The sequence below is a fragment of the Pigmentibacter sp. JX0631 genome, from assembly GCF_029873255.1.
Taxonomy (GTDB): Bacteria; Bdellovibrionota_B; Oligoflexia; order Silvanigrellales; family Silvanigrellaceae; genus Silvanigrella.
The window spans coordinates 3529115-3644457 of the sequence record NZ_CP123622.1; the positions used below are offsets into that span (position 1 = coordinate 3529115).

Annotated in this window: 90 protein-coding genes (2 of these 90 running past the window's edge); 47 read left to right on the forward strand and 43 right to left on the reverse strand. The window is 31.4% G+C overall.

Going from position 1 to position 115343, the window contains the following annotated elements:
- Positions 1 to 245: the end of an amino acid ABC transporter permease gene (locus QEJ31_RS15235; RefSeq protein WP_280591437.1), read on the forward strand. It extends 457 nt beyond the left edge of the window; 245 of the gene's 702 nt are visible here — the last part of the coding sequence; its start codon lies off the left edge, out of view; it ends in the stop codon at positions 243 to 245.
- A gap of 7 nt (positions 246 to 252) precedes the next feature.
- On the opposite strand, the gene QEJ31_RS15240 is transcribed toward QEJ31_RS15235, so the two are convergent.
- The 6 genes from QEJ31_RS15240 to QEJ31_RS15265 form a co-directional block, all read right to left on the reverse strand.
- Positions 253 to 1179 (reverse strand): 2,3,4,5-tetrahydropyridine-2,6-dicarboxylate N-succinyltransferase, encoded by a 927-nt coding sequence (locus tag QEJ31_RS15240; RefSeq protein WP_280591439.1) that lies wholly within the window; start codon positions 1177 to 1179, stop codon positions 253 to 255.
- Positions 1176 to 2378, reverse strand: coding sequence for an aminotransferase class I/II-fold pyridoxal phosphate-dependent enzyme (locus QEJ31_RS15245; RefSeq protein WP_280591441.1), 1203 nt, complete (start codon positions 2376 to 2378; stop codon positions 1176 to 1178). Before QEJ31_RS15245 ends, QEJ31_RS15240 begins: the two co-directional genes overlap by 4 nt.
- 72 nt (positions 2379 to 2450) lie before the next feature.
- Positions 2451 to 2951, reverse strand: a complete 501-nt coding sequence (locus QEJ31_RS15250; RefSeq protein ID WP_280591442.1) for a hypothetical protein — start codon at positions 2949 to 2951, stop codon at positions 2451 to 2453.
- The gene (locus QEJ31_RS15255) at positions 2948 to 3250 is read right to left on the reverse strand and encodes a hypothetical protein (RefSeq protein WP_280591443.1); all 303 of its coding nucleotides are present in this window, start codon (positions 3248 to 3250) and stop codon (positions 2948 to 2950) included. The genes QEJ31_RS15250 and QEJ31_RS15255 overlap by 4 nt, the downstream gene beginning before the upstream one ends.
- A 28-nt stretch (positions 3251 to 3278) precedes the next feature.
- Positions 3279 to 6053 (reverse strand): hypothetical protein, encoded by a 2775-nt coding sequence (locus QEJ31_RS15260; RefSeq protein WP_280591444.1) that lies wholly within the window; start codon positions 6051 to 6053, stop codon positions 3279 to 3281.
- 65 nt (positions 6054 to 6118) lie between these two features.
- Positions 6119 to 6376: a flagellar FlbD family protein gene (locus QEJ31_RS15265; protein ID WP_280591446.1), complete on the reverse strand. Its 258-nt coding sequence runs from the start codon at positions 6374 to 6376 to the stop codon at positions 6119 to 6121.
- A 407-nt stretch (positions 6377 to 6783) separates the two neighbouring features.
- Between QEJ31_RS15265 and QEJ31_RS15270 the strand changes: the two genes are divergently transcribed.
- Together QEJ31_RS15270 and QEJ31_RS15275 are read left to right on the forward strand one after the other, a co-directional pair.
- Positions 6784 to 7416, forward strand: coding sequence for a DUF177 domain-containing protein (locus QEJ31_RS15270; RefSeq protein ID WP_280591447.1), 633 nt, complete (start codon positions 6784 to 6786; stop codon positions 7414 to 7416).
- A gap of 137 nt (positions 7417 to 7553) precedes the next feature.
- Positions 7554 to 8660 (forward strand): hypothetical protein, encoded by a 1107-nt coding sequence (locus tag QEJ31_RS15275; RefSeq protein WP_280591449.1) that lies wholly within the window; start codon positions 7554 to 7556, stop codon positions 8658 to 8660.
- Positions 8661 to 8664: 4 nt separating this feature from the next.
- Here QEJ31_RS15275 and QEJ31_RS15280 read toward each other — a convergent pair whose 3' ends face one another.
- Positions 8665 to 9306 (reverse strand): hypothetical protein, encoded by a 642-nt coding sequence (locus tag QEJ31_RS15280; protein WP_280591451.1) that lies wholly within the window; start codon positions 9304 to 9306, stop codon positions 8665 to 8667.
- The gene (locus QEJ31_RS15285) at positions 9303 to 9572 is read right to left on the reverse strand and encodes a hypothetical protein (RefSeq protein ID WP_158997952.1); all 270 of its coding nucleotides are present in this window, start codon (positions 9570 to 9572) and stop codon (positions 9303 to 9305) included. Before QEJ31_RS15285 ends, QEJ31_RS15280 begins: the two co-directional genes overlap by 4 nt.
- Before the next feature lie 326 nt (positions 9573 to 9898).
- Between QEJ31_RS15285 and QEJ31_RS15290 the strand changes: the two genes are divergently transcribed.
- From QEJ31_RS15290 to QEJ31_RS15305, 4 genes are all read left to right on the forward strand, one after another.
- Positions 9899 to 10771, forward strand: a complete 873-nt coding sequence (locus QEJ31_RS15290; RefSeq protein WP_280591452.1) for a DNA-processing protein DprA — start codon at positions 9899 to 9901, stop codon at positions 10769 to 10771.
- A 32-nt stretch (positions 10772 to 10803) separates the two neighbouring features.
- The gene (locus QEJ31_RS15295; RefSeq protein WP_280591454.1) at positions 10804 to 13587 is read left to right on the forward strand and encodes a PD-(D/E)XK nuclease family protein; all 2784 of its coding nucleotides are present in this window, start codon (positions 10804 to 10806) and stop codon (positions 13585 to 13587) included.
- 11 nt (positions 13588 to 13598) lie between these two features.
- Positions 13599 to 16934 (forward strand): UvrD-helicase domain-containing protein, encoded by a 3336-nt coding sequence (locus QEJ31_RS15300; protein ID WP_280591455.1) that lies wholly within the window; start codon positions 13599 to 13601, stop codon positions 16932 to 16934.
- Positions 16935 to 17009: 75 nt separating this feature from the next.
- Positions 17010 to 17978: a hypothetical protein gene (locus tag QEJ31_RS15305; protein ID WP_280591457.1), complete on the forward strand. Its 969-nt coding sequence runs from the start codon at positions 17010 to 17012 to the stop codon at positions 17976 to 17978.
- On the opposite strand, the gene QEJ31_RS15310 is transcribed toward QEJ31_RS15305, so the two are convergent.
- Positions 17979 to 18269, reverse strand: coding sequence for a hypothetical protein (locus QEJ31_RS15310; protein WP_280591460.1), 291 nt, complete (start codon positions 18267 to 18269; stop codon positions 17979 to 17981).
- 141 nt (positions 18270 to 18410) lie between these two features.
- On the opposite strand from QEJ31_RS15310, the gene QEJ31_RS15315 reads away from it, so the two are divergent.
- A complete protein-coding gene (locus tag QEJ31_RS15315) occupies positions 18411 to 19448 on the forward strand; it encodes a succinylglutamate desuccinylase/aspartoacylase family protein (RefSeq protein ID WP_280591461.1) in 1038 nt (345 codons plus the stop codon).
- Here QEJ31_RS15315 and QEJ31_RS15320 read toward each other — a convergent pair.
- The 5 genes from QEJ31_RS15320 to QEJ31_RS15340 form a co-directional block, all read right to left on the reverse strand.
- Positions 19403 to 20413, reverse strand: a complete 1011-nt coding sequence (locus QEJ31_RS15320; RefSeq protein ID WP_280591462.1) for a hypothetical protein — start codon at positions 20411 to 20413, stop codon at positions 19403 to 19405. The genes QEJ31_RS15315 and QEJ31_RS15320 overlap by 46 nt on opposite strands.
- Entirely contained in the window at positions 20410 to 21945 is a 1536-nt protein-coding gene (locus QEJ31_RS15325; protein WP_280591463.1) for a LysM peptidoglycan-binding domain-containing protein, read from the reverse strand. The genes QEJ31_RS15320 and QEJ31_RS15325 overlap by 4 nt, the downstream gene beginning before the upstream one ends.
- Positions 21946 to 22037: 92 nt before the next feature.
- The gene (locus QEJ31_RS15330) at positions 22038 to 22871 is read right to left on the reverse strand and encodes a histidine phosphatase family protein (protein ID WP_280591465.1); all 834 of its coding nucleotides are present in this window, start codon (positions 22869 to 22871) and stop codon (positions 22038 to 22040) included.
- 10 nt (positions 22872 to 22881) lie between these two features.
- Positions 22882 to 24921: an acetoacetate--CoA ligase gene (locus tag QEJ31_RS15335; protein WP_280591467.1), complete on the reverse strand. Its 2040-nt coding sequence runs from the start codon at positions 24919 to 24921 to the stop codon at positions 22882 to 22884.
- 3 nt (positions 24922 to 24924) lie between these two features.
- Positions 24925 to 25368, reverse strand: a complete 444-nt coding sequence (locus QEJ31_RS15340; protein ID WP_280591468.1) for a hotdog domain-containing protein — start codon at positions 25366 to 25368, stop codon at positions 24925 to 24927.
- Positions 25369 to 25460: 92 nt separating this feature from the next.
- Between QEJ31_RS15340 and QEJ31_RS15345 the strand changes: the two genes are divergently transcribed.
- Together QEJ31_RS15345 and QEJ31_RS15350 are read left to right on the forward strand one after the other, a co-directional pair.
- Positions 25461 to 26444 carry a FliG C-terminal domain-containing protein gene (locus QEJ31_RS15345; RefSeq protein WP_280591470.1) on the forward strand — a complete coding sequence of 328 codons (984 nt, stop codon included), beginning with the start codon at positions 25461 to 25463 and terminating at the stop codon, positions 26442 to 26444.
- Between the two features lie 51 nt (positions 26445 to 26495).
- Positions 26496 to 27473 carry a GTP-binding protein gene (locus tag QEJ31_RS15350; protein ID WP_280591472.1) on the forward strand — a complete coding sequence of 326 codons (978 nt, stop codon included), beginning with the start codon at positions 26496 to 26498 and terminating at the stop codon, positions 27471 to 27473.
- Positions 27474 to 27483: 10 nt separating this feature from the next.
- Here QEJ31_RS15350 and QEJ31_RS15355 read toward each other — a convergent pair whose 3' ends face one another.
- Positions 27484 to 28116 (reverse strand): EcsC family protein, encoded by a 633-nt coding sequence (locus QEJ31_RS15355; protein WP_280591474.1) that lies wholly within the window; start codon positions 28114 to 28116, stop codon positions 27484 to 27486.
- A 168-nt stretch (positions 28117 to 28284) separates the two neighbouring features.
- On the opposite strand from QEJ31_RS15355, the gene QEJ31_RS15360 reads away from it, so the two are divergent.
- On the forward strand, positions 28285 to 29370 hold the full coding sequence (locus QEJ31_RS15360; RefSeq protein WP_280591475.1) for a hypothetical protein: 1086 nt from the start codon (positions 28285 to 28287) through the stop codon (positions 29368 to 29370).
- A gap of 2 nt (positions 29371 to 29372) precedes the next feature.
- Here the strand turns inward: QEJ31_RS15360 and QEJ31_RS15365 are convergent, their stop codons facing one another.
- Together QEJ31_RS15365 and QEJ31_RS15370 are read right to left on the reverse strand one after the other, a co-directional pair.
- Positions 29373 to 30470, reverse strand: coding sequence for a thioredoxin domain-containing protein (locus QEJ31_RS15365; protein WP_280591476.1), 1098 nt, complete (start codon positions 30468 to 30470; stop codon positions 29373 to 29375).
- 47 nt (positions 30471 to 30517) lie between these two features.
- Complete coding sequence (locus QEJ31_RS15370; protein ID WP_280591478.1) at positions 30518 to 43321, reverse strand: fibronectin type III domain-containing protein; 12804 nt, start codon at positions 43319 to 43321, stop codon at positions 30518 to 30520.
- Positions 43322 to 43526: 205 nt separating this feature from the next.
- On the opposite strand from QEJ31_RS15370, the gene QEJ31_RS15375 reads away from it, so the two are divergent.
- Positions 43527 to 46595: a LysM peptidoglycan-binding domain-containing protein gene (locus QEJ31_RS15375; RefSeq protein ID WP_280591479.1), complete on the forward strand. Its 3069-nt coding sequence runs from the start codon at positions 43527 to 43529 to the stop codon at positions 46593 to 46595.
- Here the strand turns inward: QEJ31_RS15375 and QEJ31_RS15380 are convergent.
- Positions 46590 to 47321 (reverse strand): MIP/aquaporin family protein, encoded by a 732-nt coding sequence (locus tag QEJ31_RS15380; RefSeq protein ID WP_280591482.1) that lies wholly within the window; start codon positions 47319 to 47321, stop codon positions 46590 to 46592. The genes QEJ31_RS15375 and QEJ31_RS15380 overlap by 6 nt on opposite strands.
- 207 nt (positions 47322 to 47528) lie before the next feature.
- Between QEJ31_RS15380 and ruvA the strand changes: the two genes are divergently transcribed.
- Together ruvA and ruvB are read left to right on the forward strand one after the other, a co-directional pair.
- Positions 47529 to 48239, forward strand: a complete 711-nt coding sequence (ruvA, locus tag QEJ31_RS15385) for a Holliday junction branch migration protein RuvA (protein WP_280591484.1) — start codon at positions 47529 to 47531, stop codon at positions 48237 to 48239.
- A gap of 8 nt (positions 48240 to 48247) precedes the next feature.
- On the forward strand, positions 48248 to 49276 hold the full coding sequence (gene ruvB / locus QEJ31_RS15390) for a Holliday junction branch migration DNA helicase RuvB (RefSeq protein ID WP_280591486.1): 1029 nt from the start codon (positions 48248 to 48250) through the stop codon (positions 49274 to 49276).
- Position 49277: 1 nt separating this feature from the next.
- Here ruvB and QEJ31_RS15395 read toward each other — a convergent pair whose 3' ends face one another.
- The gene (locus QEJ31_RS15395) at positions 49278 to 50042 is read right to left on the reverse strand and encodes a transporter substrate-binding domain-containing protein (protein ID WP_280591488.1); all 765 of its coding nucleotides are present in this window, start codon (positions 50040 to 50042) and stop codon (positions 49278 to 49280) included.
- A complete protein-coding gene (locus tag QEJ31_RS15400) occupies positions 50029 to 50628 on the reverse strand; it encodes a hypothetical protein (protein ID WP_280591489.1) in 600 nt (199 codons plus the stop codon). Before QEJ31_RS15400 ends, QEJ31_RS15395 begins: the two co-directional genes overlap by 14 nt.
- 100 nt (positions 50629 to 50728) lie before the next feature.
- Here QEJ31_RS15400 and lepA point away from each other — a divergent pair, with 100 nt between their 5' ends.
- From lepA to QEJ31_RS15415, 3 genes are all read left to right on the forward strand, one after another.
- On the forward strand, positions 50729 to 52549 hold the full coding sequence (lepA, locus tag QEJ31_RS15405; RefSeq protein WP_280591490.1) for a translation elongation factor 4: 1821 nt from the start codon (positions 50729 to 50731) through the stop codon (positions 52547 to 52549).
- On the forward strand, positions 52549 to 53742 hold the full coding sequence (locus QEJ31_RS15410; RefSeq protein WP_280591492.1) for a Bcr/CflA family efflux MFS transporter: 1194 nt from the start codon (positions 52549 to 52551) through the stop codon (positions 53740 to 53742). Before lepA ends, QEJ31_RS15410 begins: the two co-directional genes overlap by 1 nt.
- A gap of 260 nt (positions 53743 to 54002) precedes the next feature.
- Positions 54003 to 54983: a hypothetical protein gene (locus QEJ31_RS15415; protein WP_280591494.1), complete on the forward strand. Its 981-nt coding sequence runs from the start codon at positions 54003 to 54005 to the stop codon at positions 54981 to 54983.
- A 34-nt stretch (positions 54984 to 55017) separates the two neighbouring features.
- On the opposite strand, the gene QEJ31_RS15420 is transcribed toward QEJ31_RS15415, so the two are convergent.
- Together QEJ31_RS15420 and QEJ31_RS15425 are read right to left on the reverse strand one after the other, a co-directional pair.
- Positions 55018 to 56199: a metallophosphoesterase gene (locus QEJ31_RS15420; RefSeq protein WP_280591495.1), complete on the reverse strand. Its 1182-nt coding sequence runs from the start codon at positions 56197 to 56199 to the stop codon at positions 55018 to 55020.
- A 17-nt stretch (positions 56200 to 56216) separates the two neighbouring features.
- Positions 56217 to 57215, reverse strand: coding sequence for a hypothetical protein (locus QEJ31_RS15425; RefSeq protein ID WP_280591496.1), 999 nt, complete (start codon positions 57213 to 57215; stop codon positions 56217 to 56219).
- A 103-nt stretch (positions 57216 to 57318) separates the two neighbouring features.
- Here QEJ31_RS15425 and QEJ31_RS15430 point away from each other — a divergent pair, with 103 nt between their 5' ends.
- The 4 genes from QEJ31_RS15430 (at position 57319) to QEJ31_RS15445 (ending at position 62764) form a co-directional block, all read left to right on the forward strand.
- Positions 57319 to 58620: a S1 RNA-binding domain-containing protein gene (locus QEJ31_RS15430; RefSeq protein WP_280591497.1), complete on the forward strand. Its 1302-nt coding sequence runs from the start codon at positions 57319 to 57321 to the stop codon at positions 58618 to 58620.
- A 157-nt stretch (positions 58621 to 58777) separates the two neighbouring features.
- Positions 58778 to 60541 (forward strand): 30S ribosomal protein S1, encoded by a 1764-nt coding sequence (locus QEJ31_RS15435; protein ID WP_280591499.1) that lies wholly within the window; start codon positions 58778 to 58780, stop codon positions 60539 to 60541.
- A gap of 109 nt (positions 60542 to 60650) precedes the next feature.
- Positions 60651 to 61691, forward strand: a complete 1041-nt coding sequence (gene sppA / locus QEJ31_RS15440; protein ID WP_280591500.1) for a signal peptide peptidase SppA — start codon at positions 60651 to 60653, stop codon at positions 61689 to 61691.
- A 179-nt stretch (positions 61692 to 61870) separates the two neighbouring features.
- Positions 61871 to 62764, forward strand: a complete 894-nt coding sequence (locus tag QEJ31_RS15445) for an IS982 family transposase (protein WP_280591502.1) — start codon at positions 61871 to 61873, stop codon at positions 62762 to 62764.
- Positions 62765 to 62865: 101 nt separating this feature from the next.
- Here the strand turns inward: QEJ31_RS15445 and QEJ31_RS15450 are convergent, their stop codons facing one another.
- The gene (locus QEJ31_RS15450; protein ID WP_280591503.1) at positions 62866 to 63165 is read right to left on the reverse strand and encodes a YggT family protein; all 300 of its coding nucleotides are present in this window, start codon (positions 63163 to 63165) and stop codon (positions 62866 to 62868) included.
- Positions 63166 to 63336: 171 nt separating this feature from the next.
- Here QEJ31_RS15450 and QEJ31_RS15455 point away from each other — a divergent pair, with 171 nt between their 5' ends.
- The 3 genes from QEJ31_RS15455 (at position 63337) to QEJ31_RS15465 (ending at position 66370) form a co-directional block, all read left to right on the forward strand.
- Positions 63337 to 64341, forward strand: coding sequence for a cyclic nucleotide-binding domain-containing protein (locus QEJ31_RS15455; protein ID WP_280591504.1), 1005 nt, complete (start codon positions 63337 to 63339; stop codon positions 64339 to 64341).
- A gap of 71 nt (positions 64342 to 64412) precedes the next feature.
- Positions 64413 to 65414, forward strand: a complete 1002-nt coding sequence (locus tag QEJ31_RS15460; protein ID WP_280591506.1) for a chemotaxis protein — start codon at positions 64413 to 64415, stop codon at positions 65412 to 65414.
- The gene (locus QEJ31_RS15465; protein WP_280591509.1) at positions 65411 to 66370 is read left to right on the forward strand and encodes a cyclic nucleotide-binding domain-containing protein; all 960 of its coding nucleotides are present in this window, start codon (positions 65411 to 65413) and stop codon (positions 66368 to 66370) included. Before QEJ31_RS15460 ends, QEJ31_RS15465 begins: the two co-directional genes overlap by 4 nt.
- Position 66371: 1 nt before the next feature.
- Here the strand turns inward: QEJ31_RS15465 and QEJ31_RS15470 are convergent, their stop codons facing one another.
- Together QEJ31_RS15470 and QEJ31_RS15475 are read right to left on the reverse strand one after the other, a co-directional pair.
- Positions 66372 to 66827 carry a MarR family transcriptional regulator gene (locus QEJ31_RS15470; RefSeq protein WP_280591511.1) on the reverse strand — a complete coding sequence of 152 codons (456 nt, stop codon included), beginning with the start codon at positions 66825 to 66827 and terminating at the stop codon, positions 66372 to 66374.
- 1 nt (position 66828) lies between these two features.
- Positions 66829 to 67287: a DUF1772 domain-containing protein gene (locus QEJ31_RS15475; RefSeq protein WP_280591512.1), complete on the reverse strand. Its 459-nt coding sequence runs from the start codon at positions 67285 to 67287 to the stop codon at positions 66829 to 66831.
- 473 nt (positions 67288 to 67760) lie between these two features.
- Between QEJ31_RS15475 and QEJ31_RS15480 the strand changes: the two genes are divergently transcribed.
- Positions 67761 to 68804 (forward strand): S1 family peptidase, encoded by a 1044-nt coding sequence (locus tag QEJ31_RS15480; RefSeq protein WP_280591514.1) that lies wholly within the window; start codon positions 67761 to 67763, stop codon positions 68802 to 68804.
- A 46-nt stretch (positions 68805 to 68850) separates the two neighbouring features.
- On the opposite strand, the gene pstB is transcribed toward QEJ31_RS15480, so the two are convergent.
- Genes pstB through pstS form a run of 4 tightly spaced genes read right to left on the reverse strand, consistent with a single transcriptional unit; the run spans position 68851 to position 72614 of the window.
- The gene (gene pstB, locus QEJ31_RS15485; protein ID WP_280591516.1) at positions 68851 to 69693 is read right to left on the reverse strand and encodes a phosphate ABC transporter ATP-binding protein PstB; all 843 of its coding nucleotides are present in this window, start codon (positions 69691 to 69693) and stop codon (positions 68851 to 68853) included.
- The gene (gene pstA / locus QEJ31_RS15490) at positions 69690 to 70538 is read right to left on the reverse strand and encodes a phosphate ABC transporter permease PstA (RefSeq protein WP_280591518.1); all 849 of its coding nucleotides are present in this window, start codon (positions 70536 to 70538) and stop codon (positions 69690 to 69692) included. Before pstA ends, pstB begins: the two co-directional genes overlap by 4 nt.
- Positions 70539 to 70540: 2 nt before the next feature.
- Positions 70541 to 71458 carry a phosphate ABC transporter permease subunit PstC gene (gene pstC, locus QEJ31_RS15495; RefSeq protein ID WP_280591520.1) on the reverse strand — a complete coding sequence of 306 codons (918 nt, stop codon included), beginning with the start codon at positions 71456 to 71458 and terminating at the stop codon, positions 70541 to 70543.
- A gap of 49 nt (positions 71459 to 71507) precedes the next feature.
- The gene (pstS, locus tag QEJ31_RS15500) at positions 71508 to 72614 is read right to left on the reverse strand and encodes a phosphate ABC transporter substrate-binding protein PstS (RefSeq protein ID WP_280591521.1); all 1107 of its coding nucleotides are present in this window, start codon (positions 72612 to 72614) and stop codon (positions 71508 to 71510) included.
- A gap of 294 nt (positions 72615 to 72908) precedes the next feature.
- Here pstS and QEJ31_RS15505 point away from each other — a divergent pair, with 294 nt between their 5' ends.
- Positions 72909 to 73586, forward strand: a complete 678-nt coding sequence (locus tag QEJ31_RS15505; RefSeq protein ID WP_280591522.1) for a hypothetical protein — start codon at positions 72909 to 72911, stop codon at positions 73584 to 73586.
- A 69-nt stretch (positions 73587 to 73655) separates the two neighbouring features.
- Positions 73656 to 74006 (forward strand): DMT family protein, encoded by a 351-nt coding sequence (locus QEJ31_RS15510; protein WP_280591524.1) that lies wholly within the window; start codon positions 73656 to 73658, stop codon positions 74004 to 74006.
- Positions 74007 to 74013: 7 nt separating this feature from the next.
- On the opposite strand, the gene QEJ31_RS15515 is transcribed toward QEJ31_RS15510, so the two are convergent.
- Positions 74014 to 75012, reverse strand: a complete 999-nt coding sequence (locus QEJ31_RS15515; RefSeq protein ID WP_280591526.1) for an ABC transporter substrate-binding protein — start codon at positions 75010 to 75012, stop codon at positions 74014 to 74016.
- Between the two features lie 208 nt (positions 75013 to 75220).
- Between QEJ31_RS15515 and QEJ31_RS15520 the strand changes: the two genes are divergently transcribed.
- From QEJ31_RS15520 to QEJ31_RS15530, 3 genes are all read left to right on the forward strand, one after another.
- Positions 75221 to 76012 carry a transporter substrate-binding domain-containing protein gene (locus QEJ31_RS15520; RefSeq protein ID WP_280591528.1) on the forward strand — a complete coding sequence of 264 codons (792 nt, stop codon included), beginning with the start codon at positions 75221 to 75223 and terminating at the stop codon, positions 76010 to 76012.
- 132 nt (positions 76013 to 76144) lie between these two features.
- Complete coding sequence (locus QEJ31_RS15525; RefSeq protein ID WP_280591530.1) at positions 76145 to 76921, forward strand: amino acid ABC transporter ATP-binding protein; 777 nt, start codon at positions 76145 to 76147, stop codon at positions 76919 to 76921.
- 23 nt (positions 76922 to 76944) lie between these two features.
- Positions 76945 to 78495 carry an ABC transporter substrate-binding protein/permease gene (locus tag QEJ31_RS15530; protein ID WP_280591532.1) on the forward strand — a complete coding sequence of 517 codons (1551 nt, stop codon included), beginning with the start codon at positions 76945 to 76947 and terminating at the stop codon, positions 78493 to 78495.
- Between the two features lie 8 nt (positions 78496 to 78503).
- Here the strand turns inward: QEJ31_RS15530 and QEJ31_RS15535 are convergent, their stop codons facing one another.
- Positions 78504 to 79280 (reverse strand): hypothetical protein, encoded by a 777-nt coding sequence (locus QEJ31_RS15535; RefSeq protein ID WP_280591536.1) that lies wholly within the window; start codon positions 79278 to 79280, stop codon positions 78504 to 78506.
- A 234-nt stretch (positions 79281 to 79514) separates the two neighbouring features.
- On the opposite strand from QEJ31_RS15535, the gene QEJ31_RS15540 reads away from it, so the two are divergent.
- Positions 79515 to 80390 (forward strand): hypothetical protein, encoded by an 876-nt coding sequence (locus QEJ31_RS15540; protein WP_280591539.1) that lies wholly within the window; start codon positions 79515 to 79517, stop codon positions 80388 to 80390.
- Here the strand turns inward: QEJ31_RS15540 and QEJ31_RS15545 are convergent.
- The gene (locus QEJ31_RS15545; protein ID WP_280591541.1) at positions 80387 to 80692 is read right to left on the reverse strand and encodes a hypothetical protein; all 306 of its coding nucleotides are present in this window, start codon (positions 80690 to 80692) and stop codon (positions 80387 to 80389) included. The genes QEJ31_RS15540 and QEJ31_RS15545 overlap by 4 nt on opposite strands.
- 205 nt (positions 80693 to 80897) lie before the next feature.
- Here QEJ31_RS15545 and gltX point away from each other — a divergent pair, with 205 nt between their 5' ends.
- From gltX to QEJ31_RS15560, 3 genes are all read left to right on the forward strand, one after another.
- The gene (gene gltX / locus QEJ31_RS15550; RefSeq protein WP_280591543.1) at positions 80898 to 82352 is read left to right on the forward strand and encodes a glutamate--tRNA ligase; all 1455 of its coding nucleotides are present in this window, start codon (positions 80898 to 80900) and stop codon (positions 82350 to 82352) included.
- Positions 82353 to 85118 (forward strand): pitrilysin family protein, encoded by a 2766-nt coding sequence (locus QEJ31_RS15555; RefSeq protein ID WP_280591545.1) that lies wholly within the window; start codon positions 82353 to 82355, stop codon positions 85116 to 85118. It begins immediately after the preceding gene.
- 76 nt (positions 85119 to 85194) lie between these two features.
- Positions 85195 to 86631, forward strand: coding sequence for a PAS domain-containing sensor histidine kinase (locus QEJ31_RS15560; protein ID WP_280591546.1), 1437 nt, complete (start codon positions 85195 to 85197; stop codon positions 86629 to 86631).
- An 84-nt stretch (positions 86632 to 86715) separates the two neighbouring features.
- On the opposite strand, the gene QEJ31_RS15565 is transcribed toward QEJ31_RS15560, so the two are convergent.
- The 5 genes from QEJ31_RS15565 to QEJ31_RS15585 all read right to left on the reverse strand — a co-directional run bounded on the left by QEJ31_RS15565 (position 86716) and on the right by QEJ31_RS15585 (position 94167).
- On the reverse strand, positions 86716 to 88335 hold the full coding sequence (locus QEJ31_RS15565; protein ID WP_280591547.1) for a beta-ketoacyl synthase N-terminal-like domain-containing protein: 1620 nt from the start codon (positions 88333 to 88335) through the stop codon (positions 86716 to 86718).
- 226 nt (positions 88336 to 88561) lie between these two features.
- Positions 88562 to 89686: a L,D-transpeptidase family protein gene (locus tag QEJ31_RS15570; RefSeq protein WP_280591548.1), complete on the reverse strand. Its 1125-nt coding sequence runs from the start codon at positions 89684 to 89686 to the stop codon at positions 88562 to 88564.
- A 32-nt stretch (positions 89687 to 89718) separates the two neighbouring features.
- Positions 89719 to 90738 carry an adenosine kinase gene (locus tag QEJ31_RS15575; RefSeq protein ID WP_280591551.1) on the reverse strand — a complete coding sequence of 340 codons (1020 nt, stop codon included), beginning with the start codon at positions 90736 to 90738 and terminating at the stop codon, positions 89719 to 89721.
- 46 nt (positions 90739 to 90784) lie between these two features.
- Entirely contained in the window at positions 90785 to 91786 is a 1002-nt protein-coding gene (locus QEJ31_RS15580) for a hypothetical protein (protein ID WP_280591552.1), read from the reverse strand.
- 14 nt (positions 91787 to 91800) lie between these two features.
- Complete coding sequence (locus QEJ31_RS15585) at positions 91801 to 94167, reverse strand: TonB-dependent receptor plug domain-containing protein (protein WP_280591553.1); 2367 nt, start codon at positions 94165 to 94167, stop codon at positions 91801 to 91803.
- A 213-nt stretch (positions 94168 to 94380) separates the two neighbouring features.
- Here QEJ31_RS15585 and QEJ31_RS15590 point away from each other — a divergent pair, with 213 nt between their 5' ends.
- Positions 94381 to 96048, forward strand: coding sequence for a glycosyltransferase family 39 protein (locus tag QEJ31_RS15590; protein WP_280591555.1), 1668 nt, complete (start codon positions 94381 to 94383; stop codon positions 96046 to 96048).
- Between the two features lie 7 nt (positions 96049 to 96055).
- Here QEJ31_RS15590 and QEJ31_RS15595 read toward each other — a convergent pair whose 3' ends face one another.
- Entirely contained in the window at positions 96056 to 96460 is a 405-nt protein-coding gene (locus tag QEJ31_RS15595; protein ID WP_280591557.1) for a hypothetical protein, read from the reverse strand.
- 200 nt (positions 96461 to 96660) lie between these two features.
- Between QEJ31_RS15595 and QEJ31_RS15600 the strand changes: the two genes are divergently transcribed.
- From QEJ31_RS15600 to QEJ31_RS15620, 5 genes are all read left to right on the forward strand, one after another.
- Positions 96661 to 96921, forward strand: a complete 261-nt coding sequence (locus QEJ31_RS15600) for a glutaredoxin (RefSeq protein ID WP_280591558.1) — start codon at positions 96661 to 96663, stop codon at positions 96919 to 96921.
- 20 nt (positions 96922 to 96941) lie between these two features.
- A complete protein-coding gene (locus QEJ31_RS15605) occupies positions 96942 to 97664 on the forward strand; it encodes a hypothetical protein (RefSeq protein WP_280591559.1) in 723 nt (240 codons plus the stop codon).
- Between the two features lie 95 nt (positions 97665 to 97759).
- Complete coding sequence (gene tkt / locus QEJ31_RS15610; protein WP_280591570.1) at positions 97760 to 99859, forward strand: transketolase; 2100 nt, start codon at positions 97760 to 97762, stop codon at positions 99857 to 99859.
- A gap of 1 nt (position 99860) precedes the next feature.
- Positions 99861 to 100418: a phosphatase PAP2 family protein gene (locus tag QEJ31_RS15615; protein WP_280591571.1), complete on the forward strand. Its 558-nt coding sequence runs from the start codon at positions 99861 to 99863 to the stop codon at positions 100416 to 100418.
- A gap of 23 nt (positions 100419 to 100441) precedes the next feature.
- Complete coding sequence (locus QEJ31_RS15620) at positions 100442 to 101194, forward strand: hypothetical protein (RefSeq protein WP_280591573.1); 753 nt, start codon at positions 100442 to 100444, stop codon at positions 101192 to 101194.
- Here the strand turns inward: QEJ31_RS15620 and QEJ31_RS15625 are convergent.
- On the reverse strand, positions 101118 to 103340 hold the full coding sequence (locus QEJ31_RS15625; protein WP_280591574.1) for a hypothetical protein: 2223 nt from the start codon (positions 103338 to 103340) through the stop codon (positions 101118 to 101120). The two genes, QEJ31_RS15620 and QEJ31_RS15625, sit on opposite strands and share 77 nt — an antisense overlap.
- A 207-nt stretch (positions 103341 to 103547) precedes the next feature.
- Between QEJ31_RS15625 and QEJ31_RS15630 the strand changes: the two genes are divergently transcribed.
- From QEJ31_RS15630 to QEJ31_RS15640, 3 genes are all read left to right on the forward strand, one after another.
- Positions 103548 to 103781 carry a KH domain-containing protein gene (locus tag QEJ31_RS15630; RefSeq protein WP_148698833.1) on the forward strand — a complete coding sequence of 78 codons (234 nt, stop codon included), beginning with the start codon at positions 103548 to 103550 and terminating at the stop codon, positions 103779 to 103781.
- A gap of 168 nt (positions 103782 to 103949) precedes the next feature.
- Positions 103950 to 105101: a hypothetical protein gene (locus tag QEJ31_RS15635; RefSeq protein ID WP_280591577.1), complete on the forward strand. Its 1152-nt coding sequence runs from the start codon at positions 103950 to 103952 to the stop codon at positions 105099 to 105101.
- 248 nt (positions 105102 to 105349) lie between these two features.
- On the forward strand, positions 105350 to 105814 hold the full coding sequence (locus QEJ31_RS15640) for an Hsp20 family protein (RefSeq protein WP_280591578.1): 465 nt from the start codon (positions 105350 to 105352) through the stop codon (positions 105812 to 105814).
- Between the two features lie 42 nt (positions 105815 to 105856).
- On the opposite strand, the gene glpK is transcribed toward QEJ31_RS15640, so the two are convergent.
- A complete protein-coding gene (glpK, locus tag QEJ31_RS15645; protein ID WP_280591579.1) occupies positions 105857 to 107365 on the reverse strand; it encodes a glycerol kinase GlpK in 1509 nt (502 codons plus the stop codon).
- Between the two features lie 56 nt (positions 107366 to 107421).
- On the opposite strand from glpK, the gene QEJ31_RS15650 reads away from it, so the two are divergent.
- From QEJ31_RS15650 to QEJ31_RS15660, 3 genes are all read left to right on the forward strand, one after another.
- Positions 107422 to 108561 carry a glycoside hydrolase family 3 N-terminal domain-containing protein gene (locus QEJ31_RS15650; RefSeq protein ID WP_280591581.1) on the forward strand — a complete coding sequence of 380 codons (1140 nt, stop codon included), beginning with the start codon at positions 107422 to 107424 and terminating at the stop codon, positions 108559 to 108561.
- Positions 108513 to 109172, forward strand: a complete 660-nt coding sequence (locus QEJ31_RS15655) for a TonB family protein (RefSeq protein ID WP_280591582.1) — start codon at positions 108513 to 108515, stop codon at positions 109170 to 109172. The genes QEJ31_RS15650 and QEJ31_RS15655 overlap by 49 nt, the downstream gene beginning before the upstream one ends.
- A gap of 125 nt (positions 109173 to 109297) precedes the next feature.
- Positions 109298 to 110503: a hypothetical protein gene (locus tag QEJ31_RS15660; RefSeq protein ID WP_280591585.1), complete on the forward strand. Its 1206-nt coding sequence runs from the start codon at positions 109298 to 109300 to the stop codon at positions 110501 to 110503.
- Positions 110504 to 110571: 68 nt separating this feature from the next.
- Here the strand turns inward: QEJ31_RS15660 and QEJ31_RS15665 are convergent, their stop codons facing one another.
- The 3 genes from QEJ31_RS15665 to rlmN are packed head-to-tail and all read right to left on the reverse strand — an operon-like array spanning position 110572 to position 113569.
- The gene (locus tag QEJ31_RS15665; protein ID WP_280591587.1) at positions 110572 to 111312 is read right to left on the reverse strand and encodes a Bax inhibitor-1/YccA family protein; all 741 of its coding nucleotides are present in this window, start codon (positions 111310 to 111312) and stop codon (positions 110572 to 110574) included.
- Positions 111313 to 111369: 57 nt separating this feature from the next.
- A complete protein-coding gene (locus QEJ31_RS15670; protein ID WP_280591589.1) occupies positions 111370 to 112497 on the reverse strand; it encodes a tRNA-dihydrouridine synthase in 1128 nt (375 codons plus the stop codon).
- A gap of 1 nt (position 112498) precedes the next feature.
- On the reverse strand, positions 112499 to 113569 hold the full coding sequence (rlmN, locus tag QEJ31_RS15675) for a 23S rRNA (adenine(2503)-C(2))-methyltransferase RlmN (protein ID WP_280591591.1): 1071 nt from the start codon (positions 113567 to 113569) through the stop codon (positions 112499 to 112501).
- 140 nt (positions 113570 to 113709) lie between these two features.
- Here rlmN and QEJ31_RS15680 point away from each other — a divergent pair, with 140 nt between their 5' ends.
- Positions 113710 to 115343, forward strand: the 5' portion of a protein-coding gene (locus QEJ31_RS15680) for a DUF4301 family protein (RefSeq protein WP_280591593.1). The gene runs 613 nt beyond the window's last position; the window shows 1634 of its 2247 coding nt (coding positions 1-1634); it begins with the start codon at positions 113710 to 113712; the stop codon falls past the right edge of the window.

The window sequence follows — 115343 nt, forward strand, 5'->3', positions numbered from 1 at the left end:
GCCTAAGGAATATGATTCCCTCATTTGTAAACCAATTTGTTTCTTTAATAAAAGATACTTCTCTTGGCTATATTGTTGGAGTTTCAGAACTAACCCAAGTTGCACAACAAATAAACAATAGAACACAAAACTATGCAGCTGAAATATTTATTTTTCTTGCAATTATTTATTTTATAATTTGTTTTGCATTCACAAGTCTAAGCAGATGGCTCGAAAAAGCATTAGCTTGGAAAAAGTCAATCTAAATAACTATTAAATTGGTATTCCAGTTTCACGTAAAATATTATTTAAACTTAATTTTGAATCACTTTTTGCACTTCGATAAGCAATAATATATGCACATTGAATTGGAACATCTCCACCAGGAAATGATTTTACTCTCGTACCTGCAACAACAACAGCGTTAGGAGGAACAAAACCTCGGTATTCTTTTTTGTCCGAAGTAGTAACATCATAAATTGGAGTTGAAGAAGTTAATGACACATTTGCTGCTAAAACAGCGCCTTCACTAACAATAGTTCCTTCAACCACTATCACTCTACTGCCTAGAAATGCATTGTCGCCAATCATTACAGGTTTGGCATTTTCCGGCTCAAGAACGCCACCAATGCCAACACCTCCGGCAACATGAACATTTTTACCAACTTGTGCACAACTGCCGGCCGTAGCCCAAGTATCAATCATTGTTCCAAGTCCTACCCAAGCGCCTATATTCACAAAACTTGGCATTAATATTGCACCTTTAGATACATAAGCTCCTTCACGTACTATCGAGCCATAAACAGCTCTGACACCAAAATTAGCTAGATCTTTTCTCACATCAAGTTTGTCGTGATAACCCAAAACTCCTGCATGGACTCTTTCTTGTCCTAATACTTTTGAATTTCCTTCTAACTCCCATTTAAAACTTTCAACCGTTCTAATTTTCATAGCTAATAAGATAGATTGCTTAACCCAAGGATGAACTTCCCATTCACTAAGTTCTCGCATTTCAACTTCACCGCAATTTGGTCCCTCCCCTTTTGGAGATGCAACTCTCAATGTTCCATTTTCTAAGTAACGAAGACACTGATAAATAATTTCTTGTGAAGATTTTCTTTGTAAAAGGTCATTATCATTTACAAGTGTCTTAATACTAGTTTCGAGTTCTTCTAATTCTTGATATGTTAATGTTATCATAATTTAATGTCTCCAGAATTTATTTTTGTTTGCCATATATTTAAACATTCAGAAATTTTATTAACAGTTGGGACTAAAGCCATTCTAAAATTTCTGTTACACGATTCACCAAAAACAGACCCCGGTGTTAGCATAATACCTGTAGTTTCCAAAATTTTATTAACAAATTCAAAATCAGATTGATAAGAATTAGGAACATTACCCCACACATAAAAAGTCGCACAACTAGGTAACACTGAAATATTATTTGCCTTAAAAAAAGCATCGACTAATTCTCTTTTTTTCGCAAATATCTTGTTTCTTTCTTTCACATGAGTTGTATCAGACCAGGCAGAAATTGCTGCTTTTTGAATAAAATCAGGAGTTCCTAATCCAACATTTAAACGATATTTTGCATATAATGTTAATAATTCAGAGTCTCCAGCAACAAATCCAGATCGATATCCAGTCATACCACTACGTTTACTAAGTGAAAAAAAACAAATTACATTTTTAAAGTTTTGTTTACTAGATATTTCTAAAAAAGAATTAGGACTTTCGTTTCCTTCATAATACATATCTATATAACATTCATCTGATAAAATTATAATATCATGTTCACAAGCCCACTCATATATTTTTTCCATTTGATTTTTTTTAATGACAGCACCTGTTGGATTATGTGGATAACATAACCATATTGCCGCAATTTGTTTTGTTAATTCAGATGGTACTTCACCTGGATCGAAAATATAATTTTTATCCGTCTTCAACGGATTAACATAAGGAATTCCACCAGCTAAAACAGTTCCAGCTTTGTACACAGGATATCCAGGCTCAGGACTTATAATCATTCTTCTAGCAGAAGATGAATTTAAAAGCACATGTGGAATATGAAATATTGCTTCTTTACTACCATTTGAAGAAATTATTTGGTTTTGCGCGTTTATGTCTATTGATAATCTAGTTTTTATCCATCTTGCACAAGTTTGTCTTAATTGCAAAGAACCTACATTTTGTGGGTATTGGCTCACTGAATCAATATTTTCTATTAAAGCTTTTTTGATAAAATCAGGAGTTGGTTCTTTCGGATCACCTAAAGTGAAATCAAAAACTTCAATATTTTGAGCTTCTAATTTACTTTTTATTTCATCATTTTTTGTTAAACCAAAAGGTCTCAATGCTAACAACCAGGAGTTCAATTCATCTAACTTTGTCATACACACCTCGTACAAAAAATTTAAGTACAAAGTTGTATAACTTTTTGCAGTCTTAACAGCAAGAGTGTGTTATTAACTCGCTGCTTTTTTCTTTGGATGTAAGTTGCTAAGAAAAAAAAGATAACTATCTGGATTGTGATCAAATTCCAAACGATTTTTGCAATTTGGGCAAAATCGTTCAGGACCATCTTCATATTTTTTTAATCCTGGTTGTATATCAAAACCTACTACTAAATTAAAAATATGAGTTGTATTATCATTTTCACAAACGTAACGTGCATCAAATGATTCTACATAAGATTTTTTATTTATAAATTCTGGAACCATTGATAGTTGATCTACCACAGGAAATGAACAATTTATATAATGTAGTTCAACATCTTTTAATTTATCAAGAGCTAAAACCCATTTTCTAACACCACTACTGTTAATTCTATGTACTCCCTTTAAATCTAAAAAAAGTACCTCGTGATGTTTTTTATATAACTCACTAAAATCAGCATTTTCATCTACCATTCCTGATATTCTAACGTAGTCATCTTTTTCCCAATCAAAAGACAAAATATTCGTCATGCAGGTTCACCTGTAATACAATTAGAATTCATTCGCTCTATGATATGCGCACAAAACTTCGCAAGTTCTTCTGGCTTATCACAACAAGAAATTAAGGTACCTAGTCTATGTGATAGAATAGTAGCAATTTCATCGGGTGGCAAAGAATCATTCATGACACCTTTTTTTATTAAATCATCAATTTCCATAGAAAGACGCCATAATCTTACTGTTTCTCCATCAGGAGCTTTAAGCTTTGAATTTTGTTTAGATTTTTCTTTTTGTTCTCTTTTTTTAGATAGTTGCACAATGCTTCCCATGTCATCTCCCTAAATTGCTAGGTTTCTCTCACCATAATAACTTATCGGCTTCATCTGGCATATTCTTTTTGAACCATAAGTCTGCGGCATCTTTGACGAGGGGTACTTTTGCTTCTTTTCTTAACTTTCGATATATTTCGATCACTTCTTTATCCTGCTTCCCTCTATTTTTCTCAATCCTTTGAACATATTGTAGCCATTCTTCACTAGCATCTGCTAATCCTTTATTTTGTAAATATGGGTATAAAATTTTTTCATCAAAAGTACTATCAGGGTTTTTTAGAAAATATGTAAAAATTGCTTTCGCAAACCCTTTTTCACAGGGTAAATTTTTCTCATTTTTTTTGTCGCTTAAAAGGATTATCCATTCTTTACTTGCCTTTAAATCTAAAATTTGAAGCCATTTTTCTTTATTGAAACTAGGAGAAGATCTTAACATCCATGCACAAAATGTTGTTGAAGAAAAAATTTGTTTTGGCTCTTTAAATAAATCTTGAGAAACTGCTGTACTTAGTAGATTATTCGAAGACTTTGAAGATAATAAATCGAATTTTATGAGCTCTCTTAACGTTAATAATGACCAAAATTCTTTATTTAAAATAAAATCAAATTGAGCTCTTTCAACTTTAGCTAAGTCTTCTTTCCAACTTTCATTTGATTTTTTTAAGCTATCATAGGCTCTTAGGGCATTATCTACAGAAGGATTGAACATCATTCGATAAAATTCAGAATGCAAGGGATCTCCATCACTTCCTACCTCAGATTTTCGCATTTCATTCCAAATTGGAAAATCCTTCACAAAAGCGCTACATCTTAAAACTTTTAGCTTTTCTTCTTTTTCCCACTTTAATCCTTTGACATAATGATGATTATTTTTCTCAAGAGATTGAATAGCTTCTTTATTTTTTTTGAAGTAGTCAAGAAGCTCAAAACAGGCATTTTCGGTTGCTAAAAATGTTCCAACAGAAAGCTCTAACTCTTTTAATCTACTATTAAAAAGACCTAAAAATTCACTATCTGGAAATTCTTTCGCATAATTATCTATTGCCTTCTTTTGTTTTAAAGATTTCTCTACGACATTGTTTTTACTATCTATTTCTGCATCTGCTTGAAGATTGTCCAAATCAACTTTTAAAAGACAAGCCTTAGCTTGCTTTTTTAGCAAATCTCTCGCATCTTTAATTTTCTCCTGGACTTTTGCATATTCAACCATTCTAGCCCGTTTACTTAAAGAATTTTCGTATAAACAAAAAAGTCTAACTTGTGCATCAGCCGAAACAGGATGTTTATTAAATTTTCGTAAAAGCATTTCATATTTATTTTTGGCCTTGTCACTTTCACCTTGTCTTTCAGCAATCTCAGCCAGTCTTAAATATGCCCAAGGACCATATTCAGGATCTCCAATAAGGGATGTAAATCTTTCAAATCCTTTTTTTGCGATATCATAATAACCCAACCAATAAGCAGTTTCAGCTCCATAAAAAAGTGAACTTGGAACTTTCAGAGCAAAAGGTTTTGATATTAATTCCGCCCAGGAATATGATCTTCTAGCCCATCTTAATAAATCTAAATCAAAATAGGCGTTGGCAGATAAGGTAAAAAGTAACGAAGAAATTTCAGGATGTCCCTTTTTTAAAATTCCGGCTGCGATGTATTCAAGAGCTTTGCCAGGATCTTTTGCTTTTAACATAGCAGATGTTCTAAATAAATCTGAGGCTACTAAAAAATCAGTATTATTTTTAGGAGATATATATATTTCTCTAGTTACCAATGGTCTATCAAAGATTTCTATTGGTGAACCTTCTGGCATTTTTGGATAAACAAAATAATCAAAATATTTTTCTAATTTTAAGGCTGAATTAAATGCCCTTTGCCACAGAAGAATTCCTTGATTCATAGCCATAGTATTCGCATAAACAATAGGCATAACTGTCTGAATCCACAAAAGTGGATCCAAATGTTCCGGAATAAATGTTACTGTAGTTTTTTTTGAACTAATTTTAGTAGAAACTTTGAAAAAAACTGGATTTTCAAATGCGTGTTTGTAAACATTTTCAATTACCTTAGTTTTTTCTTTAGGCAAGTATAGTGAATCATCTATTTGGTTTGCGACATACGCAAAAATGGCTCTCGCCATTGCATAGTGATCCCCTTCAGTAAATTCTTGAGGAGAAGGAGGAATCGTTTTTGCATTCCAAATATGTACGTCTTTTACTTCATTTGTAGCTAAATAAAGAAAAAGAAAGCCATGCAATATGTTTACTTGAATTCGTGTTAACGAATTTATTGGAACATTATCTTTTGCTAGATCCATTTGCAGAAAAAACATACAGTCATATGCTTTTTGTAACCTTTCTTCTAACCAGAATCCTTGGCAAACATTAAGTCTTGAAATGTATTTGTCATCGCTAAAAAAATATCCAATTACATTTAAATTATATGCTGGGAAAAAGATTTGGAGTGGAGGTCTTTTCAATTCTGGAGGAAATCCATGAATTAAAGATTTTTCAGGATCTTTTTTCGATTCAAACCACCCTTTTGGTAATTCTCCTTTTGTACTGCTGAGAAAATCTGCAATAAAATAAAATGATTGATAAATTTTATTCCGTACGTCATCTGATGACATTTTTTCAAAAGTTTTCGCAGTCATCTTTTCTATTTTTTTGAGATCATTTTTATTTTCAGGAATGATATCTTCTGGAAGAAAAAGGGTTGGCCATTCTTGAGCAATTACAAATTTTGCTGTAAGTAGCAGCTGCAAAATTCCAAGAATGTATAAAAATCTAATTTTTTTGCCGAGCATTAACAGATCCTAATATTATGCTAATGCTTTTCGGTATTAAATTTGAAATTAAAACTCAGGAAAATTTATGTCTTTTGGGAACTTTTTTCCTCATTCTCGAATTTGGTATTTAGAAAATAATTTTCTGGTGAAGCAACTGTTAACTGTTGCTCTATTTTCAATTCGACTCTTATTAAGTTTAAAACTTCTTCAATTTTTTCTTTGACTATTATTCTAGCTCCATTCATTACGGTTATGGTAGTGTCTGGGATGCATTCTATCCATTGAATGTTCATATGATTCAAAAAAATTTCAGTCCCATCTATTCTAGTAAGTTTTATCACTAGATACCTCCTTTTATTTTGGATAACTTCCCTATCATACCAATATATTTAAAATGTATGTTAAACATCCAGCAATTTTTTTTAATATACGCTTTCCATACATCAGTGAGTAAATTTCAAGAATTAGTCGAATTTTTTGATTTTTTGCAGAAAAAAAAGGAAAAAAATGGTACTTTAAAGCTTCTACTAAAGTACTAATCATATACACTATTGAGATTTTTTTAAGATTCAATTTTCTCGGCATTCACGGGAAGTTTTAATTCTTCTTAACAATAGATTTTTTTCTGAAAAAAATCTTATTTCCTTTGCATGTTTTATCTTTTTATCATAATTCCAATTTGGAAACGAAGTTCAACTTATTCTCCTATTTCTTTGTTTTTCTTTTCATTTAAGGATTTTTTATACATATGAAAAAAAACATTTCTCTAAGCATCCCTAAAATTGGCAATGAAGTAACAGTTATTTTTGGGAAGAACGACAAACCACTTGGAAATGTATTGTATTTAGAAGATGGCCTAGTTTCAGAAAGTACCATTGGATTTCTAACTGAATTTTCTTTGACTCCAAATTTCCAAGAATACAAAAGCATAACTGGATTCTTAAAAATAGTAAAAGAACATATGCTTTTTAGAATTTCTGGAGAAATTGAGTTTGAACCTCTTCTCGAATGTGTACGTTCTTTAACTGAATTTAGAAGCAAACTTTCAGCACAAATAAATTGCTTTTATACACCGCAATCAGCCCAAGAAAAATCTATTTCAAATACTTTTAAGGGAAGTAATTCGAAAAACGAGCAGGATGAATGGGAAATTGGATTAGAAGATCTTGAAACTTATTACTACAATGGAAATATCTTAATATTCGATGAAATGATAATAGATTCATTGTATTGTGCAATTCCTGAATTGCCTTTATGCCGCGAAAATTGCTTGGGGCTATGCTCTGAATGTGGAGAAGAATTGAATTTAACTGACATAAATGGAAAATTAAGAACAGTTAATCATAAGAAAAACTGCAGTAATTTTAACAAATTAAATTAGCAGGTATCTTTAAGATTTTTCAAATCTTTTCTTTAAATTCTATAAAATATTAGCTATTTATCTAAATCTATTCATTATCTATAAATAATTTTCCGAAAAGAAAATAAGGTTTTCCTTCATTAGAATGAGGGTATTGTATGTGCTTTTTGCAATTTATAGTAAGAAAAATGAAAGTAAAATGGACAATTTTGGTTCTTTTTACCGTATCTTTTTCTGCATTTGCAAATGAAGAAGTTTATGAATACACAGTGCAACCTAATGATAATCTTTCAACTGTATTGCAAAAACTTTCACTAAAACCAATTTATGGAAAAAATGGATCTTTAGCAGAAGTACTTAAACTTAATCCAGATAAACAAGAGAGCAATGGTAATTGTATTTATGTTGGTGAGGTGATTATCTTACCAAAAAGCATGCTAACAAAGCAAAATCAATCTTCTGAAATAAAAACAGAAGTTGCTAAAAAGAATGAAATTAAAAAACCCAATAATAATAACAATGTAGTAATCTCTCAACAGCCTAAAGAACCAAAAATACCTCTCCAAAAAAGCGAAAAAATTGTTACTCAACAGCCTAAAGAACCAAAAATACCTCTCCAAAAAAGCGAGAAAATTGTTTCTCAACAGCCTAAAGAACCAAAAATACCTCTCCCAAAAAGCGAGAAAATTGTTACTCAACAGCCTAAAGAACCAAAAATACCTCTCCAAATAAATGAAAAAATAGTTACACAACAACCTTTATCAGTGCCTGAAAAAAAATTAACCAGTACTGAAATTAAAAAAATTGAACCAGGGCAAACATTAGCAAGTGAAAATTTACATCTCGAAAAAAAGAGTCAAATTGTTTCACCTTCAGAAAATGAGAATAAAAAATCCTTCAACAAATTAAATGAAATATTTTCTTCAAATTCTAAATTAAGCTTCAGTAAGCAGATATCTAAAAATAATTTAGAATTTGATAATAAATCAAAAATTGAAAATCAGCTTTTTCCTTCCCAAAAAACTATTTTGCTTGCACTTCCTCTAAAGAAGCAGGATATAAATAGAGAAGATACTTTAAGCAGTTCGAATTCCAAAAATTCTTCAACAACAAATTTACTTTCTCGAAAAGAAGTTTTTCTTTCTGAAGAAAATAGTTGCGATATATTTCCTAGTTGCAAATTTTGGTTATGGGATTTAAATAATAAATGTTGTCTTCCAAAAAAACCTTACTTTATGATAAGTAATGAAAATTCATTAAAATAATGAGTTAATTTAATCTCTGCAACAAAAAGAAAATCCAACCTTTTAATTGCTGCCACATTGTTAATGAGTTTTCTTTTGATGTTATATGCAATCCAAGGAAAACTGCTAAAAAAATCAAGCACCAGAACAAAATGAAATGCATATTTTTGCGGAAAAATTGGAAAATTATTTTCTTTCTAAGATTTTTAAACTCAAAAAAGAAAAGCTTTTGTGGTGAATCCCATTCAGCAACATATTTGTCAAATAAATGTTTTTCAAGATTAGAAAAATATTGCAGTGAATTTTTAGCATCGATAATTGCAAGTTCATAAGGATCACACTTTTCTAAAAGCCAACTAACTCTTGCTATTTTTATTTCTTCTGCTGCTGCTAAAAGAAATTTTTCTTTAAATTTAGCATAAGAAAAAATGGAAAAAAGAGCTTTAAAAGGCTTCCGATCAGAAATAATGGAATACTTTTTTAATAATTTTTGAAAAAATTCACTTATTTCTGCAGTTTCCGATTTAACATTGGAGAACATCGCTACTTTTATGAGTGCATTAGTCTCAGTGTCACAAAAGTCAACCTCATAACCTATTGAATCTATAGGATTAGACTTCCTTTGGATGTGATACTTTTTACTTATAGTATTAGAACTTAGATTCACAAGAGATCTATCTCACTAAAATTGCTTAAACCACTCACTTCGGGCAAATACTCTATATCGTTCTTCGGAACAAGTACTTGTCGCTCAGCACCTCTAACATGAGTCACATATCGGGAACACTCTTTATGTGAATTATCTTTAAAAGGGGCGTGAGGACAAACCGAACCACAAGCTGACTTCACTCCACAGACATCACTTAAAATTAATTTTCCCTCAGAATCAACTAATCCTTGCTTAACATGATAGGGGCAACGACTTTCTTTCATATTTCACCCTACAAAAGTAAGTTAAAAAAAAAGATTTGCGTACAAAATATAAATTTTGTACAGACAAAAATGACACTTATTTAAGCTTTATTTGCTTTAAACTGAGTAAAGCATAATGAATTTACCTAGTCAAATTTTTTCCAATGCAAAATAATAATATTATCTTAACTTTATGCGTCATTTTTTTGATTTCATTAAAATATGGACAAAGACAAAAAATTTGTGATCAAAATTAAAAATTATATTAATCAAATAAAAAATTATTTAATTCAATTATTCTTATTCATTTTTTTTCCTTCGATTTTTCTTAAGAAAGTATTTTAATAATGAATTTCAACAGTAGTAGTAAGATTTTAAGCGATAAAGATTTATGGTTTTTGCAAACAAAATTAAGCATTAAAGAGATAATTAGAGTTCAAAACTTACTTACAGGAAAATATTTATTTGAATTTAGTGAGCTAAATTTAGAAAAAATAGCGAAATTATGCAATTTAAATATTAATTATGAAACTATTCATAAAAAAGATTATGAGAAAAATATACTTTCTTTTCAAAATCTTGAAAAAATAATTTATAGAAAATGGGAGCATCCATGTTTACTTGCATATCAATATTATGGAAATTTACAAATTTTGAAAAAACCTAAAATTGGAATAATAGGATCAAGAAAACCAACTTTTTATGGAAGAAAAATAGCTTCTGATTTTTCTAAAGAACTTGCAATTGCTGGTTGCACTATTATCTCTGGAGGTGCTATTGGAATAGATTCTATTGCAAACGCAGTCGCTTTTGAGTACGGAAACACTTGTGCAATAATTGGTTCAGGGCTAAAACAATTATATCCAACCTCTAATTTATCTTTATTCAATAAAATGATGTGTGCTGAAAATTCTTTATTAATGAGCGAATTCCATCAGTATTGTACGCCAAAAAAATGGAATTTTCCACGTAGAAATATATCAATTGCAGCTATTTGTGATTTTATATTGGTCGTAGAAGCTGGAAAAACGAGTGGAAGCCTAATAACAGCGAATGCTGCTATAGATTTAGGTTGCAATGTTGGAGCTATTCCAGGTGATATTACCAGCTCAAATAGCGAAGGCTGTAATCAACTTATAAAAAATGGAGCTTACTGTATACAATCACCAAAAGATATCTTAGAAATTATAAATTCTCTCAGTTATATATCTAGAGGGTAATCCACTAATTTCTTTCTTCATAAGGAAATTATATGAAAAAAGAATTTTTTGAACATTCTATGTTTCTATATAATTATAAAATAATAGCAGAATTTATTGAACATTACTGCGAAAAATCTAATACAAAAAACAATCACTGGTCTATAGTTTGCGAGAGAAAAGAAGATTTAATCACAATTCGTAATCAAATTTTTTATGAATTAAAAAAGTTTAATTCTAGTAAAAATAAGTTTAATTCTGTACATGGCATTTCAATGTATACTTTAGATAATTTAGCTAGAAACTTTTGTGCTTCATTAGCCGCAAGTGACAAAGCAATTCTAAATAAAATTCCAAATTTAATATTTAGTCCTTATTTAGATGTTATAAATCAAGAAAAATACATTGAATATTCATTAAAAATGTTTAATTACTTTAATAATGACTCATTGCCTATTGCAAAACAAATTCTATCGTTAATAGATATAAATTGGCCGGAAAATATCTCACTTGCTAGTTTACTATTTGAAACACAAAATAGTGAACAAATAAAAAATGTCCAAGAAATAAATGAAATATCTTTAAAGCAAATTATAGCAACTTATCAATTTTGTAAAGAAGGTTTAACTCATTTTAGTCGCCTTCAATCTCTTGTAAAAAATTATTTAAATATCGATTACATAGAGCATCTTTATTCATTCGAAGGTAAACTTATACTACCTTTTAATTTTTTAAAAAGTAATATTATTTGGATTTCAGCGCCTGAATTTATTAATAACCATAACAATTCAATAAATATTAAAGAAAATAATTATGAATTACTAAACACTATTAGGCCTGGAAATTTTCAAAGTTATGTTGTTGATGATTTAAAAAATTCTATTTTAAAAACAAAAGATATTCTAAATTATAAAAATTCATTTTTCTGGATAAATAGAACTATTATAAAAGAATCTTCCAATGATATCAATATAAGTGATGTTAATATTTCTATTAAAATATCAAATAACAATCACTGTTTTATAAAAAAAATAGATGAAGAAATTAACTCCAACAATTCTTTCAAAATTTTAGCAGATTATGACCCTGGAAATTTAAAACTCTATTTGCCAAGTGCAACTGGTAAATATCCTATCAATGACAATATGATAGAAAATTGGGACACCAATAATATCAGTTATCATAATGCTGAAGAAATTTATCCACAAATTGATAAATACTACAATGAATTTATTGAATACATTTCATTAGTAGAAAATACAGATAAAATTGAAAAAATAGCAAATATTTATTCAATAAAAACAAAAATAAATAGTTACTTTACTCATTCATTGCTTAAAAATTTTTTATTGCAGCAAACTATCCAAATTGGGGAACAACATCCCATTAATAATCTTCCAAAAGCTCTTTCTTTTTTTAATACTTCCTCAACACCTAGTAACATAATTTGCATTGGAAGAGCCCATGCCCCTACAAACTCAAGTTTTAATGTAAAGGTTCTAAATAATGCTATTTCCCTGTTGAGAAAAAATGGAGTATTGATCGATCTTCCTGCTAGTGAAATTATGTACAAAGGTTTTTGGAAAAATATCTGCAATTCATTAATACCAATTACATTTTTGCTAAATAATATTGAAGATTTAGATAAATTTCCTCCCTATATAAAGATAAATAAAAATATCGAATTTTTCGGAGAAAATTTAATATTTAATTCTACGAATAGTTTAAGTATTAATTTGAATGAAAATAGTAATAGGAAAATATGGGAAAGATATTTAATTAATAATAAAAATAAAATATCCGTAACTAGCTTTGAAAAATATGTAAATTGTCCATTAAATTTTTATCTCCAAGAAGTACTTAAAATAAAAAAAGAAAAAGACAATTTTTTAAAATCTGACCCTTTAGTAATTGGTAGTAAAATGCATTTAATTTGCGAACAACTAATTTCAAGACTAGTAACAATTCTAGGAAATCAAAATTATAATAAAGTAATGCCAAAAATTTATGAAGAAATTATTTTTCATTTTAAAAATGAAGAATTCTTTATTTCACAGTCAATTATTGAATGGAAAAAATGTTTTAAAAATATTTTGATAAAAAATGGTTTTATTTTCTTTGACCAAATTTTCTCTGCATTTGAAGAAAGCCTTGACTTAATATGGAATACAAATGAAAATGATTTTCATTCAATTCAAGAAAGAGAAATTCTGAAAAGAACATTTTATAGATTTATTTACATTGAAAAAGAACTTTCTGCAAAAAGAGAAAACTCATTAGTGGGAGTAGAAAGAGAAAGACCAATTCAAATTGAAATTGAAGGAATATCCCTAGTAGGAAAAATAGATCGAATTGATTGCACTCCTGATGGTATTCAAATTATCGACTATAAAACGGCAAATATTCCTAAAACAGAAAAAAAACTCGCAATACTTCCTTCAGAATTAAAAAGACCAAACAATAAATCTTCTAAACTTAGCGTCCAAGGTGCTTTATATTGTTTAGCCTGGGCTAACAAACACTTATTTGAAGATGATGGTGAAAACATAAACCGAAATCAAATATCTTGCTTTTCTTTATTTCATTTAAAGAATCTTGATACTTCACAAAATCCAATATTAAATTATGAATTTGTCGAACCTTTGAAAAAAGATAGTAAATTTTTCTCAGAAATATTAAAAGAATATTCTGAATATGTAAGAAAATTAAAACAAGGTTATTTTCAACCTTCACCACTGAAGGAAGGAAATTGTAATTTTTGTGATTTCAAGAACATATGTCCAGCAAAATTAAATTCAAACAAATCAGAAGATGCATTTGGAGAGGAAGCTAATTAACTGAGGTTTTTATGCAAAGTTTTACTGAAGAACAAAAAAAATGTATTCATTTCTATCCAAGTCATTCGGCAAATAAAAAGCATCTTTTAATAGAAGCTGGAGCTGGAGCTGGAAAGACAGCTGTGCTAATGGAAAGAGTAAAGTGGTTACTTTTAACAAAAAAAATAGATCCTGCTCGATTATTTATTGTTACTTTTTCAAATGATGCTGCCGAACAAATACGCTTGAGAATAGAAAATGACTTTTCTAAAGAATATTATTTAAATGAATCTTTAGGTTCATTGCATATTTCAACTATCGATAGTTTTTTTTCAGATCTAGTAAATTGTATATATCCAACTTGGTGGGAAAAGAACCAAACTGTTCAAAAATTTAGTATGCCCCCAAAATTACAGTTAATTGATGAAAGTATTATTCTAGATGATCTTAAAAAATCTATTAAAAAATATTTTTTAAGTAACAAGTTAGAGCTCAGAGAATTAGCAATAGCTATCGATTTTCTCCTATCAGGAGCATTAAATACTGGGTTTTTACAAACTGCAGGAACTTTTAATTACATTTTAAAAGCTCTCTGTAATGACACATTTTTGGCTACTTCAAATGAAAATATTAGAATAGCTGCAAGTAACATGCATCCAGCAACTCAACTATTGCTTAAAGAGTTCCATTCTCTTGCTAGGAAAGAATATTTAAAACGTATTCAGCGAGGGGAATTTACATACTCTGATAGAACTTTATTTTTAAAAGAAGAGCTTCAATCAAATATTCCTATAAAAGTTCAAGAACTCATTGTTGATGAATACCAAGATACTAATCATATTCAACATGATATTTTATACCATTTAGTTCAAAGTAATAATGCTAGAATGATCGTAGTAGGAGATCCGAAGCAAAGTATTTATGGATTTAGAAATGCCTCTGTTGATGTTTTCCAAGGTTTGAAAAATCATTTTAACTGGGAACATTTAGAATTGAAAAAAAACTTTCGTTCTAATCCAAAATTATTAAATAAAATTAATGCGCTATCAAAAATTACTTTTGATTGGAGCAATCCAAGATTTCCAGCAGAATTTAAAGATTCTTATTTCTACAAAGAGGCTTTGAAAAAATATATTGCAGAAAATGCCCTAGACCCAGGTAAAAGTCTTGAAGACATTTCTAATTCCATAGAAAGTTTAAATATTGTAACTTGTTCATTAAATAATTCAAGGTTAATAAATTCTAGTGAAGATTTACTAAAAAAAATAAATTCAGTTAATTTAGAAAACTATTCTATTCAGTGCTATGTAAAATTCATAAATTATTGGAGAAGTATTGTTTCATGCGATTGGAATGATATGGTTATTTTATGCGAAGAAAATTCAGATATAATAAAATTTCATAATTTTTTAAAATATCACAATATACCTGTTAATATTTCAGTAGATAAAAATAATAAAATAGAAAATATATTAGAATATAATGTTTCTTTATCACTAATAAAATGTCTTGCAGAAGAAAATGACGACTATGATTTATTTATACTTTTAATAAGTCCAATTTGCAAGCTTAATTTTGATGAAATAGAAAATTTCTTTATAGATAAAAAATCAAAATCTAAAAGCCTTAGTAATGTCATAGAACTGATTGAAAAATATAAAAAAGTTGCAAAAGATAACTTTTTTCTAGCTTGGCAACAATTACGTTGGGAAATATTTTACTTATTTAATAATGAATACATCGACATAAATTCTATCCATTTTATTATAAGTATGGATACATTTGCAGACGCTTTAATTAAAAAACTTTTATATCATGAATTTTCAAATGAGTTAGAAAAAAAAATTAAATTAAATTTATCTGAAAAACCTAATATTAAAGATAAGAAAAATGTCCAACAAATTATACCAATTAATTTAGAACAATGGAGTATTAAAAATGTCACTAATAAATTACATGAGCAGCAAAATTCTTTAGAACTTAAAACTGTACATAAAGCAAAAGGCTTAGAATGGAAACATGTTTTCTTTTATCCAAAAAATGGCCGTGTAAAACAAAGTGGTAAATTTGTAACTGCATTATCTGAAAGATTTATAGATGTCACATGGTTACAAGATGATATTGAAAATATGTCTATATTACAAAGGGTAAATAATCCTAAATTCACTGCAGAAGATTATTTTGAAGAATTCAATTCAAAAGGAAACTTAAAAGAAAAATATTTTTATCCAGAATTAAGAAAACAGGCTGAATTAGACTTTGAACGACAAAGAGTATTTTATACAGCATTTACAAGAGCCATAACTTCACTAACTATCTTTCAAGCAAAAAGACATGTTCAAAAAAAAGTTGGTTTACGAGATGATATTTCCGAATATTCTTCTATTGATACAATCCCAGATCAAAAATATCTTGAAGAAGAGGTTATTATTAAATTTTTAAGAAATAATTTTGATCTCACTACTGATAAAATAAAACAAGGTAGAAAACAAATTTCTATGCAACAGAAACCTCCATGGTTTCAGGATAATGAAAGTTTTCCTGTCCCTTTAAAAGGTCAGCAAAATTCTTTTTCTTTTTATGATTTCGGACCTCAATTTATTAATTTATATGAGCCAAATTTTAATGATAAAAATGAAACTAATAATTCTTCTAGTGCTTCGAATTTTATAAATGACTTTCATTTTAAAGCAAACGGTATTTATAGAAAAACTTTAAATTTAAAGACAGTTTCTTCACAAATTGAGGAAGATTTTAGCAAACGAAAAACAGAGAACATTAATGAATTAATCCAAAAAAACCTCATAGCAAGGAAGTCGATTGCAAAAGGAATCTTATATCATGCAGCTATAGAAAACAAACCGGCAAGAGCAAATACATTAAACCATTTTATAAAAATGCATGCAAAAAAGGTTTATCACGAGCTTGAAGTTTGGAAAGAAGCTGAACCTATAAATTATTTTACTATGACACAAAGAAATATACTTGATTTAGTTGCAATTATACCTATAGAAAAATTAGCTTATCTCCCATTTATCCCTACATTTAAGACAGTTTCTAATGAGCTGTTGAATTTTCAAGAATTGCAAGATCAATCTCTGAATAGTAATTTAGTGTGGATTGTAGATTATAAAACAGGAATACCAAGTGAATTACATATTGAGCAAATAATAAATTATATGGAAATCATTAGTCAGCTCAATATCCAAGATTCAAATACTCCTTGTAATATTTTAGCCTCAATCTGTTACCCAAAAAAATTAATTCCAGAATTATTTACTTTAGATACAAGATCTTTTAGTTTAAATTTTTTTGATTTCTCAAACAAAGAAAGTATCTGCTTACTAATGAGAAAAAATTCCTACTAGAATTCCGACATTTGTTTTTGACCCAAAGAGAAAAAAAAGTAAGAATTTTATTAAATCAATATTATAAGGACAATAATGTCTGCAGTTTGCTTTTACATAACAGAAAATTTAAGCAAAATTCTCAACCAGAATCAACTGGATGCCATTGAACTTGCTTGTAAAAATACCTCACATGTATTGCAAAAAAACATACCAAATACCGAGATTGTAACAAAGTTTAACAAATCCGGTAACGAGTTTATATTGTGCGATGGTGTTGATTTTTTATTTTTTGTTAATAAAGCAAAAGAATTAATTACTGATAAATTGATTTTAATGCCGAATGAAAAAGAACTTGGTGTATTTGAAAAATACAAAGAAGAAATGAAAAATATAAGATTTTTAATAGGTTTAATCCATCAAGAAATATTAAAAGCCGTAATTATTCAAATATTATCTTTCAAAAAAAGTAAAGCAAAAAATATTATCCAAAATTTGTCTTTAAAATCTCCTGAAACTTATGAACAATCTATTGAGCATTCTTCTGAAAGAGTCATTATTCAAAGTAAAGTAGCCGATTTCTTTTCACAACTCATCCAGCAAAAAAAAGATAAACTCGTGGCAGGATCTGCTTCATATGCAAAAATTTTAAGTGATATTGTGGATGAGTTTTTAATGAATGCCATTTGGGATGCATGCCCAGCTAGAAGTAACATTGATAGAACACAAACTGTTGCTTTAGAAGAAAATGAAAGAATTGAATTAAAATGTTTATTTTCAGATACAACTTTGGTTTTAAGTGTTGAAGATAAATTTGGAACCTTTAAGGGTGAAGGAATTGCAAAATATATTAGATTTGGTGTGGGGTACAAGGAAACAGAGCCCATTCAAGAAGGTTACCCAGGAGCTGGATTAGGTATCTTTATGATCTTGCAAAAAATTGGAATTCTCATTTTTGAAGTTGATAAAGGCAAACTCACCCGCGCAACAGTGGTTGCTAGAGGCGATCAATCCATCCGCGATGTCCAACGGAAACCTAAGACGGTTTTATTTTTTGAAAAATAATTAATGTTTACAACCTTGAGCACATACATGGCGCATGGCCAATCTAGCGGCACGCGCTGAAGGGGAATCGTTTTTTGAATTCAATGCTTGAAATGGATCAGATGTATTTTCCTGACTAGATTTAGTTGAAGATAAGCTAAAATTAGTCACACTCCGATGTACAGCATGTCCACATGTAGGACAGTTTTTTAAAGGTTCATCTTTAAAAGATTGAATAGATTCAAAATAGCAGCAATCATTGACTGGTTCTTCTAGTGACCAAAGGGTGGGTTCATAAACATATATAGGCAATTTTTCATCCTTTCAATTTCCATCATCATTTCTAGAGGGAATTAAAAAACATACTAGTTTTTTTTAAATTAAATGCTAGATTTTTGCAAACAAAAGATTCCGCTTGAATCTTTTCTTTATCTAAACAAAAGGTACATTAAAGTGAAATTACAAAACATAAATCTTGAAAACAACTTAAAAACTTTCACAAATTTTGCTGAAAACCATAGTAATGAAATTCCATATTCATTAACCCTCGATTTTAAAAAACATAAAGGTCATATTGTTTTTTCAGGTTTGGTACATGGAAACGAAACAGGTTCCTTACCTGCAATTATAAGAATCATTCAGGATCTCTTGTCTAAAAAAATTTCTTATGGAGGAAAAATTTCTTTCTTTTTAGGAAACATACCTGCAGCCCAGCAAAATGTGCGTTTTATTGAAATGGATTTGAATAGAAGCTTTGGAGAAAGTGCAGCAACAAATACCACTATTGAAGCAAAAAGAGCGAGAGAACTCACCCCTTTATTGCAACAAGCAGATGTTTATTATGATTTTCATCAAACAATTATGCCTTGTTTACGCCCATTTTATATTTTCGAAATGGATTTCCAAAGTTACTATTGGGCTAGATCTACTGGGATAGCTAATACATACGTCACTAGAAAGAAAGGTGCAGCATTTTCAAATTTAGGGATGTGTACAGATGAATATGTTCGTTCTCTTCAAAAAGTAGGAATTACTATTGAACTTGGCGAAAAAGGATTTCAGAAAGATGCTGAACTTTATGCTTACTTAATAATGAAAAGAGCTATAAAAAATATGGATTTAGTATATTTACATAACTGTTCCATTAAAAAATTAGCTCATAAAAATGAAGATTTTGAATTTATGCAAATAAAGTATAAAGAAAAATTTGATCATCCTAATAAACGGCTTCATCAAGGATTTAGTAACTTTAAGTTTATAGATAAAAATGATTCTATTGGCTTCGATGGTAATAATAAACCTCTAATAGCCCCGCTCAGTGGAAATCTATTATTTCCTAAATATCCACCGCGTGATGAAAATAATCAAGCAAAATCACCATTGCCTGGAGAACTTTATGTGATTGCTCAAAAGATGAATTTTCATCCTTTAAAATGGCTTTCTGCTTACAAATCAAGAGAAAATCCAAGTCGTACACCAAACTCTAAGTAATTTAGATTTATTGGAGAAGTTTTTAGATAAAAAGAATTATAGTAAAGGTTTGTACTAATTGACCAATCTGATTTTTTAAAAATAAATTCTGGACCAAATTCATAGCCAAAACCATTTACAGTTCCATAATTAGGAACTTGGACAGGAATAATACCATTACAGACTCCATATACATTAAACTCTAAATGGTCAGTATAAAAAAGATGAAATCCAATTGTAGCATTTATTTTTGGTAATAAAATTGTTTCAATAACAGTGGTATTTGAATTTAAAGCTCTAAATGCAATTAATCCTCCGTATTGCAATTCAGGTTTTAAATATATTTTTTCAACAATATCGTATTTCATCCCAAAAACTGCATTAACTATTCTATTTAATGAATTATAAACATTAATTCCAGCTGTTGAAGATGAAACTTGTAATACTGAGTAATTTACTTTTTGGAAAGTTTTTAAGTCTGGACTCCAATTTTCTGTTAAACCTATTTCTTGCAATGTAACAGCTTTAAACAGAATTGTCTGTGAAATATTATAGTTCTTATCTGTTCCTGAAATTTGATAGTAATGAATATTTCCATTTAATTCATAGGAAAAAAAACTTTGTCTTATTTCTTTAGTCGTTCTATTATCAATCGACAAAGTTTCTTTATTGGCTTTTTCTTTTTCCATTATAATTTTCAAATCACTTTCTTCTGAGTTGATTAAAAATTCACTTTCCTGTGACTTTAATTCAGTACTTGGCGAAGTATTTTCCTGCGACTTTAATTCAGTATTTGGATTGTTATTATCTGGTTTAATTACTTCAATATCATTAAATTTAGGATCAATAGGATTTACTATTGTACTTGAATTTTCTAAATTAGAAGCATCATTTTGTGGATAACAAGGTTGCATAATTAAAAATAATATCACAAGAAAATTATACTTAGAGAAAATAAATTGTATCAGAATACGTATACAATTCATTGATTTTCCCCTAATGGAAATGTTACTTCAGCTATCAAACCAAAATTTGCTTCATTAGAATTAACATCAGAAGTTTTTATATTTTTATTTATGTAAAATAGTTTTGTAGTAAAATCAAAATTTTCGAAAGCTTTAAGAATGGATAAATTAATTTCATAGCCACTTCCTAGGCCATTATTATTAACAAAACTTAAGGAAGAAATATAGCCAATTTCAGAAAATATATCTACTAATTTTGTTTTATAAAAATGCAGACCCAAATACAGCATATTATTAAAAACATAAATACTTTGTAAATTTGAATTATTACTGTATGGTTTATATATTACATCTTTTCCAAAATTTAACTTTTCATGAATGTGCACATTTTTATGTAATTGATAATTTAATCCTAAATTTAATCCAAATAGTAACACAGGATTTCCTGAAATATTATAATAACTACTGTTTAAAAAATCTAGATAAGAAAATTCTAACGATGAATAAGTCCCAAACTGTTCATTCCAATTTTTTAAGTAACCTAAACCAATAATTGGACTTAATGAAGTATAAAGAACATTGTCAGTATTATTGGATGTATTATATTCGTGATATGTATAATATGCAGTTCCTACATTTAATTTAATATTACTTTCATGATAGGCTAATAAAAAAGAAGGAATTTCTATAATATTAGAAGTTCCTAATTCCTTTTCATCATTAATAGCTTTTACTTGATAGAAGTAAGTTCTGTTTCCTTGAATATTCATATCTGAAAAGTTAGTATCAACACTATTAAGTAAAATAGACTTAAATTCATCTTCAATTTTAGATTTTCTAAGTAGAATATATTTAGTACTACTGTTTTCATCTATAGATTCCCATTCAACATGAATTGTTTTATCTTTTAACATACCCTTCAAGCTTGTATAAAAAATTGGTTTATAAATTATTTTTAACTCATTTGAATTTAAAATAAGACCATTTCCATCTTTAACCATTACAAGATATTTATATTCTTTATCTAAAATTAAATCTTTATCTTTAAAATCTTTAACAGTAATATTATCTTCTATTGTTTTAAATTCATTTTCATCAGATAATGCTCTTTTTACTTCATATTTATATTCTGAATTATCAGGAAAAATATCCCATTTTAAATGAACAGTATTTTTTTCTAACATTCCGCTTAGTATTAAAACTGGTTCTTTTTTTTCAACTTCTTTATCTTCTCGTATAATTTCACTAGCAATTACTTTATTTCCTTTTCTAAGTTTGAAATAAGGTATTTTTATTTTTTCTCTAGGATATATCAAATTTCCTTTTGATTTCTTTTTCTTTGGATTTAAATCTAATGTGCGTTTTAAAGATCCTTTTTTTCCAAAAATTGGATTTAATTTATATTTCTTTAATATTTTATATAAAGTATCATTCTTTTTTACCGTGTAAATTACAAAATTTTGCTTCTTTGCGTAAGCTTCATTTCTCCAAGAAAAATGAGTTACGGTTAAAATGATCAAAAATTTAAGAAATAAATTTTTTAATTTGAGCAAATCTCAATCCCTTTTTAGACTTTCCCGCTTTGTTGTTTCGGATCTTAGAGAAATGCTTAAATTTTAAGGATTAATTTTTGACGGCTTAAGGTTTACTTGATATGGGTAGATATATCTGTAAGAACTGTAATTGAATCACCTATTTTAACGTGTTTTAGTAATTCCCAAGAGACAGAACAGCTATTCTGGTTTGCAGCTGAATATTCTATTTTGTTTGTGGAACCTTGTGTTTGCAATAATTGAGCTGGTTTTAGCAATAGAACGTCCCCATTCCCAACTTCGATATATGAAGTCTTGAAATCACAAACTTGCATTAGACTTAAAAAATTTCTTATAACTCCTCCGTGTGTGGACCAAATAAAAATATCCTGAGAAGTACCATCTTGCATTAAATCAATTTGAGGATTCTCATTAACTTGATTGGAAAAGAAGTTATTTAATTCTAAAAGATAAGGAAGAATTCTTTTGGAAACCATATTCCAAGACTCTGAATTTTCACCAGGATATTTGGCATTTAATGGATCATCTTTGTAGTCAGAAAAATATTTTTCTAACTTTCCTGGATTTTTTCCAAGATATTCATCAATTGTATAGTTTTCTAAGTCACCTGCATGGTATTCTCGCAAATTTGGATCACAAATAAAATTTAAATTTTCTCCTAAACGAGTTGAGATTACTTTACTTACAACTTTCGCAGATAAAAAAGATCTCTGTAAATCTGATGTTCGACATTCGATTATTTTTGAATTAGGAAATTTCATAAAAATATCTGTTAATAATTCACTAATAGTATCACCTGTTTTTTGGACTTGTTCCAACCCATTCATATTTAATGGACAGTTTTGCTGCCCTTGAAATCGTTTTTCTGCATTGTAATCAGTCTGACCATGTCTAAATAAAATAACAAGAGGATTTATTTTTTTCATATGATGTGCTTTATTCTAATCTTAATTCAGGATGATTTTCATAATAAGTTAAAACTTCAGGATTTGCCATTGCCTCCTTATTTTTAACCTCCAATCCATTTATCACACTTTTAACAGCCGTCTCAACTATTTTTCCAGATCTTGTCCTTGGAATATCTGGAACTGAAATTATCTTTGCAGGAACATGTCTTGGAGAACAATTTATTTTTAATTTATTTTTAATTTCACTTACTAATGAAGAAGTTAAATCTTTATCTATTTTTAGTTTAACAAATAAAATTACTCTTGTGTCATTTTGCCATTTCTGCTCGACTGCTATACATTCCAATATTTCTTCAAACTGTTCTACTTGGCGATAAATGTCAGAAGTACCTATTCTAACTCCACCAGGATTTAAAGTAGCATCAGATCTCCCATAAATAACAATGCCACCTGAAGATTTTATTTCCGCCCAATCACCATGCTGCCAAACGTTATTATATTTATTAAAGTAACTACCATAGAATTTTAAATTATTTGGATCATTCCAAAAATAAATTGGCTGCGAAGGAAAAGGTAAAGTACAAACTAATTCACCCTGCTCGCCTTTAACACTTTTACCTAAATCATTAAATATTTCTACCCGCATCCCAAGTCCAGGAGTTTGAATTTCTCCTTTAAAAACTTTCCCAATTGGATTTCCTAATACAAAACAAGAAATAATATCAGTTCCACCAGACAGAGATGATAAACATACATCTTTTTTTATATTTTGATATACAAATTCAAAGCTTTCGTCATGAAGTGGTGACCCAGTTGATCCAATAATATCTAACTTATTTAGAGAGTATTTCTTTTTTGGGATAAAATTACTTTTTTTAATAGCATCAATATATTTTGCAGAAGTTCCAAAAAATCGGATTTTTTCTGTATCAATATAGTCAAATAGTATTTCAGGAGAAGGTGAAAAGGGAGAACCATCATAAAGCATAATTGTACAGTTTGATGCCAGGGCTGAAACCAACCATTGCCACATCATCCAACCACAAGTTGTATAATAAAATACGTTATCACCTTCTTTAAAATCACAGTGCAGTTTATGCTCTTTTATATGTTGAATTAAAGTACCACCAGTGCCATGTACAATACATTTAGGAATACCTGTTGTACCAGAAGAATACATTATAAAAAGAGGATGATTAAAAGCAAATTTGGGAAATAAAATTTCTTTATACTCAAATTTTTTTACTGTAGATAAATAATTACTATATTTTAGATCTTTTTGTAAATTTAATTTATCACTATTATCAGTTTCTTTGTTAAAGTAATTGATTTCTAAAATATTTTTTAATGATTTTAAATTACTTACTATTTCTGATAATTTTTTAAAATCTTGAATAATTTTTCCATTATAAATACTTGAATCTGAATAAACTAAAAGTTTTGGTTCAATTTGTCCAAATCTATCTAGGACTCCTTGCACTCCAAAATCTGGTGAACAAAATGAGCAAACTGCTCCTAAACTAGCTGCGGCTAAAAAAATAGTTATTGTTTCTGGTATGTTCGGTACATAAAAAGCAACACAATCATTTTTTTGAATACCTATAGAAATAAGAAACTGTTGCATTTTAGAAACATGTATATTTAGTTCAGACCATGTTAATTTTTTTTCAAATAAATTTTCACCGCGAAAAACAATTGCTAAATCTGTGTCATTTTTTTTCAATAAATTTTGCGTGAAATTTAACTTAACAGATGGGAACCATTCTACTTTTTTAAAATTATCAATATTTAGAACATTATACTCTCCAAAATTGTCATGAATAATATTATTATATTCCAAAATACTTTGCCAAAATAATACTACTGAATGGTAATCTTTGTTATTTTCAGTTTCACCTATTGACCATAAATATAAGTCTTTAAAATTTGTTAATTTAAGATTGTATTTTTGATTAAGATAATTTCTATATAAAGTTAAATTTGCCGATTTTATTTTTTCTGCCGAAGGCTCCCAAAGACATTCACTCTCAACTGAATTAAACATTTGAATACAATGGGATTTAAACATAAGTTAACTTTCCTCTAAAACAAAATTATGATGTGTAGATCTACCAAATTTATCTATTTTTACAAACACGAGGTCACAATTTAAAATAGTACGGAGTCTGTCCTCAGTGTCAATCTGTTTTGCACGACAAACACATTCTACAGTTATTGAAGATTTTCCAATTGCTTTTACACAGCATAGAAATTCTAACACATCACCAAGTTTTGCTGGTTCATTGAATAACACTTCAGAAATTTTTTTTGTTACCACATGATGAGTTTTTAAAATTTCCATTACAAAAATTCCTGCACATTCATCTGCCCACTGTACTAGCAATCCTCCAAATAAATTATTTCCTGCATTTAAATGTGCGCTGAGCACCAAATGCGATGTTACACGAATATATGTTCTGTTATTGATATTGACTTCACTTGGGTTAGCAACCCTTATTTGATTTATACTTGACATACTTGAGCCTCAAGAGCGTTAGGTTAACCCAGTTTAAAAATGCTAAAATAAAGGGATGAATATAAAAAATCAAATCATTAAGGAAAAAGTACATGACTCCCAGCCAAAAAGCTGCTGCAATTCTTGCCTTAGCAGGAGAAGAAAATGCTGCAAAACTTATCCAAAACATTCCTGAATTTGAAACGAAAAAAATTCTAAGAGCCTTTTCGCGTTTACCTACTTTAAGTGAAAAAGATATTGAAAAATTAGCAAAAGAATTCGTTGAACTTGTTAAAAAAATAGATTCTTACAATGGAGCTTTTACACTAGATAGAGCGAAACAAATTTTATCTAAAGCAAATTTAACATTAAAAGATCCAAGTTGGATAGAAACTATTTCAGACTCGTATCTACTTGATGAAATTAGAAAAATTCTTGATAATATTTATGAAAAAATTTTAATTCAGTGGTTAAAACTTGAACATCCTCAAACAATTGCTCTCATATTGTCAATTGCCTCTCCTGATAAATGTTCTTCTATTTTTAGACAAGTTAATGAAAATGTTAGGACTGAGATTCTTCTCAGAATTAGTATCTTGAATCATGTTGACACCCCTGAACTTGAAAATGTGCATGAGGAGCTTGAAAAATTACAAAAAAACATGAATTTAAGAAATTCGACCCCAAATGGGATAGAAAAAATAACTCAAATGCTTCAAGCGACGAATAGTGAATTTAGAACTCAATTACTTGCTGGATTAGGCTCTAAAAATCCCGATTTAGCTAATAAAATAGCATATGATTTGCTCACTTTGTCTCGCATTTCCGAACTAAACAGTAATCATCTTAGTATATTATGTTCGAATTTAAGCGATCAAGTTCTATCTTTAGGATTGCGCTTAGAAGATGAGTCCATAAAAGAAAAATATCTTTCCTGTGTTGCAAAAAAAAGGAGACATTTAATTGAAGGTGAGTGGGAAAATGGGAAGGTACAAAAAAAACTAGTTGAAAATGCTGTTTCAACTATTATAAAAAAAGCTATAGAACTAAAGGAAAAGGGGAAAATAACATTTCCTTGGGAAGAAACTTTGGTATAAGAAGAAAATTAAAAATTGGGTAGTTGTTACCCTTTACTTATGGAGTCTTCAATGACACAACAGCAAAAAGAATTTCCTGTTACCGTAGTTACTGGATTTCTAGGATCAGGAAAAACTACTCTGTTAAATAGAATGTTACAAGAAAATCATGGAAAAAAAATAGCCGTAATTCTAAATGAAATTGGTGATGTTAATTTAGATTCTGAACTTGTCGTACAAAGCATTGGTGAAGAATTAAAAATTATGAATAATGGTTGTGTTTGTTGCACGGTGCGCGGAGATCTCACTAAAATTTGTCTTGATTTAATTAAAAAGAAAATAAATTTTGACCATGTTGTTATTGAAACTACAGGCATGGCTGATCCAAGCCCTGTCGCGCAAACTTTTTTTATGGATGAAAATCTTCGTAAATATTTTTATCTCGATGCTGTTGTAACTGTAGTAGATGCAAAGCATATTGATCAGAACTTGGCTGAAATAAAAGAAACTCAAGATCAAATAGGTTTTGCTGATGTTATATTATTAAATAAAGTTGATACAATTGATGAGAAAAGACTTCAAGAAGTAGAAAATAAAATAAAAACAATTAATCCAATTGCAAAACTTTTTAGAACTGTTAATTCTAATGTACAAATTGGTGAAGTTCTTGCAATAAATGCATTTGATCTTCAAGCAAGAATTGAAATAAATCCAGACATTACAAAAGAATATCATGAGCATTCACATGATGATGCTATCCAAAGTATATATCTAGAAGAAAATAGACCACTGGATATTGAAAAAGTAAATCGTTTTATGCAACTCGTCTTAAATGAATTAGGAAATCAAGTTTTAAGATATAAAGGAATATTATATATTAAGAATGAATCTAAAAGAATTGTTTTCCAAGGTGTGCATACTACTATGGGAAGTAACGAAGATAGAGAATGGCTACCTGATGAAGAAAAGAAAACAAGAATTGTCTTTATTGGTCGTCATTTACCAAAAGATGTTTTGGAAGAAGGAATATCCCTTTGCGTGGCTAAGTAACATTTGTTTCTTAAATGTTTTTAAGGAATGCTTTTTTTGCGACATTTCCTATAGCATTTGTGGTTATTCCATCAAAAGCAGCACCTATAACCCCACCTAGTAATGGAACTGCTTTACCCAGAACTATTGGGCTCTTTCCACCGGATTTTGCTAATAAACGAAAGCCTATGGCTTTATTCAATTGCATAATAGTTTCTTTACTAATGTTTTGAATCACATTATGCAAAACTTTAGAACCTATATTGATCCCAACTTTTTTCAATATCTCTGCCCCAGCAGATCCGCACAAACAAGCAAATACCATTGTTTTCACACGGTCATCATGCACATCATACCCATTCATAATTGCTATAGCAGCAATCATTCTGATTTGGACGAAAGATACACCAGCAATATTAGAAGGTAATGTTACAGGAATAGCAATAATACCGCCCAACCCAGTTATAAAACCTAAAGTAGCAGCTTTTGTGTTCTGCCAACGGATCAAACTATCAATTTTTTCTTCTAATGAACCGTCTTGTTTTAAATATTGTTCTGCTAAAGTAAAAGCACTATCCAAACCAGGTAAATTTTGAGTTAAGGCTTTCTCATAAGCCCAATTTAAAGTCTTTAAAATTAATGATTCATTTAATTTTTCTACCATTTATTTACCTTTAAATTATTAAGAAGTAGTAAAATTTCCAGAATACTTGCATAAGCTAGGAAAATTTATCCTTATGTAGCAAATTTTTGGTAAAATAAAAACAAAATTTTATAAAATCTTAAAATATAACGAATATATGAATGAATTTTCTATTACGAAAGCAACCGATTGAAAGTGATCACTTTTAATATAAAATCTAAATATTTGTTTTTCGTTACCTGTTCACTTTTATTGAACTTTCATCTTTCTTTTTCTATGGAAAACTCAAATAAATTAAATAATAATACAGAAATTGAATTTAATAAAATTGATCACCAATCACATGAAGTTAATTTTGATGAATTAAAAAAAAGTAAAGTAATACATTTAAATGAACCAAAAAATATTTCATGTGAATTATATAAAACAAATGAAGGAGAAACTCTTACTAGTATTTTAAGAAAAAAAAAGTACTTTCCAATTTATGGAGAAAATGGATTTTTAAAAAAAACACTAGAAGTAAATCCTAATATTTCAAATTACAACTTTATACTTCCAGAAGGTGAAAGTATTTGTTTACTTGAAAACAAATCAGAAAAAGAGAATAGCGAGCGAAATATAGATGCAAATTTTCACTCATTATTCTTAGAAGGAGGGATAAAATACTTAAGATTGATTGAAATTGATTCTACAACAGGTACTGAAGCAAAGCTTTTATCAAGGGCAATACCTTTTGTTGAATTAGGTTTAATTCAACATTGGACAAGTGACTTTAAAAGTTTCTTAGGAATTAATTATGCTGTTTCCCAAATTATACAATCCGATTCTAGTGTTGTAATTGGAGACAGTATAATTAGATTAACAAATTATTTTTTAGGTCTAAATTATAAATTTAATTATTTATTTTATTCTGAAGTTACAATATCATATGGTGATACATTAGTTGTAAGAGCTATTAGCGATAATACATTAAAAATTGAAAAAATGTCGAATATAAAAGCAAAATTTTTAGGAGGTATTAATTTTTTAGCAATTGACAATATTTTATTTAATAGTGAAATTGGTTTTTTATTAAATACAAAATATAACAATGAAATATACAATTCAGATTATGGAAAAGGTTACGAAGGAGCTTTAGTAATATTATTAATTAGCAAAGACTGGGAATTAAGAGGAAGATTATATTATAACCATTATTCAACATACGTGCAACCCGTTACTTTTGATTATACAGAGGTTGGTATTTCAATTCGCCTTACAGCAGATCTGGAGTAATATTAATTAATTTCATTTTTTATCCTACTTTCTAATTCATTCATAGAAAAATTCAATTCCCTTTTATTTATATATAAAGTAGGTGATCCTTTAAAACCATTTGTTGAATATAATTTATTTTGGACAGAAATTAATGTATCATTTATTTTTCTAGATTCTAAACAAGTACTAAAATTTTTTATCTCAATTTTCGTATTTCCTGCAATACTTATTACTTTCTTTTTAATTTCATCACTTTTTAAATTTTCATTACTACTATTCTTTGCTATCTGCGCAAGAACTTTTCTAGAATAATCCCAATATTTGTCATTACCTTGCTCTTGAGCACAAAATGCACCTTTTGCAAAATAGCCACTTTGCGAATCTAAATTTGCAGTATAAGGTATATTTATAAAATTAATTTTTCCCCCATATTTTTTATAAATATCTTCAATTTTATTTTCTAGATCAATACTTTTAGGATTTGTAAAATCAATAATACTAATTAAAGATATATTCGTATTCATATTTCCACGTTTTGGAAATACACTCACATCAAATAGTAAAGGATCACCTAAAGGTTGGTTTATATATGTTGTATATTTTTTATTACTTATTAATTCTGATATTTTCTGCTCAGAAATTAAATTCATTTTTTCATAATTAAGTTGAAATTGAATTTGAATTTTTAATTTATCAAATCCTTGGCCTGCAAATACATTAGCACCATGTTCTTTCATCATTTTATTATAATAGTTCAATGCATCTTCTTCAGTAGCCTGATTAAATTTTACAAGATCAAATAAACTTGGAATGTAATTTTTATCAAAATTTTTCTTTTGTTCTTTGGCTAGTATAATTCTTAATGCTAAATGATCTGCAAAGCGTTTTTCGGCATTATAAATATTATTTTCAATATTGGTATATTCTAAAATCAAATCATTTGGCAAATCAGCATTTGTCCAATCTTTATCATCTATTTTAACAATTTTTTTTACCAATATATTTTGATTTAAAGAAAATTTATTTTGAATAAAATGATATGCTAGAAAAAGAAGTAATCCTGTTAGCACTCCAGAGACATATAAAAAAAAATAAAATAATTTGATCCGCTTCTTCATCAAAGTATCCCCCTAAAATTGAATTCTAGGAATTATAATAGCATACTTTAATAGATACTAATTCCATATCCTTTTCCAAACCCAGAGCTGCTAGAACAACTAGCGGCTGAAGGAATTGAACCATTGGCAGCGATAGGACACGAATAAACAACCCCAACTGAATTTACAATATAGACATCACTACTATTAGGTGTACTTGTTATTGCCCATATTGTTCCAAAACCATTTGCAGTATTCGTACAAGTTGAACTAGCAGGAAATACTCCGCTAGTGAATGGACAGACGTACACGTTTCCATTTGAATACCCACCTACATATGCGTAACTACCATTATAACCCATACCCCAAGCACCTGTAAAAGTACTAGATTGTGAACAACCAGAAAAGTTTGGAACGACTCCACCGCTTAATGGACAAGATGTTACTTTATTAACAGAAGAATAATTTGCAAGATAAAAATAATTATTTTTTACAAAACCGGCATAAGCCTTATTAAATCCAGTTCCAACTGAGCAACCACTAGAATTTGGAATTGAACCGTTACCTTGTACAGGACATGAATATATTGTACCTGCACTATACATGACTACATACACATAATTATTAGCATAATAAATTGTTGGATAGGCAGGAAATGAATCACTGAATCCTGTACTTTTTAAACACCCTGAAGCAGTTGCTGGGATAGTATTATTTGTTATGGGACATGCATAAACAAAACCAGAACTATTTACCACGTACAAAAATGAACTTGAAGCAGATACGCTGTACAAACTTCCATACCCCGTTGATGCAGCACAACTTGCAGCATTAGGCACCGCTCCACCAGACAAAGTACAAGTATAAACAGAACCATTATTATCACCGATATATGTTACTGTCGCTGGAACTGGAAAATTAACTGTGTATGCACTGCGAACAATTTCCATATTACTAAAATTTAATGCAGCATTTGTCCATGCTGCAGCAAATGCTAAGTATCCATTCAATGTAAAATTTTGTTGAGTTCCATTCCTTGGAAAATTTCCTAATATAAAATTACCGCCTCCTAGAGCTGAAGCATTTGTTGAAGGTAATGTTTGAGTTCCATTTGTATCTAAAATATTTGAAGAACCGCTTAAAGATCTACCGACAAAATTATATCCAACATTACTGTTCGTAATTGTTTGATTTGCTAAATCATCTCGAAAATTATTTCCACTTCCATTATTAAAACCAAATCCATTTGTTGAACTCGCTGATGAATTATTTGAATATCCAAAAATTCCATTAAAGTTAGTTGAACTAGGATTTTGTGCATAAGCTACTATTGTTGAAGGTTGTGTTGAATTAAATATTGAAGAATTAGAAATTGCTATTCCATAATTAGGAGCTGGCGCCAAAGCAGAGCTACCTAAAACACCATTTTGATCCCAAGCAAATGCAGCTGTAGATAAAGTAGAATTATGTTGATCACAATATAAGTCAAACACAGTTCTATTACTTATGCTTCCATATCCTGCATTTTGTTGTTTTTGCATTGCATATAACACATCTGGAATAGAAATATTATTTGTAATTAAATTATCAAGGAAATTTTTAATTTGCCCTTGCCCAGCAGCTGTTAATGAATATCCAGAGATACTGCTAACTCTATTTGTATAATCTGTTATTATTCCATTTGTATTTATTCCATTTGTTGTTGAATTTCCATTAATACAAACTTTACTACTACCTAAAAAGTTTGAACATGTTACACATGAAGTCAACACTTTACACAGATCGGCTGTTTGAGTAGTATAAGTTGAAGAAGTAGCACCACTTATTAAATTATTATTTGCATACCAACTATAAGTACAATTTGAAGAATCGCTCCATGTACCTAAAGTAGTCGATAAAACATTTCCTGTTGAGGTAATAATATTTGAATTAGAACTAAATCCTGCACCTGACAAAACAGGCACTACAGTATTAACAGGTGAGCTATAAGTTACGGTTGCAATATTAGAGTTTGCAGTAGTATTAAAAGCATTCGTGGCTGTAACAACATAATAATAAACTGTTCCATTAACTGGATTTGTTAAATCTGAACAGAACGTATTTGTCAAATTAGAATTAGCGCAAGTTCCGGAAGTTAAAGTTACATATCCACTGCCTGATGCTGTAGAGCGTTTTACCGTATAAGTTATTGTTGCATTTCCTGGACTTGCTGTCCAATTTACAGAAATAGATCCAGCCCCAGAAATTGTAGCTGTAACACCTGTTGGAGGAGTTGTTTGAGTAACAGTGCTAACAGAGCTTGATTGAACAGTCGTTCCCGCTGAATTAATTGCTTGTACTGCATAATAATAAATATTTCCGGGAGAACCTCCTGTATCAGAACAAGTTAATGAACTAATACCTGCAGGAGTACAAGTTCCTGTTGCAAAAGTTGAAAAGCTTCCAGCTAAATTAGTTGACGATCGTAATACGATATAACTTATTGCAGAATTTCCTGGACTTGCACTCCAAGAAATATTTATCGTCGTAGTATTAGTAGCTGTTGCTGAAATTGTTGTTGGTGTATTCGTCGGTAATGTAACAGTTACATTACTTGAAGTTGTAGTTGTTCCTCCTGCATTTGTGGCTGAAATATTGTAAAAATAAATATTTCCTGCAGTGGCAGTAGAATCTAAACAATTTGCAGTAGATGCTGTGACTGTTACGTTGCATACTATTTGTGAAAAACCAGATCCACTATTTAACGATCGAAACACATTATATGTTGTGGCAGCTGATCCGGGACTCACAGTCCAAGATAGGGTTACAGAAGACGAAGAAGTTGCCGTCGCACTTAGACCAGTTGGAGTAGTTGTTAAAGTTGTTGCTGTTGTTTGGACAGAATTTGAAGTTGTTCCCGCACTATTCGTTGCTGTAACCACATAGTAATATTGTGTTCCTATCGTTAATCCAGAATCAGTACATGTAATACCTGATAAATTCCCAAAACATCCACTGCCACTAGGAATAGCAGTAAATGTTGTCCCATTTATGGAACGCAAAACATTGTATGTAACAGAGGCACTGCCAGGACTTGCTGTCCAATTTAAAGCTATTGAAGTTGTACTTGCAGTAGTAGCAACAAGTGTTGTTGGCGCTGTTGTTGGTAATGTTACTGAAACTTCAATGGAATTAGCTGAAGTACTTCCTCCAGTTGATGCCGTGAGAACATAATAATATGTAACACCCGGAAGAACACTCGCATCATTGCATGATACCACTGGTGAACTTAGCGCACTACTACAGGTTCCAGATGTAGGAGATATATAAGGCCCACCTGTTGTTGTCGATCTTTTAATATTATAAATTACACTACTTCCAGGGCTTGCTACCCAGCCGATATTAACTAACACTGAACTTGCTGCAGTTGCAGTTATTGAAGTAGGAGCAGTTGTAGGAGTTGTTACGTTTATTTCAAATGAATTAATCGATGCTCCTGCTGCTGTATTTGCTTTAATTATATAAAAATATTTTATACCAGGTGTGACAGAAGTATCTTGACAAGTTAAAACTGTTATATTTCCTGTGCATGCTCCACTTGTTAAAGTTGTATATGGACCACCTGTTACTAATGAACGAAATATTGTATAAGTTATATTTGTTGTACCAGGACTTACTGACCAAGATAAATTCACTTGAGAAGAACTGGCTGCCATAGCGGTAAATGTATTTGGGGGAGAAGTAAAACTAGTTGCAGATATTTCACTCGAATTTACTGAAGTACCACCAGGATTTGTCGCTGTTAATACATAAAAATAAGTTGTTCCTGGTGCAACAGTACTATCAATACAAGTAACGGCGCTAATATTTTTACAACCAGTAACTGGTGAATAAGCTCCTCCAGAAGTAGATGATCGACTTAATGTATATGTTGTACCAGAAGAATTCCCAGTTACTGTTGACCAGTTCATTTGAATTTGAGTTGTATTAATAGGATTGGCAGTTAATGAAGTTGGTGGATTTGGTGGTGAAGTTACTGTAATTTCATTTGAAAATGCGGTTGTTCCTGCACTATTTGTTGCTGATATAACATAGTAATACGTCGAACCAGATGCAATACTTGAATCTGTACATATGTTAGTTGTTACTATAGCACCACAAGTTCCACTAGAACCACTTAACGAAACATAACCACTACCACTAACATTAGAGCGAAAAATGTTATAATTTATTGCAGAGTTACCAGGACTAACAACCCAATATAAATTAGCACTTGTTGTTGTTAACGATGCTAAACTTAATCCACTGGGGGGATTTGTTGGTAAAGTTAATTGTTTTTCAGAGGTAGATAATATATTTCCTGACGAATTTTGTCCTTTAATTCGCATAAAATATGAATTTCCTGGCGACAAATTATTTAATGCTATTGAAGTTGTTGTTACAGGTCCTTGACTACCAGTGTATGTACCAGAAACAGCACCATATTGAAGAGTATAATTTTGTGCACCACTTGCTGACGACCAATTAATATTAGCGGATGTTGAATTCACTGGGCTCAAACTTGTAAAATCAAAAGGGGCAATTGACATTCCTGAAATTTCAGAACTTTGAAATGTTCCACCTACAGATAAGTTTGCAACTAAGGCAAAGTAATAGGTAACCCCGTTAGATAAGCCTGTAGCAGTACAACTAGTTCCAACTAAATTAGAGCATCCTGATGCTATTTGGCCGCCACTTATAGCATTTCCTGATGAAGTTGAAAAATAAATATTATATGTAGTTGCATTTACTACACTAGCCCAATTTAATGAAATTTGCGATGAAGCAATTCCTGAAATTGTCAAAGTATTACCTAATGGTGTACTGCTTACTTCTGAAGTTGAATTAGTTGCGCTTGAATTTACACCAGTGTTATTTGCAAAAACAGTAAAGTAATAAGTTGTTCCGTTTGTTAACCCTGTTGCAGTACACGTTAAAGTAACAATAGAAACACAACCTGTAACATTAGTACCTGAAGATGAACCACCTAAAGTGGTAGATGATTTCACAGTATAATTTGCCGCGCCAGAAGCAGAATTCCAATTTAAAGTAATTTGGCCAGATGAAGAAGAAATAGTTGTAATCGAAAAAGATCCAATAGGTGTTACAGTAACTTGATTTGAATTAGCAGAAACTCCACCACTTGTATTTGCATTAACAACATAGTAATAAGTTGTGCCAAGAAAAACCGAATTATCTGATGCTGATGTTGAATTAATACCTGATTGGACGACTGAATATGAGGCTCCAGAAGTTTGGGAACGACTTAATGAATAAGTAATTAGTGCCGCAGTACCAGTACTTGCTGTCCATGTAAAATTCACAAATGATCCGCCGGCAGTTGCAGATAAACCAGTAGGTGCCGTTGTTGGTGTTACTGTATTTATTTCTATAGAATTTCCTGTAGTACCATTTGAATTCGTCGCTCTAACGATATAAAAATATGCAGTACCAGCCGCAACAGAACTATCAGTACAATTTAATGAACTAATAGCTACACAACCAACGACATTTGTATATGGTCCACCTGTTGTTGAAGAACGTAAAACTGTATATGTATTAGGAAGAAGCCCAGGACTTGGAGCCCAAGTCATCACAATATTAGTTGAAGTTATAGTAGTAAATGAAAATCCTGTCGGAGGACTGGTCGGCATATTTACTGTTACTTCATTTGAAGCTATTGATGTTCCCCCTGAATTTATTGCTGTGACAATATAGTAGTATTTATATCCGGGTAAAGCTGTAGAATCTATGCAAGTTAAAACTGTTACGTTATTACAACTCCCTGAAGTTAACGGAGAGTAATTAGAACCACTAGTTACTGATCTGCTAACTTGATATGTTACATTTGCAGAACCCGTACTCGCGCCCCAAGCTAAATTTACATTTGTACTACTTGTTGCAGTAGCAGTTAAAGTCGATGGCGCATTTGTTATCGTAGTTGCTGAAACTTCACTCGATAATGGAGAACTACCCCCTCCATTTATTGCTGTTATTGTATAGAAATAAGTAACTCCTGCAGACAATCCTGAATCAGAACAAGAGCTAGTTGAGGTACTTAAATTTCCTGAACACCCTCCACTTGCTACGTTAACATACCCACTTCCAGATGTAGTTGATCTACCAACAACATAACTGATAACAGAATTTCCTGGACTTAAATTCCATGAAAGATTTATAGTTGAAGACGATGCAGTTACTGCAACTACATTTGTTGGTGCAGTAGTAGGTACTGTTACTGTTACTTGATTTGAATTATTTGTTGTACCTGCAAGATTAGTTGCATTTACTATATAATAATAAACAAATCCTGGATTTACTGAAGTATCAGTACAATTAGTTACACTAAGCGCACTATTTGAACAAGTGCCTGCAGTTACTAACGAATAAGATGATCCAGAAATAACAGATCTTTTAACAGTATATGAAACAGATGATCCACTACTCGGACTAGCAGTCCATGACAAATTAATTGCCGAGGAAGAACTGGCTGAACCAATTAAATTAGTGGGAGCCATTGTTGGCATTGTTACTGAAGCCTCAACTGAATTAGCTGAACTCCCTCCCGCTGTATTTGCAATTACGACATAGTAATACACAGTTCCGGGTGACAGATTTTGATCTGTACACGTTGTACTTGCCACAAGCGCAGAACATGTTCCAGAAATTATAGAAGTATAACCACTACCACTTACAGTTGATCTTTTTACTGTATAAGTAACGTTATTTGTTGAACCCACACTAGCAGTCCAAGATAAGGTAACAGAAGTTGACCCTGTAGCTGTAGCTACCAAATTTGTAGGTGTGTTAGCAGCGGTAGTTGCTGTTACTTCTGTTGAATAAGGAGAATTCCCCCCTGCTGTTGTTGCAAGAAGAACATAAAAATACTGAGTTCCTGGACTAACTGTCGTATCAGAACAAGTTAGGCTTGAAATTGAAGAACAACTTGTTACTAAAGTATAAGGTCCACCACTTACTCCAGAACGCATTAATGAATAAGTTATATTTGCAGTCCCTGGACTAGCTGTCCAAGAGAAATTTATTACAGATCCACTCATAACATTAGCAACTAAATTTGTAGGAGAAAGCGTGGGAGTTGTTGCAGTAACCGCTGTTGAATTTGCACTCGATCCTGCAGCAGTTATTGAGTTAACTATATAGTAATATGTTGTTCCAGGCAGTACATTTTGATCAAAGCAATTTGTTGAACTTACCGCAGTTTGACAACTTCCTGCTAAAATAGCTGTATAGGTAGATCCATTTAAAGAATGTTTAGCTAAATAAGTAACGGCATTACTTCCAGTAGTTCCTGTCCAATTAAGAGAAATAGAAGTTGTATTCAGAGCAGCAGCTGTTACATTAATAGGAATATTTGCAAAAGTTGTAACTGAAGTTTCATTTGAATTTCCTGATGTTCCACCAGAAGTTACTGACTGCGCAACATAATAATATTTTGTTGCAGTTTGTGCAGTCGTATCTTGACAATTTAAAGTAGGATAATTTATATTGCCAGCACATCCGCCAGTAGTTAAAGCTGTATAAGGCCCTCCACTTTGGGTTGAACGTAATATTATAAAACTAAGTGAAGCACCCCCTGAATTACTAGACCAAGATAAATTAACTGCATTTGCATTTGCTGCTGTAGAAATTAAATTTGTAGGAGCTGAAGCTTGGGAAGTTAACGATAGTTCTGTTGAATTTCCTGTATTACCGGCAGCATTACTAGCTGAAACAACGTAAAAATAATTACTTCCAGAAATAATTGATGTATCAGTGCAACTTGCAGAAGTTATATTTGTACAACCTACAACATTTGTATAAGGACCTCCACTTAAATTTGCCCTTTTCAATGTATAACTAATTGGATCGGTACCTAAACTTGGATTCCAAAATATAAACACAGCCGAACTACTAGCTGCATTGCCTGCTAAACCTGTAGGTATTGTTGTTGGAGTTACTGCATTTGCTTCTGAAGAATTAGAAGAAGTTCCACCAGTATTGCTTGCTTTGACAATATAAAAATATTTGTTTCCTGCTGAAACGCTCGTATCAGTGCAACTAGCTGTAGAACCACTTAACGTAACAGGACATGAAATTGTAGTGTAAGGTCCTCCTGAAGTAGAAGAAGTTTGAACAATATAATTAATGCTTGAATTGCCTGGACTGATATTCCAAGATAAATTAATAGTGGAACTACTTGCCGCAGTAGCTGTTACATTAGTAGGAGGTGTTGAAATTAGTGTAGTTGAAAATTCTGAATTCGAATTTACATTTCCTTGTCCATTATTTGCAACTATTTTAAAATAATAAGTAGTTCCTGCATTCAAATTAGATATTGTTGCTGGTGATGTGGTATAAGGACCGCTTGAAAAAGTGTATGTGCCAGAAACTATCCCATAAATAATATTGTAAGAACTTGCACCTACTGCAGAACCCCAACTTATTTGTGCACTACTTGCCGATAACCCTGTTACAGCTGTGAAATCAAATGCGCCTATAGGCGTTGCAAAAATTTCTCCACTATTAAAACTTCCACCCGTTGATAAATTTGCAACCATTGCAAAATAGTATTTTGTTCCGTTTGTTAAACCTGTCGCTGTGCAAGAATTTAAAGTTATTGAACTACAACCAGTAGCTAAAACTCCACCAGATATGGCATTACCTGAAATTTGTGAAACATAAATATTGTAATTATTAGCATTTGGTATTGCATTCCAATTAATTACTACTTGACCTGTTCCAGCAGTAATTGTTGTAAATGGAGTATTAAAAGGAGTACTTGTAGCCTCACTAGAAGAATTACTCGCAGTAGATCCTACTCCCACATTGTTTGCAAATACAGTATAGTAATATGTCGTACCATTTGTAAGCCCAGAATTAATTACACAAGTTGTCGAAGCTATTGCTGAGCAATTGGTAATAATTGAGCCAGAACTTGAGCCACCCATTGTAGTAGATTGTTTGACAGTATAATTTGTCGCACCCAAAGCTGTGTTCCAAGTTAAAGTAACTTGATTAGGAGCTGTGATATTTCCAATAATATTTAAACTGCTAATTGGTGTCACAGTAATTTGATTTGAATTTCCCGAATTTCCACCACTTGTCATTGCCTGAACTACATAATAATATGTTGTCCCATTACTTACATTAAAATCACTATAACTTGTCGAAGAAATATTAGTATCAATTACACTATATGGACCACCAGAAGATAATGATCTTTTAATTATATAGCTGATAGAACCTGCAGTACCACTACTCGCTGTCCATGTTAAATTAACAACACCCCCTCCATTTGCTGTTGCAATTAAACTTGTAGGGGCATTTGCTATAGTTGTTGCAACAACTTCATTAGAATAAGCAGACACACCTCCAGCTGTAGTTGCAGTTAATACATAATAATAACTAGTTCCTGCTACTACTGTTGTATCTGTGCATGAAGTTAAAATAAGAGATCCACTACATCCACCAGAAAGTATCGTTGTATAGGGTCCGCCACTCGTTGTTGCACGAGCAACATCATATGAAATACTTGCTGTTCCCGGACTTGTTGTCCAAGATAAAGAAACGGAAGAAGAACTTGTCGAATTAACATTATTTAAAACAGGAGGAGTTGTAAAAGTCGTAGCTTGGGCTTGTGTTGAATAAACAGATTCACCACCAGCAGTTATTGAAGTAACAACATAATAATAAGTAGTACCTGCTATTAAATTTGTATCTGAACAAGAATTAATTGTTACATTATTACAAGAACTAACTATAGAAAAAGGACCTGTTCCAGATGTTGAACGATATAAATTATACAATATACTTGTTGTACCAGGACTTGTTGTCCAAGTAAGATTTATAGAAGAAGTGTCTTGCGAAGTAGCTGTTAAGTTAGTAGGAGCTGATGTAGGTAAAACAACATTAACTTCAGCCGAATTAGTTGAAACTCCACCAGCTGTTGTTGCTTTTACTACATAATAATAAGAATTTCCCGGTGATGCGCTAGTATCAGTACATGTAAAGGTATTGACTAAGCCACTTTGACAAGTACCAGATGATATTGCCACATAATTAATTCCTCCACCAGTTAGACTACGCAGGACTGTATAAGTAATTGTTGCGTTACCAGAACTAGCTGACCAAGTAACATTTACTGCGCTTGTTCCCAAAGGACTTGCAGTTACATTAGCTGGTGGATTTGTAATGGTTGTTGCATTTGCTTCTGAGGAGTAAACAGATACTCCACCTGTTGTTGATGCAGTAACAACATAAAAATATTTTGTTCCTGGAAGAACATCATTATCTACACAAGTAACGATAGGAGATAGTATATTTGTTCCACAAGTTCCATTTACTATTTGAGAGTAACCTGATCCGCTTGTCGTAGAACGAAACAGTGTGTAACTTATTTGTGCGCTTCCTGGACTCGCAGTCCAAGATAAATTGATAGAATTTGTTCCAGCTGAAGCGGCTGTTAACGTTGCTGGAGCATTTGTTGGAGTAGTTGCCGAAGCAAAACCTGAATTTCCTGACGTACCTCCTGCAGTTGTAGCTGTTATAATATAGTAATAAGTTGTTCCTAGAGTAACTGAACTATCTATACATGATGTAACAGATAAACTTCCTGAGCATCCACCAGAAGCTATAGCAACATAACCACTAGAACTACTTGTCGAACGTAGCACTATATAGGTTATGGGAACCGTTCCTGGACTTGCAGACCAATTAATATTGATACTCGTACTTGATAACGTGGTAGCTATCAAATCAACCGGAGGGGTTGTAGTTGTCGTGGCATTAGCTTCAGCTGAAAAAGAAGATATGCCCCCATCTGTTGTTGCCGTAACAACATAGTAATATTTCTTCCCCAGATCGACGGCTGTATCTACACAGCTTGTAACTCCAACAGAAATAACTTCACAACTTGCTGAAGGGACTAAAATATAACCAAATCCTGAAGTTTCAGAACGATAGACTTGATATGTAATTAAAGAAGAACTCCCTGGACTTGCAGTCCAAGATAAATTAACAGACGAATTTCCAACTGCGGTAGCAGATAAACCAGTTGGTGCATTTGTTGCAGTCACAGCATTAGCTTCAATTGAATTGCTTGTAGTCCCTCCCGCAGTAGTAGCTAAAACGACATAATAATAACGCAATCCTGGTGATGCACTTAAATCAGTACAAGTTGTTACTGTAAGGCTTGAATTACTGCACGTTCCAGATGCAATTGCTGTATAAGGTCCACCGCTATTTGTTGCTCTTTTTACTTGATAAGTAATAGGAACACTCCCAGGACTGGTTTGCCAATTTAAAGAAATTGAAGAGGATGAATTTACAGTCGCTATAATATCACTAGGAGGTGTAGTCAGAGTTGCTGTTGTAGATTCACTTGAATTAGGAGAAGAGCCGCCACTGGTTGTTGCTAGTACAACATAGTAATAATTTGTCCCAGGAGAAAGTCCATTATCACTGCAACTTGTTCCGTTAATTCCAATACAATTTGGAACTGGTAAATAATTACTACCCGATGTTGTAGATTTAAAAACTGAATAAGTTATCTGCCCAGCAGTACCAGAGCTTGGAGTCCAAGAGAGTTGTAATGAATTAGCAGTAATTGCAGAAAATACTAACCCAGTTGGAGAATTGGGTTGTGTAGTTAATGCCAATTCTGCACTATTTGCTGTCGTCCCAACAGAATTTGTTGCACTAGCAACATAAAAATATTGAGTACCTGCAGATACCGAACTATCCGTGCAATTTACAACACTAATATTTATACAGCCAACTACATTCGAGTAAGGACCTCCTGATGCAGAAGATCTTTTTAATGTATAAGAAATAGGAACATTTCCAGGACTTTGGAGCCATTGAAGAACTGCTGAACTTGTCGTTACAAGTGGACTATATAAATTGGTTGGAGGAGTTGTTGGAGTTACAACAGAAGCTTGAAGAGAATTAGGGGAACTTCCAGCCGAATTACTAGCAGATACAACATAATAATATTGCATTCCTGGTAAAACGGAATTATCGGCATAAGTTAAAGTAGCAGAGTTTAAATTACTTGCGATAAGATCATATGGCCCGCCAGAAACTATTGAACGACTGACTTGATAGACGATTGTCCCCAAACCAACAGCAGCGTTCCAACTTACATTTGTTAAATTAGAACTAGCAGCAACCGCTGTTACTGCTGTTGGAGCAAATGGAGGCGCAAGTGGAGTTGCTGTACTGATGTTACTTATGACACTACCAGCATTATTGGTAGCAGTAACTTGAAATTGATAGGTTGTTCCATTGTTTAAATTAGGAATAATTGTATAAGTAGATTGCAAATTGGTTATGGTATCCGTAAATGGACCTGGGAATATGCCATAATTAACTGAATAAGTTTTAGCAATATCAACCGCATTCCAAATTAAATAAACGGTTTTGTCGCCAGATATCGCATTCACAGATTGAAATGGACCAACAGTAGCTGCAATTTCTGTTTTAGAATCCGTATTCCCATAGGCATTTTGCGCAGTTACTTTAAAATAATATTGTATACCGTTTTGCAATGAAGGAATGTTGCAAACAATCTGTGCGTTACATGAAGTTACTGAATTTGTATAATTTTTTGATGAAGTTCCGTACCAAACAGTGTAACTTTTAGCTTTTTGTGCTTGCCCCCAAAGTAACGAAACCTGACTATCACTTGCTAAAACATCTGTGATTTCAAAAATTTTAGGAGTAGATAAAAATGGGCTATTACCGTCGTCAACATGAGAATTTGATCCTCCTAATGGATTAAAATTGCAGCCATATGACGCGAATAAAAAAAACAAGAAAATTAAAATTTTTTTAGTAAATAACGCCCGTAACAACTCCATATCCTAATTTAAAAATTTACTTTATTATATCTAAAAAATGAATGTTTTTCTATTAACTTTTTCTTCATTATCTTAAATATTTACTATGCAAATTTTTCACTGCCAGAAAAAATATCCTTAAAATCATCTCTGTTACAAAGAATTATAACAAACCGAAACGTTTATATAAAGTTAGAAAAGTTTTAACAGGTAAAAGGGTTTGAGAATAAAAATTTTAAAAGAAAATTTAATTAAAAAAATTTTAATGCTGTTTGTAATTTTATTTTGTCAAATGAGTGAAAATACTTTTCCTAGAGAATTAAAAAATATCCAATACAAAGTGCAAAAAAAAGATACTCTCCTAGGAATTCTAAAAAAATATTCATTAAAACCAATTTATGGGAAAAACGGTTCCTTAGTTGAAATATTAAAACTAAATCCCCATAAAATTAATACAAAAGGAAATCTTATTTATCCGGGAGAAATATTAACGCTGCCATTAAAAAAAGAAATTGAAAATAATTCTTTAAATAATAACAATAATAATAGTAATTCAACTATAAATTCAGAAGCAAAAAAAATTCCTGAATATTATAAATACAACGGAAACTTAAAGAACATTGAAAAATTACCAAGTTCTCATGTTTATATTATTTATAAGGTAAGAAAAAATGATATGATCAGTGTTTTACTCCAGAAATATAAATCCTTTCCCATTTATGGCAAAAAAGGAACTCTTAGTGAAACCTTGGATTTAAATCCCAAAAAGAAACCAACAAAAGGAGACCTTATTTTTCCAAATGAATTAATCACTCTTCCTATTTCAATCGAAGTATTAAATCAGTTAAGCGAGAATGAAAAAAAATCTTTAAAAGTAATATATTTCAATGAAAAACAAAAAAGCCATGAAGAAATTTCATATTCTGAGTTTTTGGAAACTAAAAAAGTAGAAATTCCACCCCTACCCCTACCAGAAACATTGAAAGAAGAAAAATTTATCAGCAAAAAAACACTACCAACAAAAATAAAATTATTTATTAAAACAAAGGATAAAAAAATATTTTTAAATTGGATTAGAAAAGAAAATGTAGTTTTACGTTATGAAATTAAAAAATCAATAAATAAAGATAATGATTTCATAACATTCGAAAATAATTTCTTTGGAAATAAAATAATAGATTACGAAGTTTACCTAGGTAAAATATATTATTATCAAGTCATTGGCTATGATAAACATGGGAAGAAATATGAATCAAATATTGAAAAAATTCAGCTACCTCCAAGCTATATTAAAAATATTACAATTAATATTGAAGATAATTCAGCGGTATTTACATGGGATAAATCTGAAAGTCAAACAGAACTAACTTATGATATTTATCGCTCAAATTTTGAACACAAAGGTTACATACTTTTAAAAAATAATTTAACTATTCCAAATTTTTCAGATAAAACTATAAAACCTGATTCTTTTTACTTTTATAAAATAAAAGCAATTGATAAAGAGAAAAATGCCACTGAATCATCACCAATAAAATTTTATTCATTTCCTGAAGAAGTAAAATTAACTACTTATCTAAAAAAGGATTATGTTTATCTTGAATGGAATAAGAATTTAAGAAATAATTTAAGTAGCTATGATTTATTCAGATCAAAAGAAAATGAAAATAATTACGAATTAATTCAGGCAAATATTAAAAATTATTTCACTAGAGATTACAGTATTCAAAAGAATCAAACATATTACTACAAATTAATCGCAAAAAATCCAAGTAGTGTAAAAAAAGAATCAAATAAAGTTGAAGTAAAAACTTCATTTGACGATCTGTTTTTGCAAATTACTGAGCAAGATAAAAGTATAAAAATTTATTGGAATAAATTTCATGGATTAAGCAATATATCCTATAATATATTAAAAAAAGACAATGTAAACTCAGAATTTAAATTAGTGAGAGAAAATTTTCGTAGTAATATATTTGAAGACTTCAATATTGAAAAAGGAAATGAATATTTTTATAAGGTAACTACAATATTTAACGATGATATTATAGAGTCAAATATTGTTAATATAAAATTAAAACCAAAAACAATAGAAAATATAAAACTTTCTATTGTCGATAAGAAGTCTGTCAAAATAGAGTGGGAAAATACCAAGTCAAATGTTTTTACAAAATATAATATTTTAAAATCATATGATTTAAATAAAAACTTTAATTTATTAAAAGAAAATGTTGAAGGCAACTTTTTTCTTGATACTAATATAAAGGAAGGGAATATTATTTACTATAAAATTACTTCGGAAAATAATTCAGGAAGCATTTCGGAATCAAGTATTTATAAAATAATAATACCTCCTCCAGCCCCAAAATGGAAAAAAGCTCAATTACAAAACAAGGAAATTTATTTAGAATGGGAACAATTAGATAGCAAATTACCTATTATATATGAAATATATCGATCAATAGGTAATACAGATAATATGTCATTCTTTACTGAAATTACAAATTCAGAAAATTATATCGATTCCCATATTTCCCCAGATACAGATTATTTCTATACCATAAAAGCTAAAATTGAGAAATTAAAATCTGATTTTTCGGATATTGTTTCTGTAACTAGTCATTTAAGTAAAAATATTCCATCAACAATACAATTTGGAATCGGTGTTAGTTACTTTAAACTCCAAGAATACAATAAAAATTCTGACTCATATGCAGCTTTAAATTCTGCCGCTAGCACAAATCAATATGTTTCACTTTACCAAAATTGGTCAGAGGACTTTAAATCATATTTTGGATTAGGCTTAATATATTTTGATCTCCTTGACTCACCGGTTTATACTATAAATCAAAGAGAAGCATTTCTTCCATATATCCAATTTGGTGTTTCTTGGAAATTATACTACTCATTATTAGTTGAGTATAAAAATATTTTTCAACGTGACATTTATTACCAATCTCAAGTAAACTCAGTTTCAAAAACAATGGAGGATAATTATATTTTGGTAGATAATCATTACTTAAATATTGGATATGATTTTTTAGAAAAAAACAATTTACATTTATATGGCAAAGTTGGATATATATTTTCAGTACCAAATTTTTACAATTATTCGCAATTTGGAAATGGTTACCTTGCGGAAATAGAACTCCAACAGCAATTAAAAAATTATGCATTGGGTTTAAAAATATTTTATTCTAACAAAACTACTAATACAGATAATGTCGTATCTACTACTACAGAAAATGGAGTTTTACTAAATCTTACTTTAGATTTAGGTTTATTATAAAAAAGTTTTCCATAAAAATGCGCCTATAATGCCACCTAAAACAGGACCAACAATTGGAACCCATGAATATTTCCAATCAGATTTTCCTTTCCCAGCTATTGGCAATAAAAAATGTGCAATTCTTGGACCTAAATCCCTAGCAGGATTTATTGCATAACCAGTCGCTCCTCCCAATGATAATCCTATCGCCCACACTAATATTCCCACTAGATATGGACCAAATGCCGGAGAAATAGCACCATTATTTGTAGCTTTTCCAAAAATTGCGCCAATACCAAACACTAGAATTGTTGTACCAATAATTTCTGTCATTAGGTTTGATGGAGAATGGCGAATAGCTGGACCTGTAGAAAATACAGCTAATTTTAAAGAAGGATCTTTTGTTTCTTTCCAATGCGGAAGGTAAGTTAACCACACTAAAATTGCACCAACAAAACATCCAGCAAATTGAGAAATAAATATTGGAAAAATTTCTTTGAAAGAATATATTCCACCTAATAAGTATTTTGCTAAAGTAACTGCTGGGTTTAAATCGGCTTGAGCAGACCCTACAGATTTTGCAACAAAAACTCCACCCATCACTGCAAATCCCCACCCCGCTGAAATGGCAAACCAACCAGCATTTAATCCTTTTGATTTTGTAAGTAAAGTATTTGCAACAACACCTCCACCAAAGATTATTAAAAAAACACAACCAATAAATTCACCTAAAATGATCGCATTCATGAAAAACCTCTTAAAAAAATAATTTATTACAATACTTACAAAGAAGAACGAACACGATTTTTGAACTTTTGTCTAGTCTAATTTTAAATTTGACAATTTTGAGTTGCCCTTTTAAGCAGGAAGGGATTATGGTTAAATTTGAAATATGCAGAACTGCAGCTTTCATTAAAATTAAATGACTTATAAAATTATTAAAGGGTAAATACAATGATTGGATATCTTAAGGGAATAATCATTGAAAAAAATCCAGAATCTATTTTATTAAATGTAAATAGTGTTGGCTATGAAATTGAAGTACCTGCTACTACATTGTATCAGCTACCTGCAGTTTTTCTTGAAGCTCAATTGTATATTTATACGCATGTACGAGAAGATGCTATTAGGTTATTTGGCTTTGCTAATGCATTTGACAAAAAAGTTTTTCTAGATCTTATCAGTGTTACGGGAGTGGGGCCAAAAGCAGCATTAGGGCTTTTAGGTTCTGTTACTGGTTTAGAACTTTGCGAAATAATATCTGCTGGACAACATAGCAAGTTAACAACAATACCTGGGATAGGTTTGAAAACGGCTGAACGTTTAATTTTAGAGCTAAAAGATAAATTAAATAAAAAATTATCTCTTTATCTAGATGAAAATGAATTTCAAAAAAATAAAGATTTAGAAAGTAAAATTGACAATCAAAGCACAGATCAAAATACAAAAAATTTACAAAAGAAAACAAAACAAAAATTTATTCAAAGACAATTGCTTGAAGATCTGAAAAGCGCTTTAACTAATTTAGGATATAAAGACAAACAGTATTCTGATATTTTATCTAAAGTTGAAAAAAGAATGGAAATTGGCGAAAATATTACAATTGAAATTGCTTTGAAAGAAAGTTTAGCTAAATTATCAGAAAAAATGTTACAAAAACACTAAGGCTTAGAATGAATAAAAATATTCACACAAAATTTGAAAATCAAGTTATTCTTCCTGAACTTGCAGCTGATCCCATTGAGCCGCATTTAAATTTAAGGCCAAAATGTTTTGACGAATATCCCGGTCAAGAAAGAGTCTGCGAAAATTTAAAAGTCTATACTAAAGCTGCCCAACTACGCGGAAAAATGTTAGATCATTGTTTATTTCACGGTCCACCTGGGCTTGGAAAAACAACTTTGGCTGGTATTATTGCTGAAACAATGCAATATCAATTTAAAGTAACAGCTGGGCCCGTTATTGAAAGACCTGCAGATTTAATGGGAATTTTGGCAAGTCTAGAACCGAAAACTATTTTATTTATAGATGAAATACACAGATTGCCTGCAAATGTAGAAGAAATTTTATATTCTGCAATGGAAGATATGCGATTAGATATTTTAATTGGGCAAGGCCCCACTGCACGAACAGTAAAATTTGATCTCCCCCCATTTTGCATTATAGGAGCAACAACTCGTGCAGGTTCTATATCGGCTCCCTTAAGAGATCGTTTTGGGATTCAAGAGCATCTCGATTTTTATTCACCTGAAGCTTTAAGCAAAATTCTATTGCGCAGTGCAAAAATTATGAATTATTTAGTAACTCCACAAGCCGCTTTTGAATTAGCAAAAAGATGTAGAGGAACACCAAGAATTGCAAATCAATTATTAAAAAGAGTACTTGATTTTGCTATAGTCTCACAAAAAAATATTATTGATGATGAAATAATAAATAATTCATTAAAACGCTTGGGAGTTGATGAAGAAGGACTTTGTAATATGGACAGAGATTTTCTGCAAATAATGAATGAAAGGTATGCAGGAGGTCCTGTCGGACTAGATGCCATCGCTGCAGCATTAAATGAAGAAAAATCGACATTAGAAGATGTTTACGAACCCTATTTAGTTTATAGAGGTTTTGTTTTGCGCTCAGCACGAGGGAGAATTTTATCAGAATTAGGGAAATCTCATTTAGATAAAATAAAACAATCAAATATTTAATTTAACGATTCATTTTCTCATATTTTTCCAATAAGTCAGAATATTCTTGTGAACTTAAAAATTCTTGTAAATAGTGTTCAAATAAAATAGATTTTTCTTTATTTTTACTTGAAAATGCAATAAATCTCGGAATTTTTTTAATTGAAGTAGGAAGAAATTTAATTTTTTCATAGAAATTATTTTTTTTAATTATATATTTTAATACATTAAAATCACCAATAATAAAATCGACTTTGTTACTTAGTAAAGCTTCTAATTGGGCTTGGACATTTGGAAATTCTTTCTTTTTAAAATTATTCGCTGTATCAAATTCATGATGATATTTGTAACCTTTAATAACACCTGCCTTTAATCCAGAAAAATCATTTAAAGATGTCCAGTTTGATACATTTGAACTTTTACGAACTAAAATTACATCTAATCCATAGCGAATAGGACCTACTAAAAAAAATATTTTTTTTCTTTCCTCAGAACCAATAAATTGCCATGCTAAATCAACTTTATTTTCGAGAAGATTACTGTAAACATTTGACCATATAGTAGGTTTGATAATTAATTTTTTCCCAATTTTATTCATTACATGTTGAACGATTTCAGTATCTAATCCAATTGGAATACCGTTTTCTATGTAATTATAAGGTGGATAATTTTCTTCACAAGATCCAATCCACTCTTCAGCGTATAAATTTTCATATGCTAAAAAGAAAACCAATATTAATAAGATTTTCTTTAATTTTATCGAAAATTTAGCATCACTTGTTTTCATTGACTTCTCTTATTAAATTAATACAAATAACTTCACCTAAATTATACCATTTTCTAAAACTTTCATCCTCTGTTAATTTAATTTCTTCAGTTGGGATCCCTATGTATTTTTGTGAACTCACTACCCTAGCAATTGCTCTAAACTCATTACCAAGACAAGCAGGTAAGAGTGAATCCAAATCATCTGATTGAATTAATTCCACGAAAGGCAAATAAACCTTTGTTCTTCGCAAAGTAAGTTTACTCATCTCATTAAAATTATTTGTAAAAGATTGATGAATGTCAGGATTGTCTAAAACAATGATTTCTAATGGGAAAGATTGATAAAACCAAATAGATGAGACCGAGTCCATCACCGTATTATCAATATATTCAACATGTTGTGTAATTATTCGCCATTTTCGTTTATCAAAATATGATATTTGAATATCTTTTAACGGAATATAGACGTATTCAGTTGATGTCATTAATGGAGGTGACGGAAGTTCATCTTTGTCTTCTTCTGTGGATTGGCAAGAAACAAAAAAACAAGGTAGTATTAACCCAATAAGCTTTGCTATTATTGAATATTGCCACCGTAAGCGCATAAGAGTCCTTGCGAAAAGTAAACATTTGAGTATGTATGTTTCCTTGGGCTGTTTCATCGGCAGAAATTATATTTTTTTTTAATTACTAAGGCAGAAAAGAATGAGTAAAACAACAAACGCAGAACCAGAACTCATCAGAAATTTTTGTATCATTGCCCACATAGATCACGGTAAATCAACTTTAGCGGATCGTTTACTAGAAATGACAGGTGCCGTAGCCGACAGAGAAAAACAAGCTCAAATATTGGATAGCATGGATCTCGAACGGGAACGTGGGATTACAATAAAAGCTCAAACGGCTACAGTCGATTATACAGCTAAAGATGGAAAAACTTATACTTTAAATTTGATAGATACCCCTGGCCACGTTGATTTTACCTATGAAGTCAGTCGTAGTTTAACCGCTTGCGAAGGAGCATTGCTCGTTGTTGACGCTACACAAGGCGTTGAAGCTCAAACCGTTGCCAATGTTTACTTAGCTGCGGATAATAATGTGGACATTATTCCCGTTATAAATAAAGCAGATTTACCGAGCGCTGATTATGAGCGTGTTTGTTTTCAAATTGAAGAAGAACTCGCCATAGACACTTCTAACGCTATTAAATGTAGCGCAAAAACAGGAATGGGAGTTCCTGACATTTTAGAGGCTATTATTCATTATATTCCAGCACCTTCAGATAACAGAGAAAAAGATCTCAGAGCCCTTATTTTTGATAGTTGGTTTGATGCATATCAAGGAGTTATAGTTCTTGTTCGTATCTTTGATGGAACAGTCAAAATCGGCGATCAAATTAAAATGATGCATTCTGGGAAAGTTTTTGAAGTCCAAAAAGTCGGTATTATGTGCGTAAAAGCTTATCCACGAGATAGTTTAAGTGCCGGTGAAGTGGGTTATATTATTGCAAATGTCAAAGATGTAAAAGATTCTAGAGTTGGTGATACAATATGCATGGCTTCTTCTCAGGTAGAACCATTGCCGGGATTTAAAAAGGCAAAACAAATGGTTTTTGCTGGAATCTTCCCAGTAGAGACAAATCAATTTGAATCACTTAAAGACGCTTTAGCAAAATTAACTTTAAATGATAGTTCTCTAAGTTATGAACCCGAAACTTCAGTTGCGTTAGGATTTGGTTTTCGCTGTGGTTTTCTTGGACTTCTCCATATGGAGATCATTCAAGAACGCCTTGAACGTGAATATAATATGAACGTTATTTTTACCGCTCCTACTTGTGTTTACATTGTTGAAACGACGAAGGGCGAAGAACTGAGAGTAGACAATCCGGCAAATTTACCTTCGGCAACAACTATTGCTAAATTTTCTGAGCCCGTTGTGAAAGCAACTTTCCATATGCCGCAAGAACACTTGGGTGGGGTAATGGCCTTACTTGCAGAACGGCGGGGAGTTCAAACCAAAATGGAATACCTTTCTCAAAGTCGGGTCATGTTGCAATACGAACTTCCATTAAATGAAATGGTGTTTGATTTTTTTGACCGCATTAAAAGTATTTCACGCGGTTATGCAAGCATGGATTACGAGTTCTTAGATTACAAAGAAAGCGATTTGGTTCGACTTGACATATTAGTAAACGGAGAGCCTCTTGATGCTCTTTCCTGTATCGTCCACAGAAGTAATTCCTACGAGCGTGGTCGACTTTTAGTTAAAAAATTAAGAGAAGTTATTCCAAGACAACAATATGAAGTCCCTCTGCAGGCAGCAATTGGGTCAAAAGTAATCGCACGTGAAACACTAAGCGCCTTACGTAAAGATGTTACTGCTAAATGTTATGGTGGAGATATCTCTCGGAAAAGAAAACTACTCGATAAACAAAAAGAGGGCAAAAAACGTATGAAGCAAGTTGGAAGTGTAGAAATTCCACAAGAAGCATTTATGGCGATACTAAACCTTTCCGATGTAGAATAATGAAAAAATCGAATCTCTTATTTTTAATATTTTTAGTCTCATTTGAATTTTCTGTTTATTTATCAAATGATATGATTCTTCCTGCTCTTGTCGACGTCGTAACAGACTTTCAAGAGCCTGAAGAACTCATTCCATTATCCCTTTCTATCTTTCTTCTTGGATCCCTGTCTATTCAACTCATCGTTGGCCCAATATCGGATCGCTATGGACGAAGAAAAACTCTTTTTGCTGGAGGTTTCATTGTTTTAGTAGGTAACTTATTAGGTATTGTTGCCGCTAACATGGATTTATTTTTTGTTGCCAGAATTCTTCAAGGCATGGGTCCCTGCTTTATAGGAGTAGCTGGATATGCATGCGTGCACGAACTTTTTGAAGAAAAAGAAGCTATTCATGTTATATCTTGGATGGCTTCTATCGCACTTTTTGCTCCAATGATTGGACCTTTATTGGGTAGTTTTGTGTTACTTTTTGCAAGTTGGCGTTATATTTTTTTAACAACATTTTTGCTAGCATTTATTACTTTAATTGGCCTATGGTTTTTTATGCCTGAAACTTTACCAAAAAATAAAGTCGTTCCAATTAAATTAAAAACAACTTTAACAAACTATTTAGAACTATTAAGAAATCAAAAATATATATTTGGTACGTTAAGTTTTAGCTTTTCTTTTGGTTCAGTTATCGTCTGGATTGCTAGTTCCCCAATGGTTCTGATTAATTTATTTAATCTAAATAAAAGTCAATTTAGCATTGTACAAATCCCTATTTTTATGGCATTTGTTTTAGGAACTTTTGCACTCCGTTATATTAGCAAATTAAAATCTTCTGCACAATGTTTAAAAATTGGTTTTGTCATTACAACTATTTTTATAATAGTTTTATGCTTTACCACATTTTTTTTCCCAAAAAATTTATATCTTTTAATTTCAGTATTTGCTTGTTTTAATTTTGGTTACGGTTTATTTTCAGCTCCATTTACGAGAATTATATTAGACTCAACCAATTTATCTAAAGGAATATCATCTGCGTTATTATATTTTTTCTTCTTTGTAGTAGGAACTATTTTTTCTGGAATTTTTCCTAACTTTTATAATCATACGATATTTTCCTTTGTATTATATATCTCAATTATTTACCTTATTTCTTTGTTATTTTATTTTATTATGCTTAAAGATAAGAAAATTTTAAAAAATTAAGAATTATAAGTTAATTTTCCTTAACTATTTTATTTTCTTAAAAAAAAACATTCTTTTAGCCTTTCTATAAATGCTCTTTCAGAATTTCTCTTTCAGAAAATAATACCTTCAGCTATAATCATCTTATATTGACGACAAAGGTATAAAATTTTGACGTTAATTTACTTTATCTATTTTTTCTTAAAATAAAAAATAACGATATGGTGGAAATTCATCACCACACTTTTTTAGAAGAAATCTAGGAAATTAAGAGGTCCTTCATGTCTGCAAAGTTTTGCCAAGAAATAATCCGCAATTTATCAGAGTATTCTTTAAAAGATGAGTTTAAACATGAAAGACAGATAGCAAAAGAGTTGTTTTCTATTTCAACAGGTAAAGTCAATGATGATGATCCCTTTTTTGAACAACGAATGCACTCATTTCAAGAGTTTTTTATTTTTGAATATCGTTTATCTGAGGGTTTTTCAGGTTCTACAGTATTTGAAACGTTTCTTTATAATGGCCAAGCCTGTTATTCTTTAAATGAAATTGCTAAATATGAGCAATTTAGAAATTTTCGCCATTCTTTGTTTCAAGTAGAATTTCACAAAGATGACTCTTTAGTTGTAAGGGATTTAATCTCAGATCGATTAGATATTGTTTATCCTTTACCTGAATACTCATTTGCTGGCTTTGATTTGAAACAAATTTTTGATGGCAGATTAATTAGGTTTGATGGAAAGAATTATTTTACAAAAACTTTTATTCTGCATTCAAAATTAGTTAAACATATTATTGAAAAAGCCGTTATAGAGTTTTTGAAAGGTAATATATATTGCCAAGCACAAAAAACCATAGACTGGAGAGAAGAGTTGCGAAGAAGGAACGATCTTCTTTCTTCTGTAACAAACCAAAAATTAGAAATACAAAATGCTGGAAAGAAGAAGTCGATAGATTTATTGAATATAACAAAAAAATTAGCTGAAATGCCAAGAACAATAAGTTCTAAAAATTTAATTATGTCTTTAGGAATGAAACAAGAAGCTTCAGCATTTGTCCCTGAAACTCCCTTTTATGATGCTCTTCCTTTACTGCATGGGCTTGCTTATTGTGAAATTAGAAGTTTTCGATATAAGCATATCGATCCTATTAAAATATATGAAATGGGAACAGATAGAAACTTAGATATTCCAGGTATTCCCAAAGTAACAAAAAATATTAATGAAAATGAGCTACCAAATTATGGAGCTAAACCAGCTTAAAAAAATTTTTCTACTAAGTTCTTTTAATTATAAGTTACACTTGTTTTATTTTCAGAAAAGTAATTTCTGAATCCGAGCCTAAGCGAGCAGGTGGTCCCCAATATCCTGTACCTCTACTTACATAGACATACATATTATGAAAAGATGTTAATCCTGGATTAAAGTATTGGATGAAATGAATGAGCCAAGTCATTGGCCATATTTGTCCTCCATGAGTATGTCCTGAAATTTGCAAATCAAAATAATTTAATTTTACTGCTTCAAAAGCAGTATTTGGTTGATGTGCTAATAATATTTTTAAATGAGGAAACTGTGGAGCATTAGCTCTGCTTTTTTCTATATCCATTTTATGCGCTTCTATAAATTTTTCAGCAGAAAGATCGTTTACTCCAGATATTATTACTTTAGATTTACCAATATTTAATAATTGATGAGAATTCCCTAAATAATGTATCCCTAAAGATTGAATATATTTCACCCAACCTTCAGCATCCCAATAGTATTCATGATTTCCTGTAACATAATAAATTCCGTATTTAGATTTTATATTACTTAAAGGCTTTACCCAGTCCTGTATTTGATCAACAAAACCATCTATTAAATCACCTGTAATTACAACAATGTCTGCATCTAAAAGATTTACTTTTTCTACCACTGCTTCAACATAATCTTTACCAATTGTTTGTCCAATATGGAGATCTGTGAGTTGTACAATTGAAAAATCTTTTAATTCATCATGCAAATTTTTGATTGGTACAATAACTTCTTTAATCTTTGGAGTTCTTCTAGCATTTACAAATGCAATGCCTGTAAAACAAGCAGCAATGCCGAAAGAAATAAAATGCAAAATTCTTCTTCTTTCTTTATTTAAATTTTCAGTTTTCTTTGCTTTATTTTTCTTTAATATTTTATAAATAAAATGTATTAATATGGAGATAATATCCGCAACAAAAAAACAACTTAACAAGAAAAACATAAAGCCAAGCAGGAAGAAACTCACCCAATAAATATATTCAAATTGAGAGGGAAGACTTCCTTGCCCACGAAAATATCGCGAACCCCAAAAACCTGCATTCGCTAAAATCATAAAAACTGCGATTGATAGATAAATATATGATTTTTTTTTGAGACCAAAAATGATATGAAAACTCCGGCACAGATAAAAATAAGAAAAAATTAAAAAAAGTATTACAATGAGAATTCGAAAAAAATCCATTTTATCTCCAATCTCAATTATTTTTTGTATAAGTCATTCAAAATATTTTCTATTCTTCTTGGAATAGGATTTTCATCATCATAAGCGACCCAATTTTTTGTAGCTGAACCCTCATAATTTATCACATTATAGCTAATGTAATTATCATTAACAATCAAGTGATCTCTTTTAGAATTTAAAAATTTAATAAAATTCTGCGCTAAGGTTTCTTGCACAGTATCTGAAACCACAGCAATTCCAATTCGATCAAAATAAGTTACTTTATTTGGAACAACGAATTTTAAATCAGGCACAACTTTTTTTAATCGCAAGTAATCAGATCTAAAAACAACTGCAGCTTCAATTTTATTTCCCAAAAAAGCTAACTCTAATGGATAATCAATATTTACGCTTTGCAATTTTAAATTTTGTAACCATTTCACTGTTGGTTCAGGAATAAACCATGAAGAAGATGTAATTTCTTTTCCTGTTGCTAATAAAGCAACGAGAAGTTGATGTTTAGGAAAATTAGAGACAAAAACTCTTTGCCGCCAAAACGGAAATTCTTCTGGACTAATCAACCAGTTCCATGATGGTAAAGCTTGTTTAGAAATAAAATTTCTTTTATTAAAAACAATACCCATTGGGTCGGCCATTAAAGTTACATAAGATCTACCATCCAGGTTTAAACGTGAACGCACTTGTAATGGATACTTTGTTACTTGATTTAGAGTAAAATTGACATCATCGTTTAGAGATCGAAGTTGTCTTTGCAAATACAATCTTTGAAGAATCCTTTCATCAGCAAGAAGAGCATCGTAATTTCTTAAACCGGCTCTTAATCGCGATTCATATTCATAACGACTTCCAACAAATTCTATTCTTACATTACAGCGATATTCATCTTCAAATTGTGAGATAATTTTAGGCAGTAAAACACCTTGAGGTGCAAGTAAATTTAAAACTGGCTTAAAAGTTGCACCAAATATTGAATATTGCAGCCAGATAGACAAAAATAAAGTAGAAATACGAAACAAGGGATCTCTCCTTTTAACAATTGATCTTATAAGCACATTATGGCACAAAACTTCTTTAATGCTTAGCACCTTTGTTTAAGCAATCAATAAGGACACTTTGGCAATGGCAAAATTTAGATATATTGATAAAGAAGAAAACTCCCGTGATCCGTTTGCTTCAGATGTAGAAGAAATGAATGAATTTGAACAATTATTACAAACCGACAAGCACACTCCAACATCCAGACGGTACCGTATGGGCGAAACTGTTGAAGGTACTGTTGTCTCTGTAAATAGCGATTTTGTCTTTATTGACCTTGGCGGGAAAAGTGCAGCAACGATACCAACGGAGGAATTCACAAGTTTATCATTAACTCCTCCAAAGGCCGGAGAAAGTATTTCCGCATTTGTAAAATCAGATAATGGATCTGAAATTATTTTAACTAAGACTGTACGCAGAAAAGAAATGGATGATTCTATTTTACGCAATGCATTTTCAGCGAAAATCCCTGTTGAGGCAAAAGTTGAAAAAACCATCAAAGGCGGTTTTGAAGCCACTGTTGGCGGAAAGCGTTGTTTCGTTCCTTTAGGACAAATGGATCTTGCACATTTTACTGATCCTGAAATTTTTGTAGGAAATATATATAAGTTTCATATTACTGAAATGAAAGGAAGGAATATTGTTCTTTCCAGAAAATCAATATTAAAAGAAGAATTTGATTCTAAGATTTCAGAAATATTAAATAAATTAGAAGTAGGACAGAACCATATTGCAACTGTTACAAAATTAGTCGATTTTGGAGCCTTTGCTTCCATTGAAGGTGTAGAAGCACTTATTCCATTGAGTGAAATGGCTTGGAAAAGACTAAAAAAACCTGGTGAAGTTGTTAGAATTGGCGAACAGGTTAATGTAAAAATTTTAAAAATTGAACGTTCACCTAAATTAAGAATTGCATTAACAATGAAAGAAGCCGGGGAAGACCCTTGGATTTCAAACGCTACAAGACTACATCCTGGTTCAATTCTAGAAGGGACTGTAGTTCGTATGATAGATAATGGCGCTTTTATCAATGTTGCCGAAGGGGTTGATGGGCTTGTACCAATTAATCAAATTACTTGGGAAAAACGTATAAATCATCCAAAAGATATTCTAAAAGTAGGACAAGCCGTTAAAGTTCATGTTTTAGCTAGCGACCTATCTGCACACCGTCTAAGCTTATCTATTAAAGGCCCAATGCCAGAAGAAATGCTAAACAAAATTAAGCATAAAAAACATGATAACTCTCAAATTAGTGATGAAGATAGAGCTCTAATGAAGCAGTGGGAAGAATATAAAGCTAATGATGCTAAAGTGTTAACCCAAGCAAATAGAGAAGACACCAGTATCTTTGCCTCAGCCTTTAAAAAAGCGCAAAAGAAGAAATAATTAGAACTATACATTAAAAAACAAATATGCTACGTTCAAGCCGAATTTAGTGCAAAACTGCACAAACCAGCTTAACGTAGCTATTTTATTAGCATTTTCCCATAAAACAACCTACCTGATTCTGTTTTATGGCACATTAGAAAGGTATCCCGCACATATGGCAAGTCTCCACTCCGATGTTTCCAAGAAAAAAGTAAATTATAACGCTCTTGAATGGCTTGATGAAGACGTAGACTTCTTATCACAAGAAGAATCACAAGACGGTTTTGCAGCTTTATTTAAAGCGCAAGAAGAATCTCAAAGCGTAATCAAAGAAGGCCAAGTTGTAAAAGGGCGCGTAATCGAAATCAAAGATGACAGCGTCGTTGTTGATATTGGACATAAATCTGCGGGCGAAATTCCAAAAAGCGAATTTACTGCTGAAAATGGTACTTTCTCATTAAAAGTAAACGATATCATTGATGTTTTTGTTGACGTTTTTGAAGATGATGAAGGCGAATTAGTACTTTCTAAAGATAAAGCAGACATGCTCAAAGCTTGGGATCGTATTTCTGAAGCATTTGAAAAAGACGAACTTGTTGAAGGTAAAATCGTTGGTCGGGTTAAAGGCGGTCTTTCTGTTGATATCGGTGTAAAAGCATTTTTACCTGGTTCACAAGTTGATTTACGCCCAGTCCGCAATTTGGAAAAACTTCTTGGTCAAGTTTTACAATTCAAAATTATCAAATTTAATAAAAAACGTGGCAACATCGTTCTTTCTCGCCGTGTATTGTTAGAACAAGATCGCGAGCGTATGCGCAGTGAAACACTAAAAGGTCTTCAAGTTGGTTCATCCATGATCGGTATTGTTAAAAATATCACTGATTACGGTGCCTTTATTGATCTAGGCGGAATTGATGGACTTCTTCATATCACAGATATGTCATGGGGCCGTTTAAATAGTCCTTCCGAAGTTCTAAATGTTGGTGACGAAATCAATGTTAAAGTTTTAAGTTTCGATCCTTCTAGCAACCGTGTTTCCTTAGGATTAAAACAATTACAAAACGATCCTTGGATTTCCGTAGCTGAAAAATATGCTTCAGCTCAAAGACTACGTGGTAAAGTTGTTAGTTTAACTGACTACGGCGCTTTTGTTGAACTTGAGCCAGGAGTTGAAGGTTTAATTCACGTTACAGAAATGACTTGGAATCGCCGCATTAAACACCCAAGCAAAATCGTTAACATTGGTGACGAAGTTGATGTTGTTGTTCTAGCTGTTGATCTTGAAAACCACCGCATTTCTTTAGGAATGAAACAAACAGAACCAAATCCTTGGGAAATTGTGACTCAAAAATATCAAGTTAACGATGTAATCCGTGGAAAAATCCGCAACATCACTGATTTTGGTATCTTTGTAGGAATTGAAGAAGGTGTTGACGGGTTGATTCACGTTTCTGACATCAGTTACACTGAGCGCATCAAACACCCTCAAGATCTTTACAAAAAAGGTGATGAAGTAGAAGCAAAAGTACTACAAATAGACGTAGAAAATATGCGTTTCTCACTTGGCATCAAACAATTAGGCGAAGATCCTTATGAAGTAGCTGCGAAGAAAATGCTTCCAGGCACAAAAGCAAAAGGAAAAGTAACTCGCTTAGCTGAGTTTGGAGCTTTTGTTGATATTGCACCAGGAGTAGAAGGATTAATTCACACTAGTGAATTAGAAAATCCAAACGTTGCTGTTGACGCTGAAGTTGAATTCGTTATTTTAAGTGCTGATTTTGCTGAACGTCGTTTTGAGCTTTCACAAAAAGCTGCAACTCGCGGCCTTGATGATTCTCACAATAAGACAATTCAATCAGCTCTAAGTGGTGATGCATCTTCACAAAACAGTTTTGCAGAAGCATTTGCACGTGCGAAAGCAACTAAAGACAATAATTAAGATAAACTCTGTCTTAAGATTGATCTTAAATTGATAGGCTCTTGAACTATGTGGTATCTTAACCCAGTTCAAGAGTTTTTTTTGTTAAAAAATCCAATGAAAGGACAATATGAATATTCAACATGAAAATACCCCTGAAAAAACAGGAAAAGTCAATTATTTTAAAGGTAAATTAAAAACTTTTTTTGCAACAATTGGCGTTTTATCTGTAACACTATTTATTTTATTTATTGTAGGAATATTCTTTTTAATTACCTCAGTTTCTACAAGCATTAAATCTTTTTCTACTTCATTAAATCCTGCATCATCAATGGGAAAAATAAATGGAATTGGAGGATTTACAAAGCCGCATTTAAATACGCAATATATTGCAGGTGTAAATTTAAACGGTGAAATTTCTTCTGAATCTGCAGCAATAGTAATTGAAAAATTAGAAGCCGCCAAGAACGACAAGAATGTTGTAGGAATTTTATTCGATGTAAATAGCCCAGGTGGTTCTGTTGTTCCAAGCCAAGAAATTTATGATACCATAAAAAAAATTAAACAAATAAAACCAGTTGTTACTTATGTACGAGATATAGCTGCAAGTGGTGCTTACTATTCTAGCTCATCTTCGACTAAAATTATTGCTAATAGAGGAAGTATTATTGGCAGTATTGGTGTTATTATGAATAGTTTCGAAGTTGACAAACTTTTACAGTATTTAAAAATTAATCCTATTGTCTTAAAAACTGGCGCTTTAAAAGACTCTCTTTCTCCGTTAAGACCTTTTAATGAAAAAGATAAGCAATATTTGCAAGAATTACTTGAAGAAACTAGATTGCAATTTGTAGAAGATGTTAAAGCTGAAAGAAAAACTTCAGATTCGACGATGAAATACATGGCAGATGGAAGAATAGTCTTAGGGCCCCAAGCTTTAAATTTAAAATTAATTGATGCACTGGGAACAAAAGACTTTGCTATTTCTGAAATTACAAATTTAGCAAAATTAAAAGCTATTCCTCCGTTGTATTACTATGAGGATATTCAGTCATTTTCCGATTTATTTACCCAAAAATTAGCAAGTCAAACCGCTGTACTAATGCAACAATCAATTTCAAGTTTCTTTTCCCAAAATACAGAAAATTCTAAATCAATTAAAGTAAAATAGGATAATAAAATATTCTTGCTTTCTAAAATAATAGATTAATAAAAATAATTTTCTTTTAATTTTAAAAAATGCAATTATAATGCCAGTTAAGAGTTGAGAAAAATATTGTGAAGATTGAAGAAATAGCTCCAATTTGTTAGTTAATTGTTGCTTAAAACAAAGTAACAAAGGAGCTACCAATGGATTGGCAGAACCAACTCATTACCGTTTACCTTACTTCCTGCAAATTTTTTTCTCAACTTTCTCCCTACATTTTTTTAAAAATAAGTCCTAATTCAAATCCTTCGTTTACTGATGAAGAAACCATCACAATTTACATCTTTGGAATTTTGAATGAACTTAAAAATATAAAATCAATTTTTAAATTTACAAAAAATTTCCTTAGTGAATGGTTTCCAAATTTACCTTCTTATGAAGGATTTTTATTTAGACTTAACAATCTGAATCATCTTTTTCCTGAACTTTCTAAATTCCTTTTACAGAATAAAAAGTTCAAATTAAATTCAAATACTACTAAACCTTTCGTTCTAATTGACTCTTTACCAATTATCTTGGCAAAGGGTTTTAGAGCTCACAAATGTAATACAGCAAAAGAAATTTCTTCAATTGGTTTCTGCTCTTCCAAAAATCTTTTTTATTTTGGATTGAAACTTCATCTTACTGCTTTATTTAAAAATAAACGCCTTGCTTCCCCGGTATCAATGAAAATAACACGTGCTGCAACACATGATTTAACAGCGGTTAAGAATGATCTTTTAAATTTAAATCACTCAGAACTATTTGCTGATCGAGCGTACTGCGATCAATTTACTAAACAAAAATTGGCTAAAAAAAATTCTAACTTGCATACTCCAATTAAACTTTCAAGAAGTAAAAAAACTCTCTCATACGATGAAAAAGTATATTCAAAATCTGTTAGTTCAATTAGACAATCAATTGAAATCCTATTCAACTGGCTAATTGAATCTAGTGGTATTCAAACGGCATCTAAAGTCCGTTCAACAAAGGGCTTGCTTGTACATGTTTTCGGAAGATTTTCTGCATGCCTTTTTAAGTACATGTTCTTTTTCTAAATACATATTCTCAACTCTTAACTGGCATTTATAATATTAATAAATTATTTCAAATATTACACCTAAAAATCGAGATGACTAGCTATTGTTTGAATTAATTACTATACATAAAAACCCAGATGATTAGCTATTGTTTGAATTATTATCATTAAACAACCAATAATTAAAATTAAAACGATAGGCGATAAATCAAAGTAACCATGTTGACTTCTTACTAAAAGTCTCGGAAATTTTCTAGTTAAGAAACGACATGGTGGAGATGTCAAGGCATTTAAAAATCCAACAATAGGATTTGATGGGTTTGCCCCCACAAGACTTAAGATACCAGTAATAATTAAACATAACATATAGAAATAAAGTAAATAGTAACTAATTTTAAATAAAATCTCAATGAGTATCATTCTAGCCCCTCAATGTTTAGATAAGTTAAAATTATTACTCCAAATAATTTTAATCTTTCATAAAATGACAACTTCAAAGCATTTCGTCAATATAACTTTTATTCAGATTTTATCTTATTTTCCGAAAATATCCACAGGGGGTTTTTCCTTTTCATCTAATGGGTAAAATTTGTGAAAAATGCAAGCATTGTGCTGCCACCAAAAACAATTGTTGTTCAAGAAGGGGATGAAACAAAAGGTATTTATGTCATTCAAGAAGGAAAAGTAGAACTTTTCAAAACAATTGAAGGACAAGAAATTCCTCTTGGTGAGATTGCTCGTGGTCAAATTATTGGCCTTGCAACAATTTTATCGCGTGAAAGACATACTGTCACTGCTAGGACAGTTGTTCAAACCGTAACACTTTTTTATCCATTTGAAGCCATAAAACTATATTTTAATGAATTAAATCCTATTTTAAGTGTATTTATAAAATCTGCAACAGAACGAATCGGTTTACTTATTTCACAATTGGTTGAAGCAAAATTAAATGAAAAAAAATTGATAAAAGCAACAGGATCACAGCATCAACATGCTTCACAATTAGCATATTTATTAGCAGCATTTGTCCGTCAAGGAACAATAGAACATGATGATAATAAAATATATCCATTAAAATCATTTCTGGTAAATGGAGAGCTAATTCTTCATAAAAAATTTGATTATCTTGAAAAAATTTTTAATCTTTTTTCTTCCGGTGGATTAATTAAAGTTATTTTTGATAAAAAGTATGGTAACATAGTCCTTTCTCCAAATGTCCAACTAATAGAAGACTTTGCTGTTTTTTCTGTAAATGTAGCGAAAAAAGGAATTATAGGTTTTATCCCTGTTAAAGCACACAAATGGGTAAGTGGACTTATTAGAATTCATAAACGCTATAAAGAAAATAGCGGTTCATTTTTAAAAGTTGATTTTGCAAATTTAATAAATAGAGAATTAGGTAGAGAAGATGGTGAAGACATTATGCACCAACTCCTTTCCTTAAAACTCATTAGTGAAAAAGGAGCAGACAGAGCCTCCATGCGAATTATATTAAATGCCCCCATGCTGCAAAAAAGGGTTATCTTTGAAAGTATTTCCCGGGGTGTAAATGACATAGATAAAGTAAAACCTGATGAAAAAAAGACAGTTGCATAAATCCTTACCTCCAGCCTATTTTAATTTTACCGATATAATAGTGAATCATGACCACCTTTCAGGGAGAGCACGTGGTTAATATCGGTAGACCCATGTTTCAAGTGGGTAGTAATATTTTTGAACTAATAGAATTTACTGCAACAAAAGCAAGTGCAGTGCCCTCTTCTGATAGAAAAACACCAATTTTATATGGTGTAAATGTTGCGAAAGTGCGTGAAGTGATACGCCTACCAACTATAGTCCCCTGTTTAACTAATGCACCAGAAGTTCTTGGCGTTTTTAATTTAAGAGGAGCTCCCATTCCTGCAATCCATCTTGCAAAAGCTTTAGGATACAATGATGAGGTAGTGACACCTGCAAGCCAAGTCATTGTAACTGAATTTTCAAGTAGAAAAGCAGGATTTGTTGTTGCTGGGACAAGAAGAATACGAAGAGTTAGTTGGGATAAAGTATTACCTCCATCAAGCGATGCTTTTAATACAATAACTGGAATGATGCTCATAGAAAATCAGGACTTTATTTTCATATTGGATTTTGAACGTATTTTACTGGATATAGAAAGTAGAAGCGGCGGCCAAGGAACATCTTCCATGGCTATTGAATATAATCAACCTTTGTCATCAGGAGGAGCTGCTGGCCCAGGAGGAGCACAAGGAGCTGCAGCCTCTACCCGCCCACTTATTTTAGTTGTTGATGATTCACCTACTGCGAGACGTGCAATTTGCGAATTACTGAGGAGCATGCAACTAGATATTATTGAATATACGAATGCTGAACAAGCTTGGAATGATCTCAATACCGCTGAAGCAGGATCTGACTTAAGTAAAGTACAATTGATAGTTAGTGATGTAGAAATGCCAAAATTAGATGGGTATTCTTTTGTCAAACGAATTAGAAATAGTGAAAAATTAAAGAAAATGCCTATTATATTGCATTCCAGTCTAACTGGTGATGTTAATAAAGATAGAGCTAAACAAGCAGGCGCTGATGCTTATGTTGGCAAATTAAATAGAAAAGAAATTATTGAAGCATTGAAAGCAGCACTTCCACCAAGCTGGAAAGGCGCTTCATGAAACCGGAAACACTTACATTTTCTCCAAAACAAATTATATTTAATGAGGGAGATGCTACAAACGGAATTTATCATGTACAAGATGGAGAAATTGAAATTTATCGAATTAGGGAAAATACCGAAATCACTCTTGGTACTTTAAAAGCAGGAGATGTTTTAGGAACAATCACTTTATTTTCTAAAGAACCTAGAACAGCAACAGCCAGAGCTATCACCCAAACAGTAGCAGTGTTTTACCAAAATGAAGGTTTGAGCGAAGCATTTAAAGCATTACCTGTTTGGAGTCAAGCAGTTATGAAGGATGCTATAAGTAGGTTAAAACATGTAAATGAACTTTTAATTTCTACAAAACTAAATGAAAAAAATTTACTTCGAAATATAGGTACATCACATCATCACTCAGCACAATTAGCAAATTTGCTCGCAACTCTTTGTAGAAAAGCTTGCATTAAAAATGATTTAAATGTTTCAGTATTAGTTACGACGGATTTTCTTACTTTAGCAGAAAATGTCTTAATGAAACGTTTTCAATATTTAGAAAGTATTTATAAAGCTTTTAATGACTGTGGTTTAATTAAAGAAGTCGATGATAAAAAATATGGTAAAATTATTAGTAATCCTAATCCACAGATTCTTGAAGATTTTGCGGTATTTTCTCTAAATGTTTTTAAGAAAGGAACAAACCTTTTCGTCCCTAAAAAATATCATCCATGGATGTCTGCACTTGCTAGAATAAGTAGAAAAAACAATAATCAAAATAAATTTAAAAGACCAGAAATTGCCATACTTTTGCAAACTGATTTAGGCAGACAAGATGGGGAAGTAATGATAGCTGACATGATTCAAAACGAAATTATTCATGAAGAAAATGAAATGGTAACTTTTACTCCTTTAAAATTACAAAAAACAGTTGTTTTTGAAAGTCTTTGTCGAATAATAAAAGAAATTAAACCCTAAATTATTTTATTTTTTGAAAAGATTCTATTATCGATATATACTCTTCAGATAATTTTTTCAATTGATTTATTTTTTCACTCCCAAAATTTTCAGATAACAAATTAAAATGAGAAAATAAATCCTTTATAATAGAATCTTTTAATTCAAATGATTTAGGAGTCGCTTTTATTAAATAAGCTCGCATATCAATTGGATTGATTTCTCTTACAATCCATCCTTTTTTTTCCATTCCAATGATAAGTCTTGAAATAGATGGTTTGTCTTTCGAAGTAATTCTAGCCAAGGAAATTTGATTTACAGGATGTACATTTTCCCAAACTGCAGTTAATATTTGCCATTTTTCGGGGGTTAATTGATACTTTTTTAATGCCATTAAAAATTCTCTTCTCAATAACATTGATAATTTGTAAATATAAAAATGAGGAGATTCTGATAAAATATTTGGTAATTTTTCCATATTAATTTTCGCTTTTAGATATATTTTGTTTAAAATATTTTACAATAAAATAAGGAAGAATAAAAGCAAGTAGTGTTCTTAAATAATGCCAATACATCCATTTAGTGATCAAGTAATTAACATCTTTTTCTGGAACTGTTAAATTAAAAAATTTGTCATTAATAGGAAAATGAATTGTTACTGTAATCACTAAAATAGTTATCAATACTATTAATGGATAAAATGAATTCAAGTTTTTTCTTTTTTGATATGTCAAAAAAAGAAAAAGTACCAACATGAGCACAAGCAAGGGGCCCATAACAATTCCCATATTTTTAAGAAGAATTGTAAAATACTGGTTCTTTAGAGCATTATCTCCTAAGTCTTGGACAAATCTTAAATCAATGAGCGAAATACTTAAGCAGGCTCCTGCATAAATACCTGAAGCAATATGAGCTAAACAATAAAACTTATAAATCAATCAGATACTCCTTTCTATCAACATGGACTTTGCAAACAGCAAAATAGTTGTATCAACAACTATCTGCATAGCACTCACTTTTATTATTTTCAATATTATTAAAAAAAATAAAATTAATTTACTAAAACAATAAAAATATAGATTTTTAAATTTTTATTTTGTAAATAAGTAAATTAAATATATATTCTGTATATTTTTTTTTACTTTCAATAATTGAAATTAATTTTTAGAAGAAAAAATAAGACAAATTAATTAATAGCCAAAAAAATACAAATATTTTTATTGCATTAATTATTTTTATAAAAAATAAAATTAATATAATTTAATAATGAAAAAAACATAAATATAATTTTATAATTATAGTTTTTTAAAATATAGCATAAATTTTTACTTATAATTACATTAATTTTGTAATATTACTAATTAAACTGTTACGTTTGTAACAACTAGTATTTATTATAAGGGATTATTTCATGAGCATACAAATAAAATATTTTTTTTTATTAGCAATTTTGGTTAATTTTACTTTTTCATGTAAAAAAAATGAAAAAAAGAACAATTCTGAAAAAAATAAATGCAGTATAGAATTACTTAAAAATAATTATCAAGCAAATAAAATTGTTGATGGTTGTTCATTTAATTACTCGGTTAATTCAGTTTTTCCAGAAGCTTCTGGAGTCGTTTCTCTCTCTACACCTTCAGGATTTTGCACAGGAACTTTCATAAGCGAACACTTTATACTAACAGCCGCACATTGTTTTGACTTAAACAAAATGACCACTAGCTTTGATGATTTTGTAAATGAAGTTGAAAACACTTATGCAACTACAAGTACTACTCATAATAGTTTTAACAGCTTTGAAGTTTTAAATAATAATTTTAAAACAAAAATCAAAAATATTATTATTCATCCCTATTATTTAGAGAATTGCTTTGATGACAGCAAAGAATATCAATCACTTAATAAATGTAATTTTGCAGATTTAGCATTAGTTTATACCGAGAAAAGCTCTTTTGAAATAAACGCTATACCTGTCGGAATAAGCCATAAAAAAAATGATAATGAAAGTATCTTTTTTGTAGGGTATGGAAAAACTTCAGACAAAGATAGTAACATTACAAGAACAAAAAGATGGGGAATTGCTCATTTACATAATATAGATTACTTATCTTTTATGCTTTATGAAATGGATGGTACTTCATTAGGTGCGTATTTTAAACAGAACATTACTCCATTTATTTCAGAAAATTTTCAAGACGACCCAAGATCATTACTTTTATTTGCAGAAGGAACACAAAGCGGAATTTGCCAAGGAGATTCAGGAGGCCCAATTATAATTAAAGAAAAAGATACTTTTTACACAATTGGAGTTGTCCACGCAAATGAAGGTGAAAAAAATGAGATCTGTAAAAATAAAAAAAGCATAAACACTTACATTGAACCTTTCCTAGAATGGATATTAGAAGAAGCAATGCAAGTGAATGAAAAAATTGTGTTCAAAAAGAGAATTGATTGAATAAGCTATAAGAATTTTTTAGTAAAATATATTTAAAGAAGTTTTCTCAACCAAATTTACCGTGAACATAATCTAAAGATTGTTTGTCTTTTGGATTTGAGAAAAAAGTTTTGGTATCAGATGCTTCAACAATTTCCCCATTAGTCATAAAAACAGTGTCATCACTAGCGCGCATAGCTTGCTGCATATTATGCGTTACCATCACAATCGTAAAATCTTTTTTCAATTCCATTAAAAGTTGTTCTATCTTCTGAGTAGAAATAGGATCTAAGGCTGAACAAGGCTCATCAAGTAACAAAATATCCGGTTTAACAGCAATAGTACGAGCAATGCACAATCGTTGTTGTTGTCCACCAGATAGACCTAATCCAGAAGAATGCAGATGATCTTTTACTTCATCCCACAAAGCTGCTGAACGAAGCGCCCATTCCACTCTGGCATGTAAATCTTTTTTACTCAGTTTTTCATGCATTTTTATAGCAAATGAAATATTTTCAAATATAGACATCGGAAATGGAGTTGGTTTTTGAAAAACCATTCCAACTTTTGTGCGCAGCTCATTTAAATCAATGTTTGATTCTAAAATATTTTTCCCATTTATCATAATATTGCCATAAGCTTTTTGCTCTGGGTAAAGACTATAAATTCTATTTATTGTCCTTAATAAAGTGGATTTTCCTGAACCAGAAGGGCCTATTAATGAAGTAATTTTATTTTTTCTAAAAGAAATATTAATATTCTTTAATCTATGTTTATTTCCGTAATAAAAGTTAAGATCTTGAATAACAATTTGAGAACTATCTCTTAAAACAACCAAATTATCTAACTCCCCAGTTGAAGCCTGTCCGGAAAATTCAGCACGTTTAAATAAATTAGAAAAAATACTCATGAGCGTTTTCCCCCAGACTTTGTAAAGTAACGAGTTAAAATATTTAAAAATAAAACAAATACTGTGATTAGAAGAGCACCGCCCCAAGCTAATTCCTGCCAATTATGATAAGGACTCATAGCGAATTGATAAATTGTTACAGGTAAATTAGCAATTGGTTGAGATAAACTAGTGCTCCAAAATTGATTATTTAAAGAAGTAAACAATAATGGTGCAGTTTCTCCTGATATACGAGCAACAGAGAGAAGAATACCAGTTAAAATTCCTTGCTTAGAAGCACGCCAAGCAATATGAATAATTACTCTCCATTTTGGTAAACCAAGAGCAATTGCAGCTTCTCTAAGTTCATTAGGAACTAAGTTCAACATATCTTCAGCACTACGAGTAATTATTGGACAAGCAATCATAGCTAAGGATATTGCTCCAGCAAATGCAGAATAATTTCCTGTTGGATGAACAACTACTGTATAAACAAAAAGTCCAACAATAATTGATGGTGCACTTAACCAAACATCATTTACAAAACGAATAACAGAAGCAATTTTTTTTCCGCGAGCATATTCAGAAAGAAATGTTGCAGCAAGAATACCTACAGGGGTGGCAACGACGACAGCAGCTAAAGTAATAATTAAGCTTCCTACTATAGCATTTCTTAGACCGCCACCAATTGTCTCAGGGGCAGGAGTATCCATTGTAAAGAAATTTAAACTTAAAGCTGGAAAGCCGTGATGGATTAAAGCATAAAAAATAGAACTTAATACAGCAATTCCAAAAATGACGGATAAGTAACAGAGATAGTGAAAAAGTTTATTGGATATACGTCTTGTAAGTTGTGTCTTTCTCATATTTATGCTCCTGCCTTTTTTCTATTAATTCTCAATAAAAATAAGCGAGCAAAAGCTAGAATAATAAAAGATAACACAAATAAAATAACTCCTAATTCCAGTAAGGAAGCGGGATACAAATGCCCTGTGGCTTCATTAAATTCATTGGCTATAGAAGCGGAAATAGTTGTTCCAGGCATAAAAAGAGAACTCGTTAATTGTTTTGAATTTCCAATAACGAAAGTAACAGCCATGGTTTCACCTAGTGCGCGACCAAGACCTAACATGATACTTCCAATCATACCTTTTCTTACGTAAGGAAGAACTACCTTCCAAACGACTTCAAAACGAGTAGCTCCTACCCCGTAAGCTGCTTCTTTTAAAACCGAGGGAACAGAACGAAACATATCAATCAAAGTCGAAGAGATATAAGGAATTATCATAATGGCAAGTATAAGACCTGCTGTGAAAATTCCAATTCCTAAGGGTGGGCCACCAAATAATACATTCAAAACAGGTATATTTTGACAAACATCAGTTATAAAAGGTTGAACATAATTTGCTAAAAAAGGAGCTAATACTAGCAAGCCCCACATTCCATAAATGATGCTAGGAATTCCAGCCATCAAATCAATTAATGTTCGAACTGTTTTTGCAATTTTTCCTTGGGATATTTCTGATATAAAAACAGCAATTCCTAAACTTAATGGTACACCAAGAAGCATAGCAATTATTGAGGTCATTAAAGTACCACAAATAGCACTCAATGCTCCAAAATGGCCTTGTACAGGATCCCAGACATCGCTAACAAGGAAATGAAATCCAAATTGATGTAGAGCAGGTGCGCTAGCAAAACATAAAGAAACTAAAACGCACATCAATAACAAAAAGGCGAACCAAGCAAATCCTTTAGTTATGTTTGAAAATAATATGTCACCCAAAATACATTTCTCCAACTAAACAAAAAACAACTCAATTAATTACGAAAAATTATTTCCAAATAGCTACTTTGTCGTTACCTGACTTAATTTCATGCGACCACTTTTTCTCAATAAAACGGTAAGTATTTTCAGGGATTGGGATATAATCTAAAGCTTGTGCGGACTCCGATCCCTTTTTAAAAGCAAAATCGAAAAACTTCAAGACTTCAGTCCCAATTTTAGTATTCTTTTGTTCTTTTTTGATTAAAATAAATGTTGATGCGGTTAACGGCCAAGTCTCCGAACCTTTTTGGTTAGCAAGGATCACATTCATTCCGGGAGTTGTTTCCCAATTTGCATTAATTGCAGCAGATTGTAGAGCCTTTCGAAAAGCTTCACTTACTTTTTTCTCATCAGCAAAATCTTTAGAATTCAAAGAGGGTACTATCTTACCATCAGCATTGATCATTCTTGCCCAAGGTAACTTGTTCTGCATGGCATATGCATACTCAACATAACCGATAGATCCAGGAGCTCTTTTAACCATAGTTGTAATGCCTTCGTTGCCCTTACCACCTACTCCCATAACTCCTGAAGGCCATGAAACAGCAGTTCCTACGCCAGCGTTCCATGTACCCATACCTGCTTTTTCAAGATAGTATGTGAAATTAAAAGTAGTGCCTGAAGCATCAGATCGATATACAACTAAAATGTTTTTCTTTGGCAAAGTCAAAGTAGGGTTTAAAGCTAATATTTTAGGATCATTCCAAAATTTAATTCTACCACTATATATTTCTGCTATCACTTTTGCATCGAGGACTAACTGTCCCTGCCCTACTCCAGGAATATTAGTGACCATCACAATCCCGCCTATAATAGCTGGAAATTGAAATAGACCTTTTGCTTCAAGATCTGTAGGTTTTAAAGGCATATCAGAAGCACCAAAATCTACAACGTTACCTTCAATTTGTTTTATTCCTGCACCAGAACCTGTTGATTGATAATTAATTTTTGTGCCATATTCAGTATTATAAGTAGCAGACCATTTATAGAGGACAGGCGCTATAAAACTTGATCCCGCTCCAGTTACTAGGTCACTTGAAAAAGCTATTGGAAAGCTTGTTAAAGTAGCGTATAGTGCGGAAATTTTTACAATTTTATTTAGTACTGTCTGCATAAAGATAAACCTCTAATAATACAAATAAAAAAAGGGATCCACTTTTTCCCTCTTCATTTATCTCTCTGAGGGTTATTCTATTTTTATCTAATTTTATACTTCAATGTTGTTAAAAGAATTTGGCTATAATGTGGCGTTAAGAGACTTAAAAATTCTTTTGACACAGAATCGTCACATATTTTTAATAACTTTGACTTCGCTTTGTCGATTGCCCCAAATCTAAATTTAAGTATATTTGTCTGGTCTGAAGTCTTTCTTTAATTAAACTAATTTATGCTTTTAAAGGAATTTACATTGAAAAAAAGAAATTATTTTTGCCTATGGAGTGGCGGACACGATTCTGGGTTGACCCTTTATCATGCATTGAAAAAAACGGATGTACTTTGCCTCATTACTGCAATGCAAGATTATAGCAATCAATTAAAACCCAATTTCTTTTCCCCTGCAGTGCTTAGGGCACAATCAGATCAATTAAATATTCCTTTATTGATCTACAATTCTGATACAGAAAATTATACAGAAAGCTTTGCTAAAACTTTAAGCAATATAAAAAAACATGATCTCATTGGAGGATTTTTCCCTCTAATTAATCAGCCAGATCAAAAAAACATTCTTACGGAAATCTGCCAATTAGAAAAAATGGAAGCTCATTTTCCTTTAGAAAATAAAGAAAAAGAAGCTTTATTATCCGAATTTATAGAGCTTGGATTTAAAGCAAAAATTATCGCAGTTAATGAACGCTTTCTGACAAGAGACTTACTTAATAGAGATTTAGATAAAGAAACGTTGAGTGAAATTCGTTCCAGAAAAGTCGATTTGTTTGGTGAAAATTCTGAATTTCAGACGATTCTTTATGAAGCACCATACTTTAAACAGCCACTCCAAATAAAAGAAGGAGATATCAACTTAAAAAATGGCTATTGGGTAGTTGATGTTTCAATTGCTACGAAATTAGAAACAACTCAAAAATAAATATTTCTATATTTATGAGAAATATGTTACTATTTCAGTAGTTTAATTTTTTTTGAGAATATTAATTTGATGACCCCTTATACATTATCGATTGGTATGCTTTGTATTAGTTCGTCACTGATGATTGTGGCTTGGTACGGACATTTAAAATTTACAAACCAGCCATTATGGATTGTAATACTCGTTTCTTGGGGAATAGCTTTCTTTGAATACCTATTCCAAGTACCAGCAAATAGAATTGATCATTCAGTAATGTCAGCAGCACAATTGCGAATAATAGCTGAAGTTTTAACTTTAGTGGCATTTTTTTTATTTTCTACTTTTGTTTTAAAAGAATCTTTTTCGCTTAACTATTTGATTAGCTTTATTTGTATTTTAATTGCAGTTTACTTTGCTTTTTATGGACCATTTAAGAATTAATTAATTTTTAATTATTAAATTCATTCGATAAATACTCTTTGGGTAATGGTATGGTTTTAATCAAATTAACATCTTTCATCCACTTTGAATAAATCTCAAATTTTTTAATATCTAAATATCCCCAATTTATGTTTGTTCCTTTATACAATGGCGCTAAAAATTTCACAGACTCTTTGACCAATTTTGAGTCTAACTCAGGAAGAAGTTTTAACATCTCATTTGCAGCACTTTCAGGATTATTTATTGAATATTCAAAACCTTTTTTCGTGGCATGCATAAATAATTGAACTAATTTTGGATTTTCTGTTATCAATTTATCACTCGTAATTATAAGAGGAGAAGGTTTATTAAATTCAGCAAAATGTTCAGAAGGACAATAGGTATCAACTTCAACGTTATTTAATTGTGCAGCTAATATATTCCAACCTTTGTATTCCCAAGTAAAATCTACATTTTTTAATGTAGCCGGAAGAAAATCTTGGACTCCTGTAGTTAACATTTTAACTTTCGTGAAATCAGCTCCATTTTTATTCATAATAAAATTTAAGGTTGCATTTTCTTCTGGACTTCCCCATCCACCATAACGTTTACCTTCAAGTTGTTTTAAAGATTTTACATTCAGAGTTTTTCTCCAAACAAAACAGGAGGTATCAACACTGATTATACCTGCAATCGCTTTTACCGGAATTTTTGAATTTCTTGCATAAATTAAATTATTTGCATAACTTACTCCAAAATCAGCCTTATTCATTCCTACTAAAGCTGTTGATGTTGTTTGTGTTGGATTTAATATTTTTAATTCAATTCCATTTTGTCTATAAAAACCCCTAGCTTTTGCAACATAAAATCCAATATGATTAGTATTTGGTTTCCAGTCCAATAGGAGTGTAACTGTGACAATATTTTCAACTTTTTTACTATTTTTTAAGTCTTCATTGGCCGAAGCATAACAATAACTTAATATTACAAACTTTAATAGAATTAAGCGAAATAGAAAGATAAACATAATAATCCTTTCAGGAAAAAACCTATCATCCTTTCATAGCGATAAAACTAAAAGAATACAAATTGAAATTATTTTTTTGTGCAGATCTAAATTCTAATTAATTTTGCCATTTTTTTGACTTAATTTTAATCATTCTTTTCTTCTATTATAATTATTTTATTTAGGAACATAGAAACATTCTAGTGATAATTAAACTTAGGAAGTTAGAATGAAAATCAGCTTAAATTTTTTTCCTACATTTCATTTTACTTTATTTCTCCTTTGTTTAATATCAATTAATTCAACAGCAGCAAATGCAAAATTTTTTGAAGTTTATATTGATCTTAATCCTCCTTATTCAACTTCTGTGCATTCTAAAAGAGGATTATTCAGTGAAATTATTGATGAAGCTTTGACTGCCGGAAACATACCTCATCATTTTTTACTCAAAGGTGATAGGATCAAAAACTATAATATTCATAATCACGATAGACTACTCTTGTTTTATTATTTTAGAACTCCAGAGAGAGAAAATAACTATAATTGGATTATGCCACTATTTGATGACTATACTTGTCTTTTTAACTTACGAACTTCAAAAGAAATCAGTAGTATAAACGCTCTCAAAGGCCTATCTCGTATTGGAACAATCAATGGAGGCGCAGGCGAAAGCATACTAAAGTCTTTTGGGCTGGAGGGTCAAATATACTACTGCCGTGACGAGGATAGCTGTATAGATAGGTTAAGGAAGAACGAAGTTGATGCTTGGATAACCCAAAAAATAAAGGCAAATTACTTCCTAAAAAAGTATAAAATTCAAAATGAACTTAACAATTATTTCCAAATTTATGATAGCCAAGGATGGTTAGCAAGCTCATTAAATCTAACTCAATCCGATATTGATCTTCTTCGAAAAACCCTTCGTAAATTTATGACTACATCGAAATTTTTAGCAATTTTAAAAAAATATGACGCAATTATGACCTCCAACACTGATGAATTCAAAGATATCTATCATTAGTGATGCTACCCTATAATTTTTGAAATCTTTTGTTTCCAAATCCTTTTATTTTATGTTACCTGCAATTCCACGGTAAAAGAGAATACCCTTCTCAAGGCTTCCCTCCTTTTGGAAAAAAATAGGAGTATTTATATGATGATAAGCCCTACAGGCGCATATATTTCTGTAAAAAATTTATCAAAAAAACACGGCAATTTAGAAGTTTTACGTAACGTAAATTTAGAAGTGACGCCAGGAGAACTTACTGTTTTAATTGGACCTTCTGGGTGCGGGAAGTCTACTCTATTACGTTGTCTAAACGGTTTAGAAACCTTAGATTCAGGGGAAATAGTCATTAATGGAGTAGTTTTAGAAAAAAATTCTACTTCAAGCCAATCTCAAAAAGACTTTGATAAAAAAGCCCGTGCCATACGAGAAAATGTAGGCATGGTATTTCAAAGTTTTAATCTTTTTCCGCATCTTACTTTGTTAGAAAATATAACTAAAGCTCCCATAGTTGTAAAAAAAATGAATAAAAACCTTGCGAAAGAAAAGGCTAAAGAATTGCTTGCAAAAGTAGGGTTATTTTCTCATGCAGATCACTATCCTTGCCAACTATCAGGAGGACAGCAACAAAGAGCTGCCATTGCTCGAGCTTTAGCAATGTCTCCGAAGGCAATCTTATATGATGAACCAACCTCTGCACTAGATCCAGGTCTTGTGCATGAAGTATTGCAAGTAATGCGCACTTTAGATGATGAAGGAATGACTCAAATCGTTGTTACACACGAAATGCGTTTTGCCAAAGATGTCGCAGATCACATTGTCCATATACAAGAGGGAAAAATAGTTGAAATGGGAACTCCAGAACAAATATTTACCTCACCAGTTGATGAGAGAACACGTCATTTTTTAAGAAATTTTAACTGAGTAGGACTGGAGAAAATTATATAATGAACGAACTTCGTTACTTTTTTGTTTCTTTAATCTGTTTACTGTTTATAACTAATTCCTTTGGAAAAGATGATAAAAAAGTTTTACGCTGGGGCAGTGATGCAAATAGCGGCGCTCCATATGTCTTTCGCGATGCCAATAATCCAAATAAAATCATTGGTGTTGATGCTGACATCATCGAAGCTATTGCTAGTCAACTTGGGATGAAAGCCGAATTTGTGCAAAATCAATGGGATGGCTTGATTCCGGGTCTTATAGCTGGAAATTATGATGTGGTCATCGATGGGCTAGAAATTATTGAAGAAAGAAAGCAATCCGTAAGTTTCTCAGATCCTTATTACGTTACTTCTGAACAAATCGTAGTTAATAAGCAAAATTATGAAATTCATAAGTTATCCGATCTCAGAGGAAAAAGAGTTGCAACTTTACCGGCTTCACTAGCCTACCGAATTCTTGAAGATGTGGGCGAAGTTCAAATAAAAATTTATGATGAAGAAGTTAATGCTTATGCTGATCTAGCAGCAGGAGATAGACTTGATGCCGTTTTATTAGACCTGCCAATCGCTCAATATTATGCAAAACATAATCCAAAATTAAAATTTGTTGGCCCTCCTGTAGGCAGAATGGAATACGGTGTAGCATTTAGGAAAGAGGATAAAGAATTACGGAAGAAAGTAAACAAGGCAATTGATGAATTGATTAAAAATGGTAAATTGCAATCTATTTTAGAAAATTGGAATTTATGGAATAAGGCTACTGCAGAAGCTTGGGGTGTATCTAGTGAATACAAAACTGAACCCGTGGCCTATCAAGAATATTTAAAACATATTGGATTAGAAAAAACCTGGGTTGATAAAATTAAACAGTACATTAGCTTTTTACCATTATTAGGTAAAGGCGCTATTATGACTTTGCAAATATCAATTCTTGCTATGATTCTTGCTGTTACTTTAGGTCTTTTTATAGCACTAGTTCGATTATATGCTCCTCCATTTTTTGCAAAATTAGCACTTACATATGTTGAAGTAATCAGAGGAACACCTTTATTAATTCAATTATATATAATTTTTTATGGTCTTCCCCACATTGGGATAAAATTAAGCCCTTTCTTTGCCGCTGTATTAGGTTTAGGTTTAAATTATGCTGCTAATGAAGCAGAAAATTATCGGGCGGGAATGACTTCTATACCACACAGTCAACAAGATGCTGCTTATGCTTTGGGAATGTCCAGAATGGAATCCCTTCGACATATTATTATTCCACAAGCAGTAAGAGTAGTTATTCCTCCTGTGACAAATGATTTTATTGCACTAATAAAAGATTCTTCTCTAGTATCAGTAATAACTTTAATTGAATTAACTACAATTTATAGTCAATTAGCTTCAACTTACTTTGATTATTTAGGAGTCGGATTATTAGCTGCTTTGGTATACTTCTTAATCGGTCTTCCATTTGCTAGACTTTCTCGTTATGCAGAAAGACACTTTGCTGTGAATTCCAAAAAGAAATTTAATAAAAATTTTGATAGACAAGAACAAGGTAGTAACTAGCATCTATACTAGTGACATTTAAACTTTGTAATATTTTTCTGCATTTGACCCAAAAAATTTTTTTTCTTATTTAGAAAAATATCAAAATCTTTTATCAATTCTGGATATTTAATACTTGATAATCGATATGATCCACTTAAAACAGGCAATTTATCATTAAACACAATTTTGTCGGAATACTTTAAAATATTTAATTTACATTCACCTATACTTTTACTGATATAAATAGCATCAACTTTTTTATTTATTAACCAATCAAATAATATTTTAACATTAATTGTTTGCTCTAATTTTATTTTACCACTTTTAATATATTCTTCATAACCAATCGGTGAAAAACCTAGAATCATACCTAATGTTTTGATTTTAGTTATATCATTCTTTTGATTTTCTTTTAACACAAATACCCCATCCGTGTACTTAATAACAGGTAAACTATAATAAATTTTTAATCCTTTACTTTTTTTTAAATCCATTGCCCAATTAGGATCATCTGGGTACTTTGCATCTAAAATACTTTTTGGATCAAGAAACTCTAAAAACAATCGTTTTATTTGAACCGGATTGAATTTTATTTCATATTTATTTTGCGATTTATTAAATAAGCGAAAAATGTCAGCTGAATATCCATCGTATTCTAAAAGTTTATTATCATTTCCATCATAGGTGCCATAAATTGGAAAAAAATTTACATCTTCAACTCCAAGTTGGATAATTTGAACAGCTTTTGCTTGGCAAAAAAACAAACAATAAATTAAGCTTAATAATTTAAAATAAAATTTCATTTTTCGCTCTCATATAAATTAATTATCATTTTATAGAATAATTTATTTAAAGACAATAGTCTAAAATTTAAAGTAAATCACTACTCATACATAATATTTTATTTTAAAACAAGATAAAATAAGTAAAGTTCATAGAAATTTCATCATTTTGTAAGAATTATTAGCATAAAATTAAATTCTAATGAAAGAACTTAACTACATAATGTAAGTCTTTCTACCAAAAAAGGAAATTCTATGACCATCTTAATTTCAGCTATTGCTGGCCTAAACATAGCATCTTCTAGTGTCTCTGCAACAGGAAATGAGTTTCATGTAATAACTGAAGCAGAAAGACAGACATTTCAAATTAATGATATTCAATTAAAAAATGCTGTCAGTAAATTTTTTGGTAAACAACCAACTGATGTCTTTGTTAAAAGCAGTGATAGTTGGCCTAATAAATCTTGGTCCGATTTATATTCTCGCTATAATTGGCAACAAGTTCAAGTTAATATGCAAGTTAGGGATATTAAAATAACTGACATACAGTCACAACCTGTCATTATCGCGTCTCGTTACTTTAAAAATAGTTCTTCAAAACCGGCTACGTTTTCTGCAAATATTTCGGAAAGTGTCACAAATACGATAGAGAGCAACTGGTCCTCTTCTACAACAGCGGCAACAAATTTTTCATTCACTAGCACAACCGAAGTGAGTGTTGAACTAGCAAAAGAATCTATCCAATATTCCACAGGTTTTAGCCTTTCTGAAACATGGGGAAAAGGCGGATCTTCTAGTCAAGCAACAACAGTCGGTTCTAGTTCTGGATTATCTGTTAGCTTAAATCCTGGTGAGGAAGTTGTTGCTGATTTGATTGCAACAAGAGGTACTATGAAAGTTAGAGTAAACTATATCGTATATCTTTCAGGTAATACTGCTGTAAATTATCAAAAGCCGTATCAAGGCCATCACTTTTGGGCGTTTCCGATAGAAAACGTGCTAAATGCTTCAAATATACCTAGCTACAGAATAGTTACAGAAGATATTCAGATTGGTTATTATTCAAATGCTTCAGTTATTGTTCAAGATAGTCATGGGCAACCAAAAACGTTAATCGCTTCTACACCCTAAACTTCTACTCTTAAAAATGCAGGAATTTCAAGGTCAAGTTCTTTATAGGACTTGACCTTAATTTTAGTCTCAAAATTGTCATTTCCTCTGATAAAAACATCATATTCATCTAAATTTACTTCTTTAATGGAATGGATGTGATCGTGAATTTGAAAATGTAATGAAACATACAGTTCAGCAGCTTTTAAGGGAGTAGTGGCATATACAATTTCATCCTTATGCCAAAGATCTTTTTTCAAAGCATCTTGAGTAAATATTATAAAATGAAATCCACGCATTTTTTGTTCTTCATAATTTGTCAATATTTAATGTTTCCAATAGACAAAATAAAGCCATTCCATATTTTTTCATAAAAGAAGTTCGAAAAAACTTCTTGTGGTGGAGTATACGATTCATTCTTTAATTTGCAACTCATTCAGTAATATCTATCATTGCCAAAAGAATGCAAATTGAGGTAAAGCCTAGTTCATAAGGGAATTGTACCCGATAATACTAGGAGTCCTTTTCATGTCATCGATGAACAAAGAAGTCAGAGTTCGTATTGCACCCAGTCCTACTGGAGATCCACATATAGGAACAGCTTATATTGCTCTATTTAATTATGTTTTTACTAAAAAACACAGTGGAAAATTTATTATTAGAATAGAAGATACAGACCAAAAAAGATACCGCTCTGATAGCGAAGCTATGATCCTTGATGCATTGAAGTGGGTAGGAATCCAATGGGATGAAGGTCCAGATATTGGAGGCCCTTATGCTCCTTATAAACAAAGTGAGCGCAGAGATATTTATCGTGAATATGCTGAAAGTTTAATTCAAAAAGGACATGCTTATCGTTGTTTTTGTACAACTCAAAGATTAGACATACTTAGAAAAACACAACAAGCACAGAAACTTCCCCCAGGTTATGACAGATTATGCAGAGACCTTCCGCAGGCTGATGTTGAAAGAAAGTTAGCTGAAGGAATTCCTTTTGTCATTAGAATGAAAATGCCAACCACTGGCAAAACCGCTTTTAAAGATACATTACGTGGAATGATTGAATTTGAAAATGATGGCGTTGATGATCAAGTATTGTTAAAAACAGATGGTTTTCCAACTTATCATTTGGCTGTTGTTGTTGATGATCATCTGATGAAAATTACGCATGTGATACGAGGTGAAGAATGGATCTCTTCTACACCAAAACATATAATGCTTTATGAAATGTTTGGCTGGGAAAAACCTGACTTTTGCCATTTACCTCTGTTAAGAAACGCTGACAAATCTAAAATATCTAAAAGGAAAAATCCTACCTCAATTAACTACTATCGCCGAAAAGGAATTTTGCCTGAAACATTGAGAAACTTTTTAGCTCTCATGGGATGGAATTTTGGAGATAATGTTGAAAAATTTTCAACTCAAGAAATGATTGAAGGTTTTACTTGGGATCGAATGACCTTAGGTGGCCCTGTATTTGATTTGAAAAAATTAGCGTGGCTTAATGGCCAGTATTTAAAACAAGAAAGTAATGATAAGTGGTTATCTCATTTAAAAGAGATTGTATTTAATGAAGAATATTTATTAAAAATTATCCCTTTAATTAAAGAAAGAGTAGAAAAATTTGAAGATTTCATCGACCATACTTCTTTCTTTTTTCAAGGAGATTTAAACTATACAAATGCACCATTATTGCCTAAAGGAAGAACTCCTACAGAAGTTTCTACCTATTTAAATGATTTAGTGCTAAAATTAGATGTTTGCGAAAATTGGAATCACCAAGAAATTCATAATATTTTCAATCAGTATTTAACAGAAAAAGAGCTGAAACCAAAAGACGTTTTTATGCCTGTTAGAGTTGCAGTAACTGGTAGTAAAGAAACACCTCCCTTATTTGAATGCATTGAAGTTTTAGGCAAAGATATTGTACAAAGAAGAATTAGACTTGCTATTGAATTTTTAAAAACTATGAAAGAGTCATGAATGTACAAAAATAGTAATAATATTATCCACAAATATTTACCAAATGGAATGGAAGTTTATTTACATCCATCAAATTTTGCACCCATAATATCAGTTCAAATTTTGGTGAAAGCTGGTTCCATAGATGAAGATGATATTGATACTCAAGAAGGTGGGCTTGCTCACGTTCTTGAACACATGTTATTTAAAGGAACAAAAAAATATCCTAAAACGGGACAAATAGCTTCTACTGTTGAATTTGAAGGTGGTGATATTAATGCTTATACAACATTTGATCACACTAATTATCATTTAACGGCTCCTGCTTCTTTTGCATTAAAGGGTGCTGAACTGTTACTTGATGTTGTCCAAAATAGCCTTATAGATGAAGAAGAATTAACAAAAGAATTAGAAGTCATTTTAGAAGAAATAAAAAGAAGTCGTGATAATCCTAATGCAGTTTTGTCGCATAATATGTTTTCTATTTTTTATAATGGAACTAGAATGGCAAAACCTGTAATTGGTTTTCAGCCTATTGTTGAAAAATTTTCTAGAGAGCAAGTCTATGCTTTTTATAAAAAATGGTACATCCCAAATAATATGATTTTTATTGCTTCTGGCGATTTTGATGGTGATGAAATGTGGAATCATCTTTTAGAGCTGACAAAAGATTTTCAGCCCAAAACAGTACCAAAACGGTTTCGTCCAGAACTCTCAAATATTACGAATCCAGTGCAAAACCAACCAACAGCGATTATAGAACGTGGCCCATGGCAAGAAGCTCGAATCCAGTTAGCAACCATTGCACCAACTTTAGAAAACCACGACATGCCTGCTTGGGATGTCTTTGCTTCTATCCTTGGTGAAGCAGATACTTCACGCTTAACAAGAATTTTGCGTGATGAAATGCAGATCGTAACAAGCATTGACTCTTCCTGCTATACACCAAAGTACCCAATTGGGATGCTTGGAATTGGTTTTTTTGGGATGGCAAATAATACATTACAAGCGCTCAAAGTTATTGTTGAAGAAATTAGACGTTTAGCCGAAGTTCCTCCTACCCAAGAAGAATTAACTCGAGTGCTAAATACTTTAAAAGCACAAAGAATTTATTCACGTGAAAGTATGGATGGAATATCTCGGTGTGCAGGTTTAAGTTTACAAACTTCACAAAAAATGGAATTTGAAACAAAATACATGCATGCTGTTACAAAAGTAACTCCTAACCAAATTCAAAAAATAGCACAAAATGTAATGAATCAATTGGAATCAGGGAAATTCAGTGTATCAGCTGCTTTAGGCCGAGAAATTCTCCCAAATATAACTTCTACTGATCTTACAAATACTATACTCCATGCAGCTAAAGTAATACATTTAAATGAAGAGCCACTTGAAACAAGTTTACAAAAATCAAATAGCCCTAGCTTTAATAAAGCAAGTTGGTTGAACCACTATTTCAGAAAAACTTCTGAAATAAATCCCGATGTAAAACAAATAATTATTTCTTTACCAGGAGATAAGACTTTAAAAATTAATTACAGAAATTCGAAACGTTTGCCAGTTGTAAGTGGTATGTTACTTTTAAAAGGTGGACTTATCCATGAACCACAAGACAAAAATGGTGTCAGTGGTTTGATGGCGAGCATGTTAACTAGAGGAACTTTGCGACAAAGTTATAGAAAATTCATTGAAGAATTAGAAGATAATGCTTCTAGTATTAGTGCCTTTTCTTCCAGAGATTTATTTGGAATGCGTTTTGACTCAATAAGTGAAAATAGTTTACGTACTGCTCAAATGTTGCTTGACTGTTTTTTTAGACCTGAATTTTCTATAAATGAATGGGAAAGAACGCATAAAGAAACAATTGAAGTTATCATTGCACAAAAAGATAGCCCTGTTGCAAGAATATCAAAATTGTCTCAACCCCTCCTGTTCCCCAATCATCCTTATGCAAAAAGTGGTATTGGTACGGAAGAATCTCTTGCAAAAATAACAAAGGAAGATGCTCAACAATTTTGGTCACAACTTTTTCACGCAAAAGAATTTGTTTTTTCTATTGCCGGAGATTTTGATTTAAGATCATTTGTTAATCTTATTGAATCAGAATTTAAAGCTTTTTTTGATTCAGATTTTGAATCAAAAAAATTAGTCTTACCGCCAGCACCTCAGTTGCCTAGTAGCAAGAGCAAAAGGGTTGCTTTTGATGAAATTCAAAGAGAACAGGCTCATATAACCCTTTCATTCCGCTCATTTCCAATTAGTGATCCCAGAAGAACCGCTCTTGAATTAGGGGCAAATATACTTGCAGGGCAAGGAGGAAGATTATTTTTGGATCTAAGAGATAATAAATCATTAGCTTATAGCGTCAGCGCTTCGCAATCTCCAAATATTTTTGCTGGTGTATTTACTACTTACATAGCAACCGCATCGCATAAAGCTAAGGAAGCTATAGAAGGAATGAAGTATCATATCGAAGCTTTGGCAAAAACACCTCCTTCAAAAGATGAGTTGAAACGAGCTCAAAGCTCCGTTTTAGGCTCGCAAAGTATTGAATCCCAACATCATAATTATCAAGCTTCTCAACTTGCGATGAGCGACGTCTATGGATTAGATTTTGATAATTTTTTGAAATTTTCAGATCGTGTCAATGCAGTTACTCCTGAAATGGTAAGTGATGTGCTATCGTTGTTACTAAGAGAAAATCCGCCAATTATTTCTATTGTCGGTCCAAAAGGAACTTGGATACCTGAAGATGATGAATCCGTTTTAAATTGGGATTTGTCATAAAATTTCAAAGCTGGGCTTCTTTTTTTAGATTTCTCAAAAGAATTAAATCTCCTGCTTTTTCTTAGGAAATAAAAGTATGGATTTCAAATTTTTCTTTGATCTAGCTAAAGATGCTCTGCTTCTTGTAGACCCATCTGGAAAAATTATTGCTGCTAATAAAGTGGCAAATAAACATTTTTTAACTACTGAGAAAAATTTATTTTCTTTGTTAATTGCTTCTGAATTGGAAAAATTAAATACTCTATTAGAAAAAATAAAAATTAGTACTCAAGTTGATGATTTTTCACAAATTGAGCTTTCATGTTTTCCTGAAATGCTGTCTCGTTCACGCTGGAAAATTTTTTTTCTTAAGGAAACAAATCATTTTGCATTTTGTTGTGAAGAATTGTCGCAATATTCTTCAGAAGATTTTTTGTTACATACAGGTCTTATGAAAATAATTTTTGATAATGATCCTAATTTAATAGCAATTGTTAATCGTGTAGGACTTTATTTATTTGCAAATAAAGCTATTTATGATTTTGCAGGAATAAAAGAAGGAAAGAATATAGAAACACTTAATCATTTGTTGCAAGAAAAAGAATTGTGGTTACCTGGCACAGAAAAGCTAGAAAATAAAGATGAAGAAAAAGTTTCTGAAATAGAATTAACAACAGATCCTTCTGGCAATGCTGCTTGGTTTGAAAATATTAGAGTTCCAATAAAAATGCCGTATGGAGAAGATGTTCTCTTAATTATTTCAAAAGACGTAACCAATTGGAAATTATCTGAAAAAAGACTTGTTGATCATCAACAAGCTTTATTTCATTCAAATAGGCTGTCATATTTAGGTGAAATGGCAGGGCAAATTGCCCATGAAATTAATAATCCGTTAACAATTATTTTAGGAAATTCACAAATCTTAAAGAAGAATCTGCGACAAGATGAAAAGGAAGAAAATGAATTACTAATTAAATCTATCGAAAAAATTGAATTTATGGTCGATAGAATTTCAAAATTAATAAAAATGATGAGATCACTAGCAAAAAATAACACCGTTCTCCCCCAAACAAAATCGAAAGTAACAGATATTATTCAATCTGTTTTTAGCACTTTAACAGATAAATTTAAAGCTTATGAAATAGAAACTTCTCTGCAAATAAATAAAATAGAGAATGATGAAATTTATTGTTATCCAACTGAATTATCGCAAGTAGTTTTAAACATTCTCCTTAATTCAATTGATAGTATAATATTAAGTAAAAAAAATTCTGAGCGAAAAATAGATCTAAAACTATATGAAGAAAAAGAAAATATAATCATTCAAATTTCTAATACAGGAGAACAAATTGCTGAAGAAATAAAAGATAGAATTTTCGAACCATTTTTTACTACTAAACCAGTAGGACATGGAACCGGGCTTGGATTAAGCATTTCTAAAAGAATTGTAGAACAACATAAAGGAACAATTCATTTTGACAGTAGTGAAAAGTTAACTACATTTTATATTACTCTTCCAACTGACGCTATCTAGAATCCTTTATTTTTTGAAAAATAATCTAAAAAAAGCATTTAATATTAAGATAAAGATCTCAAAAAAAATAAAAGATTACTTGTTTTATTTTACTCGTGCAACCACACAACTTGTGGTTCCGCCTAGACCCATACTTAATTTCACACAAACAAGACCTTCGTCTTGCGCTTTTATTTCAACAACTTTATTTAACAACAAATTTCGGTTTAAAGAAGAAATTTTCGGGTTTATTTTATTTGGATCAATTCCAGAAGGTAACAATTTATAAGTTTGTTGATTGGTCTTTTTAGTTCCAAGTAATTGTGCTGTAAGCTCCCAACCTCCGCCTACAGACATCCCATGCCCAAAAATTCCTTTTCTTGCTGAAATATAAGCCGTTTTTGGTGCAAATTCATCAATTAAATTAAGTTCATTCCAATCACCTGGAGTACCTGTGGCATGCATATCCCAAAGACACACCTGCGCAGGTTGTATCCCTGCATCTGCAAAAGCTCTTTTTATCGCTAATTTCGGACCTTCCTTAGAAGGAGTGATAATGTGTTCCGCATCACTACTCACGCCTGCACCAAGTATTTCTACAGGTAATGGTTGTATATCAAACTTCTGCATAGCGTCTTCTGCGGCAATTATCCATGTACACGCTCCACCAGAGATATGCGTTCCACGTAAATCACAGAATGGTACACCATGGGAATCACCTAAAACCGCCAATCTGCCATTGTAAAAAGCCGAAATAAGTTCATTTGATGGATTAGCATCTGTAGCTCCGACAATAGCAACATCCGTTCTACCACTTTGAATTTCAAGTAAAGCATGATCAATCATTGACCCAAAAGAAGCACATGCACCTGAAAAACCTGTAGAAGTACCATGAATATTTAAAAGCATAGAAGCTTGCGCTGCAGCTACATTAGGAACATTCCATAATAAATTTGGTGATGTACTCTCCCAAGGAGGGGTAGGACATTGGTATTTATCAATTAAATTTTTTCTTAGTTTTGATTTCGTTCTGATTAAAGCTAATTTTGCTGCATCGATATCAATTCCAACCACCGGTTGAGCTTCAATTTCTTTTAATTCAGTTAAAAAATTCTGATAATTACTTGATTGTTGTATCCAAAAGTCATTCCATTTTTTTAATGCCTCGAAACGCTGTAGAGAATCTACAGGGAAAAGATCGGGCTTAGGAGGAACATTTGGATAAATTTTCTTTTGAGTTAAGTGATCGGAACATTCTTGATTTCGTATTGGATCTGCCCAAAAAGAATTCCATTGAAAAAAACCAGCATCTGATTCGCGTGCAGATTGAAACATTACGGGTAAATCCGCTAAACCATTAGCGTATTGAATTGTAATACGCGGATCAAGAGTTTGTAACACTTTTTCTAATCCAGGTCTTGATTTTAAGGCATCTATAAGGCTACCAACAGCATATTTAACCAAATCACCATTTTTTTCTTTGAGTAAAGTATATCTTTTGGGCCCATGCCTTTCTTCTAACCAATCTTTGTAGATAGAGAAGTCAAACTTCGGAATTCCTGCTAAAAAAACATTTGATAAGGACTGCTTTGGTGTTAGAGCTGATTCCCCTTTTTCAACAATTGCAAGAAATTCTTCCAAATTTGAAGCGCCTGGAGCGACTACAGATGCGGCGTAAAGAAAAACTTTCCTACGCTTAGGCAAAGAATTTGAAGATATAGTCATGTGCAACACTTCCTTTTTTGGTTGAAAACTAACTACAAGCGATAATTTTAAGCAAAGCTTGTCTTTATGGGTAAGCAATAATTAATTTAACAAAAATTATGTGCTGTTAGCAAGACTCACTAAAAAACCAGAGGCTGATTATATGCATATTGTGAAGTTTAACAAGTTAATATCGTGGTAAGTAAAGAAAGACTTGAATTAGTTAGAAGAAAACTATTATTATATTTTAATCACTTCTTTTTTGCGGAGAAGTATCATTAGTAACCGCCAATTCTGACTTTCCCTTTGGGATTGCATACCATTTTTCTGCAATAATTTTATAAATATTTCCTTCTTTTCTCAAATATAAATATTTTCTTCCAAAATCTTTTTTATCTGGAGATGAATATCTTTGGGTAAATTCAACTAAAAGTTGATTTCTAAACGCTAATATTTTTGGTTGACTTATTTCTACTTTAATTTCGCCTGCACGAAGTTTAGACAGCTTTTCCTTATACTCGTACCAACCTTCTTTACTTTTTCCCAATGATTGAAATTGAGGAGAATAAAAGCTTAAATAAGTTTCAAAATCAGAATTTTCCCAACTTGTCCGCCATGATTCAATCATTTCAGAGACTCTTGCTCTTTCTTTTAAAAGATCTTCATGCGGAACAACAGGCATACGATCAACAATCACAACTGGAGTTTGATATTCAGAGATATATTGAGAAATATCTAAAACGTCTTCATTTCTTAAAGCAACACAACCTTCTGTATCAAAAGGCCGTTGCATACGGTCGTCTTTATCAACCCCATGAATCCAAATACCAGAACCTGTTTTTCTCTGCCTCTTATCAAAGATATTTGGATAATCGAGCACAAATGCTTTTGGACCATATTTTCTTGCAGATGGACCCCATTTTTGAATTAAATCAGAACCATCCTTTTGCCCAACAATGAAGTAAATACCTTCAGGAGTTCGATTATCTCCCCTAAACTTTTTATCTCCCTGCTCTTTTCCCGTGATCGCTAAATAAGTTTTTACTAATGTGTAATTGCCATTTAATAACATTTTAAAAACACTTAATTTATGTAGGTTTTTTTCAACCACAATTGCATGGATAGGAAGATAAGCTCCCAAACTTACAAAGGCAGATGGAATTTGATTTAAAACTAAATTTGTAGTGAGTTCGCTTTTTATTTTTGTTTGTTGTTTTTGAAAAAATTCTTTATTTTCTTGTGCGAATAAATCTTTTGTCTCTTGCGAATAAATTTTTTCACTATTAAAAATAGAAAAAACTAGGAATGAGCTGTAAATTATAGTTAATACAAAATTATCTTTAGATTTTATGTAATTACTAAATCTCTTCACACCACTCCCTTTATCCAGAAGTGTAGAGCTAATTATCTAATAATAGCTTCTACTTGTGCTCGGATATTAGATGAAAGACGAACTCCCATGTATGAAACTGTATCGGATGCTAACAGTGTTGCAATTTGACCAGATTGTTCAATAGTTAGGCCGTTACAAAGACCATACATAAAGCCGCCTGCAAACATATCCCCCGCACCAGTTGTATCGGCAACTTCTACTTTTTTTGCAGGAATAAAAATTACATTTTCGTCGTAGGCAATATATGCCCCATTTTCACCGTCTTTAACTACAGATAGTTGAACAGTTTTAGCTAGTTCTATTGCAGCAGATTTCGGGTCTAATTCAAGTAAAATTTTAGCTTCTTCTGCATTCAAAAAAACTAAATGAGTTTTCTCTAGGAGTGAAAAAATTGTTTTTTTCCCGTGTCTTTTTATAACAAAGGGATCAGCCACATCAAAAGCCACTTTGACATCATTTAAAAGAGCAAAATCAATTGCCGCATGCAAAGCATCGATTTGATTTTGAGTATCAAGCATATATCCGGTGGTAAATAATATTTTTGAATTCGCTATATCCTCAAAAGGCAAATCCGTTGGCATGTACTTTCGGCAAGCACCAAGATAGGTATTTAATGTTCTTTCTCCATCTGGAGTTACAACAACTAAACAGGTTCCTGTATGCGTTTCACCTTGAACAGAAAGCCGATTGATAATTCCTAGCTCTGCTAAACGACTAGCAAACGCTTTTCCGTAAGCATCTGTTCCTACGCAACTACTGTAACTCGTTTTAGCTCCTAATACAGCTAATCCTCTTACTGCATTAGATGCACTACCACCTAACTCTACCTCAGGTTTTACATTGCCTAAATTATGTATTACTTTTTTTTGTGTATCTTCATCAACCAACTGCATAATACCTTTGGTCATTCCAAAGTTTTTTAAATCAGTATCATTTGCACGTACTAATAAGTCTATCAAAGCATTTTCAATAGAAACAACATCTAGTTTATGTTTAAACTGTTCTGAAGAAAAGAAAGTATTCCGAATCATATATACCTCTAAATTGTACTTTATTCTTCAGAAACATCTGAAGAAATTATTGGGTAGTAAATGGACCTAAAATTTTTAGATCAACTCCACCAAGTAAGTCTCTGACAACTACCAACCCACCAACTGTATTACCTGAACCTACACCAGGATTCCAAGTAGTTGAAGAAGCTGTGTCTAAATTTATAGAGCCCGTAGAAACATACCACTGGACTCTAGAACTAGGTGTGTACAAAGAATTGTTTGGATCTCTTGGAGATGGAACTGTTGGAGAATTTAAATTAATATTTAAATTAACATTACTCCCTGAAACTAAAGAATTACTAGCTGGAGAAATACTTGTAATTAATAAAGGATTATTCGTTACTGCGAGCCCATTTTTAATTTGTGTAACTTTATTAGAATCCGCATTTGTTGGAAAAGTTGTTGATGTCCACCATGTATCTGTAGGTTCAGGTAAAAAATAAAAAGAATAAAAACCATTATCGCTGGAAGAACTAGAACTGACTGTATATGAAATCTGAAAACCTGGAATATCTTTTGCTTGTGACATATAGGAATTTAAATTTGTTGTAGTTAGATTTGCGCAATTAACTGGAAAATCAAATATAGTTAATCTAAAAGGAGATGTTTGTACTGTAGTTGTTGTCGATGAATTAAAAAACGAACTTGATGCTACAGAAGTTCCACTAGTTCCTGCACTTGTACCTCTAGCACCACCTCCATTGCTTAAATAATTATTTCCTATTGCAAAAGCAGTAATACTATTAATTGTTAAAGTCGGAACTTCTGAAGTTGGAGATATTGCAACCAAATAAAAATGAGTGGAAGAACAAGAATTTGTTGAAGAGGTTAATCTAACTGGAAACTGTTGTGTGGAAGTACCTGCAAATGAACTTCCTGAAACTAATGCAGAATTTTGAAAAACTGCAGCAACAACTCTTACTTTATTAATAACATAGTAATTATTATCAGTGGGACTACAACTGTTAATAATAGAGTAAAAGAAAAATAAAGTTACAAAAAATAAATTTTTTCGATAAATTAACATAGAAAATCCTTATTTTAAAATTTTGCAATAACACCAATAGAAGGAAGAATTGGTAACCCAGTTACACTTACTGTATTTGAATAATCTCGATTAAAAGTAGTGTATGCAACGTTACTTCTATTAAATAAATTTAAAATATTTAAATATGATGTTAAAGTCCAATCAGAAAATAAAAAGTCATATTCGGTTCTAAAATCAACTTCCATAAAGTATGGAGAACGACCGTCATTTTTATTTATGAGATAAGTATTTCCATCAGGAGCTGCGGCATAAACCCCAGTATTTTGGTTAAAAGTACCACCTTGCACAGTGGAATAAGGATTACCAGTCATATATTGTAATCTAAAACCAGCATTCCAACGACTCGTTATCTTTTGTCCATAAACTAAATTAAATGAATGGGTTCTATCATAATCTGAAAAACGCCAAGCACCACTTCCGGGATCCCTTACTTCCGCCATACTCCAACCATAACTTATCCAGCCAAACCAAAAATCAGAAGGTTTTTTCTTTAGAAAAAACTCAACTCCTTTTGCTCTTGACTGAATTGAATTTTCAAATTTATTATTTGGATCGCTTACTGCTGGACCGGTTAAATTATTGCTTGTTTTATACCATAACTGAAGATCTGTTGAATAATTATCAAAGAATTTTGCTTCATGTCCTACTACATACTGAATATTTCTTTCTAAATTTAAATTGGGATTTCCATATCCTGATATCAAATATTGAATGGCTGGTAATTGACTATAATAACCCCAAGCAGCTTTTAAAGTTTGTCCTTCCATAAACTCATATTTAACACCAATCCTAGGATCTATTGCCAATTGGTTTGCGGAGGGTCCTTTTAAAACATTAACCCCCGGATTAAATTTTAAAGATTTAATTGGTGAATAAGTAAAATCAAGATAAGTATCTCCATAAAAATAATTAACTGTAACAGAGGTTTTATTTCTTGGAGCTAACTCGGGATCAAAATAAACCGTAGGATCTCCACTAGGATACTGAACGACATCAAAACCGACTTGATTTCTAGCTACTTTAGGCCTTATTCCTAATGTGTATGAAAATTGATCATTAATTTTTTTGTCTAATGCAGTTCCTAAAACAAATAAATGACTTTTTGCATCAATTACATCATTAAAAATATTTTGTTGAAAAACGAGATATCGCTGTTCACCAAATACACTAAGTCCATAACCATTTCCTAAATTAAAACTATACTTTAATCCAGAAACTTCAGTATAATTGTAGAAACTAAAACTATTTTTACCTGAAGCTGTATTACTATTACCAATGTCAGACGATAGTGAAACTCTATCAGCTGCCCCTAAAAGATACGCCTGCCAAGTTCCGGTCGAATGATTTCCATTGAAAACAAATTGATAATCTGTTGCTTGTGGAATAGTAACAAAACTGGAATCACTTGCTAATTTTTGGATAAGTGGTTTATAAAGCTCTAAATATGTTCGTCTAAAACCCATTCGATAACCAATAGCATCATTATCTTTTTCACTTGTAGTAGAGTTATCTGCTTGAACAGCATCTGTAGTTACTTTTTCAGAATCATTTGATTCTTTACCAAAAGCGTTTCCTTCTAAATAAATACCACTTTGGATCATCCCAAGTTCAAATTCTCCAGATAATTTTTTTGGAATTTTTCCAGGAGATCTAAGCTGAATAACACCGCCAATTGTATCTGTATATCGAGCACTAAAAGCGCCAGGATAAAAATCCATAGATTCTATCATTCTACTAGGAATAATAGTTTGTGCTCCACCAAAGTGAAAAATAAAAGGTAACAGCAAATCATCATAGTAATATGAATTGTCTCCAGGCAATCCACCTCGTACAACGATATCAGCACTTCCAACACTAGCTGGTAATACTGAAGGTAACGTCTGCAACAATTTAACTGCATCACGAGAAGTACCAGGGGCTTGATCTATTTCATCTGCTTGAAATGAAGTTTGAGATATTTCATCTTTCTTTTTTGCTCTAATAATTCCATAACCGCCATATTCTGGTGCTGGTTCAAGTAAGAAAGGAGACTCACTTTGGAGTTTTCCATCTTCAATTTTAATTTTCAAATCTTGAAAATTTTCAGCCCGAATAACAATTCCTTTTGAAGTTTTACTAACAATTAAAGTAAAAAAACCATCGTTATTTGATCTGGTTGTAATCTGACGATTACTTTCATCAAATATCATAGCATCCACGATGTCTGTTCTTGAACCTAATGCTCGAACTTTTCCTTGAATTTTTATTTTTCCGTCAAGGTTAGCATCTTGTGTTTTATCTTGCGCAAATACGCTTTGGGAATAGATCAATTGATTTGAAAGCAATACGATGATAATGAGCGGTACGTTTTTCTTCAACATTGTTTGAACCTATAATATTTACATTATCAATAATTAAACACTCAGATAAAAATAACATAAAAAACTATTATTTTTCAAAATATGAAATTCAAAAATTTGAAAAATAATTTTGCTTAATTTTTAATCAAAATTATTTTTTTTGCTATTTTACAATTTTGCGTATTCAATATAATAAGCTTTCTTAAGGTTCTCTATTATTCGTTAAGACTTTTTATGATAGAGTATCATTCAACTGAAAGGCAATGTGTGAACTCATTTGAAAAAACAACTGATTTCTTCCAGAAACCATTTGATTTAAAAAAAACTTATTTTTGGTTAATCCTATTTTCATTTCTATTGATACGGATCATTTGGTCTATCTTCTTTCCAATGGCAAATGATGAGGTTTATTATTGGGAATGGGCAAGATCTCCGCAACTTAGTTATGTAGATGCTCCCCCATTTGTCGCTTGGCAAGGATTTCTTGGAAATTTATTTTTTGACAATTCTTTAGGTGTTCGTTTTTTTCTTCCTTTTTTTTATTTAATCTCTACATTATTTTTATTATTTAGCGCAAATAAATTAGCTTCAATACAAAATAAATTATTTACAAATGAAATGGCATATTCCGTAATAATCTTGACTCAACTCATCCCAGTTTTTACGATGGAAGGATTTATATTACTACCAGATAATGGTTTATTATTTGGAATTTCAGGATCTCTTTATTTTTTACTATCTGCTATTTCTAAACAACAAAGGAAACAACTCCAACAATTACCAATAAAGTATGCTATTTTTGCTGGTTTTTTTATAGGAATAGCCGGTCTTTCAAAATATCATGCCCTTCCAATTAGTTTAGGATTTTTTCTTTCCATTGTTGTTTATAGGGGTTTTAAAAAAAGTGTTGGTGATATTCCATTTTGGTTATTAACTATTATCAGTAGTCTTCTAATTGTAAGTCCAGTTTTTATTTGGAATATAGAACACCAATTCGCTTCTTTTCATTTTCAAAGTCAACATGGTTTTGCAGGGTTTTCTTTTAATCTAAAAGGATTTAGTAAATTTTTATTAGGTACGATTTTTTATCTATACCCGTGGTTTTTTCTTGCATTTTTTATTTTTATTATTCAAAACTTAAAACGAAAAAAATATTTAAACTCAATCAATAATATAGTTATTTTTCCTTTTTTGATTTTATTTATAATTATTTTTATTTCTGCAATGGGAAAACAAGCCTTACCACATTGGACAATGCCTGGATTTTTTCTTCTCATACCAGCATTCGCAATTCAATGGCATCCTTTGACAAACAAACATTTTAAAAAATGGAAAGTTTATTTAAAAATTTCCTTAATTACTTCAGTCTTACTTCCAACTATTTTGTGTTTTGATCAATTCAATCAGTTTTTAATACGTTCATATGTATTTTTTAAGGGCAACGCAGATGACCTTTTTCAAGTTTATGCTTGGAAAAATTTACAATATGATTTAAAAAAACAAGCGCTAGTAGATATTGAAACAAAACCTTTTAATCCATACAAATTAAGTTGCAAAGGTTCAGAATTCGTAGTTGGATCTTTGAAATGGTACTGGACTGCTCAAATGGCTTTTCATTTTCAAAATCAACCCAAAATATATAATTTTGACTTTATTAATACATCATTTTATTTATGGAGAGATAACCTCCCTCGATTGGCAAATTGCAATATAATCATTCTTGGAAGTAAAGACCATTTCGATCAAAATTTAATTGAAGAAGTTATGGATATTCATGAAAAGAAAGAAATTCATATTTACCCCTATTTAGGAGAAAATATAATTTATCTCAAGGGAAGAATGAAAGAAGAAACAAAATTAAAAGAAATTTACGAAAAACAAATAAAGCAAATAAAGTTTTAAGATCAATTTAATTGAAATTTTTGAGTTTTTCTAAAATATCTTTTAATGCACAACTTACAATTTCAATTTCCCAAGTGTGACCTTTTGCTGAGTTTTCTAACTCTTGGATCCATTCAATAAGATTACTTACAATTTTTGTGCTAGAATTTGTTTCTCTATCATCTAGCTCGTTGTCGGATAATTGTTCCAAATATGTCTTCCAAGAAGATAAAGGTGCATCAAGCATGTTTACTAATCGATTTAAACGTTTGGTTTGATCTTGCCCTTCCCAATCTCCACTTACTTGAAAGGGATACCAATCAAGTTCATGCCTATGAAGCCACAAATGAGCTCCGTTACTCAAAGCAACCCGCCTGAAATCATCTGGGAGTGCATTTTGAAACCCGTCTGGCCTTTTCCAGATCACATGCATAATCTAACCTCACATAATTTAAAGGACACCTTGATGGTGTGCAATTTAAGTCTCGATAATACAACCGAAAGAAAAATAAACAAGCTCAAAAAAATTTGAAATTCTTAAAGCTGATAGCTTATTTTTATATTATGTATTAAAGTCTTTTTGGTTTTCTGTTTTCAACAACAAAAAACCATCTTTTCAAAAGGAGTTTTATTTTGACAAAAGTTCTCATTTATACAACAACTGTGTGCCCCTACTGCAACGCAGCAAAAAATCTTTTTAAAAGTCTAAATGTTGAATATGAAGAGATTAATTTAGATAGTGATTCTGATTTGAGAGCAAAGCTTTCTGCAGAAAATAACGGCTGGAGAACTGTTCCAATGATATTCATTGATGGTAAATTTATTGGTGGTTTTGATGACGCTAATAAACTTCATAAAGAGGGAAAACTTCTAAATTTACTTGGAAAAAACTAACTTAATACGAAAATAATAATATGTTTAAAATTGCTAGAGTAGTTGGTTTAATTGTTTTAAGTGCATCTATTAGTGGATGCGTAATTGGATTTAGTAACAAGAAAAACCATATTTCAGACGAATTTACAAATGTATATATCCCAGCAGCTATCGATAAATCTTCTTACTCTGGTAATGCCAGTCGTTTAACCCAAGCAATTCGCCAAAAATTAGCTTTAAATTCTGATTTAAATATAACTTCTGCAGAATATGCTAGATGGGCAATTGAAATTATTATTGCTGATAGAATTCAAGATATTGTATCAATCGATGATTGCCGTAACCCTGCTAATACAACGGTAGCAAGTGGAGCTTTTAAATGCGCTGCTATTCACCCAGAAATTGCAGATTCAAATACTTCTTTGCCAAAGTCCTTTAGTCACTCAACCAAATCGCCTGCACAAGAAAAAATATCCCTCGTTGTTGAAACAAAAGCTATTGATTTAAATGATGGAAAAGTAATTTGGTCAAAACGCTATTCAGCAAGAAATATCACTCCTGTTACATTTAATGAAATTGGAGATATCGACGGAAATACTATTAAGTATATGCAATGGACACCAGACTTACATGTTCTGAGATATCAAGAAAGTATAGATAATTCTGTTAAAAGTTATTCTGAAAGTATATCTGCAGATATTTATAATCTTTTAACAAGTGCTTTGCCTAAAAAAAAGACTATTGATCGTTCAAAAGGAACCTAATCTTCTTTAATAGCTACTTGTAAAAATGACAAAGAAAATGTAGTTTTTCCTCGATTTTATATCCTTTGTTTCTTCCCCAATTAGGAGAGCCATTTATGCTTTTAAATTTTGTCGCAAAATATAAAAAAGATTTGGAAAATATTGCTCTTTCTGTTCGAATTTTAGGAATGGATGCAGTTTTAAAAGCAAAATCTGGGCATGTAGGTCTGCCATTGGGGGGTGCTGAAATAGGCACCCTCCTTTATTTTGCAGTTATGCAACACAGTGCAGAAAATCCAAATTGGATAGATAGAGATCGTTTTATTCTATCAGCTGGGCACGGAAGTATGCTCCAGTATTCTCTCTTACATATGGCTAACTATCCTATATCTAAAGAGGAAATAGTTGAATTTAGACAATTAAATAGTTTGACTCCTGGGCATCCGGAATATGGTCACACAATTGGAATAGAATGTACAACTGGCCCGCTAGGACAAGGAATTTCACATGCTGTAGGTATGGCAGTTGCTGAAAGAATGTTAGCTGCTCGTTTTAATACTGAAAATAATGAATTGATAGATCATAGGACTTTTGTTTTAGCAGGTGATGGCTGTCTGATGGAAGGCGTTAGTTCCGAGGCTTGTAGTTTAGCTGGGCATTTAAAATTAAACAGACTTATCACACTTTATGATGCTAATAATATTACTATCGATGGAACCATAGATATTTCTTTTAGTGAAAATGTGCAAAAAAGATATGAAGCTTATGGTTGGAATGTACTTCTTGCAGATGGAAATGATTTTGAATCCCTCGCGAAAGCTATGGAACAAGCTCTTATTTTTTCTAAAATGCCTAATGGAGAAACAGGACCAACGATTATTATTTGTAAAGGTGTTCCTGGAAAAGGCTCCCCCAAATGGGAAGGTAAACCTAAAATTCATGGAAACCCAATGACCGCAGAAGATGTCGTTGATGCAAAACGGCATTTAGGAATTGAAAACGTAGAACCATTTTATATTCCACAAGAGTGTTATGATTCGGCTAAAAATTTACGTGAAATCGGTTCACAAAAATATCAAATTTGGGAAAAACAATTATCTAAAACATTACATTTTTGGGAATCTAATGAACCTGAAAAACTAAAACTTTGGCAGCAACATTTCAATAAAGAGCTTACAATCGAATTTACCGATCAAGTTCTTAATGCCGCTAAAGGAAATATGGCCACACGAGTTTCAAGTGGCAAAGCTCTATGTGAATTAGCCGCCTTAAATCCACAACTAGTAGGTGGTTCAGCTGACTTGGCAGGAAGTAATTTAACAACTTTACCAAATACAACATTTATTAATAGAAAAGATTTTTCAGGCAGAAATATTCACTTTGGTGTTAGAGAACATGGAATGGCCGCTATCTGTAACGGCATTTCTCTGCATGGAGGATTTCAAGCTTATTGTGCAACTTTCGCTGTTTTTTCTGATTATATGCGTCCTTCCATCCGCTTAGCTGCTTTAATGAAATTACCTACTATCTTTATTTTGACTCATGACAGTTATGCTGTGGGAGAAGATGGACCAACTCATCAACCAATTGAACATGCTGCCGCCTTAAGAGCAATTCCAGATCTTCTTGTTTATCGCCCAGGGGATGCTCTTGAAACCTATTTGGCATGGGAAAAAGCTGTAAATACAAAAAATAAACCTACAGCATTATTACTTACCCGTCAGGATTTAACAAATTTAGATCATTTTCTAACAATTCCAAGAGAATCTATTTTGGTAAAAGAAAGTCTAGATAAAGGGGCATATATTGTTAAGGATTTTGGAGGAAACTCTGGAATAAAGGCCATTATTGTTGCTTCAGGCAGTGAAGTTTCTCTTGCTATTGAAACTGCTAATCTATTAGAAAAAGAAACATTTCAATCTTTAAATCAAAATAATTTAACTCTATCAATCCGTGTTGTAAGCTGTATAGCACCACAAATTTTAATAGAAAATCCGGTTACTTTAAATAAGTTAATACCAAAAGAAATACCAACACTTGCGATTGAAGCAGGTTCAACTCAAAGTTGGGGAGAAATTGTTGGAAGAGATGGTGCAATATTTGGTATGAAATCATTTGGCGCATCTGCTCCAGCAAAAGTTTTAGCAGAACATTTTGGTTTTGAAAAAAATAAATTTTCTAATTTTATTTTAAACCATTTACAATTAAGGCGTTAAAATGAAGTTATTAAAATCTATTAACTTTCATTTGAACGAAAAAGAATTAATAAATATTAAAAATGTTAATATTTGTTATTTTGCATGTCTTTTATTAGTATTATTAATAAATATAGTACTAAATTATAAAGAATCTGCGCATGTTTGGATAGAAATAATAGGATCTATTATTCAAATTGCTATACCAGTATATGTATTAGTGCCTGTTCTTTGGAAAAAAGATAAAACAGGTGCAATCCAAATGATCAAAATGCTGATAGTGATTTTAAGTATAACTTGGGCTTTTAAATTAGGACTAAGTCAGGTATTTGGAATAAGTGATTTACGACCTCGCGGAGGTACAATGAGCTTCCCAAGTGGACATACGTCAGGAGCCTTCTCCGGTGCTATTTTTATGTCGTTACGTTATGGTTGGAAATATGCATTAATTAGTTTACCTTTAGCATCATTAGTTGGATTTACAAGAATATATTCACTAGCTCATTGGCCTATTGATGTTATTGCTTCTATCATTCTTTGCACTATATCTGGATTTTTATTAGTGAAAAAATATAAATAATCATCTTTAAACAGGAAACAAGGATGTTACCTAGTTTATCTAGCTTTTTAATATCAAACTATTTTCTTACTTTTTTATCTTTTTTGCTTGTTTCTTTTTTGTTTTTAACTTTTTTGTTAGGCAAAGAAAAAGCAAAAATAAGATTTATAAATTACCTTATTTTATTCTTTGCTGCATTTTTTTTGCTAAAAAATAAAAATTTTTACTCAAGTAATATAATATTCATATTTTATTTATTTCTTTTAAATTTATTCCAATTTGCAATAGTTAAAATATATAGTATTATGAAAAAACCAATAAAAAAATCAAAATTTATAAAAAAAATTCCGCAAAAAAACAAAAAGAAGAAAAGCAATACATATGGTAGCCCTCAAGTATTAACTTCATTTGGCCTAAAAGTGAGGAGTAAAAGTGAGGTTTTCATTGCGGAAAAACTGAAAGAAAATAATATACTTTTTACCTACGAAAAACCATTATCAGCCGATGGAAAAACTTATTATCCAGATTTTACAATTTATATTGGGAAAAGAGAGTTATATTGGGAACATTTTGGATTAATGAATGATGATATTTATGCAAAAAAAACCGAGATTAAAATGAAATGGTATAATAAACATTTTCCAAAAAAATTAATTTGGACCGAGGAAAATTCCTATTTAATGATACAAATTCATGAAATTGCTGAAAAATTAGCAAAAACTAAGCAGCCCCCTCCGTCGTTTCATCAACAGATCCATGAGATAAAGGAACGTGCATCTCGAAATCACCGTATTTAACCTGCAATTTTCCATCAACATTTTCAACAATAAAGATTTCATCTTCTATCTGCATTTCTAAAATTTTGCCAGCTTGAATTGTTTTAAAAGGGATTCTAAAGTCAGAACCATCTGACAAAATAACCATGAAATATTTTCCTCTAACTTGGATGGAGGTTTTGTTTACTCCTGTAGGAACATTTGCTGGGGTAACATCTTCATCTAAACCAATTGGAGCAGCTTCATCAGGAATTTCAGCAGTTGCTCCACTTGATTCACCAACTTCACTAACAGAATTATCGTCACCTAAACCATGATCAATTGGTTGCGGAGCGTCTCCACCCTGAAGGTCTTCTGGTGATGCTGTTTTTATTTCTTCATCACTTGCAGCAGGAGCTTCTACAGACGCTTCCGCCGTATCATCTACTATATCTAACTCTTTCATTTCTACAGGAGGTTTTTCTTCAGATCCTTCTGCTGTAGCAACAGGTTCTTCTGTTGTTTCTTTATTTTCTGCTGGAGCTTCTTCTTTCATGGTTTCCTCCCCTACAGAAGTTTGCTCCTCATCTGTTTGCACTTCTTGTGCAAGAGGTTCTTCTGCAGTTGGTTCTTCCACACTAGCTGAAACAGTTTCTTCTGCGCCAGCTATCTCTAATGGAGGCTCTTCCATAGCTTCCGTATCACTTGCTTCACTACCTGCTGTTACTTCAGCTGATTCTGATTCAGCTTCATTTCCCGCAACTTCTAACGCGGGAGATTCTACAGGGTTTTCTGAAGACTCATCATCTTCCTTCGGCATTGTTGCTGCAGACTCATCGACTTCTAATGCCGATTCTTCAGTATTTTCTGCATTATCTATAGTTGTTTCAGGAAGAGAAGAAGACTCTCCTTCATCTTTAGTTACTGAATCGTTAGAAACTGCTTGTTCTTCTTCTATTTCTAAGGGAGCTTCCTCTGCTTGTTCTACGGAGGCAGCAGTACTAGTAGACTCGGCTGTTGCTTCAGCAGCAAAATCAACAGTTTCTTCTGAACTTGCAGCAATAGTACTCGGTTGCAAATTTTCAGTAGAATCTACTTGAATTTCTTCTTCTGCCGGAGCCGCACTTTCTTCTGCCGGAGCTGCGCTTTCTTCTGCCGGAGCTGCGCTTTCTTCTGCCGGAGCCGCACTTTCTTCTGCCGGAGCTGCGCTTTCTTCTGCCGGAGCCGCACTTTCTTCTGCCGGAGCTGCGCTTTCTTCTGCCAGAGCTGCGCTTTCTTCTGCCAGAGCTGCGCTTTCTTCTGCCGGAGCTGCGCTTTCTTCTGCCGGAGCTGCGCTTTCTTCTGCCGGAGCTGCGCTTTCTTCTGCCGGAGCCACACTTTCTTCTGCCGGAGCTGCGCTTTCTTCTGCCGGAGCTGCGCTTTCTTCTGCCTGAAGTTTTTCTTCTAAAGCCGCTTCATTTAATGGAGTTGCAGCTATATCTTCTTCATCTCCACCGCTATGCGCTTGTGTAGAATCTGCACTTTCTCCAGAAACTCCAATAGACTTTAAGTTTTGTTTAAATGGAGACAGTCCAATTCGTCCAACAACCTCAGCTAACCCCTCATTTTCTTGCTTATTCTGAGAAAAAGTTTCTAAAATATTGCATATTGTTTCACCAATTTTTTCTCTTTTAATAGAATCAATCAAGAATTCAGCAAGTTTTGGCTCTCCTGAAGATCTACCACCTATCAAAACTTTGTATCCAGATTCTTCGCCTATAACATGAATATCATCTGTAGCAGAGGCGACACAGGCTGTGGAACAGCCATTCATACCTATGGTAAGTGCTGTAAAAGACTCTTTAAATTTTTCATTTAGAATAGGTGAAATTTCTATAGCGTCACCCAATGCATCTTGTTGGCACTTGTTACACAATTCACCTAAACAAGCTTTTGGTGATAAAATAGAATGATTTCGATAGTGTTTTAATAAAATACCAGATTTAGAAAGTTTACTGTGCAGATCTAAAAGCTTTTCCTTGGGAACCATAAATCCAATTCTTTGATCTTCAGTTACCTTTAAAAAAACTGAAACATCATCTGCTACATCACAAATTAAACGTAACTGAGCACCATTATAGACTCCGCCAGCAGCTTCGGCTAAAACAAACAGATTGCCATTTTTTAATTCAAATTGACCACCAGACAATGAATCTCTCCCGGTACTATATTGCTGATTTGGTATCGTTTACTTGGCATAGAACTTGAGGATGCCTAGAGTATGTTGAAATATTCATTTACATTGGTTACTAAAGTTTGGCAGGTTCTTTACCGAAAGAAGAACCGAATACTCATCATTCTACTGTTTTGTGAAAAGAAGGAGTCTCCCGCTATGTCCACCTCCTCTGCGTCTTCTATGCGAGAATTAATTGAATATGTTGCGAAGTCTCTTGTCGACAATGCGGATAAAGTTGAAATTAATGAAATTAATGGCGCACAAACAAATGTTATAGAATTAAAAGTTGCGAAAGAAGATGTTGGAAAAATCATTGGAAAAAGTGGTAGAACCGCAGATGCCATTAGAACTATTTTAAATTGTGGGGCAGCTAAACAAAACAAAAGATATATTTTACATATTATTGACGAATAGAATATTATTATTTTGACATAAAATTTCCTAATTTAATTCAAATATTTTCTCACAAGTTATTCCTTAAAACGTCAAATTAAAAAAAATAATTACATATCCGCCAAAATTTTGATGACAAAGAATAGTTAACAACTTCCGAATAATAATAAACACTTTTTAGGAGAAAATATGAATTATAAAAGATATATGAATATCATTATAATTATTTTTCTTGCTAAATTTATTTTTGCATGCAGTTACTTTAAATCACCAGGAATTAGCTTTAATATAAACGCTCCATCATTAACTGGCAGTTCTCGTTCGTTATATTCTTCTTTTACAACTGTCCAGATTCCTATTTCTATTACCAATTCAAGCGGTTTCCAATTACAAAAAGCATTAACAGCTGGTTCAAATTCCGTGCAAATTCCTTCGGGAAGTATTCATATTAAAATTGGATATTTGGCGTTTGGAAATATTTCTGGTAGTTCAGGTAGTTGTAACAATAACAATAATGGTGGCGGTCCTAATAATGTTTTGTATAGTGAATATGAATTTGACTACACAATTGACTCAAATACATCATCAATTAATATAAATTTTCCTAGTCCTTTCTCCTTAATTCCAGTTGATCATTTTGGATTTCTAATTAAAGATAAAAATGGTAATCCAGCTACAAATGCTACAATTTATTATTTCGATTTGATAAGTGAACAAAATATTGTCGACCCTTGTGAAGGCAAAATTGCTTCCGATGTAACAGATTCTCAAGGTAGAGTGGCTGTAGAATTACCTATCTATAGTAATTCACTAAAATTTAGATTTATGGTCCAAACTGCAGATGGAAATACTAAAGTTTTTAAACCTGTTTTGACGAGGGGTGCTACAAAAGCACAATTTTATTATGTAAATATGGCAGATGGAAGTGTTACAGCAATGAATGAAAATACTGATAGTTTTTTACAGGATGGATATTCAATTGCTTATACTCGTGATGTTTTACAAAAAAATCCTAGATTTCCAGATTTCTATACCTATACATTACAATCTGTTGATGCAAATAATAATATTTATCTAGGTCCTCAAAGTAACAGCCAAGATCCTTATAGCTTAATAAATAGAAGAGGTTTTGATATTTATTGCCAAATAAAGGATTACTCAAATACAAATATTTTATACCCATTTCAACTTTGTCCAAGGCAATTTTTTACAATTACAACATTACCTATCACTTGGACTTATGGACAAACATATAATATCTATGCCTTTATAAAAGATAGAGATGGCTATATTATAACTCCCTCTAATAGTTATATTCCCTTTAATTACTATTTACCTTAAAAAGGTAAGAATTTATTCTATCACAAAGAAACCTTACTAAATCCAAAATATAAACGATTATTTCTACTGTCAAGAACCATAATTAATTTTAAAATATAAACGAAAATTTCTATTGTCAATAGTAATTTTCTGAATAATTTAAATTCAAATTAGATAAACTTCCCTCTTTACAAATTAAATAAACGATTAAGTTTACAATAGTGGAGAATTAAGGACTCCATGAAATTAAATTTTATAGGAGAATCATTATGTACCGTAATCATTTTAGAAAACATTTAACAAGCCAAAATAGTTCTTTACCTTTTTTTGGTTTTCACAGTGAAGTAGGTAACTTGTTAAATTCAATTTTTTCTGAGCAAATTAATGAAAATAATTCCGAAATTTGGTTCAGACCTAGTTTAGATATAATTGAAACAAAAGAGCATTTTTTAGTTACTCTCGAACTTTCTGGAGTTTCTCAAAAAGACGTTGAAATATCACTAGAGAAAAATATATTAACCATTTCAGGAGAAAAAAAGAAAAAAGAACTTGATAAAGAAACAAGCTTTTATCGCAGTGAAATTTCTTATGGAAAATTCAAACGCTCCATAGAATTTCCTGAAAAAGCAAATTCAGAGGCCATTGAAGCAGAATTAAAAGATGGAATTTTGGCAATTAAAATTGGAAAAATTTTGCATTCAGAAGCTAAAAAAATCGAAATTAAATTAGCTTAATTTCCAACAGGCTTGAGAGTTTTAATAACTCTCAAGCCAATTTTACTTATAAAATAAATTAACACAATCAACCGCTTTGAGCCAACGATACAAATTTGCACTTGCAATTGCTTCAGGCATTAATGGTTTAAATTCTTTTCCATTATAATCTTTATTTGCAAGAAATATATCTTGCTCATTTAATCCAGTCGACGCAGCCATTGCTGCTCCTAAAGAAGTCGTTTCAGTATTTATTGGTCTAAATAATTCTGTTTGTAATGTATCTGCCTGAAACTGCATAAGAAAATCATTTCTAGATGCTCCGCCATCAACACCAACTTTTAGTATTTTTTGTTTACTTAATTTTTCCATTAATTTAAGCAGCTGAACATTTTGCATTGCAATACTTTCTAAGACAGCCCTTATAATTTGTGCTTTCTGTGTTCCTCTTGTAAGGCCAAATAAAACCCCTTTTGCTTGAGGATTCCAATAAGGTGCACCTAAACCAGCTAAAGATGGTACAAACAAAACCTCTTCATCTCTTGGATAGCTCATAGCTTGTTCAGCACTTTCTGATGAATTTTTTACCCAACAAAAATTATCTCGCAGAAATTGAACGGCTGCTCCTGCAATAAATGCAGATCCCTCTAAAGCAAATGCTCTTTTATTTTTTGTAGCAAAAGCAACTGTAGTTAGTAATCCTTCATCCGTTGTTACTATATTTTCTCCTGTATTCATTAAAAGAAAAGCACCTGTCCCAAATGTTATTTTTGCTTCTCCAGAATTAAAACACTTTTGCCCAAATAAAGCGGCTTGTTGATCTCCTAATACGCCAGTTATAGGTATCCCATCTGGAAGTCCTGGAACTTTATAAGTTTCTCCAAATTTTGCAAAACTTGGTTTGATTTCAGCTAAACTATTTTGTGAAATATTAAATAATTTTAATAACTCACTATCATAACTGCCAGTATGTAAATTATACAACATAGTACGACTTGCATTTGTATGATCAGTAACAAACGATTTCCCATTTGTTAATTTCCAAATGATGAATGAATCAATAGTTCCTAAAGCTAGTTCTGCTGTTAAATCCCACTGTTTAACTGAAGAATATTGTTCTAACATCCACCGCATTTTAGAAGCACTAAAGTAGGGATCGCATACTAATCCAGTTTTTTGAAGAATCTCTTCTTGTAATTTCTTATTCTTTTTTAAATTCTCGCAAAAATCTGCGGTTCTTCTATCTTGCCAAACAATAGCATTGCCAGCAATTTCACCAGTTTTTTTATTCCAAGCTAAACAAGTTTCTCTTTGATTTGTTATGCCTATTGCAGCAATTTTTGCGGATGAGAAATCAGTATTTTGCTGATAAGCAAGTTCTATTGCATTATGAATTGCTTTTAATGTAGTTTCCCAAATTTGTTGTGGATTGTGTTCGACTAAACCTGGTCTAGGGTAAATTTGAGGAAATTCAATTTTATTATTTCCATACATTGAAAAATCATTCATACTAAAAAATGAAGCCTGAATTCCTGTGGTACCTTCATCTATAGATAAGATAAAATGAGTCATACTCCCACTCCTTCGAATTTAGGGAATTACGCAATGAGTTTAAGGAGGATAGTAACTTGAGTCCGAAAGAGCGACAATCAATTCCAAAAAAATTTGAAAAATATTTTTATTCATTACCATTAATTGAACAAGCGGGTTTTTTCTTGTGGCCTTCTTTAAATAGTATTGAAATTCAGCCTGAAGAAAAAAAATTATTAAATTTGATTAAACCCTCGGGCGTAATTCTTTTTAAAAGAAATTTACAAAGTTTTGCACAAGCAAGAAATTTAATACAAACTATAAAAAAAGTACGTCGCAATAAAAAAAGCTCTTACAATATACCTTTTATTACTTCAATAGATGAAGAAGGAGGAAGAGTTTCACGTTTGCCTCCTCCTTTTATTAGAGGCAAACCCGCTCTTGAATTTGCTGAATTAAATGACCTAAATGGCCTAGAAAGTCAAATCTTGCATCAAATTTTTGTTGCGAAGAATTTAGGAATTAATAGTTTACTTAGTCCAGTAGTAGATATACTTACAGAACCTTCAAATTTAGTAATTGGAGATAGATGTTTTGGTCGTACTCCTGAAAAGGTTACAAAATTCGCTTCTTTTGTGAATAAAATATTACTAACAGAAAATATGTATTCATGTGCAAAACATTTTCCTGGACATGGAAATACAACGACTGATTCTCATAAAGAATTAAGTGTTAGTAATGTCACTTTAGATGTTTTAAGAAACAGAGAATGGATTCCTTTTAAAAATCTAATAGCTGAAAATGTACCTTTTATTATTACTGCACATGTACTTATACCTGAAATAGATCAAAATAATCCTGCAACACTTAGCAAAACAATTCTCGCAAAATATTTACGAAAAGAATTAGGTTTTAAAGGATTAATCATTAGCGATGACTTACGAATGAATGCGATTGCGGAACATTACAATCAAAAAAGAAAAATACAATCATCAATCACTGAAAATAATAATATCTCTATCCAAGAAGAAGATGATTATTTAAAACAAGCCGCAATTGATGCATTAAAAGCTGGTTGTGACATTTTATTAAGTTGTCAAAGTATTGTTAGAGAAGCAAAAATTGCATATGCAATCGCCAACAAAATGCAGAAAGATAAACTATTCCATAATTTGATGTTGGAGAAAGCGTGGAATATTTTTTCGACCTTAACAAAAAAACAAAAGATGAAAGCTTAATAGCAATAACCGCATATAGTTTGTTATTCCACTTTTTACTAGTACTTGCTATAGCGTTACTTAAACCACATCCTCCTGAATTTATAAGTATCAAGGTTTCTACTAATTCTATTCAATTAAGCACGAATAAAACCCAATCAAACAAACAATCAATTCAAAAACAACAAGATAAAAAAATCCCAAAAGAAGAAATAGTAAAATCAAATACAGCAAAACGCAGCATCCAAAAAGAAATACCAACCGAAAAAACAACCCCTTCTACAAGTGCTAAAGATATTCCTAATCCTACTCCCGAAGGCCAGTCCGCAAATCCTAGTAAAGAATTTTATTCAGCAGAATCAACAGTGGATAAGACGGCTCAATGCACGTTGCCTGAAATAAATTTAACTGAAGACGCAACTAATGCAGGAATTAAAAGTGGTAATGTTATTATAGAAGTTCAAATAAATAGCCAAGGAAAAGTGACTAATGCAACGTTGATAAAGGGAACTGGATATAAAATTGATCAAGTCGCTCTGAATGCAGCAAAAGAATTAAGTTGTCGACCAGCAAGAAGAGATCAAGAAAGCGTCGGAGTTATTAAAAGAATTAATTGGGTTATAGTTCAATAAATTTATCTATTTACTAAATAATTTTATTTTATAATTGCAAAAAAAAGTTTCCTACATTATACAATACTTATATATATTTATTGATATAAATGTATATATTTTATTTATCAAAATACGAGAAATAAATGAAACCAATTAGTGAAAATTTAAAAATAGATAAAAAAGATATTATTTATAATTTATCATTAAATAGCTCTTATCATCAAAAACCTCCAACATCTTATTATGTTAAAGAAAATTTATTTAATAAAAGTATTTTTGATTACTTAAATTCACAAAGTTCATATTTTAATACAGGAATTACGCGCGGAGCAATTTATGCTACATGCACCGTTTTTTATGTAGAATCATTAAATTCATTTTTAAATTTAAATTTTGAAAATATTTTAAATTTCTTAAAAGCAAAAAATATACTAAATAACGAAAAAGAAACTTCAAATTTTAAAGCCCTTTTTTCTTTAGTTAATCAATATATTGAAGACTTTAAAACTTCCATAAAAAATAAAAAATTTATCAATTCGAAAAACATATCTTTTTTTGGCTCTCAAACTAATTATGAAAATATTCCGCAACTATTTTTCCATAATCTTGAAAGTTTTAATAATTTTATCTTAAAAAAAGATATAGGAAATAATGAATTATTTCCAGGATATAAACTTAATAATAAAGAACATTTGTTATCTCTATCACCTTTTGTCATCAAATATTTGCTTAAAAGTTTGTCTCAAGCAAACTGGCAACAGGTTGCCGTTGATTTAAATAGAATGGATGTTTATATCGCACAAAAAAAACATGAATATCACTCATCTGATACAGAACAGGTTAGATTTGAAAAATTTTTATTTGATTTACACAAAATAGGAATTAAGAAAAAAAATATTATTCAATATATTTCAGAATATGCGCATCAAGGAGCATTATTAGCAGGCTGGTCAATGCCGTTATTGAAGCAATTAGCATTATCTAATAAAAATGTTTCAAATGCAGAAGACTTAATTTTAAATTTTGAATCCATTAATGACACTACTATAAGAATTTCAAGCGTTTTCACTTTCAAAATAAGAGATTTAGATTTACCTGATTTCCCTTTTTTAAATTTTTCTAAAAATATAGGTTTGTACTTTTCTAATATATTTAAATTTCCTGAAATAGGGATTTTTGACGAAGTTTTAGTATTACATAATGAACTTGCTATTGTGAATGCAAATGATTTAAATCCTAATGACAGATATATCATTACACAATTAAAACACAATATTTTGTCACTTAATAAAATGAACTCTTACTCTGTAGGAGATAAACTAAATAAGACAAAGTTTAATATTAAATAAAAAAAAGACTAATTTAAAGAGCAATATTTAAATTAGTCAGCTTCTGAATATAAGAATTAGAAATAAGGTTAATCTTTTCTACCACCAAAAATTTGTAATAAACTAATGAACAAGTTGATAAAATTTAAGTACATAGTTAAAGCACCAAAAATCATGAACTTGCCAATTGCTTGGCTATTGCCAGCAGATTGATAAGAAATTTCAAATGCACCTTCACGAATACGTTGCGAGTCATAAGCTGTTAAGCCAGAGAAAACTAAAATTCCTGCCCAACCAGTAAATGATCTTAATATTGGACTATGCATGAATAAATTTAAAATTCCTGCGCCTAGGATCATAAAAAATCCCATGACCAAAAATGTGCGCATAAATCCTAAATTTTTCTTTGTTACTGCGCCAAATATTGCCAAAGCAGCAAAACCCATGGCAGCAATAAAGAAAATAGAAATAACGTTACCAATAGGATAAACATTCATTAATACTGCAAAGGTGAATCCGGTTACTGCTGCATAAACTAGAAATAATGATTTTAAAGCAGTAGCACTTAATTTATTTGCAGCAAAACTCATAACCATAACAAGTGCAATTTGCAGAAGAAAAATTCCAATTATTGATACTGAACCCATCTTTAGTAAATAATTTAAAGTATTTGTTTGAACTATACCAACACCAACAATAGCGCTCAATAAAACACCAAAAGACATCCAGCCATACACACCAGCAATAACTTTACTAGCATTAGCTTGCGCTACTGAATTTTTTCCAGCATTTTCCATCCAGTTTGAATTGTTGTTTTGAAATCGATTCATATTAAATTCCTTCCTTGTGTGAATAATGTTGACTCAACACATTCCATTATAATCTAATCAATCTTTCTTATTTGACAAGACGGTGTTCATTTCTTCATCTCCCACGCCTCTGTCTAATTTCCTGTCCATTTCAAACTTGGGATCATAACCCTCATTTATTTCATAATCACCATCTCCATAGCGGATATATTGGGGGGCAATTTTTTTAGCATATTCTTTTAAAAGTTCTTTAGCATGTTCCAAATCTTCTACTCTATTTAAAACGTCTCTTAAAGCTTTGCTTTGCGGAAAGCCTTTTGTATACCAAAGCAGATGTTTGCGAGCTAAAATAGCAGAAATTTTTGTCTTGCCATAATGCTCTTCTTGGTAAGAAATATGGCGAAGTAATACGTCATACCATTCAGCAAAAGTAGGTTGATAACGTTTGCCTTCTAATATTTCTTTAAATATCCATGGATTTCCAAGCGCCCCACGACTTATCATGACAGCATCACAACCAGTATCTTTCTGCATTTTTTCAGCAAACTCGTAATCAAAAATATCCCCGTTGCCAACTTTAATAGCTTTATTTGGAGTTTTTACCGCTGCTTGCATGGAAAGTTGAATACCTTGCAAATCACATGGTGTCGAATAGGATTCAGAACGAGTACGACCATGAATCGTAAACATATCAACTTGTTCTGCAAGAACTCGATGAGTAGTATCTTCTACATTTAATTGTTCACGCGTGTAACCTAAGCGAAATTTAGCAGATAAAGGCTTTGTTGTTGCTTCTCTCGCCAATTTTACAGTTTGGGAAATGCGTTCTGGCTCTTTTAAAATAGCACTACCGCAGCCCGCATTCACAACTTTTCTTACGGGGCAACCCATGTTGATATCGATAGTATCAAAACCTTGTTTATCTAGCACAGCAACCGCATGAGCTACTTGCGCAGCGTCTGGACCAGTCACTTGCACTCCAAGAATACTTTCTGAAGAATGGCGAGCCATCATGTCGAAGGTTTTCTTGTTTTTATATGCTATGGCAGTTGCAGATAACATTTCAACATATGTGAGCCCTGCCCCCATTTCTTGTGCAATTCTACGAAAAGGAATATCCGAAACTCCTGCTAAAGGTGCTAAAAATACTCTATTTTTTAATTTTAATGACCCCAATTGAATTGGCTGATTAAAAAAGCTGTTCATTTTACTTTACCTTGTCTTTTATCAATTGCCCGCATGCAGCTTGAATATCTCTCCCTTTAGAGAGTCGCACAGTAGCTACCATACCTGCTTTTTTCAATTCTTGCTGAAAAGCAAAAACCCTGCCTAAATCTGGGCGACGATATGCTGCACCTTCATGCTCATTTAATGGGATGAGATTTATTTTTACCGAGATTCCTTGGAGAAGTGAAACCAATTCACTTGCATGCGCAGAGGTGTCATTTATTCCTCGAAGTAGCGTGTATTGAATCATAAAAGAACGACGCGATCCTTGTTGTGAATGCTTGCGTAAAACTTCAACCACATCTGTAATTGAGTGCCTGGTATTTACTGGCATAATTTTGCTACGCTCAGCATTATATGGCGAATGCAGTGATAATGCTACAGCTACTTTTGTTGAAGTTAAAACTTTATCCAATTGAGGTAAAAGTCCTACAGTACTAATTGTTACCTTATTTGGCGAAAAATTTAACCCTTTATTATCACATAGAATATTAGTACTTTCCACAACGTTATCTAAATTGTCTAAAGGCTCTCCCATTCCCATATAAACAACATTAGTGATTCTTTTATATTTAGCGGTTTCATGAGTTAAATTATCTTGTCTCCAGCGTTCAGCTTCCATGATTTGACCAATAATTTCATCAATTTCCAAGTTACGAGCGAGACCCATTCGACCTGTTTGACAAAAACGACAAGCCTGCGCACAGCCAACTTGGGTTGATATACATTGAGTTAAACGCCCTAATTCAGGAATTAAAACACTTTCAACGAGTCTTCCGTCCCGTTTTAAACGCATGATAAATTTCACCGAACCATCTTGCTTACTAGAATCTAAATCAATTATTTCAATAGGATAGTCAAAAGAATAAGATTCATTTAACCATTTTTTCACCTCTTCACTAAGGCCAAAAAATGGTGCGCGGGAAGAATGTTTGTCTTTATAAATTTCTCGATATATCACTTCAGCCCGAAGTACAGATTTTAATTCACCAAACTGAATGGCAATGCTCTTTGCTAATGCCGTTCGATCTAGGCTAAAAATTGATTTCATTTTAGTTGATCCTATAAAGCTTCACCAAATCGGTGACTCTTTATCAAACAAAGTATAAACAACTGGTCAAGGTATTTTTGCCAAAATTCGACTGCTTATGCTATTTTGCTCAAAGCATCTAATTTTATAGGAGTAGATGAATGCAAATTGAAGGTGAATACAATAAGGATAAAAATGTGGATTTCCCTAATATTATTTCTCCTGAATTAATAAAGAAACTTCAACTTGACCTAAACAGAATAAATATTCATCATGCAAGAATTAAGCAAGCTTTAAATAAACAAATAAAAACAACAATTCCTATCATGGGTGCTTGTACAACTAGCAATGGCGGAATTATCTCTTGGAAGCAAATCACACGGATACTTTCTTCCACTTATCATCCTTCAAGAAGAAAATTTCAAAAAAGCTCGTTAGACTTTTGGAGGGAAAACCATTTAGTAACTTGTGTACCTGCTGCTGGAGCAGCTTCTCGCTTTTTTAGTGACTTGCAAAAATACATAATTATTTTAAATGATCTTATTCCAGAATTAAAAGATATTTTTCATAAATTCACAGCCAATAAAACAAGTTTTGAATTAGCTTTTAATGTAAGAAAAAAAATACATTCTACAATATTAAATATTAAAAATATCCCTGAAATATCTGTTTTATTTGATTCCCTTGAAGAACATATTGCTGAAGAAAGTAAAAAAAACTGCTATCAATTTTACTATTATCTATTAGAACTTTTACAAACAGGAACTATAGAAAGTAATTTCAACGAAAGAAATACTAAAAAAACAGTAAAAAAGAAACAAACTTCTCAACAAATAAACGAGCAAGTTATTAGAACTCCTTGGGAATACAACCAACCATTACTAAAAACAAAAACCGAGGAAAAAAACAAAAAAATTGCAAAATATTCTGCTCAAACAAATCATTGGATGGATAGAATAGTTGTCCCAAATAATGCAATAAATCATCAAAAAGAAGAATTCAAAAATGAATATATTTTATTCAACTCCCATGAGCAAAATATTTTAAAATCTTATAGTATTTGTTCAATATTTGTTTATTTATATGGAACAATACCTAAAGCTTTAGTCCCAACTACTATTGAAGGTGATTCTTTTCTAACTTTAAAAATTGCTGAACAAATTAAGTTGTTTCCTTGTTTAGGAAATGTTTTAGTAGTTCCAACTAATTTAAAAAAAGATTTTGAGCAAGAAATAATAAAAAACTCTAGCTACTTACAAGAAAATATAAATGATATTTTTGCGCTAAAAGATTCTCCGTTTGCTCCAACTTGGTTAAAAAATTCCACAAACCAAAAAGGGGATTGGCTTGTATTAGAGCAAGGAAAATCTTTGTCTACTATTCGATTTAATTTAGATGGTACGCCTTATACAGATGAAGATGGCAATTATGTTCCTATATCAGCTGGGCATGGTGAATTAATCCATTTATTTGATTCCATAGCAGACTCCTTTCCAAATGCAGAATGCTTACATATAAGAAATATAGATAACGTCATAGGGACATCAAAAGATCGTATTGAAGAACTTAATATTCCTGCTGAAGCTTTTAAAATTATTCGTGATTGTATAGAAGTTCTTAGGGCAAAAATTGAAGATCATCTTTTTCATGAACAAATAAATAAACAAGCAATATATAAAATACAAGATCAAGAAGTGTTAAAAGTGCTGAATTATTTATGTTCTTTTATTAATCAAGAGTTAGCCCAAGATGGGCTAAATTTATGCTTTAATTCTGAAAAGCATTTTACTGGGAT

What these genes read in the sequence shown, in the direction of transcription:
- QEJ31_RS15665 (WP_280591587.1), bottom strand. Translation starts at nt 111,312, where the DNA reads ATGAATCGATTTCAAAACAACAATTCAAACTGGATGGAAAATGCTGGA.
- QEJ31_RS15635 (WP_280591577.1), top strand. Translation starts at nt 103,950, where the DNA reads ATGAATTATAAAAGATATATGAATATCATTATAATTATTTTTCTTGCT.
- QEJ31_RS15400 (WP_280591489.1), bottom strand. Translation starts at nt 50,628, where the DNA reads ATGCGCTTACGGTGGCAATATTCAATAATAGCAAAGCTTATTGGGTTA.
- QEJ31_RS15295 (WP_280591454.1), top strand. Translation starts at nt 10,804, where the DNA reads ATGAAAAAAGAATTTTTTGAACATTCTATGTTTCTATATAATTATAAA.
- QEJ31_RS15365 (WP_280591476.1), bottom strand. Translation starts at nt 30,470, where the DNA reads ATGAAGAAGCGGATCAAATTATTTTATTTTTTTTTATATGTCTCTGGA.
- pstS (WP_280591521.1), bottom strand. Translation starts at nt 72,614, where the DNA reads ATGCAGACAGTACTAAATAAAATTGTAAAAATTTCCGCACTATACGCT.
- QEJ31_RS15640 (WP_280591578.1), top strand. Translation starts at nt 105,350, where the DNA reads ATGTACCGTAATCATTTTAGAAAACATTTAACAAGCCAAAATAGTTCT.
- QEJ31_RS15580 (WP_280591552.1), bottom strand. Translation starts at nt 91,786, where the DNA reads ATGTTAATTTATCGAAAAAATTTATTTTTTGTAACTTTATTTTTCTTT.
- QEJ31_RS15335 (WP_280591467.1), bottom strand. Translation starts at nt 24,921, where the DNA reads ATGTTTAAATCCCATTGTATTCAAATGTTTAATTCAGTTGAGAGTGAA.
- sppA (WP_280591500.1), top strand. Translation starts at nt 60,651, where the DNA reads ATGAATATTCAACATGAAAATACCCCTGAAAAAACAGGAAAAGTCAAT.
- QEJ31_RS15320 (WP_280591462.1), bottom strand. Translation starts at nt 20,413, where the DNA reads ATGAATTGTATACGTATTCTGATACAATTTATTTTCTCTAAGTATAAT.
- QEJ31_RS15525 (WP_280591530.1), top strand. Translation starts at nt 76,145, where the DNA reads ATGATGATAAGCCCTACAGGCGCATATATTTCTGTAAAAAATTTATCA.
- QEJ31_RS15470 (WP_280591511.1), bottom strand. Translation starts at nt 66,827, where the DNA reads ATGGAAAAATTACCAAATATTTTATCAGAATCTCCTCATTTTTATATT.
- ruvA (WP_280591484.1), top strand. Translation starts at nt 47,529, where the DNA reads ATGATTGGATATCTTAAGGGAATAATCATTGAAAAAAATCCAGAATCT.
- QEJ31_RS15430 (WP_280591497.1), top strand. Translation starts at nt 57,319, where the DNA reads ATGGCAAAATTTAGATATATTGATAAAGAAGAAAACTCCCGTGATCCG.
- QEJ31_RS15290 (WP_280591452.1), top strand. Translation starts at nt 9,899, where the DNA reads ATGAATTTCAACAGTAGTAGTAAGATTTTAAGCGATAAAGATTTATGG.
- QEJ31_RS15355 (WP_280591474.1), bottom strand. Translation starts at nt 28,116, where the DNA reads ATGGTAGAAAAATTAAATGAATCATTAATTTTAAAGACTTTAAATTGG.
- QEJ31_RS15415 (WP_280591494.1), top strand. Translation starts at nt 54,003, where the DNA reads ATGTCTGCAAAGTTTTGCCAAGAAATAATCCGCAATTTATCAGAGTAT.
- pstB (WP_280591516.1), bottom strand. Translation starts at nt 69,693, where the DNA reads ATGAGTATTTTTTCTAATTTATTTAAACGTGCTGAATTTTCCGGACAG.
- glpK (WP_280591579.1), bottom strand. Translation starts at nt 107,365, where the DNA reads ATGACTCATTTTATCTTATCTATAGATGAAGGTACCACAGGAATTCAG.
- lepA (WP_280591490.1), top strand. Translation starts at nt 50,729, where the DNA reads ATGAGTAAAACAACAAACGCAGAACCAGAACTCATCAGAAATTTTTGT.
- QEJ31_RS15260 (WP_280591444.1), bottom strand. Translation starts at nt 6,053, where the DNA reads ATGCTCGGCAAAAAAATTAGATTTTTATACATTCTTGGAATTTTGCAG.
- QEJ31_RS15270 (WP_280591447.1), top strand. Translation starts at nt 6,784, where the DNA reads ATGAAAAAAAACATTTCTCTAAGCATCCCTAAAATTGGCAATGAAGTA.
- QEJ31_RS15560 (WP_280591546.1), top strand. Translation starts at nt 85,195, where the DNA reads ATGGATTTCAAATTTTTCTTTGATCTAGCTAAAGATGCTCTGCTTCTT.
- QEJ31_RS15245 (WP_280591441.1), bottom strand. Translation starts at nt 2,378, where the DNA reads ATGACAAAGTTAGATGAATTGAACTCCTGGTTGTTAGCATTGAGACCT.
- QEJ31_RS15565 (WP_280591547.1), bottom strand. Translation starts at nt 88,335, where the DNA reads ATGACTATATCTTCAAATTCTTTGCCTAAGCGTAGGAAAGTTTTTCTT.
- QEJ31_RS15305 (WP_280591457.1), top strand. Translation starts at nt 17,010, where the DNA reads ATGTCTGCAGTTTGCTTTTACATAACAGAAAATTTAAGCAAAATTCTC.
- QEJ31_RS15660 (WP_280591585.1), top strand. Translation starts at nt 109,298, where the DNA reads ATGAAACCAATTAGTGAAAATTTAAAAATAGATAAAAAAGATATTATT.
- QEJ31_RS15595 (WP_280591557.1), bottom strand. Translation starts at nt 96,460, where the DNA reads ATGCATGTGATCTGGAAAAGGCCAGACGGGTTTCAAAATGCACTCCCA.
- QEJ31_RS15575 (WP_280591551.1), bottom strand. Translation starts at nt 90,738, where the DNA reads ATGATTCGGAATACTTTCTTTTCTTCAGAACAGTTTAAACATAAACTA.
- QEJ31_RS15585 (WP_280591553.1), bottom strand. Translation starts at nt 94,167, where the DNA reads ATGTTGAAGAAAAACGTACCGCTCATTATCATCGTATTGCTTTCAAAT.
- QEJ31_RS15340 (WP_280591468.1), bottom strand. Translation starts at nt 25,368, where the DNA reads ATGTCAAGTATAAATCAAATAAGGGTTGCTAACCCAAGTGAAGTCAAT.
- ruvB (WP_280591486.1), top strand. Translation starts at nt 48,248, where the DNA reads ATGAATAAAAATATTCACACAAAATTTGAAAATCAAGTTATTCTTCCT.
- QEJ31_RS15445 (WP_280591502.1), top strand. Translation starts at nt 61,871, where the DNA reads ATGGATTGGCAGAACCAACTCATTACCGTTTACCTTACTTCCTGCAAA.
- QEJ31_RS15435 (WP_280591499.1), top strand. Translation starts at nt 58,778, where the DNA reads ATGGCAAGTCTCCACTCCGATGTTTCCAAGAAAAAAGTAAATTATAAC.
- QEJ31_RS15555 (WP_280591545.1), top strand. Translation starts at nt 82,353, where the DNA reads ATGTACAAAAATAGTAATAATATTATCCACAAATATTTACCAAATGGA.
- QEJ31_RS15615 (WP_280591571.1), top strand. Translation starts at nt 99,861, where the DNA reads ATGAAGTTATTAAAATCTATTAACTTTCATTTGAACGAAAAAGAATTA.
- QEJ31_RS15670 (WP_280591589.1), bottom strand. Translation starts at nt 112,497, where the DNA reads ATGAACAGCTTTTTTAATCAGCCAATTCAATTGGGGTCATTAAAATTA.
- QEJ31_RS15515 (WP_280591526.1), bottom strand. Translation starts at nt 75,012, where the DNA reads ATGTTTATCTTTCTATTTCGCTTAATTCTATTAAAGTTTGTAATATTA.
- QEJ31_RS15330 (WP_280591465.1), bottom strand. Translation starts at nt 22,871, where the DNA reads ATGAAAAAAATAAATCCTCTTGTTATTTTATTTAGACATGGTCAGACT.
- tkt (WP_280591570.1), top strand. Translation starts at nt 97,760, where the DNA reads ATGCTTTTAAATTTTGTCGCAAAATATAAAAAAGATTTGGAAAATATT.
- QEJ31_RS15510 (WP_280591524.1), top strand. Translation starts at nt 73,656, where the DNA reads ATGACCCCTTATACATTATCGATTGGTATGCTTTGTATTAGTTCGTCA.
- QEJ31_RS15285 (WP_158997952.1), bottom strand. Translation starts at nt 9,572, where the DNA reads ATGAAAGAAAGTCGTTGCCCCTATCATGTTAAGCAAGGATTAGTTGAT.
- QEJ31_RS15255 (WP_280591443.1), bottom strand. Translation starts at nt 3,250, where the DNA reads ATGGGAAGCATTGTGCAACTATCTAAAAAAAGAGAACAAAAAGAAAAA.
- QEJ31_RS15620 (WP_280591573.1), top strand. Translation starts at nt 100,442, where the DNA reads ATGTTACCTAGTTTATCTAGCTTTTTAATATCAAACTATTTTCTTACT.
- QEJ31_RS15420 (WP_280591495.1), bottom strand. Translation starts at nt 56,199, where the DNA reads ATGGATTTTTTTCGAATTCTCATTGTAATACTTTTTTTAATTTTTTCT.
- QEJ31_RS15250 (WP_280591442.1), bottom strand. Translation starts at nt 2,951, where the DNA reads ATGACGAATATTTTGTCTTTTGATTGGGAAAAAGATGACTACGTTAGA.
- pstA (WP_280591518.1), bottom strand. Translation starts at nt 70,538, where the DNA reads ATGAGAAAGACACAACTTACAAGACGTATATCCAATAAACTTTTTCAC.
- QEJ31_RS15240 (WP_280591439.1), bottom strand. Translation starts at nt 1,179, where the DNA reads ATGATAACATTAACATATCAAGAATTAGAAGAACTCGAAACTAGTATT.
- QEJ31_RS15520 (WP_280591528.1), top strand. Translation starts at nt 75,221, where the DNA reads ATGAAAATCAGCTTAAATTTTTTTCCTACATTTCATTTTACTTTATTT.
- QEJ31_RS15410 (WP_280591492.1), top strand. Translation starts at nt 52,549, where the DNA reads ATGAAAAAATCGAATCTCTTATTTTTAATATTTTTAGTCTCATTTGAA.
- rlmN (WP_280591591.1), bottom strand. Translation starts at nt 113,569, where the DNA reads ATGAAATCAATTTTTAGCCTAGATCGAACGGCATTAGCAAAGAGCATT.
- QEJ31_RS15480 (WP_280591514.1), top strand. Translation starts at nt 67,761, where the DNA reads ATGAGCATACAAATAAAATATTTTTTTTTATTAGCAATTTTGGTTAAT.
- QEJ31_RS15630 (WP_148698833.1), top strand. Translation starts at nt 103,548, where the DNA reads ATGCGAGAATTAATTGAATATGTTGCGAAGTCTCTTGTCGACAATGCG.
- QEJ31_RS15380 (WP_280591482.1), bottom strand. Translation starts at nt 47,321, where the DNA reads ATGAATGCGATCATTTTAGGTGAATTTATTGGTTGTGTTTTTTTAATA.
- QEJ31_RS15345 (WP_280591470.1), top strand. Translation starts at nt 25,461, where the DNA reads ATGACTCCCAGCCAAAAAGCTGCTGCAATTCTTGCCTTAGCAGGAGAA.
- QEJ31_RS15395 (WP_280591488.1), bottom strand. Translation starts at nt 50,042, where the DNA reads ATGAAAACAAGTGATGCTAAATTTTCGATAAAATTAAAGAAAATCTTA.
- QEJ31_RS15590 (WP_280591555.1), top strand. Translation starts at nt 94,381, where the DNA reads ATGATAGAGTATCATTCAACTGAAAGGCAATGTGTGAACTCATTTGAA.
- QEJ31_RS15300 (WP_280591455.1), top strand. Translation starts at nt 13,599, where the DNA reads ATGCAAAGTTTTACTGAAGAACAAAAAAAATGTATTCATTTCTATCCA.
- gltX (WP_280591543.1), top strand. Translation starts at nt 80,898, where the DNA reads ATGTCATCGATGAACAAAGAAGTCAGAGTTCGTATTGCACCCAGTCCT.
- QEJ31_RS15350 (WP_280591472.1), top strand. Translation starts at nt 26,496, where the DNA reads ATGACACAACAGCAAAAAGAATTTCCTGTTACCGTAGTTACTGGATTT.
- QEJ31_RS15275 (WP_280591449.1), top strand. Translation starts at nt 7,554, where the DNA reads ATGTGCTTTTTGCAATTTATAGTAAGAAAAATGAAAGTAAAATGGACA.
- QEJ31_RS15530 (WP_280591532.1), top strand. Translation starts at nt 76,945, where the DNA reads ATGAACGAACTTCGTTACTTTTTTGTTTCTTTAATCTGTTTACTGTTT.
- QEJ31_RS15535 (WP_280591536.1), bottom strand. Translation starts at nt 79,280, where the DNA reads ATGAAATTTTATTTTAAATTATTAAGCTTAATTTATTGTTTGTTTTTT.
- QEJ31_RS15605 (WP_280591559.1), top strand. Translation starts at nt 96,942, where the DNA reads ATGTTTAAAATTGCTAGAGTAGTTGGTTTAATTGTTTTAAGTGCATCT.
- QEJ31_RS15465 (WP_280591509.1), top strand. Translation starts at nt 65,411, where the DNA reads ATGAAACCGGAAACACTTACATTTTCTCCAAAACAAATTATATTTAAT.
- QEJ31_RS15450 (WP_280591503.1), bottom strand. Translation starts at nt 63,165, where the DNA reads ATGATACTCATTGAGATTTTATTTAAAATTAGTTACTATTTACTTTAT.
- QEJ31_RS15540 (WP_280591539.1), top strand. Translation starts at nt 79,515, where the DNA reads ATGACCATCTTAATTTCAGCTATTGCTGGCCTAAACATAGCATCTTCT.